At 54.7% G+C, this 115,343-nt stretch carries 83 protein-coding genes, 3 tRNA genes and 1 riboswitch (2 of these 87 cut by a window edge); of the genes, 63 read left to right on the forward strand and 23 right to left on the reverse strand.

What is annotated here, in order from left to right; all coding sequences use genetic code 11:
- Nucleotides 1–666: the beginning of an alpha amylase C-terminal domain-containing protein gene (locus KO088_RS04065; protein WP_215493685.1), read on the reverse strand. The gene continues 1,362 nt to the left of window position 1, outside the view; the window shows 666 of its 2,028 coding nt (coding positions 1–666); its start codon is at nt 664–666; its stop codon lies beyond the left edge, outside the window.
- 51 nt (nt 667–717) lie between these two features.
- Complete coding sequence (locus tag KO088_RS04070) at nt 718–2,976, reverse strand: cation:proton antiporter (RefSeq protein ID WP_215493686.1); 2,259 nt, start codon at nt 2,974–2,976, stop codon at nt 718–720.
- Nucleotides 2,977–3,284: 308 nt separating this feature from the next.
- On the opposite strand from KO088_RS04070, the gene mscL reads away from it, so the two are divergent.
- The 14 genes from mscL (at nt 3,285) to purB (ending at nt 19,025) form a co-directional block, all read left to right on the forward strand.
- Nucleotides 3,285–3,707: a large-conductance mechanosensitive channel protein MscL gene (gene mscL / locus KO088_RS04075; protein ID WP_215493687.1), complete on the forward strand. Its 423-nt coding sequence runs from the start codon at nt 3,285–3,287 to the stop codon at nt 3,705–3,707.
- A 1,043-nt stretch (nt 3,708–4,750) separates the two neighbouring features.
- Nucleotides 4,751–5,629, forward strand: a complete 879-nt coding sequence (locus KO088_RS04080) for a nucleoside phosphorylase (protein WP_188807610.1) — start codon at nt 4,751–4,753, stop codon at nt 5,627–5,629.
- A 22-nt stretch (nt 5,630–5,651) separates the two neighbouring features.
- Nucleotides 5,652–6,041, forward strand: coding sequence for a fluoride efflux transporter CrcB (gene crcB / locus KO088_RS04085; protein WP_215493688.1), 390 nt, complete (start codon nt 5,652–5,654; stop codon nt 6,039–6,041).
- 20 nt (nt 6,042–6,061) lie between these two features.
- A complete protein-coding gene (locus KO088_RS04090) occupies nt 6,062–8,896 on the forward strand; it encodes a C10 family peptidase (RefSeq protein ID WP_215493689.1) in 2,835 nt (944 codons plus the stop codon).
- 92 nt (nt 8,897–8,988) lie between these two features.
- Nucleotides 8,989–9,070: transfer RNA gene (locus KO088_RS04095), tRNA-Leu, on the forward strand.
- A gap of 116 nt (nt 9,071–9,186) precedes the next feature.
- Nucleotides 9,187–9,289, forward strand: a riboswitch (TPP riboswitch).
- Between the two features lie 52 nt (nt 9,290–9,341).
- On the forward strand, nt 9,342–11,633 hold the full coding sequence (locus tag KO088_RS04100) for a TonB-dependent receptor (protein WP_251419794.1): 2,292 nt from the start codon (nt 9,342–9,344) through the stop codon (nt 11,631–11,633).
- Nucleotides 11,634–11,651: 18 nt separating this feature from the next.
- A complete protein-coding gene (gene pnuC, locus KO088_RS04105; RefSeq protein ID WP_215493691.1) occupies nt 11,652–12,263 on the forward strand; it encodes a nicotinamide riboside transporter PnuC in 612 nt (203 codons plus the stop codon).
- A gap of 16 nt (nt 12,264–12,279) precedes the next feature.
- The gene (locus KO088_RS04110) at nt 12,280–12,951 is read left to right on the forward strand and encodes a thiamine diphosphokinase (RefSeq protein ID WP_215493692.1); all 672 of its coding nucleotides are present in this window, start codon (nt 12,280–12,282) and stop codon (nt 12,949–12,951) included.
- The gene (locus tag KO088_RS04115) at nt 12,944–13,708 is read left to right on the forward strand and encodes a methylated-DNA--[protein]-cysteine S-methyltransferase (RefSeq protein ID WP_215493693.1); all 765 of its coding nucleotides are present in this window, start codon (nt 12,944–12,946) and stop codon (nt 13,706–13,708) included. The genes KO088_RS04110 and KO088_RS04115 overlap by 8 nt, the downstream gene beginning before the upstream one ends.
- Before the next feature lie 176 nt (nt 13,709–13,884).
- Nucleotides 13,885–15,219, forward strand: coding sequence for an NAD(P)/FAD-dependent oxidoreductase (locus tag KO088_RS04120; RefSeq protein WP_215493694.1), 1,335 nt, complete (start codon nt 13,885–13,887; stop codon nt 15,217–15,219).
- Between the two features lie 718 nt (nt 15,220–15,937).
- Nucleotides 15,938–16,744: an outer membrane protein assembly factor BamD gene (locus KO088_RS04125; protein WP_044123896.1), complete on the forward strand. Its 807-nt coding sequence runs from the start codon at nt 15,938–15,940 to the stop codon at nt 16,742–16,744.
- 33 nt (nt 16,745–16,777) lie between these two features.
- Nucleotides 16,778–17,104 carry a DNA-directed RNA polymerase subunit omega gene (locus KO088_RS04130; RefSeq protein ID WP_009432420.1) on the forward strand — a complete coding sequence of 109 codons (327 nt, stop codon included), beginning with the start codon at nt 16,778–16,780 and terminating at the stop codon, nt 17,102–17,104.
- Between the two features lie 22 nt (nt 17,105–17,126).
- A complete protein-coding gene (locus tag KO088_RS04135) occupies nt 17,127–17,585 on the forward strand; it encodes a DUF4293 domain-containing protein (RefSeq protein ID WP_188807618.1) in 459 nt (152 codons plus the stop codon).
- Nucleotides 17,586–17,684: 99 nt separating this feature from the next.
- Complete coding sequence (gene purB / locus KO088_RS04140) at nt 17,685–19,025, forward strand: adenylosuccinate lyase (protein ID WP_215493695.1); 1,341 nt, start codon at nt 17,685–17,687, stop codon at nt 19,023–19,025.
- 604 nt (nt 19,026–19,629) lie between these two features.
- Here the strand turns inward: purB and KO088_RS04145 are convergent.
- A tRNA-Leu gene (locus tag KO088_RS04145) sits at nt 19,630–19,713 on the reverse strand.
- 451 nt (nt 19,714–20,164) lie between these two features.
- Between KO088_RS04145 and KO088_RS04150 the strand changes: the two genes are divergently transcribed.
- Complete coding sequence (locus tag KO088_RS04150; protein WP_215493696.1) at nt 20,165–20,932, forward strand: tetratricopeptide repeat protein; 768 nt, start codon at nt 20,165–20,167, stop codon at nt 20,930–20,932.
- 140 nt (nt 20,933–21,072) lie between these two features.
- Here the strand turns inward: KO088_RS04150 and thiL are convergent, their stop codons facing one another.
- The 7 genes from thiL to KO088_RS04185 form a co-directional block, all read right to left on the reverse strand.
- Nucleotides 21,073–22,110: a thiamine-phosphate kinase gene (gene thiL / locus KO088_RS04155; RefSeq protein WP_215493697.1), complete on the reverse strand. Its 1,038-nt coding sequence runs from the start codon at nt 22,108–22,110 to the stop codon at nt 21,073–21,075.
- 66 nt (nt 22,111–22,176) lie between these two features.
- On the reverse strand, nt 22,177–23,280 hold the full coding sequence (lpxK, locus tag KO088_RS04160; protein WP_215493698.1) for a tetraacyldisaccharide 4'-kinase: 1,104 nt from the start codon (nt 23,278–23,280) through the stop codon (nt 22,177–22,179).
- 54 nt (nt 23,281–23,334) lie between these two features.
- On the reverse strand, nt 23,335–25,167 hold the full coding sequence (sppA, locus tag KO088_RS04165; RefSeq protein WP_215493699.1) for a signal peptide peptidase SppA: 1,833 nt from the start codon (nt 25,165–25,167) through the stop codon (nt 23,335–23,337).
- A 230-nt stretch (nt 25,168–25,397) separates the two neighbouring features.
- The gene (locus KO088_RS04170) at nt 25,398–27,311 is read right to left on the reverse strand and encodes a lamin tail domain-containing protein (RefSeq protein WP_215493700.1); all 1,914 of its coding nucleotides are present in this window, start codon (nt 27,309–27,311) and stop codon (nt 25,398–25,400) included.
- A gap of 864 nt (nt 27,312–28,175) precedes the next feature.
- A complete protein-coding gene (locus KO088_RS04175; protein WP_215493701.1) occupies nt 28,176–30,098 on the reverse strand; it encodes a lamin tail domain-containing protein in 1,923 nt (640 codons plus the stop codon).
- A 600-nt stretch (nt 30,099–30,698) separates the two neighbouring features.
- Entirely contained in the window at nt 30,699–32,618 is a 1,920-nt protein-coding gene (locus KO088_RS04180; protein WP_215493702.1) for a lamin tail domain-containing protein, read from the reverse strand.
- Nucleotides 32,619–32,646: 28 nt separating this feature from the next.
- Nucleotides 32,647–32,808: a hypothetical protein gene (locus tag KO088_RS04185; RefSeq protein WP_215493703.1), complete on the reverse strand. Its 162-nt coding sequence runs from the start codon at nt 32,806–32,808 to the stop codon at nt 32,647–32,649.
- A gap of 958 nt (nt 32,809–33,766) precedes the next feature.
- Between KO088_RS04185 and KO088_RS04190 the strand changes: the two genes are divergently transcribed.
- From KO088_RS04190 to KO088_RS04230, 9 genes are all read left to right on the forward strand, one after another.
- The gene (locus tag KO088_RS04190) at nt 33,767–35,452 is read left to right on the forward strand and encodes a putative transporter (protein ID WP_215493704.1); all 1,686 of its coding nucleotides are present in this window, start codon (nt 33,767–33,769) and stop codon (nt 35,450–35,452) included.
- Between the two features lie 10 nt (nt 35,453–35,462).
- Nucleotides 35,463–36,122, forward strand: coding sequence for a 7-cyano-7-deazaguanine synthase QueC (queC, locus tag KO088_RS04195; protein ID WP_215493705.1), 660 nt, complete (start codon nt 35,463–35,465; stop codon nt 36,120–36,122).
- Nucleotides 36,123–36,143: 21 nt separating this feature from the next.
- Nucleotides 36,144–36,896 (forward strand): exodeoxyribonuclease III, encoded by a 753-nt coding sequence (locus KO088_RS04200; RefSeq protein ID WP_215493706.1) that lies wholly within the window; start codon nt 36,144–36,146, stop codon nt 36,894–36,896.
- 29 nt (nt 36,897–36,925) lie between these two features.
- The gene (gene tsaB / locus KO088_RS04205) at nt 36,926–37,624 is read left to right on the forward strand and encodes a tRNA (adenosine(37)-N6)-threonylcarbamoyltransferase complex dimerization subunit type 1 TsaB (RefSeq protein WP_215493707.1); all 699 of its coding nucleotides are present in this window, start codon (nt 36,926–36,928) and stop codon (nt 37,622–37,624) included.
- A 6-nt stretch (nt 37,625–37,630) separates the two neighbouring features.
- On the forward strand, nt 37,631–38,065 hold the full coding sequence (locus tag KO088_RS04210) for a single-stranded DNA-binding protein (protein WP_188807631.1): 435 nt from the start codon (nt 37,631–37,633) through the stop codon (nt 38,063–38,065).
- A gap of 616 nt (nt 38,066–38,681) precedes the next feature.
- On the forward strand, nt 38,682–41,756 hold the full coding sequence (locus tag KO088_RS04215) for a carboxypeptidase-like regulatory domain-containing protein (protein WP_251419798.1): 3,075 nt from the start codon (nt 38,682–38,684) through the stop codon (nt 41,754–41,756).
- A 21-nt stretch (nt 41,757–41,777) separates the two neighbouring features.
- Nucleotides 41,778–43,364, forward strand: a complete 1,587-nt coding sequence (locus KO088_RS04220; RefSeq protein ID WP_215493709.1) for a RagB/SusD family nutrient uptake outer membrane protein — start codon at nt 41,778–41,780, stop codon at nt 43,362–43,364.
- Nucleotides 43,365–43,377: 13 nt separating this feature from the next.
- Nucleotides 43,378–44,295 carry a substrate import-associated zinc metallohydrolase lipoprotein gene (locus tag KO088_RS04225; protein WP_044114582.1) on the forward strand — a complete coding sequence of 306 codons (918 nt, stop codon included), beginning with the start codon at nt 43,378–43,380 and terminating at the stop codon, nt 44,293–44,295.
- Between the two features lie 2 nt (nt 44,296–44,297).
- Nucleotides 44,298–45,560 (forward strand): DUF4302 domain-containing protein, encoded by a 1,263-nt coding sequence (locus tag KO088_RS04230; RefSeq protein WP_215493710.1) that lies wholly within the window; start codon nt 44,298–44,300, stop codon nt 45,558–45,560.
- A gap of 88 nt (nt 45,561–45,648) precedes the next feature.
- Here KO088_RS04230 and KO088_RS04235 read toward each other — a convergent pair whose 3' ends face one another.
- From KO088_RS04235 to KO088_RS04245, 3 genes are all read right to left on the reverse strand, one after another.
- Nucleotides 45,649–46,263 carry a DUF1266 domain-containing protein gene (locus tag KO088_RS04235; RefSeq protein ID WP_251419800.1) on the reverse strand — a complete coding sequence of 205 codons (615 nt, stop codon included), beginning with the start codon at nt 46,261–46,263 and terminating at the stop codon, nt 45,649–45,651.
- A gap of 289 nt (nt 46,264–46,552) precedes the next feature.
- Nucleotides 46,553–47,167: a DUF1266 domain-containing protein gene (locus KO088_RS04240; protein WP_251419802.1), complete on the reverse strand. Its 615-nt coding sequence runs from the start codon at nt 47,165–47,167 to the stop codon at nt 46,553–46,555.
- A gap of 234 nt (nt 47,168–47,401) precedes the next feature.
- Nucleotides 47,402–49,021, reverse strand: coding sequence for an ABC-F family ATP-binding cassette domain-containing protein (locus KO088_RS04245; RefSeq protein ID WP_009432471.1), 1,620 nt, complete (start codon nt 49,019–49,021; stop codon nt 47,402–47,404).
- Nucleotides 49,022–49,290: 269 nt separating this feature from the next.
- Between KO088_RS04245 and KO088_RS08900 the strand changes: the two genes are divergently transcribed.
- Complete coding sequence (locus KO088_RS08900; protein WP_215493713.1) at nt 49,291–49,476, forward strand: transposase family protein; 186 nt, start codon at nt 49,291–49,293, stop codon at nt 49,474–49,476.
- Between the two features lie 28 nt (nt 49,477–49,504).
- Nucleotides 49,505–49,984: a hypothetical protein gene (locus KO088_RS04250; RefSeq protein ID WP_215493714.1), complete on the forward strand. Its 480-nt coding sequence runs from the start codon at nt 49,505–49,507 to the stop codon at nt 49,982–49,984.
- A 182-nt stretch (nt 49,985–50,166) separates the two neighbouring features.
- Here KO088_RS04250 and KO088_RS04255 read toward each other — a convergent pair whose 3' ends face one another.
- On the reverse strand, nt 50,167–53,985 hold the full coding sequence (locus KO088_RS04255) for a hypothetical protein (protein WP_215493715.1): 3,819 nt from the start codon (nt 53,983–53,985) through the stop codon (nt 50,167–50,169).
- Nucleotides 53,986–54,683: 698 nt separating this feature from the next.
- On the opposite strand from KO088_RS04255, the gene KO088_RS04260 reads away from it, so the two are divergent.
- From KO088_RS04260 to KO088_RS04270, 3 genes are all read left to right on the forward strand, one after another.
- Entirely contained in the window at nt 54,684–59,174 is a 4,491-nt protein-coding gene (locus KO088_RS04260) for a translocation/assembly module TamB domain-containing protein (RefSeq protein ID WP_215493716.1), read from the forward strand.
- Between the two features lie 141 nt (nt 59,175–59,315).
- The gene (locus KO088_RS04265) at nt 59,316–60,317 is read left to right on the forward strand and encodes a malate dehydrogenase (RefSeq protein WP_188807639.1); all 1,002 of its coding nucleotides are present in this window, start codon (nt 59,316–59,318) and stop codon (nt 60,315–60,317) included.
- Nucleotides 60,318–60,528: 211 nt separating this feature from the next.
- Nucleotides 60,529–61,494, forward strand: coding sequence for an endonuclease/exonuclease/phosphatase family protein (locus KO088_RS04270; RefSeq protein ID WP_251419804.1), 966 nt, complete (start codon nt 60,529–60,531; stop codon nt 61,492–61,494).
- A 72-nt stretch (nt 61,495–61,566) separates the two neighbouring features.
- On the opposite strand, the gene KO088_RS04275 is transcribed toward KO088_RS04270, so the two are convergent.
- Nucleotides 61,567–61,639, reverse strand: a tRNA-Thr gene (locus KO088_RS04275).
- 47 nt (nt 61,640–61,686) lie between these two features.
- Nucleotides 61,687–62,142 carry a hypothetical protein gene (locus KO088_RS04280; RefSeq protein WP_009432506.1) on the reverse strand — a complete coding sequence of 152 codons (456 nt, stop codon included), beginning with the start codon at nt 62,140–62,142 and terminating at the stop codon, nt 61,687–61,689.
- A gap of 600 nt (nt 62,143–62,742) precedes the next feature.
- Here KO088_RS04280 and KO088_RS04285 point away from each other — a divergent pair.
- The 21 genes from KO088_RS04285 to KO088_RS04385 all read left to right on the forward strand — a co-directional run bounded on the left by KO088_RS04285 (nt 62,743) and on the right by KO088_RS04385 (nt 84,567).
- Nucleotides 62,743–63,507, forward strand: coding sequence for a hypothetical protein (locus KO088_RS04285; protein WP_215493718.1), 765 nt, complete (start codon nt 62,743–62,745; stop codon nt 63,505–63,507).
- 125 nt (nt 63,508–63,632) lie between these two features.
- Nucleotides 63,633–64,364 (forward strand): hypothetical protein, encoded by a 732-nt coding sequence (locus KO088_RS04290; protein WP_215493719.1) that lies wholly within the window; start codon nt 63,633–63,635, stop codon nt 64,362–64,364.
- A 123-nt stretch (nt 64,365–64,487) separates the two neighbouring features.
- Nucleotides 64,488–65,237 carry a hypothetical protein gene (locus tag KO088_RS04295; protein WP_188807643.1) on the forward strand — a complete coding sequence of 250 codons (750 nt, stop codon included), beginning with the start codon at nt 64,488–64,490 and terminating at the stop codon, nt 65,235–65,237.
- 125 nt (nt 65,238–65,362) lie between these two features.
- On the forward strand, nt 65,363–66,091 hold the full coding sequence (locus tag KO088_RS04300; protein WP_215493720.1) for a hypothetical protein: 729 nt from the start codon (nt 65,363–65,365) through the stop codon (nt 66,089–66,091).
- A gap of 153 nt (nt 66,092–66,244) precedes the next feature.
- Nucleotides 66,245–66,988: a hypothetical protein gene (locus tag KO088_RS04305; protein ID WP_215493721.1), complete on the forward strand. Its 744-nt coding sequence runs from the start codon at nt 66,245–66,247 to the stop codon at nt 66,986–66,988.
- Nucleotides 66,989–67,051: 63 nt separating this feature from the next.
- Nucleotides 67,052–67,303 carry a YtxH domain-containing protein gene (locus KO088_RS04310; protein ID WP_188807646.1) on the forward strand — a complete coding sequence of 84 codons (252 nt, stop codon included), beginning with the start codon at nt 67,052–67,054 and terminating at the stop codon, nt 67,301–67,303.
- Between the two features lie 135 nt (nt 67,304–67,438).
- The gene (locus KO088_RS04315; protein ID WP_215493722.1) at nt 67,439–68,299 is read left to right on the forward strand and encodes a hypothetical protein; all 861 of its coding nucleotides are present in this window, start codon (nt 67,439–67,441) and stop codon (nt 68,297–68,299) included.
- A gap of 48 nt (nt 68,300–68,347) precedes the next feature.
- Nucleotides 68,348–69,229 carry a carbohydrate kinase family protein gene (locus KO088_RS04320; RefSeq protein WP_215493723.1) on the forward strand — a complete coding sequence of 294 codons (882 nt, stop codon included), beginning with the start codon at nt 68,348–68,350 and terminating at the stop codon, nt 69,227–69,229.
- A gap of 290 nt (nt 69,230–69,519) precedes the next feature.
- Entirely contained in the window at nt 69,520–70,239 is a 720-nt protein-coding gene (locus KO088_RS04325) for a hemerythrin domain-containing protein (RefSeq protein WP_215493724.1), read from the forward strand.
- A gap of 90 nt (nt 70,240–70,329) precedes the next feature.
- Nucleotides 70,330–70,941: a helix-turn-helix transcriptional regulator gene (locus KO088_RS04330; protein ID WP_009432459.1), complete on the forward strand. Its 612-nt coding sequence runs from the start codon at nt 70,330–70,332 to the stop codon at nt 70,939–70,941.
- A gap of 192 nt (nt 70,942–71,133) precedes the next feature.
- Nucleotides 71,134–71,763 carry a DUF6939 family protein gene (locus KO088_RS04335; RefSeq protein WP_215493725.1) on the forward strand — a complete coding sequence of 210 codons (630 nt, stop codon included), beginning with the start codon at nt 71,134–71,136 and terminating at the stop codon, nt 71,761–71,763.
- A 15-nt stretch (nt 71,764–71,778) separates the two neighbouring features.
- Nucleotides 71,779–73,224 (forward strand): DUF4433 domain-containing protein, encoded by a 1,446-nt coding sequence (locus tag KO088_RS04340; RefSeq protein WP_215493726.1) that lies wholly within the window; start codon nt 71,779–71,781, stop codon nt 73,222–73,224.
- Complete coding sequence (locus KO088_RS04345) at nt 73,221–74,045, forward strand: hypothetical protein (protein WP_215493727.1); 825 nt, start codon at nt 73,221–73,223, stop codon at nt 74,043–74,045. The genes KO088_RS04340 and KO088_RS04345 overlap by 4 nt, the downstream gene beginning before the upstream one ends.
- 117 nt (nt 74,046–74,162) lie before the next feature.
- Nucleotides 74,163–75,476, forward strand: coding sequence for a Sel1-like repeat-containing protein kinase family protein (locus tag KO088_RS04350; RefSeq protein ID WP_215493728.1), 1,314 nt, complete (start codon nt 74,163–74,165; stop codon nt 75,474–75,476).
- Nucleotides 75,477–76,079: 603 nt separating this feature from the next.
- Nucleotides 76,080–77,219, forward strand: a complete 1,140-nt coding sequence (dnaN, locus tag KO088_RS04355; protein WP_009432475.1) for a DNA polymerase III subunit beta — start codon at nt 76,080–76,082, stop codon at nt 77,217–77,219.
- Nucleotides 77,220–77,249: 30 nt separating this feature from the next.
- On the forward strand, nt 77,250–78,020 hold the full coding sequence (locus KO088_RS04360; protein WP_215493729.1) for a 3'-5' exonuclease: 771 nt from the start codon (nt 77,250–77,252) through the stop codon (nt 78,018–78,020).
- Complete coding sequence (gene coaBC, locus KO088_RS04365; RefSeq protein ID WP_215493730.1) at nt 78,020–79,228, forward strand: bifunctional phosphopantothenoylcysteine decarboxylase/phosphopantothenate--cysteine ligase CoaBC; 1,209 nt, start codon at nt 78,020–78,022, stop codon at nt 79,226–79,228. Before KO088_RS04360 ends, coaBC begins: the two co-directional genes overlap by 1 nt.
- A 37-nt stretch (nt 79,229–79,265) precedes the next feature.
- The gene (gene porD / locus KO088_RS04370) at nt 79,266–80,162 is read left to right on the forward strand and encodes a type IX secretion system protein PorD (RefSeq protein WP_215493731.1); all 897 of its coding nucleotides are present in this window, start codon (nt 79,266–79,268) and stop codon (nt 80,160–80,162) included.
- 18 nt (nt 80,163–80,180) lie between these two features.
- Nucleotides 80,181–81,848, forward strand: a complete 1,668-nt coding sequence (gene recN / locus KO088_RS04375) for a DNA repair protein RecN (protein ID WP_215493732.1) — start codon at nt 80,181–80,183, stop codon at nt 81,846–81,848.
- Nucleotides 81,849–82,657: 809 nt separating this feature from the next.
- Nucleotides 82,658–83,254, forward strand: a complete 597-nt coding sequence (locus KO088_RS04380) for a LemA family protein (RefSeq protein ID WP_215493733.1) — start codon at nt 82,658–82,660, stop codon at nt 83,252–83,254.
- Between the two features lie 17 nt (nt 83,255–83,271).
- Nucleotides 83,272–84,567 carry a TPM domain-containing protein gene (locus KO088_RS04385; protein ID WP_215493734.1) on the forward strand — a complete coding sequence of 432 codons (1,296 nt, stop codon included), beginning with the start codon at nt 83,272–83,274 and terminating at the stop codon, nt 84,565–84,567.
- 89 nt (nt 84,568–84,656) lie between these two features.
- Here KO088_RS04385 and KO088_RS04390 read toward each other — a convergent pair whose 3' ends face one another.
- From KO088_RS04390 to uvrA, 5 genes are all read right to left on the reverse strand, one after another.
- Nucleotides 84,657–86,273 carry a RagB/SusD family nutrient uptake outer membrane protein gene (locus tag KO088_RS04390; RefSeq protein WP_215493735.1) on the reverse strand — a complete coding sequence of 539 codons (1,617 nt, stop codon included), beginning with the start codon at nt 86,271–86,273 and terminating at the stop codon, nt 84,657–84,659.
- Nucleotides 86,274–86,288: 15 nt separating this feature from the next.
- Nucleotides 86,289–89,513 carry a SusC/RagA family TonB-linked outer membrane protein gene (locus KO088_RS04395; RefSeq protein WP_215493736.1) on the reverse strand — a complete coding sequence of 1,075 codons (3,225 nt, stop codon included), beginning with the start codon at nt 89,511–89,513 and terminating at the stop codon, nt 86,289–86,291.
- A gap of 470 nt (nt 89,514–89,983) precedes the next feature.
- Nucleotides 89,984–91,354 (reverse strand): trigger factor, encoded by a 1,371-nt coding sequence (gene tig, locus KO088_RS04400; protein ID WP_215493737.1) that lies wholly within the window; start codon nt 91,352–91,354, stop codon nt 89,984–89,986.
- Nucleotides 91,355–91,487: 133 nt separating this feature from the next.
- Complete coding sequence (locus tag KO088_RS04405) at nt 91,488–92,888, reverse strand: SWIM zinc finger family protein (RefSeq protein ID WP_229770782.1); 1,401 nt, start codon at nt 92,886–92,888, stop codon at nt 91,488–91,490.
- Between the two features lie 50 nt (nt 92,889–92,938).
- Nucleotides 92,939–95,788, reverse strand: a complete 2,850-nt coding sequence (uvrA, locus tag KO088_RS04410) for an excinuclease ABC subunit UvrA (RefSeq protein WP_215493738.1) — start codon at nt 95,786–95,788, stop codon at nt 92,939–92,941.
- A 762-nt stretch (nt 95,789–96,550) separates the two neighbouring features.
- On the opposite strand from uvrA, the gene KO088_RS04415 reads away from it, so the two are divergent.
- From KO088_RS04415 to galK, 10 genes are all read left to right on the forward strand, one after another.
- Nucleotides 96,551–96,763, forward strand: a complete 213-nt coding sequence (locus KO088_RS04415; protein ID WP_215493739.1) for a hypothetical protein — start codon at nt 96,551–96,553, stop codon at nt 96,761–96,763.
- Between the two features lie 187 nt (nt 96,764–96,950).
- Nucleotides 96,951–99,269, forward strand: a complete 2,319-nt coding sequence (locus tag KO088_RS04420; RefSeq protein WP_215493740.1) for an ATP-dependent helicase — start codon at nt 96,951–96,953, stop codon at nt 99,267–99,269.
- A 480-nt stretch (nt 99,270–99,749) separates the two neighbouring features.
- Nucleotides 99,750–101,069: an McrB family protein gene (locus tag KO088_RS04425; protein WP_251419807.1), complete on the forward strand. Its 1,320-nt coding sequence runs from the start codon at nt 99,750–99,752 to the stop codon at nt 101,067–101,069.
- Complete coding sequence (locus tag KO088_RS04430) at nt 101,069–102,346, forward strand: McrC family protein (RefSeq protein ID WP_215493741.1); 1,278 nt, start codon at nt 101,069–101,071, stop codon at nt 102,344–102,346. Before KO088_RS04425 ends, KO088_RS04430 begins: the two co-directional genes overlap by 1 nt.
- 224 nt (nt 102,347–102,570) lie before the next feature.
- Nucleotides 102,571–104,844 (forward strand): TonB-dependent receptor, encoded by a 2,274-nt coding sequence (locus KO088_RS04435; protein ID WP_215493742.1) that lies wholly within the window; start codon nt 102,571–102,573, stop codon nt 104,842–104,844.
- A gap of 445 nt (nt 104,845–105,289) precedes the next feature.
- Nucleotides 105,290–106,162, forward strand: coding sequence for a YitT family protein (locus KO088_RS04440; protein WP_060935251.1), 873 nt, complete (start codon nt 105,290–105,292; stop codon nt 106,160–106,162).
- Nucleotides 106,163–106,182: 20 nt separating this feature from the next.
- Complete coding sequence (locus KO088_RS04445; protein WP_215493743.1) at nt 106,183–106,866, forward strand: peptidylprolyl isomerase; 684 nt, start codon at nt 106,183–106,185, stop codon at nt 106,864–106,866.
- A gap of 190 nt (nt 106,867–107,056) precedes the next feature.
- Entirely contained in the window at nt 107,057–108,124 is a 1,068-nt protein-coding gene (locus KO088_RS04450) for an aldose epimerase family protein (RefSeq protein ID WP_215493744.1), read from the forward strand.
- Between the two features lie 40 nt (nt 108,125–108,164).
- On the forward strand, nt 108,165–109,442 hold the full coding sequence (locus KO088_RS04455; protein ID WP_215493745.1) for an MFS transporter: 1,278 nt from the start codon (nt 108,165–108,167) through the stop codon (nt 109,440–109,442).
- Between the two features lie 105 nt (nt 109,443–109,547).
- On the forward strand, nt 109,548–110,693 hold the full coding sequence (gene galK, locus KO088_RS04460; RefSeq protein ID WP_215493746.1) for a galactokinase: 1,146 nt from the start codon (nt 109,548–109,550) through the stop codon (nt 110,691–110,693).
- A 106-nt stretch (nt 110,694–110,799) separates the two neighbouring features.
- On the opposite strand, the gene KO088_RS04465 is transcribed toward galK, so the two are convergent.
- A complete protein-coding gene (locus tag KO088_RS04465) occupies nt 110,800–111,633 on the reverse strand; it encodes a DUF4595 domain-containing protein (protein ID WP_215493747.1) in 834 nt (277 codons plus the stop codon).
- A gap of 18 nt (nt 111,634–111,651) precedes the next feature.
- Entirely contained in the window at nt 111,652–112,863 is a 1,212-nt protein-coding gene (locus tag KO088_RS04470) for a copper resistance protein NlpE N-terminal domain-containing protein (RefSeq protein ID WP_215493748.1), read from the reverse strand.
- A gap of 558 nt (nt 112,864–113,421) precedes the next feature.
- Here KO088_RS04470 and KO088_RS04475 point away from each other — a divergent pair.
- The 3 genes from KO088_RS04475 to KO088_RS04485 form a co-directional block, all read left to right on the forward strand.
- Nucleotides 113,422–113,841: an HU family DNA-binding protein gene (locus KO088_RS04475; protein ID WP_215493749.1), complete on the forward strand. Its 420-nt coding sequence runs from the start codon at nt 113,422–113,424 to the stop codon at nt 113,839–113,841.
- A 110-nt stretch (nt 113,842–113,951) separates the two neighbouring features.
- Nucleotides 113,952–115,316 carry a dipeptidase gene (locus tag KO088_RS04480; protein ID WP_215493750.1) on the forward strand — a complete coding sequence of 455 codons (1,365 nt, stop codon included), beginning with the start codon at nt 113,952–113,954 and terminating at the stop codon, nt 115,314–115,316.
- Between the two features lie 24 nt (nt 115,317–115,340).
- On the forward strand, nt 115,341–115,343 hold the start of the coding sequence (locus tag KO088_RS04485; protein ID WP_215493751.1) for an amidohydrolase family protein. It continues 1,269 nt past the right edge of the window; 3 of the gene's 1,272 nt are visible here — the first part of the coding sequence; it begins with the start codon at nt 115,341–115,343; its stop codon lies beyond the right edge, outside the window.

Here is a 115,343-nt window from a genome sequence, read left to right on the forward strand (position 1 = left end):
GCCAAAGGAGCCATAGTAAGGATGCTCCTGGATAGCCATGATCTGAATGGCATTATACCCGAGGTCAATGATACGGGGAAGGACCTTCTCTTGGAACTCACGGTAGCTACTTACCTTGCCTTCCTCTGACGACATACCGATGTGGCACTCGTAAATCATAAGGGGCTCTTCGGTGCGAGCTGGACGTGCGTGACGGAAGGTATAGCTATCCTCGGGTGCCCAGACCTGAGCGCTGAAGATACCCGTCGAGGGGTCTTGCACTACACGAGTAGCCCAGGCGGGGATGCGCTCACCACTCCCATAGCCCCAGTGGACAAAGAGGCGATAGAAGTCACCGTGACGCATTGCCTTGTCTGAGATACAGATCTCCCAGTTGCCATAGTCATCGACACGCTTGAGCTTCCACACCGACATCGTCTGCCAGTTGTTGAATGAGCCAATGAGATGCACACTCTGAGCTCCAGGGAGGAACTCGCGGAGGATCCAGCACCCCTTCTCCTTATCATGGTGTAGGCCATAGTGAAGGTAGCCGTCGGCAAACTGCTCCAAGGGAATATCTCCACCTTGAGTGATCGAGCGCTCACGGGCATGAGTGAACTCCATGCGGCGGCGGATACGCTCTTCGTAGGGCTTAAGCCATGGGTCATTTGCTGCTAACTTCGTCATAGTCTTTGTGCGTTGAGGCCAGTTGCTGGCGTGAAGTGATGAGGAGTGGACCTATTTGAGATTGAGTATTAAAGTGGAAGGAAGCTGTGCAAGGAGCTCTTCACAAGTATCGAAGGACTCCTGCCAATAGGTGTAGCTGACGACCACGAGGTCACACTCGGCGGGGACAGAGCAGAGCTTATCTGTCGTGATAATCTCTTCTCCTGGATGAGAATTGAGGCTCTCACGTGCGACTCCAGTAGAGAGGACAATGCGCAGTGTAGCCTGATTATTTTCGGCCATCGTGCGGGCATAGGGCAAGAGACGTAGGTCGCTGGCACTACGCACATACACGAGGATATGCTTCGGAGAATCAAAGGAACGGCTCAGCAGGATACCTACCGAGCAGGGAGCACGGTGCACGAAGAAGGCCATCTTGTCGCGCAGCATGCTATGGATGGAGAGGAGGCTCTCCGTGGTACGCATCGGCAACGAGCCCATGAAGCGACTCATCTGCTGACGCATCGAGCTGGCTTCACGGTCATCTTCATCCGAGGAAAGACGTACGCCAGCCCCTACGATCAGGAGGTTGTAGCGCTCCGAAGTGAGCTTATTCAGCACGGCACTCTCTACCTCATCAGCTACGACATAGTCGGTCTCGAGAGGCTGCTCCAGCTCTTCGGCAGCACGGAGGATGGGGCGGAAGCTGTCTTGGTAGAACTTATCCGCCTCGATGGGATTGATATCCTTGTCAGTAGTGATGTGCAGAGCCGTCACATTGGGGTGAGCGCCACCACGACGCAGGAGCTGATTCGTCAGATGCAGCAGCGTAGCCCCCGAGGAAGGACGACCAAAGGAGAGGAGCACCTTAGCTCCTGCCTGCTTATCAATGGTCTCGATGCGGTCACGCTTACGCCCCTTTATGCGGATGAAGACATTGATCAGATGCACCATCGGCATCGTCATCACCGTCGTGATCACCGTCATCAGCACCAGCACCGCATAGATCGTCGGAGGCAGGATCTTCATCTCATAGCCGATACCCAAGACGACGAGCTCCATCAGCCCACGCGTATTCATGAAGGCACCGAGATAGATGCTGCTCTTAGGGCTTTCGCCAGAGAAGCGTGCAGAGACATAGGTACCACCGACCTTCCCGACGACAGCGACAAGAGTGAAGAGCCCGAGGAGCACCCAGGTAGCAGGGCTATCGATCAGCCCCAGCTCTGTCTGCAAGCCGCTCGACACGAAGAAGAGCGGAAGGAAGAGCATCAGCGAGACATCCTCGATCTTGTCGGTGAGAATCTTGCGGAAGGAGAGATCCTCTGGCATGACAAGCCCGAGCATGAAGGCCCCGAAGAGGGCATGCATACTCAGCAGCTCGGTGATGTAGGAGGAGAGCAGGAGGAGGATGAAGATCACCCCGACCATACCATGGCTGATGACCTCCGTATTGTTGTACACCTTCCCCGCTACACGGAAGAGCGGGCGGATGATGCCAAACATCACCAGCAGGTAGACAATGAGGAAGAGTAGATTGTAGCCTGTGCTCAAGATACTCCCACTCTGCGAGATCGCGATGATCGCAGCGAGCATGAGCCAAGCGGTGATATCACCAGCAGCAGCCGTAGAGAGGGAGAGCTTCCCGAGGTGCGTGCGCTGTAGATGGTTCTCCTGGATGATACGTGCCAGTACAGGGAAGGCCGTGATACTCATGGAGATCCCGATAAAGAGAGCAAAGGGCGTGAAGTTCGTTAGGCTCGAGGCATACTCCGCATATATAGCGTAGCTGAGTGGTAGGGAGAGTGCAAATGGGATGAAGATCCCAGCATGGCTGATGATAAGGCTACTCTTGAGCTGACGACGGATATCCCCTAAGCGGAGCTCCATACCGATGGCAAACATAAAGAGAATCAGCCCAAAGTTGCTTAGCAACTGGATATTAGGAAGGCTCTCCGTAGGGAAGAGTGCACCAAAGAGCTCTGGAGACACATGGCCAAAGAGCGATGGCCCTAAGAGAATCCCTGCGACGATCTCCCCGATGACGGCAGGCTGACGCATCTTGCGGAAGACCCATCCCATAAGACGGGCGGCAAGGAGGATAATAAGGATCTGGAGGAGGAGCACCCCGATGGTGGAGTGTACATGGTGTCTGACGCTGGTACTGAAGTCTCCGAAGGCAGAGGAGAGCGTCGCGACTTCTTCGGTGGGACGTAATGCCGTAGGGGTAAGTGCCTCACCTAACTGGAGCGTCCCCCAAAGGGCGGCCACAGAGGCAAGCAGTATCACGATGTAGAAGACATAGGGAAGGGCTCCCCGCTCTTTAGGCATGCTGTTCCGTTGTGTTGTAAGCGCGGGCTGCGGCAGATGGAGGGTACTCGTCCTCATCAGCCAAGCCCATATGCACCGCCAAAGATACAAATTCTTTAGGAGGTAGGCAGTAGGTCACACACACCTCCAGAGGGGATCTTACCTACGGTACATCCTCCTACTCAGCCGCTCATAGCACATATATCTCAGCACGCCTCCATATACATTATATATGCACCCATAGAAAGTGCTAATATTTGAGGTTGCATTTTATGATTATCTTTGCAAGAGATTACAATTAATACTTAAAACGTAAAGCAAAACAAGCAATGGGAAAGTTCATCCAAGAGTTTAAGGAGTTCGCCCTCAAGGGTAATGTCATGGATATGGCTGTGGGTATCATCATCGGTGGTGCCTTCGGTAAGATCATCACTTCGCTGGTCAATGACATCATCATGCCTCCTATCGGACTCATCACGGGCAGCAGCTTCAGCGATGCTAAGTACGTCCTGCGTCCTGCCGAACTCGATGCTGCTGGCGAGACTGTCAAGGAAGCAATTGAGCTGAACTGGGGTAACTTCGTCCAGACGACTGTGGACTTCTTCATCATCGCCTTCTGTATCTTCCTCATGATCAAGGCCATGAACTCTTTCCGCAAGAAGGAAGAAGCAGCCCCCGAAGCACCTGCAGCTACGCCTGAAGATATCGAGCTCCTGCGCGAAATCCGCGATGAGCTGAAGCGCCGCGGCTAAGCTACTCTCCCGCCCTCTGTGGCTGGTACAGCATCAAGCCCTTCTCTGAGCACCTCGCTCGGAGAAGGGCTTTTCACTTTCCTCCCCTAAGTTGGCAAGTTAGCGACTAAGAGTAGAGCATATACGAGGCAATATAAGTGGAGGATCTAAACCACTATTCGTTTGCAGGGCGAACCAATAGTGGTCAATGAGTGAACCAATAGTGGTCACGACGTCGACCAGTATTGGTCCGAAAGCGAACTTATATTGGTCGGAGCGGAGACCAATATGAGACTATTCCGAGAGTCCTGTCCTCTATTTAGAGCGCTAAGGCTTCGCACACCCAGCTCCCCGATATGCCTCTCTGAAGTGACCGAACAAGCCCTTCGCCTTATCGCGAGTATTCCTCTTATCCTGCGGAGGGGAAAGTGCCATTCTCGTGAAGAAAAAGTGCCTTCCCATAGTGGTTTTTCCGTATCTATGTACGTAGTCTTAAAGACCAGGCACGCAAATCCAAATATCCACGTACGTAGATATTAGAGCCACGTACGTAGCCCAAACTTATCTACCACTCGTCCACAACTTTTATCCCTATGCGGAGCAACAACCCAATATAGGTCACTTCACAAAGCTATATAGGAATCAATCCAAAGCTATATAGCTTTCTTCGCCATCCTATATAGCTCGACCCACATACTCATATACATATACCTATTATGAGACCATTGTGTAAGCTCATCTCTTCATTACTCGTACCTTCTTTCCTCGAAAATCGGGGTCTTTAGGCAGAGAAGTTCGAAGGAGGAAAGTGCAAGCTGTGAAGAGATGGCCTTGCGCAATGGTCTCAATATAGGTTAACCTCCCTCCCCTCGGGAGACTGCTCCATGATCCTCCCCAAATGGAAGTCTCCTTGATCACAACTCGAGGAGCGAACAATCTGAGGATAATTTCCCAATCAACAGTGTCCAAAAAAGTTGGCGTATCTTTGGTAATCCACTCCTCTCCTCATGGGGAGAGGCACTCATCTGGAGGCGTCTCGCCTCCCTACCCTATCAAGAATACTTATGAGTAATAAGCGTACCATCCCCACCTCTGAGCTCATCATCAATGGTGACGGCTCTGTCTTCCACCTTCATCTGCGTCCCGAGCAGCTCGCTGACCGCGTCTTCCTCGTCGGGGACCCCGCACGAGTTGACATGGTCGCTTCACGCTTCGACTCCATCGAGTGCAATGTATCGAGCCGCGAGTTCCACACCATCACGGGCTCTTACAAGGGCAAGCGCATCTCCATCGTCAGCCACGGCATCGGCACGGACAATATCGACATCGTCCTCAATGAGCTGGATGCCCTGGCAAACATCGACTTCGAGACCCGCCAAGAGAAGGACACCTTCCGTCAGCTGACCCTCGTACGCGTCGGCACCTCGGGCGGCCTGCAGGACGAGACTCCTATCGGCACCTACGTTGCAGCCGAGCACTCCATCGGCTTCGACGGTGTGATCTACTTCTACTCTGATACGGCACGCATCCGCAATCGCGCCTTCGAAGAAGCTCTCATCAGTCAGCTCGAGTGGAAGATCGAAGGCCTGCGCCCCTACGTCGTCGCTGCAGACAAGAGCCTCATCCAGCAGATCTGCCAGGATGACATCCTGCGTGGGAACACCATCGCTGCTAATGGCTTCTACGGTCCCCAAGGCCGTCAGCTGCGCCTCCCTCTGCAAGACCCCAAGCTCAATGAGAAGATTCAGGGCTTCAACTTCGAGGGCTACCGTCTGACGAACTACGAGATGGAGAGCTCCTCTCTCGCTGGGCTTGCCGCTCTCATGGGGCACCGCGCCATGACCGTCTGCTGTATCATCGCTGGGCGTAAGGCACAGAACATGAACACCGACTACAAGGGTAGCATCGAGGGGCTTATTGACCTCGTCCTCGAGCGTATCTAAGCCCCCTCCACAGCTAAAAAAAATGGAGGCACTTTCGCTCAAGGCCCTATTATACATCTTCATCGGAGGAGGCTCAGGGAGCCTCCTCCGTTACCTTATTGGCTGGGGGACAGCACAACTCCTCGGACGGCCTACCCCATGGGCGACCTGGGGTATCAACCTCCTGGGCTCCCTTCTCATCGGGCTGCTCTTGGGGCTGATGATGCGCCCTACGGGACTCAGCGCTGACTACCGCCCGCTGCTCATCATCGGATTTTGCGGTGGCTTCACGACCTTCTCCACCCTCTCGGCTGACCTCGTGAACTACCTACGTAGCGGGGAGCTTCTTATGGCTCTGGCCTACCTCAGCCTTAGCCTCATCGGGGGCGTCCTACTGGCTTACCTCGGCCTTCGCTGGGGGCGTACCCTCTGATAGTATCCTAATCCTACGCTATGCATAGACCTCTACGCTTTCTCACCCTACTCCTTTCCCTCGCAGCTCTCACAGAGAGTGCCCTTGCTAAGCCCATCGACCAAGCGACAGCCTCGCAGCTGGCACGCCAAGTCCTCCGCGTCGGCAAGACCTCCGCACGTAGCCTCCAGCACCTTCAGCTCACCGAGCGTCCTACCTACTATATATATAATGTAGGGGGAGGTGGGGGCTTTGCACTCATCGCCAAGGACGATACAGGAGGAGCTATCATCGGCTACAGCGACCGTGGGAGCTTTGACCTGGAGCGCATGCCCCAGGACCTCAGAGCACTTTTCTCGACTCTTGGGCAGCCTCAGCCCGCTGCACAAGGCAAGAGCGAAGCACGCGCCTTTGCCTATCCACCAAAGCACGGGAAGGTAATAGCCCCCTTAGTTAGCTCGCGCTGGGGACAAGGTCACCCCTATAGCCTCGGCACCCCGACCTATAACGACAGCGATGGCGACCAGCAGCACATGTATGCTGGGTGCGTAGCCGTGGCTATGGCTCAGGTGATGTACTATCATCAGTGGCCTGCTCAAGGCACTGGATCCAAGACGCACAATCAGCTCGGCTATCGCGACTTCTCCACAAGCCACTACCGCTGGAGCGATATGCGCCCCATCTATGGGAACAATGAGCGCTACATCGGTTCGGGGAGCAACCGTCGTGTACGCCCCGATGATGATCCGATCTTCACCTCGGTAGCCCAACTCATGTCTGACCTCGGAGTCGCCGTATCCATGGGCTACACCCAGTACGCCAGTAGCACCTCCTCCGAGCAGGCTGCCGCAGCCCTCTCGGCCTACTTCAGCTATGATGCTACGCCTGCTCTATCGGCCTCGGTCCTTGGGATAAGCACCATCGAGCGCCTTCTGAAAGAAGAGCTTGAAGCGGGCTTCCCCATCTACGTCAGTGGGATGAATCGGAGTGGAGGCAAGCTCTATGGACACGCTTGGGTCGTGGACGGAGTAGATGCCGACGGGCTCTTTCATATGAACTTTGGCTGGGACGGGCAAAGCGATGGCTACTATTCCCTCCGACGCATTGCCCCTGGGCAAGCAGGGAATGAGTTTGGTGGTCGCAAGGTCGACTTCTCCCAAGGGATACAAATCATCTTAGCCCGTCCCAAACGCACGGGTACAGCCCCGCTCTCTGATGAGGTGAAGGGCATGGGGTCAGGGTTATCAAGTCACTACTCAGCCTTCCTCCGCCTGCATGGAGCTGGAGGCATGAAGCGTGCTCGCAAGAAAAGCATCGATGTAGACCTCGCTGGCTTCATCAACAAGGGTCTCCCCTTCAAGGGTGACTACGGCTATGGACTCTACGATAGCGAAGGGCATCTCCTGCGTATCTATCCCTCCAAGTACCACAGTGCAGGGGGCTTCACCAAGGTCAAGCTCTATGGACAGATGGTCGATGGGCAGTACATCAGTGAGGAGATGGCCGAGACGGACCGCTTAGCTATCGAGGGCCTCGCAGCGGGTATCTATGCCCTGCGTCCGATGAGTTCGCGCCTCCAAGAGGATGGGAGCTGGACTCCCTGGCAGCTCATCCTGGATGCCCCCACCCTGGGTCTTCGTCTCACAGAGAGTGAGGTGGAGGTCATCGAGGAGGATGGCTTCGACCGAGGCTTCCAGATCATGGAGCCCCTGCAGCAGCCCGCACTCTATCCTGGTGATGAAGTCCGTCTTCCCCTCGTCATCAAGCATCTCGCCGCCACCAGCCGCGATATCCAGCTCGTCCTTCGCCTCTATGACGAAGCAGGCAAGCTCGTCGAGGGCTTCCAAGAAGCAGCACCGCTTGAACTGGAGTTCACGCCTATGGAGATACGTCTTGTCCACCTACCTCTCACCCTCCCTACAGGGATACAAGCAGGGCGCTATCGCCTCTCGCTTGAGGTAAAGCATGGTGATGGGAGCAGCACCTATCCGACACAGCGCTACCAGCTTCGTGAGGAGACCTATCTCACGATATCAGCTCCCATCACAGGACGCGTACAGGCCGTAGGCGCTCAGATCACAGACGCCGCAGGGCAAGAACTCAAGAGCTACCCTGTAGACCTCACTACGGGTAGTAGCCCATACCTTGCTGTCAGCGTGAAGACTCCTTCATCCAACACGTCTCTCGGCACGATACGCCTCTACCTCGAGGATCCCACGACGGGGAGCCGTACACTCTGTGCAACACGTACCCTCACCCACTCGAGCTTCTACACGATGACCAACATCGTCAAGAGCGATGCCCTCACCCAGCAGCTTCTCGGCAACCTCATCACAGGTAGAGCTTACCGTGTCGTGGCAGAGGTCACACAGGGTGAGACGGTGTACAGCGCTTGGGCACCTAACGAGCCTGCCGTCTACGTGACCTTCATCACAGGACGAAGCCCAGAGACGCCGCCGACAGCTGTGGTTCGTCCAGCCGAGCCTGCAACTGAGGAGCTGCCTGAGCCTGAGCCAGTACCTACCCCTACACCTCAGCCACAGCCTACGCCCAAGCCGACTCCGACACCTCAGCCCACACCAGTGCCCGTGCCTGATCCCAAGCCAGAGCCTAAGCCGACACCTACTCCGACTCCGAAGGAAGAAGCGCAGCAGGAAGGGCAACTTCGCTACTTTCCCAGCGAAAGCCGTGTCGAAGTCTTCGGCAAGCAGCTCCTTCGTCTGGAGGTCTTTGACCTGACGGGCAAGCGTCTTATACTCCATACCCTCACAGGTACGACACAGGCAAACCTTTCGCTCAGCACCCTACCACGCGGGCTCTACCTCGTGCGCGTGCTGGATGGGACGAGCTACTCGACGCACCGTATAGCCCGATGATCAGACGAGCGGTATTGGCTACAACGGATATTATCACTACCTTTGCCACGCAATTACAGAAGTCTTACCCACGGGCAACAGGCTTCACACAGGCGGCTGTGGTGTAATTGGTAGCCACGTCAGACTTAGGATCTGATGCCGCGAGGCGTGGGGGTTCGAGTCCCTTCAGCCGCACTGAAAGCAGGCGATCTACTCTATCGATGAGTAAGACCGCCTGCTTCTCTTTTATACGTGGGACGCTATTTGTTTGGTAAATGCCCTACCTTGGCTTACCTTTGCGCCCGAAAGAACTAAGGACAAAGGGGTGCTCACCGCACATGATGGTGAGCTGAGATGATACCCTCAAGACCTGACCCAGATCATGCTGGCGTAGGGATTGTTCATCGACCATTATCTACCCTTTCCCCTTCAGCTCTGCATTACTATGCCAATGAATAAGTATTGTATGATGAAGAGAAAAACAACGCTCCTCTCCACCGTGGTCCTCTCGGCCACAGCTACCTTCCTAGCCTCTCCCTCCATAGCTACAGCTACACAGCTCGCAGATAGTCTCAGCACGCACCGCCTCGAGGAAGTGCAGGTAACCGCTACACGCGCTTCAGCGAAGACACCTATGTCTTTCTCCAACGTCTCGAAGGGGCAGCTGCTGAAGTCAAACCTTGGGCAAGACGTCCCCTACCTCCTTCTGCAGACTCCTTCCGTCGTAGCGACGAGCGAGCCTGGTATCGGTATCGGCTACACCTACCTCCGAGTGCGCGGGGTCGATGCCGCTGGTATCAACATCATGACCAATGGCGTGCCGCTCAATGACTCCGAGAGCCAAGGGGTATTCTGGGCGAATATGCCGAACTTCTCCTCCAGCATCCAGGATGCTCAGCTCCAGCGTGGCGTCGGGACATCATCGAATGGCTCTGCTGCCTTCGGTGCCAGCCTCAACCTCCGCACCGACCACTTCTCCATGACGCCAACCGCCTCCCTCACCCTCCTCGGTGGATCTTACAATACCTTCCGCCGTGATGTCCATGCCTCTACAGGGCGCATCGCAGGGCATTGGGCCTTAGAAGCTCGCCTGGGGAAGACGACCACGGATGGCTACATCGACCGCAGTGGTACGGAGGGCACCTCCTACTTCATCCAGGGAGGCTACTTCGGGGAGAACACCATCCTCAAGCTCCTCTCCTTCGGTGGGAAGCAGCGCACAGGTATCGCTTGGAACGGACTTAGCCCCGAGGAAGAAGCCGTCTACGGCCGACGCTACAACTCCGCTGGGCACATGAATCCCGGCAGCACACCTCAAGATGCTCGCTACCGATATAATACGGACAACTATGAGCAGTACCACTATCAGGCGCAGCTCACCCAGCGCCTGAGTGAGGGCTTGATACTCAATCTCACGGCACACTATACCAAGGGTTACGGCTTCACCGACGAGTACCGCACGGGGCGTAAGCTCAAGGAATACGGCCTGAAGGAATTCGTCCTCCGTGATGAGAATGGCGCTGCTATCCTCGGCAAGGATGGCAAGGAGCAGAAGGTCAAAAAGATCACGCTGCTTCGTACCAAGTACCTTGACAATGATTTCGCAGGAGGTATCGCGACGCTCGACTATAAGTTCGATCGCCTGGAGCTCACTGCTGGGCTGTCTGCTAACCACTATACAGGCGATCACTACGGTGAGCGCCTTCCCGTCACTCCCTACCCTTACCTCGTAGAGCCCAATGAGCGCTACTACGAAGACAAGGCAAATAAGACCGATCTCTCAGGCTTCGTCAAGGCGAACTATGAGGTAGTGACTGGTCTCAACCTCTTTGCCGACCTCCAGTACCGCTTCATCGACTACCGCATCGCAGGTACTATCGACCACTTCGTGAAGAATAGCCAGGGAGCGATGGTAGCGCAAGAGATCGACCTCAAGAAGACCTTCAACTTCCTCAATCCGAAGGCAGGGCTCTTCTATCAGTTCGCTCCCCAGCATCACGTCTATGGCTCGGTCGCAGTAGCTCACCGAGAGCCCAATCGTAAGAACTACACCGAGGTCAGCCCCAAGGACTACCCCCGTGCTGAGCGCCTCACGGACTATGAAGTAGGCTACGGCTTCCGCAGTCGCACCTTCACCGCTGGTCTCAACCTATATTATATGGACTACCACGATCAGCTCGTGCTCAATGGTAAGCAGAGCGATGTCGGCGGTAAGCTCAGCGAGAACGTAGCCAGCAGCCACCGCATGGGTGCCGAGCTCAATGCCTCATGGAAGATCTGCCCCATGCTTCGCTGGGATCTGGCTGGTGCTGTCAGTCAGAATCAAATCAAGCAGTACCACCTCTACGCTTGGAGTGATCAGGCAGGGGCCGAAGTGCTCACGACCTACGACCGCACTCCTATCGCTTACTCACCCCAGCTGGTCCTAAGCAATACGCTGACCTTTGCGCATCGAGCCTTCGAAGCGGCCCTAACCTCGCAGTACGTCGGTATGCAGTACCTCGACAATACGGGGAGCCGTGAGCGTAGTCTCCCCGCCTACCATGTGGCCAGCCTACGCCTTGGCTATGAGCTCCCCGTACACTTCGTGCGTAGCTGGAGCATCAGTCTGCAGATCAACAATCTCTTCGATGCACGCTACTCAAGCAATGGCGGAGCTGACTACACCTTCGACAAGAAGGGTGCGATCAGCAGCTACACCTGGACCTATCCTCAGGCTGGTATCCACGCCTTCCTCGGCACGACCATCACGATATAATCTCTACCTTTACGGTCTATGGATCTGACCACTCTCCTCTCCTTCCTCTCCTCGCACGTCCTGGAGCTCGTCACGCTCGTCGTGTCACTCATCTGGCTGTACCTCGAGTACCGCGCCAGTATCTGGCTCTGGCCCGTAGGTATCATCCTACCCTTGCTATGGATACCGATCTGCTATCAGAGTCATCTCTACGGCATGCTCGCTATCAATATCTACTACCTCGTGACCAGCGTCATCGGCTGGATAGCATGGCTACGTAAGGGCAATGCCGAGGGAGAAGAAGTCCCCATCTCTAATATTCCGGCGAAGGCTGGGGCGATCTACCTCGCCCTGGCCTTCGTAGGTTACATCGCGCTGCTCTTCCTCCATCCCTTCATCCCCGAGTGGAAGCTCCCTTGGGCGGATGGACTCATGACGATAGCCTCGGTCATCGGCATGCTCTGGATGGCACGGAAGTGGCGTCAGCACTGGCTCTGCTGGATCATCGCGAATGCTGCTGGCTTCATCGCACTCTACGGAGCGGAGGACTACATCTCCTCCTTCGTCTACGTCGTGAACTTCGTCACCGCCTTCTTTGGCTACCGCAAGTGGGGGCAGCTGATGAAGCAGCCCGACAAGCACACCGTCTAAGTAGTTCCCCGACACCATGCGCACCTACCCTCGCTTCACTCAGGAGACCCTCCCGCAGACACTCGTCCTCGCGAACGGGGCCTTCCCCACCGCCCCCACGCCCCTTGCGCTCATCGACCACTGGATACTAGGCAAGGAGGGCTACAGCCTCACCTGCTGTGACGGAGCCGTCAATAAGCTCCGTCGCTATACCGACCGTCTGCCCGATGCGGTCATCGGGGACCTCGACTCGGTATCTCCTGCACTCAAGGATCTCTTAGCGGGGCGCATCCAGCACTTCTCAGATCAGGAAACCAACGACCTGACGAAGACCTTCACCTATCTCCATTCTCGCTACGGGAAGCAAGCCATCACCCTCCTTGGTGCCAGTGGCGGACGCGAAGACCACCTCCTTGGCAACCTCGCACTCCTCCCTACCTATGCGCCCCTTGTCAAGGATCTCGTGATGCTCACCGACGAAGGCCACTTCCTCCTCATCACCGAGCCCTCCACGATCGACGTCTTAATCGGGCAGCAGATATCGATCTTCAACTTCCAGCGGACGCCCATCAGCCTCGGAGGAGTGCGCTGGCCCCTTGTGGAGACTACACTTCCTGCGCTATGGTGTGGCTCACTGAACTGCGCCATCGAGAATCAGATCACCGTCCACACCACCTCCCCCATCCTCATCTATCTGGCCAATGTCTGAGCAGGAAGCCCTCGCCATCGTCCTCGGTGCGCTGGATCAGCTCACGCCTCGGCGCACCGATCCGCCCACACTGATGGAGCTGACTCTATGCCTTGGTTATAGTGAGGCTGAGCTGGACGAAGCCTTCACAACCCTCTTCGCTTGCCCCGCAGACGAAGCTCTCGCGCTCTTCTCTCAAGAAGCACTTCGCCTGTGCCCTGCGGAGTTCCTCTCCGACTACCCCACACGACTGACTCTCGATAGTAGCTACACAGGGGTCGTCTCCTACTGCTTCTTCCCCTATCGCTTCGGTGAATTGCTTTTAGCCACTACGCCACTCGGGCTATGCTACAGCAGTTTCACCCTCGGCGACTGGCAGGGGGCTTACGCTGAGCTACGCCAGCTCTATCCCCAAGCCTCACACGACCTCAAAGTCGAGCACGAATACCTCCAGCAGGCTATTCGCTACCTCAAAGCCCCGACGACGGAGGCTCTTCCCCCACTCCACCTCATCGGCACGCTCTTCCAGCGGAGCGTCTGGATGAGTATGCTCCTCATCCCAGAGGGGAGCCACACCAGCTACCAAGGCCTCGGCGAGACCTTCGGCATGCCTCAGGCTGCCCACGCCGTCGGGTCAGCCGTAGGAGCCAATCCCTTAGCTCCCTTCATTCCCTGCCACCGCGTCCTGCCGAAGGAGCACACCATCGGCCACTATCACTGGGGTGTAGCGCGCAAGGCAATCCTCCTCTTACCTGAGCTTCTCGCACCGCAGGCATAGTCCTCTGCACCCTTATCACACCAAGCCCCCGCATCGGTTGCCCAAGATGAGCACGATGCGGGGGCTAACTATTTATATCCAGTCCACGAACAAGGAAATCGCACATGGTAAACTATCTGAGGCTTAGGTGTGTTCTCCTATTACCCATTTATTTAAGTATTTAATAATATACCCCGATGAGTATCAATCTACCTCCTTCTTCTCTCCCACGCGTCGTCATCGCTGGCGGGGGCTTTGCTGGTCTCAAGCTGGCACAAGCCCTTGACTCTTCGCTCTTCCAGATCATTCTCATAGATCACCACAACTACCACCAGTTCCCCCCACTCATCTATCAGGTAGCCTCATCGGGTCTGGAGCCCAGCTCCATCGCCTTCCCCTTCCGTGCTGCCTTCAAGCGCAAGAAGAACTTCATCTTCCGCCTGGCGAACGTTATCGGCGTTGAGCCCGAGCAGAAGCAGCTCATCACCTCGGTGGGCGAAGTGCCCTACGACTACCTCGTCTTGGCATGCGGTGGTACGACGAACTACTTCGGCAATGAGCAGGTCGCCAAGCATAGCCTGCCGATGAAGACCCTCTATGAATCGATGAACCTGCGCAACGTCCTCCTGCAGAACATCGAAAAGGCGCTCGTCTCAGACAAGCCCGAGACCCGCGAAGCCCTCCTCACGGTAGCGATCGTCGGTGGCGGTCCTTCGGGAGTTGAGATCGCAGGGGCACTGGCAGAGATGAAGCGCTATGTCCTGCCGAAGGACTACCCCGACATGGAGACGGACCAGTTCAAGATCCACCTCATCGACGCTTCGCCCCGCCTCCTGCAGGCGATGAGTGAGAAGAGCTCTCGCACCGCCGCCGAAGGCCTTACCTCTCTTGGCGTCGAGATCCACCACAACATGATGGTCACCGACTACGATGGCCGCGTGCTCACCCTCGGTGATGGGACGAAGATGAATACCCGCACAGTCATCTGGGTCAGCGGTATCATCGCCAACACCATCGAGGGTATCCAGGCCGACTCTCTCGGTCGTGGCAAGCGTATCCTTGTCGATGGCTACAACGAAGTACAGGGCGTACCCGACGTCTTTGCCCTCGGGGACCAGTGCCTCATGACGGCTGACCCAGCCTACCCTCAGGGGCATCCTCAGATGGCTCAGGTCGCTATCCAGCAGGCAGCCCTGCTGGCCAAGAACCTCAAGGCACGCCTCACGGGAGGAAAGCAGCAGACCTTCCGCTACAAAGACCTTGGCTCGATGGCTACCATTGGCCGAAACCGTGCCGTCGCAGAGATTGGCAAGGCCAAGTGGGGTGGCTTCACCGCCTGGCTCCTCTGGCTCGTCGTCCACCTGCGCTCCATCCTCTCGGTGCGCAACAAGGTCATCGTCCTCCTCAACTGGATCTGGAACTATGTGACCTACGACCGCTCACTCCGCCTCATCCTCAAGCGCAACGTACCCGTCGATCCCTACCAGGCTCGTCAAGAGCGTCTCGCCAACCGAGACACGCGTGTAGAGTAGGTAGCTGACATTTCCTCTTACTGATAAGGCCCACCCTGTATCGTGCAGGGTGGGCCTTATCAGTAAGATATCGCCTTGACGAATATAGATCAGCGGGCGAAGCTATATAGGACGCGAAGGCAAGCTATAGGAGACTGTTGCCGCGAGTCCTATCCTCTATTTAGAGTGCTAAGGCATCGTGCGCCCAGCTCCCCGACATGCCTCTCCGAAGTGATACACAAGCCCTTCACTTTATCGCGAGTATTCCTCTTATCCAGCGGAGGGAAAGGTGCTGCTCTCGTGAAGAAAAAAGCGCCTTCACGTAGTAGTTTTTCCGTATCTATGTACGTAGTCTTAAAGACTAGGCACGTAAATCCAAATATCCACGTACATAGATTTATCGTCCACGTACGTAGTCCAAACTTATCTGCCACTCGTCCACAACTTTTATCCCTACACGGAGCAACAACCTAATATAGGTTCACTCTACATACCACTATTGGTTCATACTCTTCGCCTCCATCAGAGGGTAGTACCCATAGCTACACCTTATATTTACCCCTCATAGCGTCACGATCTCAAGTCCACTCTCTTCAGCAGCTTGTCCCAAGCGTAGCACGGACACTTACCCCATCAGCCTTGGAGCGAAAAATATGGGGCGCATTCCCTTGGAAAGTCGTATCTTTGCCCGCGAGGCTCAATATATAAGAAGGAATTGGGCTATGATGAGATATTATATATGATCAAAAGACTTTGTTTGGCTTGTGCAGGGCTCCTGCTCCTCTCTTCATGTGGTGAGTACTACCGCGTGCAGAAGTCCACGGACCTCGGGGAGCGCTACTCCTTCGCCAAGAAAAGCTATAATGAGAAGAAATATGGGCGTGTCGTGAGCCTCCTCGAAGACATCGTCCCCCAGCTCGTCGGTACGAACGAAGGCCCTCAGAGTACCTATCTCTTGGCCGACGCCTACCTCCAGCGGGGCGATGAGAGCGAAGCTTCACGCTACTTCCAGAACTACTATACGAGCTACCCCAAGGGACCCATGGTCGAGGAAGCCCGCTTCAAGGCTGGCTACTGCCTCTTCCAAGCATCGCCTGACCCACGACTGGATCAGAGCGCTACCATCGGGGCTATCAAGGAGCTCCAGTCCTACCTCGACTTCTACCCCAAGGGCAAGCATAGCTCAGAGGTCGAACTGATGCTCTTTGAGCTGCAGGACAAGCTCGCCTATAAGGAGTTCCTCGCTGCCAAGCTCTACTACAACCTTGGCCTCTACCTCGGCAACAACTACGAGTCGTGCATCATCACGGCGCAGAATGCTCTGAAGGATTACCCCTTCACTAAGCACAAGGAAGACCTGACCTTCCTCATCCTGCGAGCCAAGGCCGAGATGGCTGACCTCAGCGTCCCCGAGAAGCTGCAGGAGCGTCTCCGCGACGTCATCGACACCTACTATGCCTACCTCAATGACTTCCCCAACGGGACGTACACGAAGCAGGCACAGAAGATCTTTGACCGCATGAACAGCAAGAAGGTCAGCGAATAATCCACCCACGAAGTATCATAGAGAATAAAGAATATGCCTAAGTACAAAAAGAATGTACCGACCAACACGATTAGCCGTGACATGGTCAGCCTCAGCAAGGACACGGAGAACATCTACGAGACCGTGATGATCATCGCCAAGCGTGCGAACCAGATCGCCCAGGAGACGAAGCAAGAGCTCGAAGCTAAGCTGCAGGAGTTCGCAGTCTACACCGACGATCAGCAGGAGATGGTCGAGAACGAAGAGCAGATCGAGATCTCCCGCCAGTATGAGCGCATGCCCAAGCCTACGCTCATCGCTGCTAAGGAGTACGAAGACGGCGAGCTCTACCACAACATCGCTGGGCGCACCAAGAAGTAGTCCCGACAAGCTCTCTATCGCTATGTGGCAACGCATACAGACAGTATGGCTCCTCCTTGTGGGGCTCATCATGATCACCTTTGCCCTGCAGGACGTCGCGGTCTTCACCCTCCCCGAGGGGCAGGCTTGCGTCCTCGACAACTGGCGCATCTATAGCGCTGTCGACAGCACGACGCTGCACAGCACCTGGGCCATCGGTGTACTCAGCATCCTGACGGGCTGCGCATCACTCGGGCTGATCTTCCTCTACAAGCGAAGAATCCTGCAGATGCGCCTGACGATCCTGACGATGCTGGTCATCATCGGCGAACTCATCTACATCGCTTGGGCCAGCTCTCAGTTCTGCTCAGCGAACGGGGCGACCTTCGCCATCCGCTTCCCACTGGCTCTGCCGATCATCTGCCTGCCTCTGCTCTACTTCGCCTCCCGCCGTATGATCTACGACGAGACGCTTATCCGAGCCTCACAGCGCCTACGATAATCCCCATCAGCGAAGCACCTCCCTCTACATATGTGAGACGGGAGGTGCTTCGCTGCTTTCTCCCCCTTCCCCTCCTATCACATCTATTACTCTGCAATCATGCAATTCGATTCGCTACAAGCTATCTCCCCCATCGATGGGCGCTACCGCGGCCAAGTAGAGGCACTCGCCTCTTACTTCTCTGAGGAAGCCCTCATCCGCTACCGCGTACGTGTAGAGATCCTCTACTTCATCGCCCTCTGCGAAGAGCTCCCCCACCTCCGTGGTATCCTCAGCAAGGACCGAACGGATCGCCTCCACGATATCTATCTGAGCTTCACCACCGAGGATGCCCTCCGAATCAAGGAGATCGAGCGCGTGACGAATCACGACGTCAAGGCCGTCGAGTACTTCATCAAGGAGAAGTTCGATGCCCTCGGCCTGAGCGATGAGAAGGAGTTCGTCCACTTCGGGCTCACCTCCCAGGACATCAACAATACGTCCTTCCCTCTGATGATCCGCGAAGCTGTCGAGCACGTCTTCTTGCCTGAGTTCGGTGGGCTGGTCGATCAGCTCCAGTTCTACGCTACGGAGTGGGAGCACGTATCTATGCTGGCACGTACCCACGGGCAGCCAGCCTCCCCCACGCGCCTCGGTAAGGAAATCGAGGTCTACGTCTACCGCCTGCAGGAGCAGCTCAAGACGCTCGAAGCGCTGCCTCACACAGCGAAGTTCGGCGGAGCTACGGGGAACTTCAATGCCCATGCCGTAGCTTACCCTCAGCATGACTGGAAGCGCTTCGCTGCAGACTTTGTCCGTAGCCTCGGCCTCGAGCGTGAAGCCTTCACCACGCAGATCTCTAACTACGACCAGATGGCTGCCCTCTTCGATGTGCTGACGCGTATCAACGTCATCCTCATCGACCTGGCGCGCGACTTCTGGATGTATATCTCGATGGACTACTTCAAGCAGCAGATCCGTGCTGGAGAAGTCGGCTCATCGGCTATGCCTCATAAGGTCAATCCCATTGACTTCGAGAATGCAGAGGGTAACCTCGGCATCGCGAACTCCATCTATGGCTTCCTCGCTCGCAAGCTCCCCATCTCACGCCTGCAGCGTGACCTCACCGACTCGACCGTACTGCGCAATGTCGGTGTGCCCTTGGCACACAGCCTCATCGCACTGAAGAGCCTGCGTAAGGGTCTCGGAAAGGTACTCCTCAACAAGGATGCCCTCTACCAAGATCTTGAGCACAACTGGGCCGTCGTAGCCGAAGCACTCCAGACGATCCTCCGTCGCGAAGGCTACCCCAAGCCCTACGAAGCCCTCAAGGAACTCACGCGTACCAACGCAGCCATCACGGAGAAGTCCATCTATGACTTCATCGAAGGCCTCGCTGTCAGCGACGCGATCAAGGAAGAGATGCACCGCATCTCCCCCCACAACTACACGGGGCTCTAAGCCCCCCACCCAGCTTCAGCGGACGCCCCCCGCCCACTGAGCCCATAAAACAAGTGTACCCCCGAGTAGCTCTATCGCTACTCGGGGGCACACTTTTATATAATGTGGTGGGCCGTCTTCGCCCCCCAACCTACCAAAAACGAATAGGGACTGTCTCCCGACAGCCCCTACTCTCTGTTAACCTTAAATCTAATACCATGAAAAACACACTACAAAGGTACGACATTTTTTTATACTACCAAATAAATCTATAAAATTGATTAAACTTCTTCTGTGAAGGGCTACTATTCCCGCATAGATATAGCGTATTCCTTATGCACACATACAGAGTATAAACTCTATGTATCAACGAATTGCATCAAGAGAATAAGGTGAATCCACCTCCATACGAGGAGATAATACCTTCACAAATGAGCACAGAAAAATTTTCTTGAGCAGCGAGAAAGAGTACCGAATCCGTCCCTTTTTCATCCGCTGCTCCCCCTATCAGCGGATGATTTTCTTCACTTTTGAGGTAATAGAACGTATAAAAGCACCACGGGCCTACGGCTAAAAGAGCGATCCCCACTATGGTCTGGTGACCATAGTGGGGATCGCTTCATTGTACCCAGAGCCGGGATCGAACCGGCACGAACTTTCGTCCATTGGTGTTTGAGACCAACGCGTCTACCGATTCCGCCATCTGGGCTTATCGGATCGGCTGCAAAGATACGACAATTATTAGAAGTAGCCGATACGGATTCATTGCACTACTACTATGCGGTGCATTCCACTACTGCTCCATGCGCGAAGCACTATTGCTTTCCACTCGTAGCACTACTGGAATGCACCACATACCAATAGTGGTTTGCACCGAGACCAATAGTGGTTCATACCGCATACTACTATTGGTATGAGTCTGTCTGCATGACTCTCCGGATAAGCCCTTGTAGCTTATCAAGATAAGCGCCTTCCACTTCACAAGATCCCTACGAGTAATGTGAGAGCCCTACAGATATTCCACCTCTGAGGCAGCTTTCATATCAAAATAGAGATACATTAGATAGACTATTTCCTTATATTTGCAGTTGTATACGAGCATTCATTTAACAAAGTAGGCAATAATACACGCCACCAAGTTTCAGAAAAGAACCTAATCAATGAGCAATATTTTCTCAAAAATCGCACAGCTCTTCTCCAGCAACAAGGAAGGACGGCACCCCCAAAGCACCGAGGCACAGGCATCATCTTCTCAAGCAACTACCTCCCAAAGCGTAGCCTCTTGCTCTCACCCTGCAATTAACTTGACACACATTGACCTACCCACCGCCCCCTCTTTCGGCACGCGCAGCCTCGAAGAAGTACGGGCGGCAGCTGAGGGTGGCGACGCCGAAGCACAGTACCTCCTCTTTGACTACTACGCTTCGGGGCATGGGGAAGAAAGCGATCGTCCTGCCTTCGAATGGCTGACCAAGGCTGCAGAGCAAGGCTATCCCTTAGCACTCTATACCAGTGCTCTTATCCAGATCGAAGAAAAGGAAGGTACAGCTGTACCTCCACAGGCGCTCTTCTACCTCCAAGCCTCTGGAGAGCGAGGCTTCTCCGATGCCTATCTCCAGCTCTATCATCTCTATCACGATGGGAAGGGCGTAGAGGCCAACGAAGACACAGCTATCAACTACCTCCGCAAGGCTATGGAGGCTGGTTCGGGGACGGCCTATCTGATCGTCGCCAAGGGCTTCCTCCCTGGCAATGGCGGGGGGCCCATTGACTACGACGCTGCCTACTACTATGCTGAGCAAGCAGCGCACCTTGGCTCTTCGCAGGCTGTGGAGCTCATCATCCATCTGCTCGAAGAGAACCTTGCCTCTGGCGACCACACGGAGCTCCTGCGCTACTGGCGCTGTCAGCTTCGCCCCACACATTAGCAATAACTCAAGCTCGATGAGCTTACACACTACAAGAACTCCTATACGTACAAAGGGTACTCTCCACTTAAGGAGAGTACCCTTCTATTTTATTAGTCCCCTGTAGATAGAGGACAAGTAGGCTATATAGTAGACGGACTTTATTCCTCTGCCTCATCAGGCCAGCCTTGAGCACGCAGACGAAGCTCTGCACCATCGGAGGTAACGAGGTAGCAGCCCTGCCCAGGACTGGTCACATGACCGATGATATGGATACCATCCAGTTCCTTCAGGCGATCCAGCTCAGCAAGCGGAATAGTGAAGATGAGCTCAAAGTCTTCGCCACCATTCATCGCTACGGTCGTCGTCGACATATTCAGCTCCTCAGCCATGCGAAGCGTCTCGATATCGATCGGCAGACGCTCCTCATAGATACGCACCCCTACACCACTCTCCGTCGCGAGGTGGAGGAGTTCGGAGGCTAAGCCATCCGAGCTATCGATCATCGACGTGGGACGCAGTCCCTTCTCTCGAAGAGCAAGGATGATATCTTGGCGGGCTTCGGGGCGAAGCTGACGCTCGAGGATGTATTCATGCTCGGCAAAGTCAGGCTCGAAGTCTCCCTTCTCCCCTGCGAAGACGCGCTTCTCACGCTCCAGAAGCTGGAGTCCCATATAGGCGGCACCAAGGTTACCACTGACGCAGATGAGGTCGGTAGGCTGAGCACCACTACGATAGACGATCTCCTCTTCGCGAGCAGCTCCCAGACAGGTGATGCTGATGCAGAGCCCCGTGAGGCTTGCCGAGGTATCTCCCCCAACTAAGTCTACCCCATAGCGACTGCATGCAAGGCGAATACCAGAATAGAGCTCCTCGAGATCCTCCACAGCAAAGCGAGCCGAAACACCAATAGAGCAGGTGAGTTGCTGTGGATGTCCATTCATCGCGTAGATATCAGAGAAGCTCCCGACAGCAGCCTTATAGCCTAAGTGTCTGAGCGGAGTATAAGTCAAGTCAAAGTGAATACCCTCAAGAAGGAGGTCAGTCGTCACGAGTGTCTGCAGTCCTTCGGGGTACGCGATGACGGCAGCATCATCACCCACACCACGGCGGGTGCTCTCATGCTGTATGGGGAAGTCTCGGGTCAGGCGCTTGATGAGCGCAAATTCGCCGAGCGAAGAGATCTCTGTTCGTTGCATATAGATATAGAATACTTGGGATAGGCACCGCAAGCGCAGCACCTTCGATGGGAGAGGAAAAGCCCCTTAGCGCAGCCCTTGCAGGGAGGGAGGCAGGGAATTAGCCGCCTTACATATCATCTCACGAAACTCCTGCGGCTTGTAGAGTATCTGCGTTTCGATCGGGAGGAAGTACAGTTGCTTGACCAGCTCTTCAGGGAGTTCCCCAAGGCTATCGGTGAAGCGCACCGCATCCTTCTCCGTGCAGACGATGTAGACAGGATGCCCCGAGTGCTGCTCACACAGCTCCTGCCAGCGCTCACCGATCGCCGTAAAGTCCTTTCGGCGGAACTGATGATGGTCAGGATAGACGAGCTGGTCAATCAGCTCATATCGCTCGGCAAGGAAGGAGAAGAAGAGCCCAGGCGAGGCAATCCCCGAGAGAGCGATGACGAGTGCATCCTTAGGGAGCGGACTACCAGCCTCACCGAGGAGCGTACGCACTGCGCGTGGATGCTGATAGTGGATGCGTGAGAAGAAGATCTCCTGATGCGCATAGAGATCAAGGTTGCGCTGCATGATACGCAGCTTGATCGGCTGCATATCATGTGGGCACTTCGTCAGGATGATGCAGTCGGCACGATAGCGTGCCGTAGCAGGCTCGCGCAAGCCTCCGAGGGGGAGAAGCTCATCATCATGCAGCTCACGCTGGGCATCGATGAGCAGGATATTGAAGGAGGGCTGCACGTAGCGGTGCTGGAAGCCATCATCGAGGAGGACCACCTCGGGGCGCTCTTCCTCAGGGAGTGCGAGTAGGTAGCGCATAGCACGGCGACGATTGCCATCGACGACGAAGCGCACCTCGGGATACTTCTGCTTGATTTGCTTGGGCTCATCTCCGACTTCTTCAGCTGTCGAGGTCAGGGTCACCTCCCTCAAGCCACGGCTCTTTCGCTTGTAGCCACGACTGATGACAGCGATATGATATTGCTTACGAAGGATCGAGATGAGTAGCTCGACATGGGGCGTCTTCCCCGTCCCACCGACGGTGATATTCCCGACGCAGATCAAGGGAATGGGATAAGACTGCTGCTTGAGTATGCCTTGGTTGAAGAGAAAGTTGCGCAGGCCTACCCCCAGACCGTAGAGCCAGGAGAGCGGATAGAGGAGCGGATTATTACTTTTCTTCATTACACCGAGGTGAGGAGAGGGAGGGTGCGAGTGATGCTTGCGCCCTCCCTGTGATTAGTAGGATGTATATTCGTAGGGCAGACGTGCGAGGATCCCCGTATAGCGATAGCCTTCGCGGAAGAACTCACGTATCTTCTTCTCTTCGTCTGTCATGAAGAAGTCACGTAGACGTGCCGTGAAGCGCTCAGTAGTCTTTGAGGCGAAGAGCTCTTCGAGGAAGCTCGTAGACGTAGAGCCATAGTCTACGCTGTAGCCCTTATGAAGCCCAGCGAGGCGTGCAGCAAGGCGGATAGCCGTCTCCAGCCCCCCAAGCTCATCGACAAGCCCAAGCTCCTTCGCCTTAGCACCGAGCCATACGCGCCCCTGACCGACGGAGTCTACTGCTTCGACTGACATATCACGGCCCATAGCGACGCGCGAGAGGAAGGTCTTATAGCCGCGCTCTACCTCCATCTGGATCAGCTGCCCCTTCTCGGGAGTCAGCGGACGCAGAAGCATAGCCATCGGATCACTCATACTCATATCTGCATAGGGCGAAGTCTGTACGACATCAATGCTTACCCCGACCTTACGTCCAAGCTCAGACGCATCGGGCAGGATACCGAAGATCCCGATAGATCCTGTGAGCGTCACGGGACTGGCGACGATAGCATCAGCTGCCGAGGCTATGTAGTAGCCACCCGACGCCGCTACGTCCCCCATAGAGACGACTACCGTGCGCGACTGACTCAGCTCACGTACCTCATGCCAGATCTGCTCCGAGAGGAAGGCACTCCCTCCAGGCGAATTGATACGCAGGACGACAGCCTTAGCCGTAGGGTCATCACGCAGCGCACGGAGGTCACGTGCCAAGTCGCTCGTGATACCATCGCTACTGAGCGGGCTCTCTGTGATCTCCCCTTCAGCAAAGAGTACCTTCACAGCATTGTCCTTATCCGTGCGTCCCTTATCCAGCGGATCAGGCTCCATAAGGAAGTCCGACAGCGTCACCACAGGGATATCATCAGGCGAAGCGACATCGAGGCGCTGCGCCATAAGATCTTCTACATCGAGGCGATAAGCCAAAGTATCGACGAGGTGAGCACGCACAAAGGTCTCTGCCTCACCGAAAGCTCGACCGCTATCAGCGAAGGCACGCAAGCTGTCGACGGGTACCGAGCGCGAAGCCGAGATCTCACGAAGCATGAAGTCCCACAGCCCGTTGAGGTAGACCGAGATCTGCTCACGATTGGGTTCACTGAGCTTATCGAGCATAAAGGGCTCTACAGCCCCCTTATAAGTGCCGACCTTAAAGATATGTGCCTTGACCCCGAGCTTATCCAAAGCCTGACGGTAGAAGGTCGGTGCTGAAGCCAGGCCGACAAGCCCCACCATACCCTGAGGGTTGAGGATGACCTTGTTTGCTACCGACGAGAGGTAATAGGCCTTCTGGTCATAGGAGTCGGCGTAGGAGATGATGAACTTCCCCGAGGAGCGGAAGTCCTTGAGTGCCTCACGAAGATCTGCCGTCGAAGCCATACCCCCACTATAGCCCTCCACATTGAGGTAGATACCTCGTATGCGAGAGTCCTCCTTCGCCTTACGGATGCTGGCGAGGGCCTGCGAGAGCGAGATCGGCTTCTCGTCTGAGCCCATCCCAGGGATGAAGCTTGAGAGTTCGTCCGTAGTGACGATCTCGGAGATCGAACTAAGATCGATCTTCAGCACGCTTCCATCCCGGATCTCAGTCGGAGTAGATCCCGAGGCTAAAGCGCCTACGAAGATGACGATGAAAAAGAAAAAGGCGAAGATCGAGCAAAGGATATTTGCCGCGATGAAGCCAACGAAGGAGGCCAAGACGGTCTTCCAGAAGCCTAAGGGCTTTTTGGGTTGTAAGGGTTCTTCCATTGGGGAGTGAGGCCAGAGAGGGAGGTGATAGATAGTGCAGGGAGTGCGCTTAGACACTTAGCCCTTTAGGACAAATATAGTGAATCCTCACTATTTTGATATTACAGTAGCCCTCTTGTAGGCTCGTGGCATGGGGCTTTTGCAAAGGAAGATCTCCCCAGATACGACTATCCCCCGTGCGGTGACTGGCACCACACGGGGGATAGTATGTATGTAAGGACAGCTAACCGCTACTTATCTGCCGCGAGAGCACGCTCCTTCGTCCACCACATGGGGGGAACGTACTTATACAGCTGAGCTTGCTTCTTCAATTCTATGAAGTTCATATCATCCTTGCTGTAGTCAGGAGCAAATATGGGACGCTCATAGATATATCCGTTCTTCGTAGAGAGGGCAGGGATGGTGCTACCCGTGCTGGTATCTTCCATCCAGTGGATACCGAGAGCAGGAGTCTTCACACGATCGCGGTCGAAGTAGTAGCTGAAGCGATAGCCCCAGTCAAGAGCTTCGTAGCGATGACGCATGACCCAGTCTGAGTTATGATTGATCTGCATCTCCTTACGAGGAAGGTTACGCCCCGGCTTACGGAAGAAGGTAGCCGTAGGATACTGAGCACGGATGCCATTGGTGTACCAGAAGAACGCATCGACCGTCTCTACCGTGCAGTTACCACCCTTCGTCTTACTACCCTTATTCGAGTACTTACGCACGATGCGGTGGCGTGAACGATAGTGCTGCCCCTCCACATCAAAGCGAGGTGCATAGAACGCTTCTGCGTACAGACGCTTTCGATCATCCCCATCCTTAAATGTTTCTGAGGCGATATTAAAGAGGTAGACAAGCCCATCACGATTTCTGAAAGCATCCATCATACCCTTGTTCGTCACAGAGGCCGTGTAGAAGACAGCTGACTTATGAGCAGGCAGGATACCTCTTTGGGCTCCATAGATTGAATGCTTTTCCAGAGAAGTCGGGCCCGACTTCAGCAGGGTGGGATCAGGGAGCAGAGAAGCCTCGTAGGTAGGAGAAGAGGAATACCCGCCATGATAGTCGAAGCGCTGGATGTAGTAATCCTTCAGGTTGATCGGGAAGTCCGTGGGGTTGTAAAATTCCCATGCCGTAGCAGCACCATAGGTCCCACCACCGATGAAGACTTCGGTGATGATAAGATCCCCCATAGGAGCAGGGATCTCGATGGGAAGACGGTGTACCTTGCCTGCAGCCAGCTGCTTGACATTCCACTTCGTCGTGATCTCATCTGCAGTAGCCCCCAGAGTCGGATCGTAAGCATCGGTACGGAACTCCATCAGCATCTCACGACGACCACTGAACTGTGCAGGCACAGCCCAGAAGTAATACGTACGCTTCTTTCCTCTCTCGACATCGCCCTGCTCGAAGTACACACGCTGTGTCGTACCAGCATTCTGAGTCGTCTTCCACTTGGGGGCAGAGTTATTGTTGCTGTCCGTCTCATAGTCGAAGAGCTGGATAGCCCCCTCTGTCGTGAAGGCGCCCGTCTTGAGCGTAACCTCATGAGGAGAGTAGGTCATATTCCCCTGCATGTTATCGATCGTAGCGCCGATCATTGACCCGAAGAAGTGGAAGGTCAGGTCGTCAGCATAGTACTCTCTCTCACGCGTCCCAGGGTTTGTCCTGACATGAAGCTGCGTGGGGGCAAAATACATAGGAGGAGTGTAGGGATCACCCGAGTCGTAGAAGGAGCGAGGGCCAGGCACCAAGGCACCACCAGTAGCATCAATACCCGAGACACCGATAGCACCAGCGATGATGACCTTTTCCTTAGCGGGATTGAGCCACACAGGAGCGTTTACATCGACACTCGCTTTGTAGCGCTTCCCTTCTTTCTTGATGATGGTGAGCGAACTCTTAAGCACTGTAAGAGCACTACCTGGAGCATCAGCTCGCTTAAAGGCGAGATAGAGCGTCTCCTTATCGCCGGGATTCCAGACGAGCTTCAAGCCGGCGTGCTTACCATTCACAATGTTTTCCTGGATAATCGTACGAAGATCATCCGAGGGGAGTCCTTCAATATCAACGTCAAATGTGATTTTCTGGCCATTGCTCGTCTCCTCGCTTGTAGTAGAAGTCGTCGCAGGGGTCTCATCATTCTTACACGCGCTCATCCCCACAGTCAAAGCTATAAGCAGGGTCGCGCCGTAAATACGTAATAGGTTCATACCTTTTTGTACGGTAAATTTACTTGTTAGGAAAATGGTTCGAAGGTATCACTATCACCTTCTTCAATTGTATCTGGCAGCGTACCACTACCAGAGACAAGGATACTCTGCCCGAAGATCATTTCGAGGAGTTCGGCTCGAGGAGCCTCATATGGGCAGTGGACCCCATATGCTTCAGTCTGTCTCATCATCTAAGAAAATTACAGTTACACCCCATGGGAGACGACGTAACTCTCCCGGTAAAGGCTATTAAAATAATACTTGGAAGTCTTAATTTCGGAGCGTAAATACCCCAGGTTAATGCAAGAATATGAAGAGAAACGTCAAAATGTATAAGCAGAAGAAATCTCCAGCACGCACAATTGACTTTCACCTTACACACTAATAACGAAGAGTATATTTGCAAAGTATATCTCTCGGAGAAATAATAAGAAATTTTCTCCGTTAATGTACGCTGCGACTAAGATATTATACCAATAGGATTCGGAAAATCACCAGTGTACCCCAGACTTTATAATGCCCGTCAAACCCCTTCTACAAGAGGGTAAAAGAAGAAGCTGTATGGTGGAGGAGTATCAACCTATATTGGTCACGGAGTGAACCTATATAGGTCAACAGCGCGACCTATATAGGTTCACTTCACGAGCAATATAGGTTCACCCAGCGACCAATATAGATTCGCATCACTATGTCGTAGAGAGGCATACGATACCTTATGCAAGAGGGCTATACCTATATACAATTATCCCCCGTGTAGTGCTCAGCACCACACGGGGGATAATTATTGAATATATAGAGCTTTGCTACCGACTAACGGTCTGCGGCCTGAGCACGCTCCTTCGTCCACCACATCGGGGGAGTATACTGACGTGTCTTGGACTGCTTCTTCAGATCATCGAAGTCCAAATCGCCCGTACGGAAGTCTGGAGCGAATAGAGGTCTTTGCTTGAGGTAGCCATTCAGGTCATTATTCTCCGAAACGTGAGCTCCTGTTGACACATCATCAAGCCAGTGTGCCCCATGGGCAAATCCACCAAGGCGCTCACGGTCATAATAGTAACCGAAGCGAAAGCCCCAATCAAGCCCTTCCTTACGCTCACGCATGATCCAGTCAGAGTTGGACTTAAGCTGCATGTACCTACGTGGCAGGTCTCGGCCAGGCTTACGCATAAGTATAGCCGTAGGATAGTGGGCTGGATAGTCATCTTCGTACCAGAAGAAGGCATCGACAGGCACCGTATTGCCATTCTCATTCTTCACCAAGAGGTAGCGAGTAGACTTCTTAGAGTAAAAGGCTTGAGGCCAAGTCTTTTTGGGGTTATTGGGAAGCATGAAAGATGCCTTGAGGTCTGAGGCAAACCCGATAACATAAGCTAAACCTTCACGCGCCTCTAACCTTTGTTTCGAGGGGAAGAGCATGACTCCAGTGGACAAATAGACGACAGACTTATGGGGAAGGAGCTTATAGGACTCTGTACCCAACTTATTTGCTTTGTCTATATGGACTGCATCAAAGCCCGCCTTGAAAGCGAGAGGCGTAATAAAATCAGCATCAGTGGGATAACTCCCATCAGAGCGTAGATCGTAACGCTGAAGGGAATAGTCACGAAGGTCTACTATCGCATTCGTGGGATTATAGAACTCCCAAGCCGTAGCACCCTCTCCTCCGCCGATGAAGACTTCTGTAATAATCAACTCACCCTTTGGCGCAGGGAGCTCCAGCAAAAGGCGATGCACCTTACCTGCAGCAAGCTGCTTAACCTTCCACTTCGTCGTAATCTCAGCTTCAGTCTCCTCAAGCACGCTATCATAAGCGTCCGTTCGGAACTCCATAGTCATCTCACGACGGCCGTCAAACTTTGAGGGAACAGCCCAGAAGTAGTATGTACGCTTCTCCCCCACTGCGACATCCCCCTGCTCAAAGTAGACGCGCTTCAGGGAGTCTACAGTCTGCTTCGTCGTCCACTTAGGTACGGACAGACCATCGCTATTCGTCTCAAGGTCAAAGAGGCTCATCTCCCCTTCGGTCGTGAGAGCATCGGTCTGCATCGTGATCTCATGGGGAGAGTAGAGCATATTGCCCTGCGTATTGTCGATCGTAGCACCGACCATCGCACCATAGAAGCGGAAAGTCAGGTTGTCGGCATAGTAACCTCTCACCCCACCCTCTACCTTTGAGTGAAGTCGCGTAGGAGCGAAGTACATAGGAGGGACATAGCTCTTCCCCTTGTCATAGAAGTAGCTCGGACCTGGGACTACAGCGCGCCCCGTAAACCCGTCAATCTCCTTGACACCGATAGCTCCAGCCACGAAGACTTCATCCTGCTCGGGGTCAAGACCTGCGGGAGCATTCACATCGACACGAGCTTTGTAGCGAGTCCCCTCCCGTCCGAGAATAGTGAGGGTACTTTGACGAACGTAGAGCGCGCCACCGACAGTGCCCGGGGTGCGACTCTCCGTCTTAAAGGCAAGCCAGAGAACCTCTGTATCCCCTGGATGCCAGACGAACTTCAGGCCTGCATGCTTATTGCCATCCATTTCCTCCTGAAGGATCATACGAAGGTCTTCTGCTGGAAGCCCTTCGATATCTACATTAAATGAGATCTTATTGCCACCATTAGCCTCTTCACTTGGCGTGGGAAGAGGGGTTGACAGCTCATCTCTCCTACATGCACTCACCCCCATAGTCAAGATGACAAGCAGGGCTGTAGCGTAGGTACGCAGTAGATTCATACCATTTGCTTAATAAGAATGTGAGATTAGGGATTGGGAAGGAAGGTGTCTTCATCACCTTCATCGAGAGAATCTGGAAGTGAGCCACTACCAGAGATCAAGATACTCTGCCCGAGGGCAGTTGGGAGGAACTCGGCTTGGGGTGCTTCGTACGGGACTCTAAGCCGATTTGTTTCGACCTGTTTCATAGGCGAATGGGATAATTTCGCCCCATGGGAGATCGATGTAACTCTCCGCATGGAGACATTCAACGATACTTGCGAACCCATAGCTCGGGTATGCGTTTACCCGATACTTGGTGCATGAAGGTAATGAAAAGTAAAAATATCAAACCACTACATCATTCATACGCTACAACAATAAGGGTATACACACGTGGGGGGGCTACGCAATCCGCCCAGCCTCACTCTCCATACCTCCATGATATCACCCAGTGCCGTTAATGATACATGCGGGTAGTATATACCTATTTATCTCCCCTCCCCATGCCTACCATACGCCACACTCCAGAAGAGGGCTACGCCCAGATATGACTATCCCCCGTGCAGTGATAAGCACCACACGGGGGATAATGTTATATTGTAGGGAATTGACTACCTACTAACGGTCTGCAGCCTCAGCACGCTCCTTCGTCCACCACTTAGGAGGGGTATACGGACGTGTCTTAGACTGCCCCTTTAGTTGGGTAAAGTCCATTTCTCCAGTAGTGAAGTCTGGAGCAAAGAGAGGTCTTTCCTTGAGGTAGCCATTCTTGTTGTTATCTATGGGAGGATTGGCCCCTATCGTCTGATCATCAAGCCAGTGAGCCCCATGGGCAAACCCACTCAAGCGCTCACCGTCGTAATAGTAACCAAAGCGGAAGCCCCAGTCAAGCCCCTCCTTACGCTCACGCATGATCCAGTCAGAGTTGGACTTGAGCTGCATACGTGGACGAGGCAGGTCACGCCCTGGCTTACGCATAAAGGTAGCTGTAGGATAGCGAGCAGGAGAGCCATCCTCATACCAGAAGAATGCATCAACAGGTACCGTAGCACCCTTCTCATTCTTCACCAAGAGATAGCGAGTAGTTCTCTTTGAGTGGAAGGCCTTGGGCCAAGTTGACCTTGCATCATAAGGCGTCTGACCACCACCAAAGCCGATGATATAAGCCAGCCCCTTACGTGCCTGGAATCTTGCCTTCGAAAGGAAAAGCATAACCTTAGTAGACAAATAGACGACTGTCTTGTGAGGGCCGAGTTTAGACGACTTCAGCGTCTTACCACCAGCCGAGTTATTCACATTATCTACATGAATTGTATTAATACCCAGCTCAGGAATGAGAGGCGTAGTAAAGTCGGGGCTCGATGGATAACTCCCATTCGACCTTTGATCATAACGCTGGAGCGAATAATCACTCAGATCAACAGCCTGATTCGTTGGATTGTAAAACTCCCAAGCTGTTGCATATTCATCATCCCCGATAAAGACCTCGGAGATGATTAACTCTCCCTTCGGGGCAGGGATAGCCGTCTGGAATCGGTGTACCTTACCCATAGCAAGCTGCTTAACGCGCCACTTCGTAGAGATATCATCAGCGGTCTCTCCAAGCTTCTCGTCATGAGCATCGGTACGGAACTCCATAGTCATCTCACGACGGCCTTCAAACTTGGTTGGCACAGCCCAGAAGTAGTACGTACGCTTCTTTCCCACAGCGACATCCCCCTGCTCAAAGTAGACACGCTGAGTTGTATTAGCATCCTGCGTCGTCGTCCACTTGGGTACAGACTGATTGTTTGCATCAGTTTCGAAGTTAAAGAGATTTATCTCCCCTTCGGTCGTGAGAGCCCCTGTCTTCATAGTGATCTCGTGTGGGGAGTAGAGCATATTCCCCTGCGTGTTATCGATCGTAGCTCCGACCACCGCTCCATAGAAGCGGAAGGTCAGGTTGTCGGCATAGTAGCCTCTCTGCCCATTCTCTACCTTAGTACGAAGTCGCGTAGGAGCGAAGTACATCGGGAGGGTATAGGTTTCGCCAGCGTCGTAGAAATAGCGAGGCCCAGGGATCGAAGCGCGACCCGTGGTAGCGTCAATACCCTTGACACCGATAGCGCCCGCTACGACGACATTCGCTGCCGCAGGATCAAATCCGTTCGGCGCCGTGACATCAACACGCGCCTTATAGTGGTTGCCTTCCTTCGCGAGGATGGTGAGCGAGCTCTCACGAACCGCCATACGCCCCGAAGCCGACTGAGAAGACCCACTCTCCTGTTTGAAGGCGAGATAGAGCTTCTCCTTATCACCGACATTCCAAGCGAACTTCAGGCCGGTGTGCTTATTGTTAACGATATTCTCCTGGAGGAGCAGACGGACTTCGTCTGAGGGAAGACCCTCGATCTCAACATCGAAGGAAATCTTTTGGCCACTGCTGGCGACCTCGCTTGCTGCAGGAGTCGTCGCAGGTGATTCTTCATTCTTACAAGCACTCATCCCCATCGTCAGAGCGACGATCAGGGTAGCACCGTAGATACGTAGTAAATTCATCTCTATACAGAATAAATTTATAGGGTTATTATGATGCGGGAAGGAAGGTATCTTCATCCCCTTCTTCGAGACCATCTGGCAACGTACCACTACCAGAGATCAGGATGCTTTGCCCTAAGGCAACACCATAAACTTCGGCCCAAGGGGCCTCATACGGGGCACGAGCCCCACTGGTTTCAATCTGTTTCATAGATTAAAATTAGAATACCCATCTCCCTTGAAACTACAGTGCAACTCTTCATAAAGGAGACTATCTGAAATACGGAAGAACCTCCATTCCGAGGTAGTATACCCCGCAATTGGAGTAGCAAATGTAGGGGAAAAGATAAAACATGCAAACAGGCAGACCTTAGCAGATAGGTGCCAATCACCCCTCAAACCACTGATCAACAAGAGATTTACCCATAGTAAAATAATTTAGAAAGACGGCCGTTATTACGACGACTTGGGGGCTTTCGCATCAAAATCAGAAGAGCATATCAAGGCAGCGTCTACCGATTATTGGGTAAGCTTAGCCGCACCTTAGAGCACCTTAGCCACCCTTCTTGATACCATACGCGCAATGCGCAAGCTCCCAATTAATAGTGCCCCAGGCACGTCCAGCTCCCCGATATGCCCCTCCGAAGTGATACACAAGCCCTTCGCTTTATCACGCGTATTCCTCTTATCCAGCGGATGGAAAAGCATTGTTCTCGTGAAGAAAAAAGCACCTTCCCATAGTGGTTTTTCTCTGTCTATGTACGTAGCCTTAAAGACCAGATACGTAAATCCAAATATCCACATACGTAGATATTAGAGCCACGTACGTAGTCCAAACTTATCTGCCACTCGCCCACAAGTTTTATCCCTACGCGGAGCAACAACCTAATAGAGGTCACTTCACACCGAAAGCTATATAGGAATCGAGCCAAAGCTATATAGCTTTCTTCGCCATCCTAATAGCTCTACCCACGTACTCATATAACAATATGAGACCATTGATACGATTAGCCTACGGAGATCCCAGCGTATTTCATGCTACTAGGAGATAGAAAATCACCAGTCCACAACCAAACGGCAGAGAAGAAGGATCGCTATAAAAGTGGTACTTTTGCGCTGGCTAAGCCCTTGTGAATGGGCGAAGCTCCCCAAGACTTCAGTACTTTATAATGCAAGCTTTCAATTCGTGGCTACACGATGTCTTCATCGCCCCCTCGGTGCTGGAGACCCTTGTATGGCTCACCCTCGTCTCTGCCGTAGGCATCCTGCTCGGCAAGCTGCGCGTGGGTAAGATATCTCTCGGCATCACCTTTGTATTCTTCGTCGGGATCCTCTCCGCTCACTTCGGCGTGCGAGTCGACCCCGAGATGAATAGCTTTGCCCAGACCCTTGGCTTGGCACTCTTCGTCTACGCCCTCGGTGTTGAGGTGGGGCCGTCCTTCTTCCCTTCGCTCAAGAGTCAGGGTGTACTATATAATACGTTAGGCCTTATGGTCATCGGCCTCGGCCTCACCGTCGTGGTCGCCCTACATTATATATGCGGTATCTCGATGCCAAACATGCTCGGGATCATGGCTGGTGCTGTAACGAATACACCGATGCTCGCAGCCGTACAGAGCACGATGCAGGACGCCCTCGGCTCTGCCGGTGCCCGCCAAGTCGCTGACCTTGCGCTCGGCTGCGCCCTCACCTACCCTCTCGGTGTCGTCGGGATGATCCTCGCCATACTGACCCTCAATATCCTTGATCCGAAGCGCCACAAGCGCAATGAGCAGGACAACTCCCGCAATACTTATATCACCGAGCTGGAGCTCACGAACGAAGCTCTCTTCGGTAAGACCATCCTCGAAGCCGTACGCCTCGAGGAGAAGCACTTCATCATCTCGCGCATCTGGCGTGGTGATACGCTGATCATCCCCTCCTCACAGACGGTACTCCACGAGGGTGACCACCTCTTGGTCTTGGTACACCCTGAGGACGTCGAGGAGATGGAGCAGTTCTTCGGTCGCCGTGCTGAGAGCCGCGACTGGAACCGCCCCGACATCGACTGGGACGCTATCGACTCCCAGCTCGTCAGCAAGCGTATCATCATCACAAACTCCAAGGTCAATGGCGCTAAGCTCGGTGCCCTACGCCTGCGCAATCAGTACGGGATCAACATCACGCGTATCGACCGTGCTGGTATCGAGATCCTCGCTACGCCCGACCTACACCTGCAGCTTGGTGACCGCCTCTCGGTGGTAGGTGAAGCGCAGGAGATCGAGCGTGCCTCGAAGTTCCTCGGGGACTCAATCAATGTCCTCGACAAGCCGAAGCTCTTCAGCTTCTTCTTCGGCCTCGCCGTAGGCTGTATCCTCGGCTCGATCCCCTTAGCTATCCCTGGACTGAGCATGCCGATCAAGCTCGGGCTCGCTGGGGGGCCTATCATCGTGGGTATCCTGATGGGGGCCTTCGGTGCACGCCTACGCATCGCGACCTATATGAGTAATAGTGCCACGCAGCTCATCAAGCAGCTCGGCATCATCATCTATCTCGCTGGACTGGGTCTGGCCAGTGGTGAGCACTTCTTCGAGATGATCATCCACGGAGATGGCCTGCTCTGGATTGGCTTGGGCTTCCTCATCACCTACCTCCCGACGATGGCTGTCGGGCTTCTCTCGCTCTTCGGCTATAAGAAGACGCATGCCGAGACTGTCGGGATGCTCTGTGGCGTGATGGCGAACTCCATGGCGCTGGACTATGCGATGTCCATCAACGAGTCACGCTCCAGCTCCGTAGCCTATGCTATCGTCTATCCCGTGGGGATGTTCGTACGTATCATATCTGCTCAGATCCTCCTGAGCTTCTTCCTCTAACTTCGACTATATGCCTCAGCAAGACGGACTCATCGTCCTCTCGGGAGGGATGGACAGCGTCACCCTCCTCTACGAATATCAGGCGAATATCGCGCTGGCCATATCCTTCGACTACGGGTCTAAGCACAACGCACAGGAGATCCCCTACGCTCGCCTGCACTGTGAGCGCCTTGGTATCGAGCACCTAACGATCCCTCTCGGCTTCATGGGACAGTACTTCCGAAGCGCTCTTCTTCAGGGTGGCGGTGAGATCCCCAAGGGGAGCTACGACGAGGAGAATATGGCTGCGACAGTCGTACCCTTCCGCAATGGCATCATGCTCTCCATCGCTGCTGGTCTCGCTGAGAGCCGAGGCCTAAAGCGCGTATATATCGCCAATCACTTCGGTGACCACGCTATCTATCCCGACTGCCGTGCCTCCTTCATCCGCCCGATGCACGAGGCTATCGCCGCTGGCACAAGCAATGGCGTCGAGGTCATAGCCCCCTATACCGATATAAGTAAGGGTGAGATCGCTCGCCATGGCAAGGCACTCGGCATCAACTACGCCGAGACCTGGAGCTGCTACGAAGGCGGAGATGTGCAGTGTGGCCAGTGTGGCACCTGCATCGAGCGCCGTGAGGCTATGCTCGAGGCTGGCATCGAAGACCCCACCACCTACAAAGACTAATCACAAAGAACTCCTATCCGAATGAAGTTCATCTCCTGGAATGTCAACGGCCTGCGTGCCGTCTTCACCAAGGGTTTTCCCGATATCATCAAAGAATTAGATGCTGACTTCGTCTGCCTACAAGAGACGAAGATGCAGGCGGGTCAGCTTGATGCCGATCTGCCCGGCTACATTAGCTACTGGAACTATGCCGTGAAGAAAGGCTATTCTGGTACCGCTATCTATACCCGTCATGAGCCTCTCAGCGTCAGCTACGGCATCGGCATCGAGGAGCACGACCAAGAGGGTCGCGTCATCACCCTCGAGTATCCCGACTTCTACCTCGTCACGGTCTACACACCGAATTCGCAGGACGACCTCCGTCGCCTCGACTACCGCATGACCTGGGAAGACGCCTTCCGCTCGTACCTCAAGGGGCTGGATGCGAAGAAGCCCGTCATCATCTGCGGCGACCTCAATGTAGCGCACAAGGAGATTGACCTGAAGAACCCCAAGTCCAACCGCCGCAATGCAGGCTTCACTGACGAAGAGCGCGGCAAGCTGCAGGAGCTTTTGGATGCAGGCTTCATCGACACCTTCCGCTACTTCTATCCCGACCAAGCGGACATCTACTCGTGGTGGTCGTACCGCTTCAAGGCCCGTGAGCGCAACTCAGGTTGGCGTATCGACTACTTCGTCGCCTCCGAGCGCCTCGCTCCCCGCCTGCAGGGTGCCGCCATCCATACGGAGATCTACGGCTCTGACCACTGCCCCGTAGAGCTCATCCTCGACTAATCTACCCAGAGATCGATCCACTATCACCTATGATCCTTTGTATAGAGACCTCCACGACGAAGTGCAGCGCCGCCCTCGGTCGTGGTAAAGAAATACTCGCTTCACGCGAAGCTGAGTCCCCCGAAGGTGGGCACGCCGCAGCCCTTGCCCCCATGGTCGACGAGCTGCTCGAGGCACTCCGTAGTCACGAAGGGGCTACCCTCTCGGCTATCGCTGTGAGTGCAGGCCCTGGTAGCTACACGGGACTGCGTATCGGGGCTTCGCTTGCCAAGGGCCTCTGCCTCGGCTATAGCGTCCCCCTCATCGCTATTGACACGCTGGAGCTGCTGGCGCATCAAGCACAGTGCGCACTCCCCGAGGGTCGTACCGCTACGCTCTTCCCTCTGCTGGATGCCCGACGAATGGAGGTCTATGCCGCAGAGTTCACCCACACGGGAGAGCGCAAGCAAGATGACTTCGCTGCGATCCTCTCCCCCGAAGCACCTATCTTCGGCGCTGCTCCAGACCCTATACTCATCGGTAATGGCGCGACAAAGGCCCGTGATCTGTGGCCAGAGCACAGCTATGAAGTATGGGACGAAGGCTTTGCCCCCACAGCGAAGGCCATGGTCGCCCTTGCCACGGCAGCCTTCGAGCGTGAAGACTTTGTCGACACAGCCTACTGGACGCCCAACTACCTCAAGGACTACGTCGCCGTCATCGCGAAGAACAAGGTCCTCAACCGCTAAGCACTTATGCCCCAACTCCCCCCGACCAATCAAGTCATCCTCACGGGTGAGCTCACCGAAGAGCCGAGCGTGCACTATCTGGCACCCGACTTCCCTGAGGTGCGCCTGCGCCTCAAGACCGAGGAGGAAGTCACGGGGCGCGAAGGTGGTCGTCCCTACCTCCAGCGACTCTATCATCGCATCATCGCGCGCGGTCAAGCAGGGATAGCGCTGGAGCATCTGCACACTGGAGCACTCATCTCCATCGCTGGTCGTATCGAGTACGTACGTGAGACCGACCGCGAAGGGCGAGTAAGCACCAGCACAGAGATCGTGGCGCTCAGGGTACGCATCCATCAGACGGCTCCCGCCACCGACCACCAGGGAGGAGCAAAACCAACCGCCCCCTCTTTCGATGCCCAGCGCTACAAGCCCGCCGAAGATGAGGATCCGCTGAGCTAACCACCCCAAAGACACAGCAAGAGGCACACCAAGGTATAGGTCAAATGACCAGCCTTGGTGTGCCTCTATTATATAGGTAGATCAGAGCGCCTGAAGGGGAGTGATGCCCTCCTCAAACAAACGAGTTTGATACACAAATTATCGCCTTCATAAATCTCTACCATAGAGCTACTTCCCAGACACTACAAGAGCGAGCAAAATGAACCAGTACTGGTCGGCGATCTGACCAGTACTGGTTGCGACCGGGACTAGTACTGGTCACCTATACGAAGCAGTACTGGTCACTTCGTCGACCAGTACTGGTTGCCTTACCTACTCCTTTTGGGTCAGTTCTCCTCCTACCCCAAAGCACTCCGCACCCACACCTCGGAGGTAGGACGTCCCTTCCCTTTTCCGATGTCTATCCCTCCCTAATAGGTGGACCGAATTCCCTAAATCAAAACCAGACAACGCACTCATTTCCTTAAATTATATAGGATATAAGTAGCTATTGAAAAGGAATACAACGTATTATCTTTTTATTTACATTTGCTCTTGTACCTCACCCCAGCCCTATTCTTTATATAAAGGGAGTGAGATGCACTGAAGCACTAACCTACCAATGTCTCTACAGATTATGGGAACCCAGCTACGTAACCTCATCGTGAGTCTGATGCTACTCATCGGCTCCGTGACGGCCGTTTGTGCCCAGACGATCCTTGTCCAAGGGAAGGTACTTGACTCCAGAGGTACGCCTCTGCCGAAGGTATCTGTCACGGTCAAGCTCGATAACTCCACGCACACGACGACCGACAAGGAAGGGAAGTTCTCCCTCCAAGTCCCGGAGAAATCCGTCCTCGTCTTCACCCTCACGGGCAAGAAGACCACCGAAGCCCCTGCTACAACTACCCCCCTCGAGATTACCCTCGAGGATGGTGAAGAGCAGCAGAAGGGCTCTACGGTGACGACTATGCGTCAGACGACCTCTATCCAGACCAAGTACTATCCGCTCTGGGTCATCGATGGTGTCGTCTATAAGCAAGACAGCACGTTCAACACCGCCGACCTCGCCTCCACCGACGCCAAGCGCCTCATCGCCGCGGCTCTCCCTGGGCTCTCCGAGCGCGATATCGAGAGCTTCACTGTCATCACCGATGCCTCGGCAACGGCCCTCTATGGGAACCAAGCTACCGGTGGTGTGATCTCCGTGCGCACCCGCCATGCAGGCCAAGGCATCAACCGCTTCACCTATACCTCACAGCTTACCTACCGCTTCATCCCCTCCTACCGCGAGTTTAACATCCTCAACTCGCAGGACCAGATGTCGGTACTCAAGGAGCTTGAGGGTGGTGGTAGCCTCTCTCCCGAGACCGTGCTCTACCAGACGCGCTACGGGGTCTACGGGCTGATGTACGACAACGCGATCAAGTATAAGAATAAGGAGTACCTACAAGACAACACCCTCGAGGGCCGCACCCGCTACCTACAAGAAGCTGAGATGCGCAATACCGACTGGTTCAAGGAGCTCTTCCAGCACAGCATCCGTCATCAGCACACGGTCTCGCTGGCATCTGGCGGACAGGTATCGAACTTCTACGCCTCACTCGGTGCTACCATTGACCCAGGGTGGGCTAAGGTACAGTCGGAGAACACCTACTTCTTCAACCTCAACGCCACCTTCAAGCCACACAAGTACTGGACCTTCGGGACGATCGTCAATGCATCCTACACCCGCGACCATGATGGTGGAGACTTCACACCCCTCTCGGTAGCACAGACGCTCTCCCGTACGATGGATCCCACGCAGTACTACCTCTACGAGTTCGCTCCCTACAACATCAAGGAGGAGATGAACCAGAACTACCGCGATGTCGATGCTGTGAACGTCCGTCTGCAGGCCTCGATAGCCTACCGCCCCTCGACGAAGTTCAACGCTTCGCTCCTCGGCTCGATCCAGTACTACAATGACCTGACGGAATTCATCCGCACAGAGAAATCCAACGCCTCTGAGCGCTTCCGTGCGATGAACAAGCGTCTTATCCGCGACCGCAATAGCTACCTCTACAAGCCTGCCGATGACGTCTATGCCGTACCACGGGTTGTCATGCCTCATGGAGGCTACCGCACCATCCAGGAGTATGCTTCACGCCGCTTCGACCTACAGGCCCGTGCTACCTATACCGACACCTTCGCTGAGGGCAAGCATGCTCTGACGCTCGTCGGGGGTACAGACCTCTACGACTACCTCGAGCGTAATGGCTGGCACAATGAGTATGGGGTGAACTTCGAGATCGGTCAGCTGAGCACCTTCGACCCTATGCTCTTCCACTGGCTCCATGATCGTCGCAACAACTACTACTCGCGCTCGACGACGATCTATCGTAATGTCTCCTTCCTCGGGAACCTCTCGTATAGCTACCTCGGTCGCTATACCCTCGATGGCTCCTTCCGCTACGAAGGGACGAACCGCTTCGGGAAGTCTCGTCTGGTACGCTGGATCCCCACTTGGAACGTAGCCCTCGGCTGGGACGTCTCAAGCGAATCCTTCTTCCCCAGCCTCAGCCCCCTCTCCTCACTCTCCACGCGTCTCTCCTACGGGATGACTGGGACACTCCCCTCCGTCTACAACTCCTACCAGCGCATCAAGGGCTACCTACCTTTCCGCCCAGGCGACCACAGCTCCCCCTCGCTCTATATCAGTGAGCCCGCTAACCACGACCTCACCTATGAGAAGATGTATGAGCTGAACTGGAACCTCAACTTCGGACTCCTGAAGGATCGCATCGGCGTATCGCTCAGCCTCTTCTCGCGTCAGGGTCGTGACCTCGTAGACATCTCCTACAATCAGGGTACGGGGGGCTTCTTCAAGCCCTACGGCAATGTGGCCTCCATGGAAGCTAAGGGTGTCGAGCTCTCGCTGACGACGCAGAACGTCAAGACGCAGAACTTCTCTTGGACGACGTCCTTCTCCTACGCTCGCAATACGAATAAGGTGACGAAGCTCCTCTCGCAGTCAGACGTCTCCACGCTGGTAAGCTCCTCAAGTGGTGCTGCCCGCGAAGGCTATCCTCTGGCATCGGTCTTCTCTATCCCCTTCTACAAGCTGTCAAGCGAAGGCTTCCCCCTCTTCTACAACAGCAAGGGACAGATCGAGCGTGACCACATCAACTTCAGTGCTACGGAGGATCTTGACTACCTCAAGTACTCGGGTACGCTCACACCTACCGACCAAGGGGGGCTCAACAATAGCTTCCGCATCGGCAACTTCACGCTGAGCGCCTATATCCTCTACTCCTTCGGTAGTATCAAGCGCCTGCCAGCTGAGTTCAGCACCACCTACTACGACTACGAGGTCCTCGGGCATGAGTTCAACCGCCGCTGGAAGGCCCCTGGTGATGAAGAGCACACCAACGTCCCCTCCATCCCCACGGCAGACCAGCGTAACCGCTACCCCAATCTCTCGCAGGCCTACACGACCTACGACTACTCCGACGTACGTATCGCTCGCTGCGACTACATCCAGCTGCGTGACGTATCACTCGGCTACTCCATCCCCAAGAGCCTCCTCACGAAGAGCTTCCTCTCCTCTGTCGATCTGAAGCTGCAGGCCTCCAACCTCTTCCTCATCTACTCAGATAAGAAGCTCAACGGTGCGCTCCCCTACGCCTATACTCCACACTCGCTCATCTTCACCTGTACGGTGGGTATGTAGTCATCGAAATACTTAGAAGCTATGAAGCCAATCACGATTCTAAGCCTTGGTGTCACGCTCGTCCTGTCGATGACATCATGCAACAAGTTCCTCGATGAGAACCCCTACTCCTCGCTCGTCGAGCCCGACAATGCGAGCAAGATAGAGAAGCTCCTTGGTAGCGCTTACTCGACCTCTTCGATTGCGTACCTCACGGAGCTCTCCTCTGACAACATCCAGGATGACGGGGTGAATAACCCTTACACGAATCAGTTCTGTGAGAAAGCCGCCTACTGGGAAACCATCGTAAACTCTGACGGGCTCTATGATGCGCCCTACCTCATCTGGCAGAATACCTATAACTCCATAGCGCATGCCAACGAAGCGCTGGAGGATATAGAGGCTCTCGGGGGGGATAAAGAGGAGCTACAGGGTATCAAGGGGGAGGCTCTCTTGGCTCGTGCCTATGGACACTTCTGTCTGGCCAACCTCTTCTGCCTGCCCTACGACCCCTCGTCCAGCTCCACGGATCCTGGCATTCCCTACATCAAGAAGCGCGTAGTCAACCTCCAGCCCAACTACCCTCGCGGTACGATGGCGGAGACCTATGAGCAGATCGCTGCTGACCTTGAGGCTGGGATTCCACTTCTGGAGAAGTATTCGAACTATACGGACAAGGAGAAGAAGTTCCACTTCACCGCAGCCTCTGCCCATGCCTTCGCCGCACGCTTCTTCCTCTACTATCAGAAGTGGGCGGAGGCGATAGCACATGCAGACAAGGTGCTGGGCTCCGATCCCAAGCTCGTCCTACGCAACTGGAAGGCCTTCTACAGCATCCCTCGTACCGATGCCTCCTTCGCACTGGCCTACTACGACATCAGCAACCCTGCGAACCTGCTTACCGTCCCCACCTACAGCTACTACCCATGGCTCGTGACGGGTGGGACGGCCTACTACAATACGCGCTTCACGCAGTCGCAGGAGCTGACGCTCACCGAGACCCTCTTCGCAAAGAACATCTGGGGTACTAAGGATCCCTATTGGTTCCAGCCCTTCATCTATACCGAGGGAAATATCAACAAGACGGTCCAGCCTAAGCTCCCCACCTTCCCCAGTAATAGCATCCAGACAATAGAGACACCCTTCACCACCGACGAGACGCTGCTGGTACGTGCCGAAGCTAAGCTCCATCTGGGTAGCAGTCACTACGCCTCTGCTATCGAGGATATGAACCTCTGGACTACGAACTACCTCAACGACGGGGAGAACAACTCACGCCAGAAGACCTTCACCCAACAGGAGATCGTCGCCTTCTACTCTGCTCTCCCCATCGACTCCGAAGGGAAGGCCTCGATCCGCAAGGCGTTCAATGCGCACTTCACCATCGCTTCGGATGAGGAGAATGCCCTCCTGCAGCACCTCCTGCAGTGCCGCCGCATCCTCACCATGCACGAAGGTCTGCGCTGGCAGGATATCAAGCGCTTCGGTATCCCCATCTACCGCCGCCTCAATAATGGCTACCGCTACATCGTCCAGGACAAGCTCCCTGGTCGCGATCCTCGCCACGCCATCCAGCTTCCCAGCCAGGCGACGAAGGGCGCTATCACTCCCAATCCGACTACCAACTAATTGACTACGCGCTATGAAGAAGCTATTTCTCCCCCTTGCAGCCCTCGTACTCACAGGGCTCACGGGTTGCGACGCTGATATAGACTATGTACAACCCAGTCGGCAGGTCGTCGCGAGCACGACAGTCAGTAGCTTGCCTCGCCTCGACCGCTATATCCAGCAGGCCTTCGCGAAGAAGTACAATGTCGATATCGCCTACCGCTACGATGACAAGGTCACAGACCGCCGCTATCTCCTCGCTCCAGTCAAGGAAGAGAAGGCGCTGGAGTACCTCAACCTCATCGAGTATATGTTCTTCCAGGTCTACGAAGCCTCTACTCCCGAGGGCTATCTACAGACCCACACAATCAAGTATCTGAACCTCTTCGGTTCCTCAGGCTACGCCATCGACCGCCGTATGGCTGGTGCAGCTCCACAGGGGATGATCTGGATCTACAACATCAATGAGCTGAATACGCAGTACACGGGTACTGTGCGTGCGGACTACATCAGCGTACTCTTCCACGAATCGGCTCACACGCTTCACGAAGAGCGAGCCTACCCACCTGAGTTCGACAAGCTCTCCGCACTCGAGTATCAGAAGCAGGATGCCTTCAGCTACTGGTGGCGTACGGGGCAGAATGCGAGCTATGCCGGCTTCGTCAGTGACTACGCCAGCACCGATGCTGACGAAGACTTCGCCGAACTCTTCGCCTACTACATCCTCGACAGCGACAGCGAGTGGGCAGACCGTCTCAAGGGTGCCGAAGGCAAGAACCGCTCCGACGCCAAGTATACCGGTCGAGAGATCATCGAGAAGAAGGTGGCTATCATGAAGGAGTACCTCCGCTCCGAGTACTCTGCCGACCTCGACAAGATACGTGCCGAGGCCCAGAAGCGCCTCCCTCTGGTCGCATCAATGGACTTCACCAAATATCCTAACGGCTACTAACTATGCGCTACTACCATATCTTGGCCTTAGGCCTCTTCACGCTCTTCACATCCTGCCGGATGTACGAGGACATGCCCAGTGGTGATAACTACGTCTCGACAGCTATCGCCAAGGACACCCAGAGCCTACGTCAGCTCCTACGCTCCAGTGAGCATGGCTGGATGCTGACGCTCGTCCCGGGAAAGGGACAATACGGTGGGCTCAACCTCAGCCTCAAGTTCACCTCCGACAACGAGGTCACGATCTTCTCCGAAGAGTCGCAGACTCCTGCTACCTCCAGCTACCACTTCTCTCAGAATGGTGGGGTACGCTTGACCTTCGACACCTTCAATGATGCTCTGCACCAGTATTCCAATCCTCAGTGGGGGATCCCTGTAGCTTACGATGGCGACTTCGACTTCACGGTCCTACGTGTCAGCGAAGATGGGCGGACGATCACCCTACGCGGTGGACATACGCAGGGAGAGATGCAGCTGACGCGCGTCGATGAGAATCCTAATAGCTACTTCACCAAGATCACCGAGAGCCAGCAGGCTCTGAAGGGTAAGGCACTTGCTCCCCTTCAGCTCGGAGGCAAGGAGGTCGCTGTATCGATCTTCGGCTTTGCACGCCAGCTCTGGGTACGCTATGACAATGAGCAGAAGCTGCTACCCTTCGCCTTCACTGACAAGGGGCTACGCCTGCTGACGCCCTTCACCATCGGCTCAGATACCCTCCGTACACTGGAGCTCAATGCTGATAAGACGGCCGTCACGACACAGGACGGCAAGCAGACCTCCAGCCTCTACACAGGGACGTATGACCTCTCGGAGCAGTACACCATCCTCTCCTATGCGAGCTCGGCGACGGCAGGTACTGATGCACTGAACCTCTTCACGCAGGTGCAGGAGACGCAGCAGGGTGACGTATATCCTGGTAGCTTCGGCACGGACGTGTACTTCGGTCGCACGAGTGCCATGATGCCGAAGATCTCGCTCTTCTTCCAGATCACCTACTGGCTGGATAAGAGTTGGGGGAGCTACTACATGGACTTCACGTCGATCTACGGACAGCCCTCGCAGTTCCACACGACGCGCATCATCCAGAAGGATATCTCTTGGCTCTTCGGTCACCGCGCCTTCGACTGGTATCTACAGTCTGTCACAAGCCACTCGCCCTACTCCATCGAGCCGATCTCGGGTGATGCAGACCATGTACGCATCAGCTCGGTAGCCTCACCCTCGACCTACTGGATGCAAGCAAGTGTCCCCACGCCCCACTACTAATCAGTAGAGACGCATTCACATAAAAAGCCGAGGCGGTGCCCCACGCATGGGGCACCGCCTCAGTGCTTTTTAGAGAGTCAGGAAAGGACTACTTGAAGGGCACGACCTTGTAGATCGATGCTTTATTCTCAAGAAGCTCTTTGACTCCCTTCTCTATATCTTCTGCAGTACCATATGTATCTTCGGGATCAAAATCCTTACAGCCAGCGAGGAAGTCATCGAAGTAAGCATTCCAGTCTGCATACTTGGCCTGTGCCAGAGGTACGAGCGAAGAGATGTAAGCATCGACTTCTTCGCGAGTCGTGTAGCCAGCACGCAGACCTGCCCATGCGATATAGACGCCACGCCCCCAGTCCCAAGCCTTGTACTCCCTGTCTGAAGATTTGAGGGTATCCAGCAGTTCTTTAAGGCCTACGCTATCGGTGACACCCCAATCTTTACGCAGCATCGTGACAACAGAGTCGACACTTTGACCTTTATATGGGTTGATAAAGTATTCCTTATAGCCTTCAAGCTGGCTGAGAGCTTCACTCTTGAGCTGCGCATCAAAAGCATCTACACCATCGTGATCACTATAGAAGTATACACCGCCCAGCAGCGTGGGACGCAGTGCATCGTAATCAGCCGTGTTGTCAACGCATGAAGCGAGGGCACAGACTGCGGCTACAGCCAAGAGGGCTACCCTGAAGAAATTCTTGAGCATATGCAAAATAGTATAAGTGTTGTTTTGTCTATCTTGACTATTGAAATAGTTCTATACGAAGGAACAAAATTAATACTAACGACGGCACTTAGATATTTCTCTTCTCTGAAGGGCAGGCTTGAGGGCGAAACCTATGCATACCATAGAGTTCTATCCCTTGTAATCAAGGAGACGCTCAGCATCGGCCTGCTCCCTACTCGAATTAGTAGAGATGCATTCACATAAAAAGCTGAGGCGGTGCCCCATATGTGGGGCACCGCCTCGGTGCTTTTAGAGCGACAGGAAAGGACTACTTGAAGGGCACGACCTTGTAGATCGAAGCTTCATTGTCGAGAAGATCCTTAACAACCTCCTCCATTTCTGCTGCGCCACCGGATTCATCCTGGGGATCCCATGCCTTACGACCAGCAAGGAAGTCATTGAAGTAAGCATTCCAGTCTGCATACTTAGCCTGAGCCAGAGGGACCAAAGATGCATTGTAAGCATCGACTTCTTCGCGAGTAATGAAGCCTGCACGCAGACCTGCCCATGCGATATAGACGCCACGAGCCCAGTCCCAAGCCTTGTGCTCACCTTCGCCAGACTTCAGCTTTTCGAGCTGTTCCTTGAGGCCAGCACCATCAGTGATATCCCAAGCAGTGCTCAGTATCAAGGTAGTGACACTGATATCGTCGTCTTCAAAAGGATTGGTGAAGAACTCCTTATAGCCTCCAAGCTTGCTGAGAGCTTGACTCTTGATCTGCGCATCGACATTATCGACACCACCAAAAGCAGCATAGTAGTACACACCACCCAGCAGCGTGGGACGCAGTGCATCGTAATCAGCCGTTTTGTCACCGCATGAAGCGAGACCACAGACAGCGGCTACAGCCAGGAGGGCCGCCTTGAAGAAATTCTTGAGCATATGCAAAATGGTATAAGTGTTGTTCCGGCTATCTCCACCTTGGAAATAGCTCTATACAAAGGAACGAAATTAACACCAATAACGAGGCCTCATAGATAACATTTCCTAACGCCATCGTATGGAAGGAAAGTAGGAGAGGCACAATATGATGCCACCCACATACAGCGCAGCCGAGGAGCCCACTGATGGGCTTCTCGGCTGCATTGTTCAGTTAGTCCGGCTCTGTCTACGAGCTTACTCGCCGTAGTACTTAGCCTTGAGCTCTGCGACCGTAGGATCGACGATGTAGTCGTCGTAGTCCATGATCTTGTCGATGATGCCACCAGGAGTGAGCTCGATGATGCGGTTAGCTACCGTCTGGATGAACTCATGGTCATGGCTGGTGAAGAGGACGTTGCCCTTGAAGGTCTTGAGCGTATTATTGAACGCCTGGATCGACTCCAGGTCAAGGTGGTTCGTGGGGCTATCGAGGACGAGCACATTCGCATTCTTGAGCATCATGCGCGAGATCATACAGCGCATCTTCTCACCCCCAGAGAGGACTGAGGCGCTCTTGAGAATCTCCTCACCGGAGAAGAGCATACGCCCAAGGAAGCCCTTGAGGTAAACTTCGTTGGTGTCGGCAGCGAACTGTGAGAGCCACTCGACGAGGTTCATATCCGTATTGAAGTACTCCGAGTTATCCAGTGGTAGGTAGGCTTCTGTGATGGTTTGTCCCCATTCGTAGGTCCCTTCGCTGGCCTTCTCTACACCATTGATGATCTGGAAGAGAGCAGTCATAGCACGAGGGTCACGGCTGATGAAGACGATCTTGTCGTCCTTCTCTACGTTGAAGTTCAGATCGCGGAAGAGCAGCGTGCCATCATCGGCATAAGCTGTGAGGCCCTTGACTTCAAGGATCTTGTTCCCTGGGTCACGGTCTGGAGTGAAGATGATACCTGGGTAGCGACGGCTACTGGCCTTGATCTCTTCGATGTTGAGCTTCTCGAGCATCTTCTTACGGCTCGTAGTCTGCTTACTCTTAGCGACGTTGGCACTGAAGCGACGGATGAACTCTTCGAGTTCCTTCTTCTTTTCCTCAGCCTTCTTATTCTGCTGCTGTTGCTGACGCAGAGCGAGCTGGCTGGACTCGTACCAGAAGCTGTAGTTACCAGCGAACTGCTGGACGCGACCGAAGTCAATGTCCACCGTGTGCGTGCAGACCGAGTCAAGGAAGTGACGGTCGTGACTGACGACCAGCACCGTCTGCTCATACTCGGAGAGGTAGTTCTCCAGCCAAGTCACCGTCTCAAGGTCAAGGTCATTGGTGGGCTCGTCGAGGAGGAGGTTGTCAGGCTTACCATAGAGCGCACGTGCCAGGAGGACACGAACCTTCTCCTTACCGCTAAGCTCCTTCATGAGCTTGTAGTGCTGGTCTTCCTTGATACCGAGACCGCTCAGGAGCATGGCGGCATCGCTCTCAGCGTTCCAGCCTTCCATCTCTGCGAACTTATCTTCCAGCTCAGCGACGCGATTGCCATCCTCATCGTTGAAGTCGGGCTTAGCATACAGCGCATTCTTCTCCTCCATGATTGCCCAGAGGACGCTGTGCCCCATCAGGACGGTATCCATGACGGTGAAGGCATCGAAGGCGTGGTGATCCTGGCTAAGGACCGAGAGACGCTCACCAGGACCGAGGGTGATGCTACCGCGCGTAGGCTCAAGCGCCCCACTGATGGTACGTAGGAGGGTTGACTTACCAGCACCGTTGGCACCGATGATGCCATAGCAGTTACCTGGGGTGAACTTGAGGTTGACGTCTTGGAAAAGGACTCGCTTACCGAACTGTACGGCGAGGTCGCTGACTGTGATCATATTGCTTCTGGTTTATTTCTTCTTATCTGCTTAGGAGAGGGCGCGCGAAGTAAATCAGGGGATTGGCTACGTAAACCCTACTATAATATGTAGCTACCGTAGGTTATTTATGCCATGGATGCCCCTCGTACTCCACTAATATGGGTACGCAAAGGTAATACTTTGCTTTTGAATAGCACGTATTTACGCTACCAGGGCTGACGCATGATGTTTCTTCCAGCTGATTGAAGTTGGTTAGCTTTGTTCCATCAATTGTTATCCTTCAAGTTATGGGACTTCCAAGCCTCATCAGTAGCCTCAGTCTGATTGACGACCGCCGTAGCAATAAAAACAAACGCTACCCCTTGCCTCTTTTGCTCCTTATCGCCTTCTGTACAAGTATCTCTAAGCATGACTCTTGGTACACCATACAGGATTATGCCCAAGCACATGAGGCAAGTCTTAGGGAGCTTTAAAAGCTGCTCTTCGGAGAGGAGCTTGAGCATGTCACGCCCACCCCACGATACCCTCAATCGAGCTCTTCAGCTCATCCCGCACCAAGTCTTCAAACAAGCCTATCAAGACTGGATCTCAGCCCTACTTCGGTGGGATGATGAAACTCGTCAAATCTGCATTGATGGCAAGACCATGCGCGGAGTCAAGAAGCTTAGCCCTAACACCAAGTCACACATCGCATCGGCCTATAACACTCATCTTCAGCTGGTTCTCTCTGTGGATGCAGTGCCCATCAAGTGCAACGAGCTGGAGTCCATCCGTAGGCTCTTGGATGAGCTGGATGTATACCTCGGGGAGGACGGCTGGAGCAAGCGCGCAGGCGAAGCGCCCAAGAACATGGAGCTACTGGCCAAGATAGACCTCTTCATATTGCAGCGCCTCAAGGTAAAGCTGGGTAAATCAATACCGCGAGTGCAGATGCTGCTGGCCAAACTAACCCCAATGCAGTTATTCGATCTTGAGCTCTAGCAAATTTCAATTGTGTATTATGCGTTCAGCCCTGGGCCTAGAGGGATGGGATGCTTTCCTGCCCTTCCTTCTTGTCAAGATCAACATCCTATGGTGGCATTACGCATCAGCTGGAGCTAAACACCCTAGCCCATATAGCACCAGAATACCAAGCCCACAATTAACCTCTGCATCACCCCGAGTTAGGCATCTAGCCTATCCCGTTCTGCCACTTCATCATGGCTATTCGCTCGTAATCCATACTCATCTTGTAATCTCTGGAAGACTTCTGCGACATTGGGGTAGTCGCACATATGCTCTGATGCTAGAACCCCAAAGTATTCCGCTCGTTCCCGCTCAATACCACCACCATCGAAAGTCCCCCGAGTAGTCTCTCCTCGCTTATTCCACATACCTACCGAATACCCCTCCTTAAGTTCTTCAGTGTTGATATCTTCGATCGCTTGGAATATCGTCCTTTGTGGCCAGTTTGGAGAATCCTCAGGGTACTTCGCTAGCAGTTGCCCAATGTGTATATCTGCGACTTCTAGCCGATCACACTCCTCAGCTAAAGCCCTAGCAGCCTTGATCCAATCCCTCAGCTCGGTCTCATCAATCGTACCATCCTCTTGCATTCCTGGGATCTTCTTCCAAGCCTCTAGCATCAAGTAGGATCTTTCAGTTGCATTCTGTATTTGCTCCGCAGATAAGCCCTCCTGCTCCTCTCGCTGTCGATCTTTATTATTAGGTTGATACAGCCACCTTAGAAGCTGAACAAAGAACTCAGGATTGCTGGCTAACTCTTCCTCCAAATGAGGTACTCCAACTTGAGCTCCTACATCTGTAAGTAGAAGCAAGTACAACCACTCTAACCCGAGAAGTGTCTTCTTATCAATATCCGTCCTCTTATTAAGCTCTTCAAATACGCCCTCTATCTCATAACCAAGTGGACTTTGGGGTTCTTGAGATTCCTCTGTACCACATCCTCTCAAGATATCAATAAGCATATCGCTAGGGATAGGAGTCAGATGGCACCAAGCAACCTCCACTGCAGAACTGAATCGTCGATACTGGAGTAGTTTACTTATGCATACGATGATCTCTTCATCCGTGAGGCCATTAAAGTAGGGTCTCATTCGTAGCCAATACTCTCGCTGTACACCTTCGCCAAGGGAATCTATATAGTTCCACAGCTCCTGCCCCAAACGCACGGGAAAAAGGGCATTCGCCACAGCTTTATCGCTATATCCCTTCTCCAATAGTTCTTGCACTAGGGCCTGCATCCAGGAGAACTTCTCGCATCTTAGCTTCTGGGAGATGAATCCATGAGTAAAGTCAATGAGAGGAGTGTCATCCTCCAGACACAGCCACACGCTCTGCAGATCTTGCTCATCTTTTATCACCTTAGCTAAAGCCTCTCCTAAAGGATAAGGATGCTTAACTTCTAGCCTCAACCTTAAGACTCCCTCTAGGCCCAGCTCTCCCAAGAGTTCCTCCACAGCACGCTCTCGTACAGTAGCCTTTAACTCTGTTATTTCTTCAGTGGTAAGTTCTTTATGAGAACAGGTAATAGCACTTGGTACGAGAACCTTATAATAGGCATCTTCATTAAAAAGGTACATACACCTTGTTTGCACATCCTCGGGTTGTAGCTGATTGTAAAGCTGCTCGAAAGGGGACAGCTCTTCCCTCCTCAATGCCCAATTAGCATCAGGATACAGCTTGTGTTTATTCAAAACCCTTCGCAGTGTATGCCATGCTAGATTCTTCTCATGTCTAATCTCACCTACATTCTCTTGAGCCCACTTTAATATCCGCTCCCGATCCCTCGGCATACAGCCTGGTGTAGCTTCGATAAGATCAGAGAATCTAGTCTCATCACCACCACATAGACTGATAAGCATATCCACCACTTCCGAGTATACATCAAAGCGTTCTTGGTAAGTGTAGCTTAGGTCTGTCGCCTCCCAGAACATTCGCCAGCGCATCCTATGTGTGAGGGAAGCTGTCTCAGAAGAAAAGCTTGGCAACAAACTCTTCAAAAGCTTCCATGAGACATCTACATCTCTACGAAGCATCTCCCTCAAGATCTTTACCCTCTCTTCATAGGAAGCTAACGTTTGGTGATGCCTGGCCTTAAAGATTTCCTTTAGGCTATTTAGAGGTCTATTAGCTAAACTCCCTCCAGGATCTAGTGTTGCCAGCTTATGCAAGAGGAGGCACGCAGTCTTAAAATACGACGGCATCCAAGCAAGCCCTTCTAGGGCCCATAATAAACCTGTATGAGAAGCCTCAGGAACAACAAACCCTGGCTCTTCCTTAAACATATCCATGATCTCTGGAGATTCGTCTGAGAGGGAGAGACTCACAGACTCTAGGAAGACCTGAGGGGATGCTTCGGCAATAAGTGGAAGCTCCCTATTTATGGAGACCCACATTGCACCACTAGCATTTGACAATAGGCCTCCAATAATCCTGTCTACCCAGCTCTGTGGGTCTCTGAGACTAACTCCAACCTGTGGTATCGATATCAGGATCAAAGACTGAGCTAAGCCCTCTCTTACCCAGTCTGAATACGTCCTCTTTTTACTGATGTCGTCTAGTAGATCCATCTGGGATTCTAGGACTGAATTCCCCGAATGATAGGCCTGAATAAAGCACTCTTCGAGAAGCTGGAAATCCCGCTCAAGTAAGTGGACAGATATGCTCCTCCACAAGTCTAGAGGTGAGGTTAATCTCCAGGTCTCACCGATCTTCTTCAGAGGTGACTCCGGGAGATTAAGCCATTTGGCTAACACCTCCTTATATTTGGCATAGCTCGTTCCAGAAAGCTTCTCTAAAAGCTCTATATCCCCAGGGTAGCTCTCATCCCATCGACCAAGGAGAAGTGCAGGTACTATCTCTCGAATAGGCTGAGTTTTTATCCAAGTTGCGCCATAGCTAGGAAAGCCTAGGAGCTTCTTAAGGATCGTGATGTCGTGCCCCGATTCTTTCGTAAGCGTAGAGGCTTTAGATCTTGATAGCCCACTTGCTTCTAAAGCTTCAATGAGGGCATCTCTATCTACCGCTGGCAGTGTGATCGGATCCGGACTAAACACATCGTCTGCGCCTAATGGGACTAAGACATGATGCCCGCACCTCACTGCACGACTGAAGAGACCTGCATTATCGAACCTAACAATCAGATTCAAAGCATGCTGCATCGATAAGCTGATACTTCGGAAACGATCCTCATGGTCGATAATAAGTGTTGTAGAAAAGAATCGACCAGACACCTCGGAGTCACTAGCCTTCATAGTAGCAAGGATAAAGGCAATAGCCTCACCCTTCGTAGATGCTCTTACCCCTATGATGCTTGGATCCCCCTCTAGTAGCTTTATCAACGCTTCTCTTGCTACTTCCCTACCAGCAAGCACACAATCTGGAGTTAGTTCCAACTGCCTTGAGCAAGACCACTCTTCCCAGTATTCGTCTGCCGTTATAATCCCATCAGAAGAATATACACCAGCATACCCCTGAGATGCGAACCATCGGGATACAGCTGGAGCTTCATCAAGCCACTGCGCTAAGCTTATGCCATCATAGACGATCACATCCTTCCACTTCTTCTCCTCTTTCTTCTGACTAACCCACTCTTCCTTCTTCGTCCATGTCCTTGGAGTAACAAAGACGAATGTAGCATCGTGAGGAGTATATCCAAGAGGATCACCTGTGCGCTTCTCATAGTCAGCATCTGCTTTCTTCTTAGGATCCCGATCTGTACCCAGCTCCCACAAGGATATTCCTTTGGGGACGTATCTAGTCTTCTCCTTACTATCTACAATTCCATCCCATCCCCCTATATAGGTGGCACTACCCCAGGGAATATCAACCTTAGTATCCTTAGCGGTAGTTGCTCTTATCAGCCTTGAGATAAGATATGGGAAGTTCGCTTTTGACTCTGGCGTATCGGCCCAAGAAGCAAGTTGATCTCTGGTAATCATCATTATATAAATTTTCAATGTAACAGGGAGAGACCACATTTGGTATCACCCCCATGCTAATTTAGCAAATCCCCTTCACCTCTGTATATTCCTATAGATGGTATGAACGCATAGTGTACTTTCCTGCCCTCCTTGAGACTGTTGCGGCAGAGTTTTGACCTCTATTTAGAGTGCTAAGGCATCGCACGCCCAGCTCCCCGACATGCCTCTCCGAAGTGATACGCAAGCCCTTCGCCTTATCGCGAGTATTTCTCTTATCCAGCGGAGGGAAAAGTGTCCTACTCATGAAGAAAAAAGCGCCTTCCCGTAGTGGTATTCTTCTATCTATGTACGTAGTCTTAAAGACTAGGCACGTCAGTCCAAATATCCACGTACGTAGATATTAGAGCCACGTACGTAGCCCAAACTTGTCTGCTACTCGTCCGCAACTTTTATCCCTACGCACCGCAACAACCTAATATAGGATGAGGGTATGAACCTATACTGATCCGTGCGACAACCGTATAGATTGACTCAGCGAGCAATATAGGTTCGCCCCGCCCATCACAGACATCAGTATCCTCCCTGCTGTGAGGGGAGCCTATCAGCCGAAGGAGCACAGGCCACTCAGTGCTACATGATAATGTAGTACCTTTGCAGGCACGACCCGAAGCACGGGGAGCGTTATACGGAAGAGAGGGTGCCGAGCGCACTATCGACACAATAATTATATAAGAGCAAGTCAAGGATCGTAGGGCATGCGCCATTGGCAGGTCAATCGTCATTTCCTCAAGGTACTGAAGGTAGTAGCATGGATAGCTGCTACCCTCTTCGTCTTGCTCTATCTCCTCCCTCTCGGACTCTTCCGTATCCCTGCTGTACAGAAGGAGGCCGCCAGCCGTGTGGCAGGCCTGCTCACCGAGATATTTGACAGCCCCGTACAGCTGGAGCGTGTCGAGCTTATGTCCTGGACGAATATCGAGGCGCATCGCGTCGTCGTCCTCGACACCGCAGGGCGACGTATGCTCACCGCAGACCGCCTCATCGGCGGGATCTCCCTGAGCGACCTCATCACCCAGCAGGAGGTACGCATCACCTCTGCCCGACTCTTCGAGGCGGATCTCCGGCTCATCCGTGACCCGAAGACAGGCCGGCTGAATATCCAGCACACCATCGACCACCTCTCCAAGCCCAAGAGCTCGAGCAAGTCGATCCCCGTAGACATCAATAGCATCATCATACGTGACATGCGTCTCTCCCTCAGCGAAGCCGAGCGAGAGCGTCTCGTCATCAATAAGCTCTCTACCCGCGTCCGCCGCCTGCGCTTCTCGAAGGGCTATATCGGTGGCGCCATCGATGAGCTGAGCTTCACGACAGACAAGGGCTTCACCCTCTCCTCGCTCACAGGACAAGGAGAGCTACAGGGGAGCCTCCTCACCCTATCCAATCTCCAGATCCGCCTACCGAAGAGCTCGCTCTCCATCCCGCTGGCTCGTCTTGAGACGCAGCGCAAGGGGCTTGCACTCCTCGAGGAGCTGGAGCTGGGCGACACGCAGCTCACGCTCTCTGACCTCAGCATCCTCTCCCCCGCCCTCAAGGATCGCAACGAGCAGGCGACCCTGCAGGCGACCTATTGCCGCGAAGGGCTTGCAGCCGGACGTGCGAACTTCTCCCTACGCCTCCCCCGTCACATCATCCTCGAGGGTAGTGGTCGAGTCTCGTGGGATAACACAGGCGAGGTCACCAGCATCTCGACGGACATCACCGATGCCGAGGTAAGCTCTGCTGTCGTCGGCTTCATACGCCCTCACCTCCCCGCCTCTTCCCTCCCCCTCATTGAGCGTCTCAGCCGCCTGCAGAGCATCCGTCATGCGGGGAAGACGCAGTTCGTCCCTGGGAAGTCCTTCTCAGGAAAGGGCTACATCGCCTCAGCACAAGGACGCTGGGACTATGATCTCACGGGAAGCCTTGAAGGCAAGAGCCTGCGCAAGCTCACGGGGAAGGCCTCGACCCAAGGCTTCGACCTCACCCCTATCATCGGCGATCTGGCACCCGTAGGCTCGGTAGCTACGACTATTGACCTCGATGCTACGAGTAGCACCGGCACCCTTGAGGACTGGCAGGGCACGCTACAGATGGCACTCCCTTCGGTCACCTACCGCGGGCAGACCCTCCGTGGCACACAGCTCGCCGTCACCCCCGTCGGTGCACGCCGTCATAAGGTGCACCTCGAGGTCGATGACCCAGCAGCCTCCCTCGCTCTCGACGGGGTGGCAACTTTCTCGGGCCGTGCCCTGCATGCCGTAGAGGCTGATCTCCAGGTGCGCCACCTGCAGACCGACCTCTTCGGGCTCAATCCCAACAGCCCCCGTCAGACGCTCTCGCTCACGGGGCGCTTCAATATGGATGAGCTGAACATCGACCGCGGGCAGGGACGTCTCGCTATCGATCATATCTCGCTGACCTCACCACAGCGCACCCTCTCACTGGATGAGCTGAACATCCTCTTCTCGGGCAACCCCGAGGAGACGCGTATGATTTACCTCCGCTCGCCCTACCTCTCGGCGACCCTACGTGGGCACTATGTGCTGAGTGCGCTGATCCCTGACCTACGTCGCACGCTCTATCATCACTTCCCCTCGCTCGACCTCGCTCAAAGAGGAGGCGCGCGTAGCAGCGAGATCTCAGGTACAGACTTCGACCTCTCCCTCCAGCTGCACAAGATCCCCGAGGAGTGGCAGCAGGCTCTCAAGCTACCTATCGGCCTCGAGGAAGGGGCAGATGTACGGGCCTCTTATATCGGTGCCAGCCACTCGCTGGGCCTACAAGCCTCCGTCCCTACCCTCCGCCTGGGTGGTCATGAGCTACGTGGAGCGGCTCTGAGCCTTGAGGACGGAGAATTCAAGCTCACGGGTGAGGCACGTCTGGCAAGCGGCGCACAGATACAGGGCTTCGGCATGCTGACGAAGATCCTCACCGACAGCCTACACGTCCAGCTTGACCTGGGGCGTGAAGTCAAGAGTAAGCTCCACAATGGCTTCCTCAATATCGGTGCGTCCCTACACCAATACACACAGAGCGAGAACGGCCGTCCAGCACTCGGCTTCGACGTCACGCTCGATCCCTCGACCATCCGTGTACACAGCGACACGTGGAGCGTCGCACCCGCGCACCTCTCCCTCCGAGGCAAGGAGCTTCGTGTCGAAGGTCTTGATCTGGCCTCCTCAGAGCGCCGCATCAGCATCAGCGGCGCACTCAGCCCCAATCCCGAGGAGCACCTCAATATCGCCATCAAGAAGATCAACCTCCTCTACATCCTCGAGTCAGCAGGCGTGGGCTTCAACATGATCAACACCGACCTCACGGGCTCAGCTACGGCAAGTCTCCAAGGCGGGAAGATCATCGCTACGGCTGCTGTCACTTCGCCAGCACTCCATGTCAAGGGCGTCGATGTCGGCGCACTGAAGGCCGACCTCACCTTCGACAGCGGTGTCGGAAATATCATGATCGATGGGGACGTCAACCAGAGCGAAGGCGGACACAGCCATGTCACGGGCTACATACGCCCTGCAGGTGGCGCAGGTATTGACCTCACCTTCGAGGCAGAGCGTCTGCGCGCTGACTTCATAGGTAAGTTCATGGACACGCTCTTCGATCATGTACAAGGCCGTGCCACGGGTAAGATACGCCTCTTCGGGGTCTTCGAAGAGGGCGTCACCGTAGAGGGTGAAGCCGACGTCGAAGATGGGAATATCGGTGTGCGTCTCCTCGGCACGAGCTACAGCTTCTCGCACCGCCTGACCTTCACCCCCACCTCGATCATCTTCTCCAAGATCCCGATGCGTGATGATGAGGGGCATACGGGTATCGTCGATGGGGTGATACGTCACCGCTTCTTCGATAACTTCGACCTTGACCTCACCGCCTCGGAGATGCGTGGAGTGAAGGTCCTGCAGACCGCCACGAAGCAAGCATTACCTATCTACGGGACGGCCTACGGCACTGGTACGGCTCAGATGAAGGGTAAGCTCCCCAAGCTCCTCCTAGATGTGAACCTCCGCAGTGCTCCTGGTACGGACGTCGTGCTTGACTTCAACAAGACGGACGTACGCAAGGACGAGCGTCTCTTCACCTACCGTCCTCTACGTCCTCTCTCTACACAGGATAGCCTCGCCTTCGCAGACACCGTCGCACGCCCAGCCGTCGCTGCCGAGACGGAGGTCACGATGCGTATGGCCCTTCACGTCACACCCGATGCACGTCTCTCCCTGCGCCTCGGTAGTAGCCAGAGTATGCAAAACGATATCGTCACCCGCTGCGAAGGGAACCTGACGATCGAGGTGCCCCACTCGGGTTCGCCCACGACCTATGGTAGCCTAACGCTGCGCGAAGGGCAGTACACCTTCAACTTCGAGCAGTTCGCTCGTAAGCGCTTCACCCTCAAGGAAGGTGGACGCCTCGACTTCCGTGGTGACCCCATGGCAGCTATCATTGACCTCAAGGCCGCCTACGATCTGACAGCGAATATCGCCGACATCGATGCGGGGCTCTCTGCCCTCGCTCAGCGTACCAGCATCCCTGTGAGCTGTACCGTCCAGCTCGGTGGGGTCATCACGCGCCCAGACATCAAGCTCGGCGTCGAGCTCCCTGGATCGGAGCCCGAGATCGAGCGCCGTATCCAGTCGCTCCTCACCTCGGAAGACGAGCGTAACCGCCAGTTCCTCTACCTGATGACCCTCGGGAAGTTCCACACCACCGACACGAAGCAGGGCACGACGACGGTCTCCAACAACCTCACCTCCTTCGCGACGACGACACTCTCCGACCAGCTCTCTCGACTGCTCGGCAACTTCTCGAACGATATCCAGATCGGCGCAAACATCCGCACAGCCAATAGTGCACTCGACAACACCGATATTGAGCTACTCTTCTCAGGTAGCTGGCTCGATGATCGCCTCCTCATCAACGGGAACGTCGGCTACCACGACAACCCCTTCCTCTCAGGGAAGTACATCGGCGAATTTGACCTCGAGTACAAGCTCAATGCTGCTGGTACACTCCGCCTCAAGGGCTACAGCCACTACAACAGTATGTACCAGTACGTGCGTCAGTCGCTGACGACGCAGGGCCTTGGCTTCATGTTCCAGCGTCGCTTTGACTCGCTTCAGGAGCTCTTCTCACGCAGGAAGAAGAAGCCCCAGTCCGACAGCACGGCACGCCCTCAAGAGGCCGATAGTCTCCGCAAATAGGACCGCCTCCTCCCTACTCCCCAGCACACGCCGTGGGAGCGAGAGATGTATGTGCCCTTTCCCCCTTGGCAATCGCAGAGAAAAGGCGTACATTTGTGAGACAAGAGAAACCCTCAACCAAATCATAAATATCCAATAGTTATGAGCTTCCTCACACAAGACAAGCTGACGATCGTAGGTGCCGCTGGCATGATCGGCTCGAACATGGCCCAGACTGCAGCCATGATGTCTCTCACCCCCAACATCTGTCTCTATGACCCCTTCCCCACTGGCCTCGAAGGGGTAGCCGAAGAGATCCGCCACTGTGGCTTCGAAGGGCTCAACCTGACCTTCACCTCTGATATCAAGGAGGCACTCACTGGCGCTAAGTACATCGTATCCTCGGGTGGTGCTCCCCGTAAGGACGGCATGACTCGCGAAGACCTTCTCAAGGGCAACGCCGAGATCGCCGCTCAGCTCGGTAAGGACATCAAGGCTTACTGCCCCGATGTTCGTCACGTCGTCATCATCTTCAACCCCGCTGACATCACGGGTCTCGTGACGCTGATCCACTCTGGTCTCCGTCCCGAGCAGGTCACCACGCTCGCAGCTCTTGACTCTACGCGTCTGCAGAGCGAGCTGGCTAAGCACTTCGGTGTAGCTCAGAGCGAAGTCGTCGGTGCACGCACCTACGGTGGTCACGGCGAAGCTATGGCTGTCTTCTCCAGCGGTGCTACTGTCGCTGGCGAGCCTCTCTCCTCACTCATCGGTAGCGCTAAGCTCTCCACCGAAACGTGGGAAGACATCAAGCAGCGCGTCACCAAGGGTGGTGCTAACATCATCAAGCTCCGTGGTCGCTCTTCCTTCCAGAGCCCTGCATACGTCTCTATCGAGATGATCCGTGCAGCCATGGGTGGTGCTCCCTTCCGCTGGCCTGCTGGTTGCTACGTGAACATCCCTGGTCTCGACCACGTCGTCATGGGTATGGAGACCGTTATCGATAAGGATGGTGTACACTACAGCCACGAGATCAAGGGTAGCGAAGAGGAAAAGGCTGCTCTCAAGAAGAGCTACGAGCACCTCGTGAAGATGCGCGACGAAGTCATCTCTATGGGTGTCATCCCCGCAGTAGCTGACTGGAAGACCGTCAACCCTAACCTCTAAGGCGAAGCGCGCACACCGCACACTCCGACTAATAGAATCTAAAGCGCAAGGCGACTACTACAGCTTCTCTCACGAAGCATGTAGTAGTCGCCTTCTCTTTTGCCTCGCCATGAAGCATCGCTACACTGCCTTATATCCCCTTGCCTTTCTCCTCCTCACGCTACACATTTCCTCGCCCCAGCTATGGGCGCAGAGGAAGTTAGTTCGCGTAATGAGCTACAACGTGGAGAACTTCTTCGATACCGAAGATGATCCCACCCACGACGATGACAGCTTCCTTCCCACTGGAGAGCACCACTGGACACATGCACGCTACCAGACGAAGATCCAGCATATCGCTGAGGTCATCAGTACCGTCGGGGGAGAAGCCTTCCCTGACCTCATCGCTCTCATGGAGGTAGAGAATGCCACTGTGCTCAGCGACCTCCTCCACCGTACTACCCTCGGGGAGAAGGCAGGCTACCGCCATATCATCACGCACGGAGAGGATAAGCGTGGCATCAATGTAGCGCTCCTCTATTCCCCCGAGACCTTCCGCCTCATCGCTTCCGAGGAGCTCCCTATTCACTTCCCCTTTGATTCGCTGCGCCGGACGCGCTCACTACTTCGCGTCACGGGCGAGGTCCCCTCGGGCGACACACTCCACGTCTTCGTCTGTCACCTCCCTTCGCGCCGTGGCGGAGCACTGACTTCAGCTCGCTACCGCAGCTACTGCTGCACGCGCCTTCGTGAGCAGGTCGATAGCTTGATGGCGCAAGGCGGAGAAAGGACACACTGCCTACTCCTCGGTGACTTCAACGGCGATCCCGAAGAAGCCTCTACCCACGAAGCCCTACGCAGTCGCCCCTATACAGCAGATATGGCAGCGCAAGACCTCCCACCCGAGAGCCTTCTCGCCCTCCTTCATCGGAAGACAAAGCAAGAGCCACCAGGTAGCTACTGCTATCAGGGCGTATGGTCCCAGCTCGACCAAGCCCACCTCACCGCCTCACTCCTCCAGCAGCAGGGGCACCTTCACTATGTAGCGGGTAGCGCCGAGACCGTTTGCAGGCCATTCTTCACGACGCAGCTCAGCGGGGGCGGCGCACCTGTACCTTGGCGCACCTACGGAGGCAACTTCTATCGGGGCGGGTATAGCGATCACTTCCCCATCCGCCTACTCCTTGAGTACGAGTAACTGAGGGAAGGCGAGGGGGAATAAGCAAAACGGCATTGCTTCACTTGAAGCAATGCCGTTTTCTATTTACTGAGCCGAAAGCCGGACTCGAACCGGCGACCTATTCATTACGAATGAATTGCTCTACCAACTGAGCTATTTCGGCGCACTATCCTGAGGGGCGTCCCTCAAATGCGTTGCAAAGGTAGGGAATTATTTTAGATCTTCCAAAAGTTCGTCCAAGAAACGATCCAGCTCTTCACCTACACCATCCAGCAGGGGGGGCTCGATCTTGATGAGGTCTTCATCAAGGAAAAGGAGGTCTTCGATGACGGAGAAGTCGGGGCGGATAAGCTCGATGGAGAAAGGACGTGCGAAGCAGGGACGATCCCAGAAGCCCTTTTGCTCGAGGCGTGTCACCAGCTCGCGGAGCGTCTCGATAGCGACCTCTGAGGGCTCGCTCTCTGTGCCCGTCTCTGCCCAAGCGAAGACGGAGACGTGGCTGATCTCCTTATCCTCGTCATCATAGAGATGTAGCGTGCCCGTAGCACAATCGGCTAAGAGAAAGAGATCGGTGAGAGGGCGACTGATGATCGGCGACTCTTCGCTGACCAAGGAGAGGAAGTGCTTTCTCAGGAGCTGTAGCTCACGCTCGTTGCTTTGCGACATAATGCTTCGTGTTCGATTAGGAGAGGGTCCGCACCGCAGAAGCCCCCTTGTACTAATCACAAAGGTAAGCAGGAATCTCCATTCCCCCACATGCCACGCCCGTGTGCGCTGTGCTTTTCTCTCTCCAGCCTCTCACAAGGGCGCTATGAAGCTGCGCCCTGAGCGCACTAATACCGCCTTTATCAGAAGCTCCATAACAAGAGATAGCCCACACAAATAGAGGGATCTTCCCCACCCTCCTACAAGGATAGAACTACTGTCCTCTATAGTCCTATGGGCGAACCTATATTGGTCACTGAGTGAACCACTATTGGTCCACACACGAACCAATAGTGGTCGAAGCGCAGACCAATAGTGGTTTTTCCGCATCTACGCACGTAGTCATAAAGGCCAGGCACGTAAATCCAAATATCCACGTACGTAGATATTAGAGCCACGTACGTAGCCCAAACTTATCTGCCACTCGTCCACAACTTTTATCCCTACGCGGACCAACAACCTAATAGAGGTCACTTCACAAAGCTATAATAGGAAGCAGTCCAAAGCTATATTGCTTTCTTCGCCATCCTATATAGAGCGGAATTTCCTTAGCTTTGCGCTATGAATAAGATCACAACAGCCCTCCTTGGGCTACTCCTCATGATACTCGGCAGCTCCTGCCACTCCACCCAAGCGGTCAGCGAAAGCGACTACGACCTCATCGCTATCCTCAGCTTTGATCCGACAGTCGACTCAACAGCACAGCCAAAGTATCTTATCAAGAATCTCGATGGCACACCCTTCGACACGCTGGATATGAATGCCGAGTATAACTTCTTCAATGACGGCAGCCCAAAGCTCAGTGGAAAGATTGTATTCTTCTTCTCTGATCAGGGTTGCTACCACTTCTTCTGCAAGAAGCCCGAGGAGGGGAAGCCCTTACAGATCCTCATCGGTGATGAATGGAAGACGATCGAGCCTACCCCACAGATCAAGGTAGATAGTACCCGCCACTTCTTCACAAAAGAATTAGTCTTCTTCCCAATTGTAGACTACGGGCAGGAGCTACCTATAGCCTTCTATCCTACCCCCAAGGAAGACCCAGCCAAGCGCATCACCCTGAAGCAAGACAAGCTCAACGATGCAAAAATATTCTTCATACGCGATATCCAAGGCGAGTGGATGAAGCTCCAGCTATGCGTCGACCTCTCAACCAACGACCTCTTTCTGGAGCCAGATAGCGCATCTTACGATTGTCAATATGAAGACTGGGACCAGCTCAGCAAGGTGAGCAAGGATAATCCTACCTACTGGATCCGCTGGCGTGATGGGAGCAAGGTCCTGATCCCACAGGACTACCTGGAGTACAGAGACGTCGAATGCTAAGCATAAAGTATATCCCTTATGTCCGCAAGTCTTCCCCATCCCGTAGCAGTGAGATGGGGAAGACTTGCTTTATGGGGTATGGGAGGTATCAGTATGAGGCAAGCGTTTTTGCTTAGATTTGCGCTATGAACAAGATCACGACAGTCCTCCTTGGGCTCCTTATCCTTTTCTCTACCTCCTGCCGCCTCCTCAAGCCAAGCAAAGACATGGGATATGACTTCGTCGCTACGCTTTTCAATGGCGAAATAGGAGCCGACGGTATGCGCTACTTCATCAAGAATCTTGATGGGACGATGTACAATAGCAACGTAGCCCTTGTAGACGGCGGCCCCAGCGTAGACTCTGCCCTCGGTGAGAAAATATTTATCTACTACTGGGCAAATGAGGCCTACGGCTTCTTCTGCAAGAAGCCCCAAAAGGGGAAGCCTCTCCAGATCCTTGTCGGTGACGAGTGGAAACTCCTAAACCATACCCAGTCCGTCCGTGTCGATAGCACCGTCAAGTTCTTCCAGCGCTACATGTATAGCCCGAAGATAGAGAAGGGGCAGGAATCGCGTCTGGTCAACGTCTACCTCGTCCCACGAGAAGACCCATCACAGCAGTTTGAGATACGACAAGATAGCTCTGAGATCAAGCACTTCTTCATACGCGAGATCCGTGGTGAATGGATGAAGCTCCAGCTATGTATCGACTACAGCTCCTACTTCACCCACTATGTCGGCGAGATCGGGTTAGAGAGTTGGGAAGAAATATCCCAGCGCAGCTCAACCTATCCGACCTACTGGATCCGATGGAGGCAGGGGACGAAGCTACTCACGCCACTCTCGGACTTCTACGACAAGTACGCCTATTGGTAGGATAGCTCAACCGCTATGAAGCTCCCCCTTGCGGTACTAAGCAGGCTACCTCGTCGCGCTTTCGAAAGGCACTGATAGGGCGGAGCTACGAGTGAACCATGGGTTTTTCCTTAGTTTTGTAGCATGAATAAGATTACGACTGCCCTGCTTGGGCTCCTTACACTCCTGTGTGTATCCTGCCGCTCTACGAAACAAGAGCAAAGCAATGACAGTGGCTATGACTTCATCGCCTCACTCTTTCATCCCTCGGAAACCGATACCACCAGCATATTCTACGTCCTCAAAAATCCTGATGGCACGGTCTATTGCAATATCGGCTACTCCTACGAAGAGGGCTTCTACGAAAAGGGCTTCAGCGACTCGCTGCTCTCCGAAAAGATCTTCATCTACTTCCCCGATAACGGGATCTATGGCTTCTTCTGCAAGAAGCCCGAGGAGGGGAAGCCTATCGAGGTACGAGTAGGCAATGAATGGAAGATCCTTGAGCGCACCCCCAGCATTCACGTTGATAGCACGTCGAAGTACCTGCAGGACTATATGTTCTCTCCCTTGGGTCTACAAAACGAGCCCTTTGACATCGACTTCTATCCCAGCCCGAAGGCCGACCCAGCAAAGAAGATCACCCTCATGCAAGACAGCGTCGGCATGAAGGACTTCTTCGTGCGTGAGATCCAAGGCGAGTGGATGAAGATCCAAGAGTGCATCGACTACGGCCCACTCTATGCCGAAGATGCTATCGTCGATGAAGAGGGCTGGGAGAAGATCTCCAAGCTCAGCGAAAAGAATCCCATCTACTGGATTCGCTGGAGAAAGGGAGACAAGATCCTCACACCCCAGACGGAGTTCTACTTCAAGTACGGCTGCAGCATATAGCTAACACATCAACACAAAAGCAAGGCTTCCCTATCCCTCAACGACGAGGCGGGGAAGCCTTCCTTATTTAGTTCCTCCCTCTACGAGATGATAGTGTGGTAGAGCTTTTTCCTTAGATTTGCAGTATGAATAAGATTACGACTGCCCTGCTTGGGCTCCTTACACTCCTGTGTGTATCCTGCCGCTCTACGAAGCAAGAGCAAAGCAATGACAGTGGCTATGACTTCATCGCCTCTCTCTTTCATCCCTCAGAAACCGATACCACCAGCATATTCTATACCCTCAAAAATCCTGATGGCACGGTCTATTGCAATATCGGCTACTCCGACGAAGAGGGCTTCAGCGACTCTCTGCTCTCCGAAAAGATCTTCTTCTACTTCCCAGATAGCGAGATCTATGCCTTCTTCTGCAAGAAGCCCGAGGAAGGTAAGCCTATCGAGGTACGAGTAGGCAATGAGTGGAAGATCCTTGAGCGTGTCCCAAGTATCCGCATTGATAGCACGTCGAAGTACCTGCAGGATTATATGTTCTCTCCCTTAGGTCCACAAAACGAATCCTTTGACATCGACTTCTATCCCAGTCCGAAGGCGGATCCCGCAAAGAAGATCACCCTCATGCAAGACAGCTTCGGCATGAAGGACTTCTTCGTGCGTGAGATCCAAGGCGAGTGGATGAAGATCCAAGAGTGCATCGACTACGGCCCACTCTACGCAGAGGATGCTATCGTCGATGAAGAGGGCTGGGAGAAGATCTCCAAGCTCAGCGAAAAGAATCCCATCTACTGGATTCGCTGGAGAAAGGGAGACAAGATCCTCACACCCCAGACGGAGTTCTACTTCAAGTACGGCTGCTAAGCGTAGCGCCAAAAGCAGCTCACCTCACACGAGTCATAAAGCAAGGCTTCCCCACCCTCGACCACGAGGCGGGGAAGCCTTCCTTATTTAGTTCCTTCTTCTCAACATCATCCCTATGATAATGAGGTAGAGCTTTTTCCTTAGATTTGCCGTATGAATAAGATGACAACTGCCCTACTCGGGCTCTTCACACTCCTCGGTATCTCTGGCTGCGGAGCAAAGCAAAGCAACAGCCAACAGACTATGAATGAGGATGACGGCTACACATTCGTCGCTACGCTCTTCTGCTCCACGGATGGCCCCAACAGTAGCCCCGCACACTACTACCTCAAGAATCCTGACGGCACCCTCTACCTGGATATCCATAACGAGGAAAACGACCTTTCGCGCGATCCCCTACTCGATGGTAAGATCTTCGTCTACTATTGGAATGGGCTGAGCTACGCCTTCTTCTGCAAGAGACCAGAGGCGGGCAAGCCTATCGAAGTACGCGTCGGAGATGAATGGAAGACCCTCGAGAGTAGTGCCCATATCCAGATCGACAGCACGGGGAAATTTCTCCAGCAATATTATACGTACGTGCCGAGAGGAGAGGAAGGCGAACGTCTCCCTCTGGACTTCTACCCCAGCCCGAAGGCTGACCCAGCAAAGAAGATCACCCTCATACAAGACAGCCTCGGGAGAGGATTCTTCATCCGCGATGTCCAGGGCGAATGGATGAAGATACAGGGTATAGACTACAATGCACTCCCCGACAGCGAAGAGGTCATCGAAGAGGAAGAGTGGGCGAAGGTCTCTAAGGCCTCCGAAAGCAATCCCATCTACTGGGTTCGCTGGAGAGAGGGTCGTAAGATACTTATCTACATTAGTGAGTTCGTCTACAAATACAGTGTATAGTCAAGAAATAATCTTACCTTTACACTGTTCATACATATATTAATCTCTAATCGAACAAGGATTATGTCTAAGTGCTCAAATGGAAACTTCTTCCTCGGTGTGCTCATCGGCGCAGCCGCAGGGGCAGCCGCAGCTTACTTCTCTGACCGTCGTAAGCGCGAAGCTTTCTCGGATAACTTCTCCAGCAGCGTAGAGCGCGCTCGCGACAGCATCGTCGAAGGGTACTACGAAGCGAAGGACCGCTATAATCGCTACCGCAACAAGCTCACCGAAGAGACTAACGATCTGCTCGATGAGATTGAAGACAACGATTAGTCTTCGCACGCGAAGTCAGTCCTAAAAGGCCGAGGCGAATACACGAGAGCAGCGCTCCCCACAGGGAGGTCTGTAGCTCCGTGTATTCGCCTCGCTTTCTTCTCCCTCCATATATTCTAAGTATACATAGCGCATATGAAGTCTAAGCAAAGTGGATTCTCACTACCTAAGTTTGTCTATCATCTCGGTCACCTCAGCCGTGAGCGTATCGATATCACGGCCCTATCACTGGGAGGATCGATAGCCCGTGGCACCGCGAAGATCGTCTTCTGGGGGCTGATTGCTTTTCTTTTCTTCTTCCTCTTCCTCGCGCTGAATATCGCTCTGGGCTTTGCGCTCGGCACATGGAGTGGCGAATCCCCTGCGATAGGCTTCCTCTATCTGGCAGCTGGCTATGTCGGGCTCATCTTGCTGACAGTGCTCCTACGCCCCTTGATCACCAAGGTCATACGTGATATCGTCGCCCGCCGCGCACTCGCCCAGACGCAGCGTCTGAATGTGCGTCTCGACCTCATCCCCACCTTCCGCAAGCAGCGCTACAATAGCCCCTCCCGCGCTATGCACCAGCGTGGCTCGTACCTCGTCCTTGAGCAGGCTCGCTATCAGACGCTCCTACTGCAGGATGAGACTTTCCCCGAGGTCGCACGTGGCTTGACTTATATCCGCGACCACGGCTCTCAGCTGGTCACCTCCTATGTCAGAGGCGAGGCGATCAACTATGCTACGACCATCCCCGTCGTCGGCACCATCCTCAACAAACTCGGCTATAAGTCCACCCGCCATCAGCGCTTCATCGGCACAGGTGGAGCTGACTCTACCCATGGGAAGCTCGGCAAGTACAGCAAGTACATCCCCTATGTACTCTCCATCTGGGAGATCTTCGCCCCTGCCCTCATCGGTGTGGCAGCATCTCAAGCTCAAGGCTTCTTCGCACGACTCTTCGCCAAGAGAGCCACGAAAGTCACGAAGACCAAGAAGCCTTTCTGGCGCCGATAGCCCCTCCTTCATCCGATCCATCCACACACGATCTATTGACTCTACCCAATGAAGAAGTATACTATCGTCGGCATCGGTGAGCTGCTCTTCGATGTCTTCCCTGACCGCAAGGCCCTTGGTGGCGCACCGACCAACTTTGCCTTTCACTGCCAGCAGCTCGGGCACGAAGCCATCTCTGTCAGCGCTATCGGGCATGATGCCTTAGGCGAAGAGATCAAGGCCGAGCTCCAGGCACGCCAGCTACCTGCCATTCTACAAGAGACGGACTACCCCACCGGCACGGTACAAGTCACCCTCTCTGCTACGGGAAGCCCCACGTATGAGATCTCCGAGGGCGTCGCGTGGGATCATATCGCCTTCACCGACGAGCTCCGAGCTTTAGCACAGCGCACTGATGCCGCCTGCTTCGGTTCGCTCGCTCAGCGCCACGAGGCATCTCGCACGACGATCCTCAGCTTCCTCAAGGCGATGCCCGAGGGAAGCCTACGTATCTTCGACATCAACCTCCGCCTGCAGTACTATACCCGTGAGACGATCCATACGTCACTGGAGCATGCAGATATCCTGAAGCTCAACGACGAGGAGGTGCCCATCGTCGCACGCCTCTTGGGACTCGAGGGCGATATGGAGACCGTCTGCCGTCAGGTGCTCACCGATTACAGTCTGCGCGCAGTGATCCTAACCCGCGGAGCAGACGGATGCTCGATCTATCATGAGAAGGGAAGTGTCTTCCATCCATCGGCCTGCATCGAGGTAGCCGATACGGTAGGTGCTGGCGACTCCTTCACCGCAGGCTTTGTCTCAGCGCTATTGGCTGGGAGAAGCCATCTGGAGGCTGTCGCACTTGCCACACGTGTCGCCGCCTTCGTCTGTAGCCATCACGGCGCTATGCCCACGCTACCGAGCGAGTACCGCGTAGTCGAGGCATAGGTATAAAAGCTGACCTGGCCATCTCTCCCGAGATAGCCAGGTCATTCGATTTATCACTTAAACGGTTTACTATTTACAAGAGTCAATTGCTTCTAGAGCCGTATCACTCTCACGATGCAAAGGTAGACCAACCCCAGAGAGGCCACAATACCCATTTGTAATGATTATCTGCGCCTCATCTACCTAATTAAGTGGATTGTACTCGGTAGGATAATGCTCTACCTTTGCCCTACATTCATCGGGCGAGCCTCCAAGCACAGCCTCCACAGTATCCCTCAACGACTTGATCAATGAACTCATACAGACACCTCCAAGGTCACACCTACGTCACGCCCTTCACGGCTCATACCCGCATCAGTGACGTCATCTTAGGCAGCGCCAGCGCACTGCTCATCATCTCGCGCTTCGGTATCCCCTTGGGCTTTGGTGACCAAAGTATCGGCCAGGTATGCCAAGAGCATGGTGTCGATGTCAAGACCTTGCTTCTCCTTCTCAATAGCTCGATCATCGATGGATACGAGCCCACGCCTGAGCTCATCGCCTCGGTGCATCTGGATAGCCTGCTGAAGTACTTGATCAATTCGCACTCTTACTTCCTCGACTTCCGCCTACCGCTGATCCGCCAGCGCCTCCTCTCGGCGATGTCGAACTGCCCCCAAGACCTAATGTATGTCATACGCCGCTTCTTCGATGAGTACGCCGAAGAGGTGCGTAAGCACATGAACTATGAGGACCGAGTCGTCTTCCCCTATGCCCGCAAGCTCATGGCAGGCGAGCGCGACAGCAACTACAACATCGGTATCTTCATCAAGCGTCACGACCAGATCGAGCTCAAGATCACCGAGCTTAAGAACCTCCTGATCAAGTACTACACCGCTCCGACGGGCTACGAGATGACCGCCGTGCTCAACGATATCTTCGCCGTCGAAGTCGACCTCGCTGGGCACAACTATATCGAGGACACGATCTTCACTCCCTTCATCGAATATCTGGAGAGCCAGCAGGCCTAAGGTCACACCGCCTACTCGCACTCCCCACAGCGGGCATCACTATAGACCAAGGACCCGCTCTACTCTACCCCACCCAAGCTGATATATCCCATGGTCACGCCTATCAAGATAGCTGTCGCAGAGCCGTCCTCCATCGTCCGATCGGGGCTGGAGGCTCAGCTGCGCAAGCTCCTCCACTATAAAGCCCAGATCATCTACCTCCTCGATGACAACCGTCGCGAGTGGCAAGACATCGCCTCGGTCATCTCTGCGGATATCTTCATCATCAATCCCCTCCTGACGGGTCCCACCCCACGGGCTTGCCTCCCTCATCTCCCTGAGCACACGAAGCTCATCGCACTGTGCTACGGGCTCTATGATGCGGGCATCCTCAAGGAGTTCGACGCTGCGATTCACCTCGCCGACTCCCCTACGCAGATCTCCGACACCATTGATCAGCTTCTGCAGAGCGAGCCTTCAGCAGCGCCCCTCGCCTCGGACTCACAGACCCTCACACCGCGCGAACGCGAGATCATCATCTGCGTCGTCAAGGGCATGACGAACAAGGAGATCGCGGGGCAACTCTATCTCTCGACCCACACCGTCATCACCCACCGACGCAACATCTCGAAGAAGCTCCAGATCCACAGCCCCAGTGGTCTGACGATCTATGCGATCATGAACAAGCTCGTCGAGCTGGAAGACATCAAGCAAGACCTCTGAGCGCCACACCCCTCTCGTCACCAGGTCAATCCTCATAGAAGAGAGGGAGCACAACCCTACCTCATATAAGAGGGAAGGCGAAGGTTTTAGATATTTGTAATAGATTTAGGGAGCTAATCCGTAGTTCATTCACTACGATATTAGCTCCCTTCATTAGTATAGATACGGTAATATCAACCCCAAAGAGCATACATGATAGTCATAGAGAGTAAGCGTAAGAAGCTACAGACTCTACAGAAGAAATACCCCACAGCCATCTTTGCCGATGTGACGAGCAAGTCGACCGGTCGTCTACTCCATCTCAGTCCCTTCTATCCGCATGGAGGTATCCCCGTCCCGATGAGTCCAGGTTACACAGCGACCTGTGTAGAATCCATATGGCAGGGGCTCAAGGTCTTTGAGCATGCAGATATTGATACTGACCTCTTCCAAAACGCCACTATGCGTGGTATCAAGCGGACAGCTCGGAAATACGGCAAACCCATCGGACATCGAGCAGGCGTACATTCCCCTGAACTATTAGGATATATCGAGGCACGCAAGCAGATCTACATCCCTACCTACCGCTGGATGCTGGAGCACTATTGCATGGATATCATCCACCGCCTAAGGCAGGCACATGCAGCAGGTAAGACGATCGTCCTTCTTGACTACGACACCAATGCCGATGTCGAGAATGCGACCAAGCCATTATCTCATGCAGCTCTCGTCAAAGCCTACGCTGAGGGGCTGTACCCATATGAGGATATGCAAGCTGTAGCACAGCCTCCTCTTCCCAAACTCGAAGAACCATTATTCGATGACCTTTTCCCTGATTATTAGACATTAGTAACTACTATGCCGAGCTACAAGAAAGACAGCGAGGAGTACAAACAGATTATTCAACGCGAGCGTATAGAAAAACTCTACCACTTTACCGATCGAGCGAATCTCGATAGCATCATCGAAGCAGGAGGACTCTACTCCTGGGCAGACTGCGAAGCACGCCACATCACAATCCCCAAGCCTGGTAGCAGCGACTCCTCGCGCTCCTTGGATATGCGAGATGGTTTGCAGCACTTTGTTCGCCTCAGCCTATGTCGTGAGCATCCGATGAAATATGTCGCGATGAAGGAGGGGCGCATCGACAATCCCGTCCTATTAGAGATCTCACCAGAGGTCATCTACTGGTCCGAGACTTGCTATGCAGATCGCAATGCCACGAAGAATGGGGCGCAGGTAGGAAGTGATATCACCGACTTCAAGCAGATACACTTCGATAGCGTACGAGCACCTAACCACTTTAACCTACCTGAGGAGGAGCAAAAGTTCTACCAAGCAGAGGTGCTGGTCAAGGGCTTCATCCCACTGGAGTATATCCTCAATATCCGCAACTTCGGGATACAGCTCCCCAAGCAGACTAAGCTCACCCACCGCAGTCCCTACACGGCACAGGTCACGAGAGATACCCCTACCGCCTTCATCTTCCTCGTGGACCAATCCATATCAATGAATCGAAGCACCCTGCTCTATGGGGAGAGTCTCACCCTAAGTGAGGCTGTCGCCCGCATAGTCAATCGCTCTATCGAAGAGCTGGTGAATAGATGTATCAAGGGCAGCGAAGTGAGACGCTACTTCGACATTGCCGTCATTGGCTATGGCGACGAAGCTCAGTCAGCCTGGCAGGGTAAGCTCGCGGGACGCGACTTCGTCACTCCCGAGGAGCTACGACAGAGCCCCTACAAGACCATTACTGCGCGAGAAGAGAAGCGCACACGACGTGGGGTCGAGATCAAGGAAGTACAGCGTACTCAGTGGCTGGAGGCAAAGCATCAAGGCAAGCAGACTCGCTTAGATAAGGCCGTGCGCTATGCGCAGGGGCTACTGGAGCAGTGGTGCGCTGATCACAGCAGGAAGGTATGCTATCCCCCGACAGTCATCAATATCACAGATGGTGAGTACAATGCGGTCTCTCACGAAGAGATGCTCCAGATAGCAGGTGAGCTAAAGAGCATCGAGACGCTGGATGGCAATACCCTATTCTTCAACATACACATCAGCCCCACGACCCTCCAGACGACGAGCTTCCCCGAGGAGCAGACAGGCATAGAGCCACTTGCGCAGAGACTCTATGCCCTGAGTAGCCTACTCCCAGAGCGCTACAACCAAAGTATCAGTCTCCTGATGGGTACAGATGCCTCCAGTACCAAGCGTAAGCGAGGACTCGTAGTCAATGCCGATATGGCCACACTCATCAAGACTATCGAGATCGGCACACCGACGAATATCTCCAACAACCTGTGAAGACAATGAAAGGACGAGCGATCACACTCCCCAAGAGGGAGCCCAATCCACTATGCGAAGACACCTCACGTCTGATCCCTGGCCGACTACTCGCCGTCGCTGATGGCGCTGGAGGAGGAGGCCTATATGCTGACCTATGGGCTCAGTATCTCATCGAGCATCTGCCCACTGAGGCGGGATTTGCTAACGCAGAAGCCTTGGATGGCTGGCTTAGTGGCATCTGGGAGGAGTTCTATAACGCCTGTGAGCGACAAGCACAGCAGAGTGGGAGCTTCTATCTAAATAAGTTCTACGACGAAGGCTCCTTCTCCACCTTGGCTGCCCTGTGGCGGGTCTCTCCACGGAGCTACTACTGGGTTGCCTACGGAGATAGTGTAGCCTTCCATTACAGTCGTCGCCGGGGCACGCTCAGCCATAGCTTCGGAGCACTAAGGGATTTTTCACTCCCTCCCTACCTCATCAACTGCAAGGATGAGCTTCGCCCCGAGGGCTTCCGCTCGGGCTACTTTGCAGTCGAGCCTGGTGATTGCGTATTCGTCACAAGTGATGCGCTGGCTCAATACATCGTGATGATGCACCTATTGACGGATCGCCAGACACACCAGGAGGAGATCACCCAATTATTGGCTACGGGTCTTCGACAGTCCAATTATCTGCGTCGAGCCTTAGAGCTCCCCACTATACATCTGTGGCGCGATGTCCTGCGCCCCCTACTCTCCTGTGCCACGACTCCACGACACTTCGCTCGGCACATCGATAGCTTACTGCGACAGGGGCTACTCGCCCCCGATGACTACTCTATCGTCTGGTCTAAATGCTAACCCACTATGAACTATCCCTCTATAAGTGATTACATCGAGGCGCTGCGCGATGCCGAAGACAGCCTCAGCGAGCTAAAAGATCTGCGCTTGGTCTATGACGACCAAGGGCATCCCATCATGAGCAGTGGCAACTTCGCCGTAGTCTTCAAGATGCAGGCCCCTACGGGTGAGTACCACGCCCTCAAGTGCTTCCTCCGTGACCAGGAGGAGCGAAGTGAGCGCTATCAGATGATTGCAGAGGAGCTCCAGTACGTCCAGTCGACCTACCTCGTGAAGTTCAGATACCTCGAGAGCGAGCTCTTCGTAGATGTACCAAATACTGAAGGCGAGGAGTACCCCGTGCTCCTCATGGACTGGGTCGATGGCATTCCTTTGGATCAATACCTCAAGACGATTATCAATAAGATCTACGAGAAGGATCTTTTAGCCTACCGCTTCTCACTACTGGCTCGCTGGCTGGTCACACAGCCCTTCGCACACGGAGACCTGAAGCCCGACAACATCTGTGTACGCAGGGACGGATCACTCGTCCTGCTTGACTACGATGGGATGTACGTCCCAGCTCTATCCGGACGAAAGCCCTTGGAGCAAGGTAGCCCTCACTACCGACATCCCCTACGAAGCACCCTGCCCTTCGACGAACATATAGATGACTATAGCCTATCGCTCATCCTGCTCTCGCTACGTGCTATTGCACTTGACGAGACACTCTATGTACGCTATTCATCCAGTGAGTACCTACTTCTCTCAGAGCAAGATCAGCTAAATCCCTACACAAGCCCTGTATTCAAAGAGCTCAACCACTTGGTACTGAGCTTAGACTTCATCGACTCCTATCACACCTATCTAAAATCTCTTCATAACACAACCTATTATCTTGAAGCGCGCAACTTTCAGCTCCTCGCTCCTATCTTGATGTATCGTAGGGCAGCAGAGATGGGAGACCCGAAAGGGATGTATAAACTCGGAGTCTGCTATAACTTCGGGTGGATAACGAGGGATGAAGCTAAAGCCGTGGAATGGTATCAAAAAGCTGCGGAGGCGGGAGATGCAGACGCGATGTGCGCCCTCGGCCGCTGCTATCGCGACGGCGAAGGAGGACTAACGAAGGATGAAAGCAAAGCCGTGGAATGGTATCAAAAAGCTGCTGAGGCGGGAAATGCAACAGCGATGCGCAGCCTCGGATACCTCTATGACTACGGCCTAGCGGGGCTAACCTGGGATAAAGTGAAAGCCGTGGAATGGTATCAAAAAGCTGCAGAGGCGGGAGATGCAGAAGCGATGTACAACCTCGGTGCCAGCTATGAATACGGCATGGGAGGGCTAACGAAGGATACGTCCAAAGCCGTGGAATGGTACCGAAAAGCGGCTGAAGGAGGAAGGAACGCGGCTGCAATAAGGCTTCAAAAACTGGGAGAAAATCACCCTTAATTTGCTCCATCCAAGGGTGTACTACGAAGCAAGATACTATCTCCATCTCCGAGTATAGCTCCATGCATATACGACTCCCCAATAGCGGATCCTTCGATAAGGACGCTATTGGGGAGCGTTCGTTTACAGGTACTTCGCCATACCACTTGGCGCATCATTTCTCTTGAAGAAAAGCTCCAACTCACCTCGAAGAAACCCGCATTTCAGCTCAGGGAAAGCAGTGAAGCCGTAGTGAAAAACCTTCGTCTACGTACGTAGTCATAAAGACCACGCAGGAGGATCATAAGATCTACGCACGTAGATTTAAAGACCAGGCACGTAGACCAAAGAATAGCCGTAGAGCTTCGGGGAAACATTCCCTTGAGAATGAAAGAATAGGAGCTACTCGGACGACTTTTCTTTGGCGCATTGCTGAGTACAAATAGGGCGAAAACTTGATGCATCGCTATGGTGCGGCAGTGGTATCATAAGGCAGTAGAAGGAAGCTCCTTCGCACGGAGGCTCAAGGAGGGGGCATAGCAGACGGCGCTCCTCCCGTAGCATAGCGCTGATCCAGCGGGAATTCCGTATATTTGTATACTACAAAAATTACATTCGCACAGCATGAAATTTACTGTCACCAGCAACGACCTACTCCTGCAGCTCCAGGCTGTAGCCAAGGTCATCAATCAGAAAAGTGTAGCAGCAGTCCCCGTACTCGAAAACATCCTCTTCGAGCTTCAGGGCAACATACTTACCCTCACCGCCGCAGACCAGAGCAACCGCCTGACCTGCGCTCTCGAAGTCAACAACCTCGGGGAAGATGGCTCCTTCGCCGTACGAAGCAACATCATCCTCGACGCTATCAAGGAGCTCTCCGACCAGCCTATCGAGATCGACGTCGATAGCGAAGGCGGGAAGGCTACCATCACCTATAGCAACGGGCACTACAGCTTCCTCTCTACCTCTGCGGACATCTATCCTCAGGGTATCGAGCTTGACGAAGCTCGCACCATCGTCATGCCCGCTCAGAGCCTACTGAAGGGCCTCGAGCGCACCCTCTACGCTGCCAGCGATGACGACACGCGCCCCATCATGACGGGGGTCTATCTCGACTTCTTCCCTGAGAAGCTCATCACGGTAGCCTCCGACGGCCGTATCCTCGTGCGCTACACCGACTCCAACATCAAGTGCGGTGAGACGGCATCCTTCTGCCTCCCCGCTCGTATCGCACAGCTCCTGACCCGCGGGATCCTCGCGAAGGAAGCAGGCGAGGTGACCATCAGCTTCGACGGGCGCAATGCCAGCTTCTCTATGCCCAGCGGCTCGCTCACGGCACGTCTCCTCGAAGGGAAGTTCCCCAACTACAACTCCGTCATCCCCACCAGCTCGGTACACAATATCATCGTCGACAAGGATCAGCTCTTCTTCGCTTCGAAGCGCGTCTCGCTCTTCTCGAACCGTGCCAGCAGCCTCGTGATCCTCGACTTCGCCGATGACTCGATCCGCATCACTGGTCAGGACCTTGACCTCTCGATCGCAGCTGAGGAGACGATCTCCTGCTCTGGTCAGCAGGCTGGTACGCGCCTGCGCATCGGCTTTGACTTCAGCTACCTGCAGCGCCTCCTGCAGAACGTAGCGAGCGAGCAGATCCAGTTCAGCCTCAACGACCAGACGCGTGCCGGTGTCATCACCCCGCTCACCAGCGACGAAGGTATCGACATCACCGCCCTAATCATCCCCATGAAGCTCTTAGGCGAATAGTAGCCGAGGAGCACTACACCTATTGCATACATGAAGCTTAATCTACAGCGCCCGATCGTCTTCTTTGACCTGGAGACGACGGGCGTACAGATCACTCGTGACCGCATCGTCGAGATCTCGATCCTGAAGATCAGCCCCGACGGCGAGCGCGAGACCAAGACCCGACGCATCAATCCCGAGATGCCCATCCCCGCAGAGGCATCTGCCGTGCATGGCATCACGGATGCCGATGTCGCTGACTGCCCCACCTTCGCACAGGTAGCACGCAGCCTCTACGCTTGGCTGGAGGGCTGTGATATCGCGGGCTTCAACTCCAACCGCTTTGACGTACCGATGCTCGTCGAGGAATTCCTCCGTGCGGGCGTCGCTGTGGACTTCGATGACCGCCACTTCGTCGACGTGCAGACGATCTTCCACAAGATGGAGCGTCGCACGCTCGAGGCTGCCTACAAGTTCTACTGCGACAAGACGCTGGAGAATGCCCACTCGGCTGAGGCGGACACGCTGGCCACCTTCGAAGTCCTCGAAGCCCAGCTCGACCGCTATCCCGATGACCTCAAAAACGATATCCCCGCGCTGGCAGAATTCTCTACCCACGGGCGTCGTGTGGACTTCGCTGGGAGCCTGGCGTACAACGACAAGGACGAGATCGTCATCAACTTCGGTAAGTACAAGGGTGTCCCCGTCACGGAGGTCTTCCGCAAGGACTCTGGGTACTACAACTGGGTTATGGGCGCACAGTTCCCGCTCGAGACGAAGCGCTGGTTCTCCCGCCTCTACCAAGAGACACGTAAGCTATAATGGGCATCCTCAGCGGTAAGCACATCGTCCTCGGTATCTCGGGGAGTATCGCGGCATACAAGGCCGCCGTCTTGACGCGTCTTCTCGTGCGCAAGGGGGCGGAGGTACAGATCGTCATCACCCCTGCGGGGAAGGAGTTCATCACGCCCATCACGCTCTCGGCACTGAGCTCACGCCCCGTCATCAGCGAGTTCTTCAGCGGACGTGACGGCACGTGGAATAGCCACGTCGACATCGGTCTGTGGGCAGATGCTATGGTCATCGCACCCGCTACCGCCGCCACCATCGGGAAGATGGCGCACGGCGTAGCGGACAACATGCTCCTGACGACCTACCTCTCGATGAAGGCACCCGTCTTCGTTGCCCCAGCAATGGACCTGGATATGTTCGCCCACCCCTCGACGACGGACAACCTTGACCTACTGAGCCAGCGTGGCAACTTCATCATCGAGCCTCAGTCAGGCGAGCTTGCCAGCCACTTGATCGGTAAGGGGCGCATGGAAGAGCCCGAAGGTATCGTCGCTGCGCTTGAAGACTTCTTCTCCTCTACTCTCGACTATGAGGGGCGTCGCGTAGTCATCACGGCTGGGCCGACGCACGAGCCTATCGATCCCGTGCGCTTCATCGGCAATCACTCTACGGGCCGTATGGGCATCGCCCTGGCGGAGGAGTTCGCACGCCGTGGAGCAGAGGTGGACCTCATCCTCGGCCCTTCGTCACTCAAGCCCTCCGAAGCTGTCCGCACTACCCATGTGACGACAGCCGAAGAGATGCTACAGGCTACGGAGGAGGTCATCGAGGAGGCTGACATCGCCATCTTCTCGGCTGCCGTCGCCGACTACCGCCCACGCTATCACTATACCGAGAAGATCAAGCGTGAGGGACAGGCGGAGATGGAGCTTGAGCTCGTCCGCAATCCCGACATCGCCGCTACACTCGGCGCCCGCAAGCGCCCCGAGCAGTTCTTCGTCGGCTTCGCCCTCGAGAGCAATGCCGGTGTCGAGGAGGCCAAGCGTAAGATGCACGCCAAGCACTTCGATGCTATCGTGCTGAACAGCCTGCAAGATGCTGGTGCTGGCTTCGCCCATGAGACGAATAAGGTCACGATCTTCGACCGTGAGGGCTCCATCGAAGCCTATGAGCTGAAGAGCAAGGATGCTGTAGCGCACGACATCGCGAGCTTCATCATCAAGCGCCTCGGCGAATAGTTCTCCCTTCCTTCATCTGCCCATCAAGTCAAGCCTGATGCGTCTACTCCACCTCGTCCTACTCGTCCTCACGCTGGGGCTTCTGCCACTACGAGCGCAGGAGCTGCGGGCGACGGTAGAGCTACGGACAGAGGCGCTGGGGAGTGAGGGGCAGATACACTACGAGGGTCTGCGTCGCCAGCTCACCGACCTCCTCGGTCGCACACGCTGGACGGACCTTGCCTACAAGGAGGGCGAGCGTATCGAAGTCTCCTTCATCTTCACCCTGCACGAGCGCAGCGAAGCTGGTGAATACAAGGGCGAGCTGGTCATCTCCGCCCGTCGCCCCATCTACGGCACGGACTATATGAGCCCGACACTCCTCCTGCGCGATCCAAGCATCACCTTCACCTACCTACCAGGCGACCCACTCACCTATCAGGAGATGGAGCCCGAGCACCCGCTGGTGGCGCTCTGCTCCTTCTATGCGCTGTACGTCATCGCGAGCGACCTCGATAGCTTCTCTCCCCTCGGAGGCAGTCGCCTCCAGCCTCGTCTGAGCGCCCTCGTGGCCTCAGCTATGAGTCACCCCGACTGGAAGGGCTGGAGCAGTACCGAGCGTGGTCTGTCACGTGCACGACGCTTGGAGTACCTGACCTCGCAGGAAGATGAGCGCTACCGCCAGTGCTGGTACCGCTACCACCGCGAGGGCTTAGACCGCCTCTCCTCCAGCCCTGAGGAGGCCCGTGAGGTCCTTCTCGAGGTCACCAAGGAGCTTGTGGAGCTCCGCAAGATCCGCTCCCGCTCGGTCGCACTCTCCGACCTCGAGCAGACCAAGCTCCCCGAGCTTATCCAGCTCTTCCGCTCCGCCCCCCAGAGCGAGCGCCTTCTTCTCTCTGAGCGCCTTCGCCAGCTCTTCCCCACTGCGGGAGACCAGCTACAGGCCCTCCGCTAATCCCCGCTTCTCTCAGTTATGCTTCAGAGTCTCAGCATTCGGAACTTCGTGCTCATCGATGAGCTCACCATCCAGTTCACCCCGCACTTCTCCGTCATCACGGGGGAGACGGGTGCTGGTAAGAGTATCCTCCTCGGTGCGATCGCCCTCCTGATGGGGCAGCGTGCCGATAGCTCCACGATCCGTCCTGGGGCTGAGCGCTGCGTCATCGAAGCCCGCTTCACCCACCTTGACGCAGCCGTAGGGGCCATGCTCGAAGAGGAAGACATCGATAGTGACGAGGAAGAGTGCATCGTGCGCCGTGAGATCACGGCCAAGGGCAAGAGCCGCGCCTTCGTCAACGACACCCCCGCCTCGCTCCAGCTTCTGAAGCGTCTGAGCGAATACCTCATAGACATCCATTCGCAGCACAAGAACCTCCTCCTCGGCGACGCAGGCTTCCAGCTCTCCGTCCTCGATCTGTACAGCGGAGAGCTACCCTTACTCAGCGAATATCAGGCAGCCTTCCGCTCCTTCCGCAGTGAGCAGCGTGCCTACGAAGAGGCATGTCAGGAGGCCGAAGAGCTGAGACGCGAGCAGGACTACCTACAGTTCCAATACGACCAGCTGGAGGAAGCAGAAGTGGAGTCGGGCGAACTCGAATCGCTCGAAGAGGAAGAGCGTCAACTCTCCCATGCCCAAGAGATCCGTGAGGAGCTCAGTAGCGCCGCCTCTGCCCTCGAGGATGACGAGCACGGCGCCCTACCCGCCCTCTATCATGCCCTACGCTCCGTCGAGAGCATCCGCCGCTACCACACGCCCGCCGCGGAGTGGTGCGAGCGTCTGGAGAGCGCACGTATCGAGCTCCAGGACCTGGCGAGCTCGATGAGCGACGAGGCGGAGGAAGTGACCTTCAGTCCGAAGCGTCTGGCTAAGGTCGAGGCTCGCCTGGACCTCATCCGTGGGCTCCTGCACAAGCACAGCCTCGCGAGCTGCGACGAACTGATCGCCCTGCGTGATGACCTCTCCAGCCGTCTTGAGCAAATCAACTCCTCCGACGAGCACCTCACCGCCTTCTCCGAAGCCCTCAAGAAGCGCGAAGCCGAGGTTCTCCGCCTTGGGAAAGCCCTCAGCAAGACCCGCACCAAGGCCGCTCGCACTATCGAAGGCGCCCTCATCACCACGCTCCACGAGCTGGGCATGCCTCATGTACGCTTCGTCATCCGTCAGGATATCTTAGATGCTCCCACCCTTCACGGGCTGGATCACGTCACCTTCCTCTTCTCCGCAAATAAGGAGATCGAGCCCGAGCCCGTAGCAGAGATCGCTTCGGGTGGGGAAATCTCCCGCCTCATGCTCGCTATCAAGGCACTCATCGCTGACCGCCGTAGCCTCCCCACGATCATCTTCGATGAGATCGATACGGGCGTCTCGGGCGAGACTGCCGAACGCATCGCCACGATCCTTCGCCGCATGGGCGAGAGCATGCAGGTCCTCGCGGTGACGCACCTTCCTCAGATAGCCGCAGCGGGCGAAGACCACTTCTACATCTACAAGGAGCACGGCGAGGCAAGCACCCGCAGCTACATCCGTCACCTCACTGCAGAGGAGCGCATCGACGAGATCGCCCGTATGCAGAGCGGCAGCAAGCTCACCGATGTCACCCGTGCCGCAGCTAAGGCACTCTTAGAGACTGCGCAGAGCTAAGCTCCCTCCCCGATACCCTCCCCTTCACTTCATACGCCTCCCGCTGCAAGACTCTCGCAGGTCTGCAGCGAGAGGCGTATCTCTATACCGCATACAGAAGTGAAGTAAGGTAGGGATATCGACCTATATTGAGGCTGTGACCGAGAGTCCTGTCCCCTACTTAGTGTGCTAAGGTATCTCACGCCCAGCTACCCGATATGCCTTCTCCGAAGTGACCGAGCAAGCCCTTCTCCTTATCGCGAGTATTCCTCTTATCCTGTGGAGGAAAAAGTGTCCTTCTCGTGAAGAAAAAAGCGCCTTCATGTAGTGGTTTTCTTCTATCTATGTACGTAGTCTTAAAGACCAGGCACGTCAATCCAAATATCCACGTACGTAGATATTAGAGCCACGTACATAGCCCAAACTTATCTGCCACTCGTCCGCAACTTTTATCCCTACACCGAGCAACAAACTAATAGAGGTCAGCGGGCGAACCTATATAGGTTGGCATGACGACCTATATTGGTCACGACGATGACCTACATAAGTTCGCCCGCTGACCAATATAGGTTCATACGCCCCCACCTATGACATGCGAAGGAGCAGACTATAGCTGGGAGCCATTACCCTCCATAGAAGGCTATACCTACCATGCCCATAGCCCTCTATCTGACTCCAGTAGAGAAAGGGCTGCAACGCAAGTAAGTCCGACAATTTGTGTACCTTGGCACAGTCTTTGTACATCGTACATCAAGAAGTAAGTATTCACTAACCTCCGTCGTCTTGTCGGGATACACTCCCTTGAGACGGCCTAAAACAGTAAGCAAACAATGAAATTCCCTAAGTGGGCTATCGCAGTAGCTGTCATCGTCCTCCTTGCCATCTGGGGGATCTCTAAGTACAACGGCCTCGTCACTATTGACCAGAATGTCAAGAACAAGTGGAGCCAGGTAGAGAACCAGTACCAGCGTCGTAGCGACCTCATCCCCAATCTGGTGAATGTCGTCAAGGGCTATACTTCTCACGAACGTGAGACCCTCGAAGGCGTCATCAATGCCCGCAGCAAGGCTACCTCGACGACGATCAATGCCAACGATATGGACGAAGCTGCACTGAAGCGCTTCCAGCAGAATCAGGATGCTCTCTCCTCTGCCCTCTCTCGTCTGATGGTCGTCGTAGAGAAGTACCCCGATCTGAAGGCTAACGAGCAGTTCCGTGACCTCTCCTCACAGCTCGAAGGGACGGAAAACCGTATCGCTACGGCTCGCCGCGACTTCAATGACGCTGCTCAGGAGTACAACACGCACCGCAACAAGTTCCCCACGGTCATCGTCGCTGGGCTCGCAGGCTTCCCTGAGCGCCCCTACTTCACGGCTCAGGCTGGTAGCGAAGTAGCACCCACCGTCGACTTCTCTACGGAGAAGTAATTCCCCACTAAACGACTATGCGCTACAGGATGGATAGAGCGCTCCGACATCTCCTCCTGCTCGCTCTCATTAGCCTCTTCCCACTCGGTCTTTGGGCCGAGGGGAAGGTCTATACGCCCGAGCTCGTACCGAATGTCTTCACGACCGACAGCACCCGTCTGCTCTCCGACCCCGAGGGCTACATCACTGCTGAGGGGCGAGAGCGCATCGATGCAGCACTCTACGAGATCCGTCGCACGACGGGTGTAGAGTTCGCCACGGTCATACTTCCGAGTATCGGGGAGCGAGATATCGAGAGCTTCTCCACGGACCTCTTTAGGCTATGGGGCTTGGGCTCGAAGACCCGCAATGACGGGCTCCTACTGCTGGTCGTCATGGACCAGCGTAAGGTCCGCTTCGAGACGGGCTATGGGATGGAGGGGATATTGACCGACGTCCGTGCCAGCCGTATCCAGCGACAGTACATCATCCCGCTGATGCGCGAAGGGGACTACGACGGAGCTATATATAATGGTGTAGTAGCCGTAGGTAAGGTACTCCAAGGAGAGGAGTACACCTCCGACCGCAGGACGGCACGTGGCGAAGGGGAGTCCTTCACCTTCATGCTGTGGCTCCTCTATGGCGTCTTGGTATTCTCTGCTGGATATAGTGCCTTCTCCAGCCTCTATGAGGAGAAGCTCCGTAGCTGCACACCGCGCTTAGCTAGAGAGCGCCTTCCTCTGATCGAAGCCCGAGCTAAGACCCACCCCATCCTACTCTACATCATCTGTCTGCCCGTAGGGCTACTCTATCACTTCTATGCACGTCGGGTACTGAACGAAATACGACACCTCGCCAGCTCCTGCCCGCAGTGTAGACAGGATAAGATGGCACCCCTTGCTTCGGCTGAGGGCTGGCGCTATCTGACGCCTGCCGAGCAGAAGGAGATGGAGATCGGCTCACGCCTCTACTCGGTCTATCAGTGTAGCCACTGTCACTATGCGGAGACCGCTGGGCGTGACATCAGTGACGCATGGACACGCTGCGAGCACTGTGGAGCCCGTACGGTAGCCCTCGAGCGAACAGAGCTTATCGATGGAGGGCGCTATGAGCGCCGACACTACCGCTGTCGCAACTGTGGGCACGATTCGCATAGCGACCACCGCCGTCAGTCGGATAATGACGAGCTCCTGAGAGGCATGCTCCTCGGCGCTCTACTCAACTCAGGTCGCAATCGAGGCGGCTGGGGTGGCGGAGGCTTCGGCGGCGGATTTGGCGGAGGCAGCTTCGGTGGAGGCTCCTCAGGTGGTGGTGGTGCCACCGGTGGCTGGTAGCCTCAGCTCCATACCCCTTAGATACGAATTAGCCCCTACGACTCGCAGTGAGTCGTAGGGGCTAATTCGTTTAGTCAGTGCGGAGAGCCCTAAGGATTCTGCTGACAGAGAGGATTGACCTTAATCTCTGAGTAAGGGATCTTGAACTGCCAGTTCTTATCGTCGGGCGTCTTAGGCATTGTCTCGAAGGATGCATTTTGGTTCTTCGCGATAGCCTCCTGGTACTTCGTCTCACCACCACCAGGACCAGCGAAGTCCTTAATGATCTGGAAGTTCTTCGCTGCAAGGCGATTGGGCACGATACCCAGGCGCTTCATATCGAAGAAGCGTACCCCCTCGAAGAGGAGATCCAGGCGCTTGTGCAGGAAGATCTTCTCGATCAGGGCATCCCCCGTCTCCGTGGGCTGTACGAAGTCAGCATCGCGCGTCTTCACTACCGTGTAGAGCGTCGTCTGAGCAGCGGCATCCTTCCCCTGGCGAGCTTCAGCCTCAGCCTGGATGTAGTACATCTCGCCAAGGCGCATGATGAGGACATCCCCCTTACTGGAAGCGTGGTTCTGCACGCGGTACTTCATACACTGTCCCGTGATCTCGAAGCCTGGTGTCCCACTGATCAGAGGGAGGTAGCCGGCATCGACATCCTCGGGGATATTCTGATCCAGGTCATAGCAGTACCACCACTTGCGGCGCACGTCATTCGTCCCCAGCTGGTCGAAGATATTTCGATTCACAGCGAAGCGGAAATGGTCCTGCCAGCCGTTATCGAAGTTCGTCGAGTACGTGGCGAGGAAAGTACCGTAGCCTTGGTTCTGTGTCTCAGCATAGCGGTAGCCCCACATCCACTCGTTGGCGGTGTAGTCGTTGAAGCCATCGAGGAGCTCTTCACCCACCTGGAGCTTAGAGTTAGCGTTTGCGATAGCCTCCTTAGCATAGGTCTCTGCTGCAGCCCAGTCGGACTTACAGAGAGCCACGCGAGCGGCTATACCACAGACCGTCGAGTAGCGCAGGTGGTTGCGCGAATTATTTTGATCCAGATCCTTGAGCGTCTCCATAGCCATCTTCAGGTCCGACTCGATGAGCTCATAGGCTTCGGCGACCGTACCACGGCGAGCCTTTTCGTAGAGCTGAGCGTTAGTCGCTTCATCAGTACGCATGACGACCCCTGGATCACTGGCTGCCGTCGAGGCATTGTAGCGCTTAGCATAGAGCTGGACGAGCTGATGATAAGCATAGGCGCGGAAGGCGTAGGCTTCCCCAGCGGAGTAGCGGATCTTCTTATCCTTACGCTCCTCTTCGGTCAGGGTTTTCTTGAAGCCTCGGATAGCGATATTCGTGTGCTGGATGAGGGTATAGTAGAAGTCCCAAGCCAGATAGTTGATGACTCCATCCCCACGCTCATTGTGCGCCCCCAGATAGGTGTACTCATTGAGGAAAGCTGGCTGCGTATTGATGACATCATCGCTCATCAGGTCAAGGCGCAGGTTGAGCGAAGATGCTCCAGCACCGAAGGACTGACCAAAGCCATAGGTGTACATCATACTATGCAGCCCATTGACGATCCCCAAGAGCCCTTCTTGGGTCCCTTCAGCTTGCTTGTCCCCCAGTGAGGAGGTAGGGGAAGTTTCGAGGAAGTCCTTCTTACAAGCTGGGAGCGTGAGCAAGGTCACGCCTGCAGCTATGGCAAGGTATTTATGCAATCTCTTCATGATCGTAGGCAAAGATTAGAAGGTGACATTGAGAGTCGTAGTGAAGGTGCGGGCGGCAGCATAGCCGACAGTACCATGGACACCAGTGTAGCCGCTGAAGGGGTTGAGCCCTCTGCGCTTGGAGAGGATAAAGAGGTTCTCAGCTGCGAAGGTGAGGCCAACACCATCGACCCCGAGCTTCTTAGCAAAGTGCTTGGGGAGGTCGTAGGTCATCGAGATGCTCTTCAGTGCAAGGGCAGTCGAAGAGATGAGCCAGCGGTCAGAGGTCATCGTCGAGAAGTTCTGTGGGTCAGCATCGAGGCGAGGGACGTCAGTGACCTGCCCAGGCTTGCGCCAAGCACGATAGAGATCAGGGTGCATAGCTGTCCCCGAAGTGAGGTCACGTGACATCATGCTCTGATAGAGGCCATCGTAAGACTTACCACCGATCTGATAGGCAAAGACGAAGTTGAGGCCGATATCCTTGTAGCGGAAGTTCGTGGAGAAGCCACCATAGACATCAGGGATAGATGAGCCCGCATAGTGCTTGCGAGCCTTTTCCCCATTCTTCGTGTAGGTAGCGCGCTCGCCCGTAGCTTCGAGGCCGGGTTCATCGGGGTTCTTCTCCCGGTCGAGGCGATACATAGCCTTACCATCAGCAGGGTCTACCCCGAGGTATTCGTAGACGAAGTAATCGTAGAGGCTGTGACCCTCCATATACTTCTTCGTCCCGACGATGATCCCTTCTTCACGATTGAGATCAGGGAGCTTGACGATCTTATTCCGCAGCCACGTAGCGTTAGCACGCAGGCTCCAAGAGAAGTCGCCGATACGCAGGATCTTAGCACCGAGCTCGAGCTCGAGACCATAGTTGCGGATCTTACCGATATTACGGTCGATGCTGCCGACCCCCGTCGAGGTAGCGAGCTCATACTCGAAGAGCAGGTCCTTCGACTCCTTGTTGAAGACTTCGATCGTACCATCAATTCGGTCAAAGAGGCCGAATTCAAGAGCTACGTCAGAGGTAATCTGGGTTTCCCACGTCAGGTCGGTATTCCCGACATGTGCTACACGCAGACCAGGTTCATCGAGGTTATTGCTGGAGCTGTAGGTCGTCTGATAGGGATAGTAGCCAGATAGACCGTCATTCCCCGTCTGCCCATAGGAGCCACGGAGCTTGAGTCGGTTGACCCAAGAGACGTTCTTCATGAACTTCTCGGAGTTGATATTCCACCCAGCACCGACAGCCCAGAAGTTCCCCCAACGGCTGTTCTTGTGAAAGCGGCTAGAGGCATCTCGGCGGTAGGCCAGCGAGAGGTTGTAGCGGTCGCTGTAGTTGTAGTTGAAGCGACCGAAGTAACTTTCCTTGCGATAGACATCGGTGCTGGAGTTGACCGAGCGTACTTTGGTATAGTTGGAGAGCTCATCGATGACGATGAACTTCAAGAACTCCTTCGATCCCGACATACCGAAGTTCTCGAGATCATAGCTCTCATGGGCGATGAGCCCTTCGAACTCATGATCCTTACCCAGCTTCTTCGTGTAGTTAGCGAGCTGTGTGAAGGTCAGTGTCGTACCACGACCTACACTCATTTCCAGCAAGCCCTGAGGATTATCCCCCGTCTTGTTGTTGTAGCGGAGCTTAGAGCGGCTATTCGTTTGGTCGTAGGCTACCTGAAGCGAGAGCTTAAGCCCATCAATAGGCTTAATATCGAGATGTGCACGACCCATCAAGGCATCGCGCAGCGACTCATTGTGGTCGAGGTAAGCCAGCTCGATCGTATTGTAGTTCTTACGATAGGGGCGGGTGACGCTGTGGTCATAGATCCTATTCCCGCGGTCATCGAGGACGTATGCTCCCGTCAGCGGGTCATGGACATGGATAGGATAGATAGGAGCGACCGTCTGAGAAAAGTGTGCACCATTAGCAGAAGTACCACCGAGCGAGCGAGGACCTTCGGAGCGTGTGTGCGTCAGCCCAATGTTCGTACCGAGCGTCAGCCAGGGGCGGATATCATACGAGAGGTTAGCACGGAGGTTGTAGCGCTTGTAGCCTGACTCGATCATGAATCCACGCTCGTTGAGGTAGTTCAGCGAGAGGTACGACTGGAGCTTATCGGTACGGAGACCTCCGCTGAGCGTGTACTCACCACGATGGCCCGTGCGGTAGAAGGCATTGTACCAGTCGAGGTCATCGCCATAGAGGAGGCCATTGATCTCGGGGTTCAGCTCACCGGTAGGAAGGAGGATACCAGGATAAGCCCCCTTAGCAGGGCCACCCTTAGAGAGCTGATAGACCCCATTGGCGTCCTTACGATAGTAGGAGTCGATACCACTATAGGGATTGTACTTGAGCGCTTGATAAGTCTGGAGGGCTGCGATCGTACCGAGCTCTTCATCAGTCTTATTCTTATTGCGCTCGTCATAGCGGAGCGTATTGTACCACTGCTGCCAGCGCACCTTGTAGTGATCCATGGTACCGATCTTATCGTACTCAGGGAGCCCACGGACGGAGAAGCCTTGGCTCGTAGAGAAGGTAAAGTGAGGCTGACCAGCCTGCCCAGCATTCCGCTTCGTGGTGATGAGGATGACCCCATTACCTGCGCTGGAGCCGTAGAGGGCGGTGGCGGCAGCGTCCTTCAGCACAGAGATATCAGCGATATCCTGCTGAGCGATATCAGAGATACGCCCCGTATAGACAGCGCCATCGACGACGTACAGAGGAGCCGAGGAGGCATTGACCGATCCGAAGCCACGGATACGGATATCTGCTTCGGAGCCAGGCTGACCCGATGAGGTCGTGACCTGTACCCCTGCAGCAGCACCGGCAAGTGCGTTCGAGGCATTAGAGATAGGTCGGGCTGCAAGCTGCTTGCCACTGATCGAGGCTTGTGCCCCGACGAGGCTCTGCTTCTTCTGCGTACCATAGGCTACGATGACGACCTTGTCGATGGACTGCTCATCGTTGTCCAGGAGGATGCGAAGTTCTTTGCCCGTGATGGCGACGACCTTACTGGCGTAGCCGACGCTCGACACACGTAGCGTGCGAGCTCCCTCGGGGAGGTGAAGGGTGAAGCGTCCCTTCGGGTCGGTCAGCGTACCGATGTTGGGATAGTCTACAGACTGGACTGAGGCCGGGACGATGGGCTCTTTGTCCTCCACAGAGAGGACGATCCCCTTGACGGTGATCTGCTTCTTTTGAGCCCATGCTACTCCTATCGAAAGAGTTAGGAATAGGAGTAAGAGTAAACTCTTCTTCATTTGCGTCTTTGGGTAACTAAGGTGAAACGGATAGGATCTGACGACGGGTAGAGTGGACCTCATCCGACCCCTGCTGGAGGGTGATGAGATACACATCAAGGTGTGTGCTAAAGGCTCTCCCCTACTCGTGTAGGTTGGTGTTCGCAGCGGGAAGGGAGGGTCTGAGGGAGGATGGTACGGCTGTGCAGGTCTACTCGGAGTGCCTACTCTCTTGAATGAAGAGGTACTCAGGGCATGTGTCTAAGACTATCGCTCAGCCATAGGGAGGAGGTACGTCGGTGAGGGTAATGCGTTGGTTGGAGAGGATCGCTGAGGTGTGTCGGTGTGTCTCTCCTTGTCTTTCTTTGCAGTAAAGGTAGGAAACTTCTTATTAAATACCAATCTCTCCATATCATACGATACAAAAAGCCCCGCCGCAGGGATCTGCGACGGGGCTTCTATCTATATATCTGCTGGGAGGACTGTGAGGCTTAAGCCTTCGTGTCTTCGCTCATCAGCTTGTTGAAGTCTTCGGGAGATACTTCCTTCTCCGTGACGGTGATCGCTTCCTTAGCGATAGCAGCGAGCTTGGAGTCAGCGACGCGGTCGATGAGGTTCTCCTTCGTGCGCCCGTCCTTGAGCATGCTCTGAGCGTAGTTCTCGAGCAGTTCGTCGGGCACAGAAGTCATGCCGTACATAGCGAACTGGTTCTTAGCTACGATGAGGGCGAACTTATTGAGGTCCTCATCAGAGATCTGCACACCAGCAGCTTCGAGGAGCTGACCCTTGATGCGGTCGAAGGTGATGTCATCGAGGATCTGTGGCATATCACGATCGAGATCTTCGACCTTAGCCTCAGCGTTGCGAGCGAGGAAGATGCGCTTGAGCAGAGCTTCGTCGTAAGCTACCTTGCCAGCCTTCTTCAGAAGGAGAGCACGCAGGTCACGCGTGAACTTGAAGTCGCTCTCGGTGGCGAACTGCTCAGCGAAGCTCTCCTGGATGTTCTTACGCAGAGCTTCTTCGCTGCGGATGTCGCTACCTTCGCCGAAGGCTTCGGTGAAGAAGGCATCATTGAGCTCAGCAGCTTCGCGGCGTGAGATCTTCGTGATCTGGTAGGAGAAGGCTACACCATCGAGGGCGGGGACAGCTTCCTTCTCGATCTGGAGGAGTGAAGCGATCTCAGGAGCCTGACCGTCATAGAGAGCGAAGGGCTCGAAGGTGATCGTATCACCGAGCTTAGCACCGATGAGCTTAGCCTTCTCAGCTTCACTCTTAGCGAAGCGGGGGAGGATCAGTGCCTGGGCAGTTTCGATACCGCCTTCCTTGGGCTGACCATCAGCGAGCTCGAGGGCACGGCCGTAGACGACGTCGTTGTCCTCTACAGTGTCAGCTTCAATCTGCTTACCAGCGTTCTCAAGCATACGCTTGATCTGCTCGTCTTCCATTTCCTTGGTAGCGACGATGCGGTAGTAGGTGAGCTTGTCCTTCTTCTCGAGCTTAGCTTCGATCTTAGGAGCGAGGGCTACGTCGTAGGAGAATTCGAAGTTCTCTTCCGTAGCGAAGTCGTACTCCTCAGCGTCCTCTACAGGCAGGGGATTGCCGAGGATCTGGAGCTTCTCTTCGTCGATATAGCCGAAGAGAGCGCTGACGACAGCACGGTTGATCTCCTCGACCTTGACCGAGGTGCCTACCTGCTTCTTGATGAGGCCGAGGGGTGCGTGGCCCTTACGGAAGCCAGGGATAGAAGCATTCTTCTGATAGTTCTTCAGTGCCTTATCTACTTGGGGTTGGTAGTCTGCTGCACTCACCTGGACGGTGATGACAGCTGCTACATCGGAGGTCTGCTTAATCGATACAGCCATTCGTCTTTTATTATTTAATGTATACTATGCTTATTCGTAATATCTGTCGGGTCGGGCAAGGAGGTGAGATCTCTGCCCACAGCACCCTAACAAATTGAGTGCAAAGGTAATCTAAATAGACTACTTAGACAAGCTACCGCAAGCCTGCACCACGGGCGATCCGCTCACGAAGGATCTCGGTAGACTTCGGGTCGTCGAGGATCTCACCGAGCAGGGAGAGGAACTTCGTCACACGCGTCTCAGGGGTCAGCATCTCCTCTACCGGCAGAGGAGCCGACGAAGGAGCATCTCCCGAGGGTAGGACGAGCGCCGTCAAGAGCACCTGTGTCACGAAGAACGTGAAGGGCTGCATCTCGGGGGGGAGGAAGTCAGCACGCTCACGGAGGGGGAACATCGGGCGGTACGTGTGGATGAACTTGTAGAAGGGCCCGATGATGAAGGGATTGATGTGCTGCAGGATCGAGGAGAGCTGCACGGGAGTGAAGTGCTGGAGCGTCTCGACATGCATATAGAGATGCTTGATCTCGAGGCGCTTGATGGCGAGCGAGACGGGGTTCTTCCACTCCTTCAAGCAGTCGGCATCATTGACGTAGACGAAGGTTGCCTTCGCCCCCTGCTGTATGGGCTGCTTGAGGAAAGTCTGCTGCGAGACCACCTGCACAGGCAGATGGATATACTCGCTGTACTGCAGGAGGATGGACTGCCAGAGCAGGACATCGGTCTCATTCCCTACGATGATATAGCCCTTGTTACGCTCGACCTCTCCCTGATAGACCTCCTCGACGAGGCGAGCCAAGAGGTGCATGTAGAAGGGATGCTTGAGGCCGACGATGAAGCCAAAGCCATTCAAGCAGAGGTCATAGAGCAGGTGCTCAACCTCGGAGTAAGCGGGATTGATCTGCTTCTTATCCCAGGGGATAGCCTTCTCGGGATAGGCGGAGCTGAGCTCGGTCTTCCACTGACTGAGTTGGGCACACTCCTCGGCGAACTCCTGCACATCCTCATAGCAACGGAAGGAGGATGAGATCGCCAGTGCCTCCTCACAAATCTGCTCAAGGAGGTGATAGTTGCTCTCGGGGAGGATTCCTTCGGGAGAGAAGTACTTCTCCTTCAGACGCTCGTACTCGGCACGGTACGCATCGCCTACACGGAGGCGGATGCTACGCCCGCCCTTGTAGCTGACATAGATAGAGGAGTATTCGGCAGCATAGCTCAGGCCAGCCCAGGGGTAGCCTGGGACGTGCTCCTCGAGGAAGAGCGATACCGCCTCGAGGTGCTTACACGTACCGAGGCCATTGGTACGGAAGTCCAGACAGGAGCAGAAGTTGCGATCGCTCTGTACGCCACGGAAGGCGACACGGTAGCGGCCGGTGGTGCTACAGACGAGGTAGTCACCCCAGATGCGGTTCTTGTCGAGGTGCTCCACGGTGAAGTCACTCTCGCGTGCGTTCTCACGGCGGAGGGCTACCTGCCACTCCTCGATCGTCATGTTGTCGGGACAGATCTTGTTGGATAAACGGTTTCCAAGTTTCATGGGTGTGGTGGTTATAGTGTTAGGGGTAAGGATTTATTCAATACAACATACTATTTGTGTGAAGCCTTCTTACGGCCAGCAAGCTTGAGTTCGTCGGCGAGGAAAGGTGCCGTAGGGCTGTCCTTGACCTTTGCCAAAGCCTCGGGAGTACCAGCGAAGAGCAGCTGTCCTCCGTCCTTCCCGCCCTCGGGACCAATCTCGATGATATAGTCGGCACTCTTGAGGACATCAAGGTTATGCTCGATGATGATGACGGTATTCCCACGATCGACGAGGCGATTGAGGATGCCGAGGAGGACGCGGATATCCTCGAAGTGCAGGCCCGTAGTCGGCTCATCGAGGATATAGACGGTCTTACCCGTGTCGCGCTTAGCGAGCTCGGAGGCCAGCTTGATACGCTGACTCTCTCCGCCAGAGAGGGTCGTCGAGGACTGCCCGAGCTTGATATAGCCGAGGCCTACATCCTGCAGGACCTGAAGCTTCTTGAGGATATGGGGGACGTGAGCGAAGAACTCCACCGCCGCATTGATCGTCATATCGAGGACGTCGGCGATGGACTTGCCCTTGAAGCGCACCTCGAGGGTCTCTCTATTGTAGCGACGCCCGTGACAAGCCTCGCATGGAGCGAAGACGTCAGGGAGGAAGTTCATCTCGATGGTCTTGTAGCCATTCCCCGAGCAGGTCTCACAGCGTCCGCCCGAGACGTTGAAGGAGAAGCGCCCAGGCTTGTAGCCGCGCATCTTGCTCTCGGGAAGCCCCACGAAGAGGTTACGGATATCGGTGAAGACACCCGTATAAGTCGCGGGGTTACTACGGGGCGTACGGCCGATAGGCGACTGGTCTACGGCGACGACCTTGTCGACGTACTCCAGCCCCTCAATGCTATCATAGGGCAGCGGATCCTTCAGCGAAGAATAGAGGTGCTGACTGAGGATAGGCAGCAGGGTCTCATTGATGAGCGTGCTCTTACCACTCCCCGATACCCCAGCGACACATATCATGGTACCCAGTGGGAGGCTGACATCGATACCACGAAGGTTATTGCCACGCGCACCTGTCAGGCGGAGCTGACGCTCGGTCATCGGGCGACGCTCGGGGGCAACCTCGATGGTCTCGACACCGCTGATATAGCGTGCCGTCAGCGTGCCAGCGCGCATCATCGCCTCGGGCGAGCCCGAGAAGACGACCTCGCCACCGAGGCGGCCTGCCTTCGGCCCCATATCGATGATATGGTCTGCCTCGAGCATCATATCCTTGTCATGCTCGACGACGATGACGGTATTCCCCAGATCACGGAGCTTCTGCAGCGAATGGATGAGGCGCACATTGTCTCGCTGGTGGAGACCAATACTCGGCTCATCGAGGATATAGAGTACCTCGACCAGCTGGGTACCTATTTGTGTCGCCAGACGGATACGCTGGCTCTCGCCCCCTGAGAGGGAGGCGGTCATGCGGTTCATAGAGAGGTAGCCGAGACCCACATCCAGGAGGAAGGACAGACGGGTACGGATCTCCTTGAGTACCTCGGTAGCGATGGTACGCTGCTGATCCGTCAACTTATCCTCCAGCCCCTCAAGCCAAGAGGCCAGGTGCGTCAGCTCCATCGAAGCGACCTCACCGATATTCTTCCCGCCGATGAAGTAGTGCAGGGCTTCCTTGTTCAGGCGTCCACCATGGCACTCGGGGCAGACCTCTGCGCGGGTGAACTGTGCCATCCACTTCTCTGCGCCTCGGGGACTCTCCTCCTCTTCGCTCTGCGCCATAAGGTAGGCACCGAGGCCATCATAAGAGAGGGGTACGCCACGCAGCTCTGTGAAGCGGTCGTCCAGCAGGACTAAGTCCTCTTCACTGCCCTCGACGATCTCTGTGAGTAGGTCATCGGGCAGCTGGGAGATAGGATCCTTGATCGAGACCTCATACTTAGCGCAGAGGGCTTCGATCTGGGCGAAGACCAGCGTACGGCGGTACTTCCCTAAGGGGAGAATGCCCCCAGCATAGATGCTCTTCGTGCGGTCGGGCACGATGCTATCGAGATCAATGACACGTACTTCGCCGAGGCCCTTACAGCGCGGACAGCTACCGTTGGGCGAGTTGAAGGAGAAGTTGTGCGGTGCGGGCTCGTTGTATGACAGGCCCGTCTCGGGGTCCATCAGATGGCGGCTGAAGTAAGCGACCTCGCCCGTGCCGATCTCTTGGAGCATCATCACCCCGTCGCCCTCCTTGAGGGTCAGGCGGAGGCTGGCAAGTAGGCGGTCGCGGTTCTTCTCCGCTATAGTGAGTTTGTCGGTCTGTACCTCGACGCTGTGGAGCTTGTAGCGGTCGAGCTTCATGCCGTAGGTGATCTCTCGTAGCTCCCCGTCGACGCGGACGGTGAGGAAGCTCTTCTTACGAAGCTGCTCGAAGAGCTCTTTGTAATGCCCCTTACGCTGCTTGACGACGGGGGCCAAGAGGAGGACCTTCTTCCCCTCATAGCGCTCCAGGAGGAGCTCCAGGATCTGCTCCTCGGTATAGCGCACCATGGGCTTGCCCGAGAGGTACGATACGGCCGTACCTGCACGTGCATAGAGGAGACGGAAGAAGTCGTAGATCTCCGTGACGGTCCCGACGGTAGAGCGGGGATTGCGGTTCGTAGTCTTCTGCTCGATAGATATGACGGGGCCGAGACCTGTGATCTCATCGACGTCAGGGCGCTCGAGACCTCCACCAAGGAAGCCTCGGGCATAGGAGCTGAACGTCTCGATATAGCGGCGCTGGCCCTCAGCGTAGATGGTGTCGAATGCCAAGGAGGACTTCCCGCTACCACTCAGGCCGGTGAAGACTGTCAGCGAGTAGCGAGGGATGTGAGCATCCACGTCCTTAAGGTTGTGCACGCGGGCACCACGAATATCTAAGTCTTGCATCTAATAAATGAAAGGAAGACCCGAGCAGAGCCTACCGTGAAAGAATGTATAGTACACAAAGTTACGAATAAATCGGCTCTCTGTCTCGCCCTTGACAGCCCCCTTATCCCCCCTAAGCCAAGAGATTTCTCTATGAGTCTATCGTACCCCTCGCATAAGGGGGTGCTACCGACCTATATTGGTCGGCGGGCGAACCTATATAGGTCATCACACGGACCAGTATTGGTCACGACGTCGATCTATATAGGTCGGAGCAGTGACTCATATTAGGTTGTTGCTACGCATAGGGATAAAAGTTGTGGACGAGTGGCTGATAAGCTTGATCTACGTACGTGGCTCTAATATCTACGTACGTGGATATTTGGACTGACGTGCCTGGTCTTTAAGACTACGTACGTAGATAGAGAAAAACCACTACAGGCAAACGCTTTATCCTTCACGAGAAGGGCACTTTTTCCTCCGCTGAATAAGAGGAATACGCGCGATAAAGCGAAGGGCTTGTGTATCTCTTCGGAGAGGTATATCGGGGAGCTGGGCGTGCGATGCCTTAGCACTCTAAATAGAGGACAGGACTCGCTGCAACAGGCTCATATAGGTCAGCAGACCTTGCCGAAGAGGCTCTAACGACAAGGCGCTCGATAGGATAAGCATCTATATAATAATAATGTACTATCTTCGCAGGGTGAGCCTTGGCACCAACATACGCACTTGCCCTCAGGCTTCCCTCATACAGCTCAACTGAATCCACAATTTATAATGCCTATGGAGCGAATCCTACTCACTATCCTTTACGCCTTCCTCGCTTGGCTGCTCTATTACGCAGAGTCCGCTGGTGACACCTGGAAGGATCGTCTTCCCAGTCTCTTCCTCTTCATACTCCTCGTCGGAGCTATCCCCGAAGGGGTGCGCCTCACGCGTCGCTTCCTCCATCGCTTGCGCAGAGACTGGCACAGCCATCGTAGCATGCAGCACTAAGCTGTAGCTCGGAGACAGCGACACCCTAAGAGCAGTGAGCCCCACAATGCAACCGCATTGTGGGGCTCATACCTATATATTATGGAGAGATTCGCTGTACCTTTGCGGGGCAAAAGAAGCCCTTAGCTCCCGAAGCAAGAGCTCGGCATATCGGCCTTCCCCTACATTTATATATACCCCTCTCGTTATGAGTGCAAGTGATACCCTCGACCTACCCTACCTCAGTGAGCTCAACGAAGCCCAGCGTGCTGCCGTCGTCTACAACGATGGCCCCGCACTGGTCATCGCTGGCGCAGGCAGCGGCAAGACCCGCGTCCTCGTCTACAAGCTCCTCTACCTCTTAGACTCGGGCTATCACCCCGCAGGTCTCATGGCACTGACCTTCACCAACAAGGCTGCCCGTGAGATGCAGGCGCGTATCTCCCGCCACGTCGGCTCGGTAGCTCGGCAGATCCACATGGGCACCTTCCACTCGATCTTCGGGAAGATCCTCCGCCAGCATGCCCCCCTACTCGGCTACACCTCGGACTACTCGATCTACAACACCTCCGACAGCCGTAGCCGTATCAAGGCCATCATCAAGCAGCTCGGTCTCGACGACAAGGTCTACAAGCCCAATGTCGTGCACAACCGCATCTCCTCGGCGAAGAACCGCCTCATCACCGCCAGTGCCTACGCCTCCTACACTGACTTCCTCAAGTACGATGCGAAGAGTGGCCTGCCGAAGCTCTACGAGATCTACCAGCACTACGAGGCTGAGCTCAAGCGCTCCAATGCGATGGACTTCGATGACCTCCTGCTACAGATCAATATCCTCTTCCGCCAGCACCCCGATGTACTGAAGCTCTGGCAGGACCGTATCGATTACCTCCTCATCGACGAGTATCAGGATACCAACTTCGCCCAGTATATGATCGCACGCCAGCTGATGCAGGACAAGGGTGCTATCTTCGTCGTCGGCGATGATGCCCAGAGTATCTACTCCTTCCGCGGGGCGAACTTGGACAATATCCTTAGCTTCGAGAAGACCTTCCCCAACGCCCGCACCTTCAAGCTCGAGCGCAACTACCGCTCCACGCAGACCATCGTCAAGGCTGCAGGGCAGATCATCGCGAACAACGAGTACCAGATCCCCAAGGATGTCTTCTCAGAGGAGTCTATCGGTGAGCCTATCACCGTGCATGAGGCGCTCTCGGGTGACCTCGAAGCTCTCTGGGTCTCCGACGAAGTGCAGCGTCTTCATCGTGATGGCAATCCCTACAGCTCGATAGCCATCCTCTACCGCACCAATGCGCAGAGCCGTACCCTTGAGCAGGTCTTCCGCCGTGTTGGACTCCCCTTCCGTATCTATGGCGGACGCTCATTCTTTGACCACAAGGAGATCATGGACGTCGTCGCCTACTTCCGCGTCTTGGTCAACGAGCTGGATGAAGAGGCGCTCCTGCGTATCATCAACTACCCCAAGCGAAGCATCGGCGACACGACAGTACAGCGTGTACGTCAGGCCGCCTCACAACAGGGTCTGCCGATGATGCAGATCCTCCGTGACCCTCTCGCCTATGGCGTGGAGGTCAATAAGCCCACCGCTGCCCGACTACAAGCCTTCGCCGCTCTCCTCGATGACCTGCGCGCCTACAACCAGCAGGAGGATGACCTCTATGCGATCGCTGAGCGCGTGATCAATGAGACGGGCATCCTCGCCGATCTCAAGAGCGACACCACCAGCGAAGGCAAGGGGCGCGTGGAGAACATCCAGGAGCTACTCGGTGGTATCGACGAATACATCCATGCCGCTCTCGAGGCCGACCAGACGCCCTCACTCGGCGTCTACCTCAGCGAGATCGCACTGATGACCGACCAAGACAAGACGGGCGACGAGGAAGACTGCATCACGCTGATGACCGTCCACTCGGCAAAGGGACTGGAGTTCCCTCACGTATTTATCGTAGGGCTGGAGGAAGATCTCTTCCCCTCGATGATGAGCAATACGGGGAAGGAACTGGAGGAAGAGCGCCGACTCTTCTACGTCGCACTGACGCGTGCTGAGAAGACTTGTCATATCGGCTATGCGAGAGAGCGCTTCCGCAACGGGCGCACGGAGTTCAGCCGTCCCAGTCGCTTCGTCCGTGAGCTCCCCAAGGAATTAGTGACCTTCGACTCGGGATTAAGCAGTCACGCCTCGCCCTGGGACCGCCCCAAGGCAGTACACCCCGCAGGCGGTGACCTCCCGACGGACTTCTCCGACCGCCCTGTCTTCCGTTCGGCTCCTCCCGCACCTTCGCGCCGTGTCCTCATCGAGCGCAGAGAGGCTGGAGATACGCCCGAGGAGAAGCACAAGCGTATCGGTGCGCTCGCTGTCGGCGGACGCGTCGTGCACAAGCGCTTCGGTGCGGGTGTCATCGACGAGCTCGAAGGTCGTGGCGACAATGCTAAGGCTACCGTCACCTTCGACACGGGCGAGACGAAAAAGCTCCTCCTGCGCTTCGCCCAGCTCGAGGTGCTTTAGGGAGAAAACCACTATAGCTCCGCCGCATTTAATAACATTATTCTTACCTTTACCGTTACAAGATATCAGCTTTACTACACTTAATAAAAGACTATGGAGAAAGAAAAACCGATCTATTGGCACATAGACTTAGGGGAAGCCAATAGCGAAGGGAAACAATCCAGCTTGATGACTCAACTTGAGAGCAACCACACCATCACACTAACTGAAAAGCATCAGTTTCTTGGCAAGTACCTAAGTGCTCAACCACAAGGGACACTTGTACTCGTGTGTCAAGGTAAAAAGCCTAAAAAGCTTTGCCAAATAACAGATGAGCCACACCTCACGAATGAAGAAGCTGGGGAGCAGAGTCCTTATCCAGTTCTTCGATCAGTTGCAATTCTTACGAATGTCCCTGAGGAGAATACCTTCAACACCGAAGACTTCCAGCAAGGTATCTGTGGCTATTTCACGAAACAGTCTAAAAAGCAATACCCATATATGAAGAAGCTACTCACCCAGCTAAAAAATGGAACTCCCCTCTCTGACACTTCTAAATCAGATACACTACTGCTGAATGAGTGCGTCTCTCTATTAAAGGAGAAGAAGAACATCATCTTGCAAGGTGCCCCTGGCACAGGTAAGACATATACGACGGCATCTCTCGCAGTAGCCCTCTGTAACCCCTCGTTCACAGGACTGGAAGACCATATAAAAGTGATGGATGAGTACGAGCGCCTTCGGCAGGAAGGACAAATAGCCTTCTGTACCTTCCACCAGTCTATGGACTATGAGGACTTCGTCGAAGGAGTGAAGCCTGAGCTACAAGGAGAGCATATCACCTACAACGTCGAGGCGGGTATCTTCAAACAAATCTGTGAACAAGCACGGACTACGGAGGGAAAGGACATCGCAGCTTATATTGATGACTACCTGAAAAGGATACAAGGCGAAGATAATCAACGAGAAATTCCATCCGTCTCTGGTAGGGCTAAGCTCTCTATCTGGTGGGAAGGTGGCAAAACCCTCAATATGCGCAGTACGGAGTCTAGCCCCCAATCTTTCCCAAACATTGAACAGATTAAGGATCAGGCTATAGGCAAAGGAAAGACCAAGACTCACGAGGCCTATGCACGGGCTTTTATCGAAGCAGTAAAGAAGGAATACCAAATAGAAGACAAGGCCTCCACGAAGCCTCACGTCCTGATCATCGACGAGATCAACCGAGGAAATATCTCACGCATCTTCGGAGAATTGATTACGCTCCTCGAAGCTGATAAGCGTACGGGGGACGGGAAGCACCCCATTAAGGTCACCCTACCCTACTCTAAGGATAGCTTCTCTGTCCCTTCCAACCTCTATATCATTGGCACGATGAATACGACCGACCGCTCTACAGGGTCTATTGACTATGCCGTGCGGCGCCGCTTTGCCTTCATCACACTCAAGACGGATCCCGAGGTCATCAAGACTTGTATCAAGGATGACGCGGTGCGCGCCAAGGCCTTAGCTCTCTTCAAGCAGATCAATGGCGATAGCACAGACGACACGACTTCCTTCATCGCGACACATAAGGCAGGCGACTTCGATCTGGAGGACTTGAAGGTCGGCCACAGCTACTTCTTGGCTGAGACGCTTGAAGCTCTCCAGATGAAGATGCGCTACGAGGTCATCCCGCTCCTCCGCGAATATATCAAGGACGGCATCCTACAAGGCAAGGAAGAGGATGAGAAGTACTTCGCGGCTTGGGAGAAGGGCGAATGCTTTAATCCTTCTGTCGCTGAGGCGGCGACCGAAGCATCTTCGGATAGCGAAGCCTAATGCTATATCAAGAGCATCAGCGATTGGATGGCATCTCCTCCCCCCACGAGAAGTGGAAGGAGTGGATGCGTCTGCCGTCTAAGCAGGGAAAAGACCGCTGGTTCTTTCGCTGGCAGTGGAATGGCGTCTTCCCTGGAGAGGAAGATGAGCAAGCTGAGACTGATAAAGGGCCTGGCTACTACACCTCCTACGTCATCGGAGCGCAGTGGTTCGATGATGAGGAGCCTTTAGTCATCACACCGAAGGCTGGCTGTAGCAACATTGACTTCCTCCAGCTCTTCAGCCGCTGTCTGCAGGCGGGGGTTGAGTTAGAAGCCTTCTCTGAGATCTATGGGATCGATATGGAGCAGCCGCGCATCAAGGCTCCCGAGCTGCAGAGTGTACTCAGTCCCCTCATCGTCGTGCACTTCCTCTCCGTGGTGAGAGTGATCGTGCAGGGTGGACTAAAGAAAGACTACATCCAGCGAGAAGAGAACCTCAAGAAGGTCAAGGGACATATCAGCGTGCTTCGCCACGAGCGCACGAACGTCCTACGCAAGCGTCCCGACAAAGTCTTCTGTCGCTACCAAGAGTATTCCATAGATATCCCAGAGAATCGCCTGCTGAAGAAGGCACTGCACTTCGTCCGACAGCTCCTGCAAACCTTCCCTCACTCGGAGAGCCGCTCGTCGCTGGAGCACACACTCAATCAATGTCTCTCGGCTTTCGCCCACGTCAGCGACGAGATCGAGGTATGGGAACTCAAGCATCTCAAGCATCAGAAGCTCTTCCGCACCTATTCCGAAGCAATACGTCTGGCGCAGCTCATCCTGCGTCGCTACGATTATAGCCTGACGAACATACAGAGCAGCGAAGAAGACTGCCCCGTCTTCTGGCTGGATATGCCCTTACTCTACGAGCACTACGTCCTCGGGCTACTTCGCGAAGCCTATGGAAATCAGATCAGGTATCAGGAACCGGGGCATACAGGCTACCCAGACTTCATCTGCTACGACCCGCTACTGGTCATGGACACGAAGTATATCCCCCGCTTCAAGGACAAGACCAAGATCAGCTCCGACATCATCCGACAGCTCTCTGGCTATGCACGCGATCGAATGCTCTTCAAGGATCCCATCACGGAGCCAATTCCTTGTCTTGTGATCTATCCCGAAGAAGGAACTGAGAGAAATCCTTTCCGAGACAAGCCTCTTCGTGAGCTACTCCTTGAGATAGAGGAAGAGAAATCGGCTTGGGGATTCTATCGCTTAGCTGTTCCTCTGCCTACGCTGAGATAAGAAGGAGGCGCTTCGCCCAGCTCGAGGTACTTTAGCTGAGGCTATACATTATTATAATAGGCGTAGGGCTGTCTGCAGGTAGCCCTACGCCTTTCTTTAGCCTCTCACGAGAAAGCGATACCTTTGCTACTGCCTCACGGGAGGGAGCTACCAGCACGTGAAAGCATGCACTCCTACCCTCAGCAGGCGCAAAACCTATTTATACAAACCAAAACCTGTACATCATGAAGCGATTTATCTGCCTCATGGCGCTGGCGTTACCTATGACGCTGGCAGGCCAAACTACAGACACTGCCGACTCAGCTCAGGTCATCGGCGAAGTCGTAGTACGTGGTGCCCGTGTCATGGCACCGAGTACAGTCGTCAAGATCCCCGCTCCACGCCGTGAGATCCCCCTGACGACAAATATCCTTCCTCTTGAGAAGATCCGCCTCTTAGGCTACACCGATCCCGCACAAGCTATGCAGACCGTCCCTGGTGTAGGAGCATTCAAGGACTATGGTGGCTTCCATATGTTCTTCCTCCGAGGCTTCTACGAGTCCGTCGTCCTCAACGATGGGATGCGCGATGAGCGTCATGCGCTCTGGCAATCAGCACCTCTTACGGGGATGGCAGCGGTAGACCACATCGAAGTACTCAAGGGTGCAGCCTCGATGAGCGTAGGTCACTCCGCCCTCGGTGGTGTCATCAACATCATCAATAAGCAACCTAAGGCCCGTCCAGCCTTCGACGCAAGCTATACCATCGGCTCGTACGGCACGCATCGTATCACAGCTGGTGGGACAAGTGCGATCTCAAGCAAGGCGAATGCACGTGCCGACGTGGAGTATTCGACCAGTGATGGCTGGCGAGGTAACTACACGAAGATCGCCAATGCACATGCCGCTGTCGACATTAAGCTTTCGCCCAAGCACAAGCTTGGCTTCGCTGCGATCATCAGCCACGACCAGTTCCGTGGTGATTATGGTCAGCCACACCTCAAGTGGGATGTCTATGATAGCTCGACCGATGAGCTGGCTTACAAGCGAGGTACCTTCCCCAGCAGCGAACCTGCCTCGAGAGCTTACACCGACCCCAATGAGTTCCTGACGAATAAGACGGTCAAGTTCCACGCCAAGTACAACTACGCGATCGACGAGCGCTGGAGACTCTCTGAGCACGCTTTCTTCGCTTACGATAGCCTCAACTACTACTCCACCGACGGGCTGAACTATCTCACAGGGGCAAAAGCCACCGGTGCCAAGCACTATTACCTCGACGGCACGACGAAGGTACCTGTACTCATCGACCGCGTAGAGCGTGATGGCTTCGGCTTTGCCTATGGGACGCTGACGGCACAGAATCAGATCGAGCTGACGGGACGTCTACGTTGGGGCAATACCAGCCACGCGATCCTCGCCGCTCACAACTTCTCCTACATGGATCTTCGTCGCTCTGACCGCGCACTCTATACCGGTGCTGGCGTCGGATCTATCGTGACGCTGAAGGATCCTATCCTCGATCAGGGCCCGATCTATATGAAGTACCGCCGCATGCAGGTCTTCAAGGACCTGGTCAATGGGGTATCTCTGCAGGACTTCATGACGTGGCAGAATCTGCGACTCCTTGCTGGGGTACGTATGGACTTCTTCCGTCGTGACTTCGGCATCTACAATACGGATGATCGCAAGCTCCTCGACCGCACCACCGACCAGATACTTACGAATGCCGCACTGACTTATCGCCTCGGCGCTGTGTATAATATCACGCCGAGCTTCAACGTCTACGGCTCCGTGTCCTCCTTCTTCAAGCCCCAGCGCATCACCCTCTCGCCCGAGGTAGTCTATATGGCTGCTGACGGACATGAGATGAGTGCCGAAGAGCTCAAGAGCTTCAAGCCACTGACGGGTCGCCAGTGGGAAGCCGGTCTGCATCTGGATCTCGGCGACCAACTCTCACTTCACGCCGCCGCCTACCATATCACGCTAAGCAATATGGTCCGCACCAACCTCGGTGTAGCTGCCGACGGCCGCAAGATCGGTGGCCCTATCGGGAAGTCCATCAGTAAGGGTGTCGAGCTGGAGATGAATTACGCGCCCTCTTCTGCCTTTGACTTCAACCTCGGCTATTCGCTCACCGACGCGCGTATCGCCGAATACACGTCGAGCAACTTCACGCAAAACGTCTCCGCGGGCAATCGCCTCAAGCGCGTTCCTCGTGATAAGGTCTCCGCTTGGGCCTTCTACAACGCTCCTTTCAGTAGCGAGACCGTCCTGAGACTGGGCTTCGGTGCGATCCACACGGGCAGCTTCTACTCCGACGAGACCAATATCTATAAGATCGATCCCAGTACGATCTTCAACACCGTCGTAAGCTTCTCGCCTATGAAGGCGCTGAGCCTGCAGCTGAATGTCAACAATCTCTTCGACACCGTCTACTACAGCACGACGATCAACAGCACGCAGTTCATCCCCGCCGAAGGGCGCAACGTCCAGTTCACCGCTTCACTCTCCATCTAATTCGGCTCTATCGTGCAGCTGAAACAGCGCTTTTCCTTCCCCTCCCTTCGCCTAAAAGCGGAGGGAGGGGAAGGCGTTTTTTGTCGGGTCAGAAGGCAATTCGGGAGGCCTCTACAAAGCCTGTCTACACAAGGCTTTCGGAGGGGCTGGAAAAAGTAGAGGTATTTTCAATCAAAAGTAGAGGTATTTTCGACTGAAAGTAGAGGTGTTTTTATTCGGAAGTAGAGGTACTTTTCCAGAGAAGTAGAGGTACTTTTCCAGAGAAGTAGAGGTACTTCGTCCAGGAAGTAGAATTACATTGCCCGAGAAGTAGAGGTATTTCTACCGCAAAGTCATATCACTTCCAGTAGCTTCGTCAGGTAGCTTCGGCGGGATCTCCCTACGGGAGGCTGCAGAATCAACCAGAGGAATTATCTTTGTGAGAGAAACATCTACCTCATACACTATGCCTACCGCTCCGACAACGAAGAAGCAGCTCCTGCTCGATGCCTTTCTCATCGTCTTCGGCTCTTTCATTTTGGCCATTGGCTACAGTCTTTTCCTCGCCCCAGCACATATTAGCCCGGGCGGTGTCTATGGTTTGGCGCTCGTCATCCGCGAGGTCGCTCGCAGCCTCTTTGGGCTAGAGCTGGGCCTTGGTACCATTGCTCTTGTCTTCAACATCCCGCTCTTCCTCCTGGCGATGAAGGGACTTGGGAAGATCACCGCAGTCAAGACCGTCGTGACCTTCGTCCTCGTCGCCCTCTTTTCTGACCTCATCGAGACGTGGTCAGGCGGCCGTCCGCTCGTCGAAGAGTCTATTCTCTGTAGCTTCTACGGCGGGGCCCTGCTCGGAGTAAGTGTATGGATGATCTTCACGGCACAAAGTACCTGCGCGGGTACCGATACCTTGGCGCGCGTACTATCTCGTGCGTTCAACACGAAGGTCAGCACCCTGATCATGCTCATCGACTCGCTGATCGTCCTCTTAGGGCTGTGGGTCTTCCAAGACTGGCGTGTCCCCCTCTATTCGTGGATCGCTATCTTCGTCTACAGCAAGGTCGTCGACGCACTCCAGCCTCAGAATCCCCACAAGTCGGTCTTCATCATCTCCGACAAGACGCAGGAGCTTCGTGAGGTACTCATCGGACAAGTCGGCGTGCGTGGCACCTTCCTCCACGGCCAAGGGATGTACTCGGGTACGCCCCGTGAGGTGCTCTTCATCATCATCGAGCGCAAGCACTTCGCTATGCTCAAGAAGCTAGTCAAGGATCTTGACCCCAAGGCCTTCATCACCACAGCTGATGCGTCCAATGACAGCATGCCTCTCCTCCCCTAATCTCACACATCACACACTCCATGCGACAGCTTTTCCGCCCCTTACTTGCGCTCTTCTGTGCCCTTAGCCTAAGCTCTATCGTCAGCGCACAGAGCGAGCAGCGCCCCCAGATCCTCGTAGAGACGACAAAGGGGAACTTCATCATCGAGCTCTTCAACGAGACGCCCGTCCACCGTGACAACTATCTCAAGCTCGTCAGACAACATGCCTTTGACGGCGTACAGTTCCACCGCGTCATCAAGGACTTCATGATCCAGGCTGGGAACTTAAAGACCCGCGGTCTCTCCCGCGAGAAGTCCCTCCCCGGCGACTCCGACGAAGCGACGATAAAGGCAGAGATCATGCCCGAGAAGTTCGTCCACGTCCGCGGCTATATCGGTGCTGCCCGCGAGGGAGATGATACCAATCCCGAGAAGAAATCATCCTTCAGCCAGTTCTATATCGTCACGGGGAAGTACTATACCGACATGGATCTGGACGAGATGGAAGCTGGTCGCTCGTGGAAGTACACGCCCGAGCAGCGCGAAGCCTACAAGCTCCAGGGCGGTGCAGCACATCTGGATGGCGGATATACAGTCTTTGGCCGTCTACTCGACGGCTGGGGCACCGTGGATAAGATCCAGCGCGTCGAGACGGATGACAACAACCGCCCACTGAAAAACGTCATCATCAAGAGCATGCGCCTCTACACCCCGAAGAAATAGCCTGCACTCCACACCAAATACAAGCCGACGCCCCGCACCAAGTACTTGATGCGGGGCGTCGGCTTATCTATTCATTCCGCTCCAAGACAAAGTACCGAGAGCCGTGGCTGTATGCGTACTTATTCGTATATTTGACCACGTTAAAGCTTCAATTGAGTGGCTTTCACAGCCAACTAACTACAAACTAACGATGCAGCAGAATAAAGCAGGGCTCTCCCATGAGGCCTTCCGTGGGGTCGTAGACGGTAAAGCCGTCCAGCTCTACACTCTGATCAATAAGGCAGGAGCCGAAGCGCACTTCATCAACCAAGGTGCTAAGCTCGTCTCTCTCGTAGTCCCCAGCCACACAGGTTATACAGACGTCGTCCTCGGTCACGACAGTCTCGACGAATATATCCACAGCGAAGAAGCCTACTTCGGTGCTATCTGCGGGCGCTATGCGAATCGTATCGCTCGAGGTCACTTCACCATCGATGGCACGAGCTATGAGCTCCCCATCAATAATGGGCCGAACAGCCTGCACGGTGGACTCAAGGGCTTCAATGCCGTCATCTGGGATGGCGAAGAGCTGGCTCCTAACAAGGTCGCCTTCACCTACACTTCCCCCGACGGCGAAGAAGGTTACCCAGGCGAACTCACTGTTCGTGTCGTCTACACGCTCACCGATGAAGGCGAACTCTGCATCGAATACGAGGCTACGACTACGCGTCCTACGGTAGTGAACCTCACCAATCACGCCTACTTCAACCTCTCCGGCGAAGGCGATCCTTCGGTACATGACCACACTTTAGAGATCTTCGCCAAGGAATACCTCCCCACCGATGAGACGGCTATCCCCTATGGCGCTCCCGCTGCAGTAGCAGGTACGCCTATGGACTTCTCTACGCCCCACCTCATCGGCGAGCGTATCGACACGGATACCGACCAACTTCGCTGGGCACGTGGCTATGACCACACCTATATATTGGACAAGGAGCTGGGCAAGCTCGCTATTGCCTCGCGCTGCTCTTCACCCAAGACGGGTATCGTCATGGAGGTCTACACCGACCAGCCTGGGGTACAGCTCTACACGGGTAACTGGATGAGCGGCAACCTCCGCGGGAAGCACGGTCACCGCTATCCTGCACGTGCCGCACTCTGCTTAGAGACGCAGCACTATCCAGACAGCCCCAACAAGCCCGAATATCCTTCGACGCGTCTGAATCCCGGAGAGACCTTCTGCTCGACAACGATCTTCCGCTTCACGCTCGAAGCTTAGCCAGCTAACAAACAAAATCCATTCACATAAACAGTAAGCAATGACACAACAGAAACAGACTCAGAGCTATCTGGTGCCGTTCATCATCATGGTCGTGCTCATGGCCCTCGTCGGTCTGATCACGAACCTGAACGGGCAGTTCCAAGCACCTATGCAGGCCGCTTTCCTGCAGAAATCGGGCTCGCTCACCAATGCGCTCACCACGCTGATCACCTTCGCTTTCTTCCTCGGCTACCTCGCTATGGGGATCCCCAGCGCCAAGTGCATCGAGAAGAAGGGCTATAAGAATACCCTCATCACGGGTCTCTTTGGGCTGATCGCTGCCTTCGGACTGTATGAGCTCTCAGCCTATGTCTTCGAGTCAGTAGACCTCGTAAAGTTCCAGGCTGCTACGGACGATCCTAACGTCGTCATCATCCCCGTGGCCTACTACATCTTCCTTCTGGCTGGCTTTGTAGCAGGCTCTGCTATGACCTTCCTGCAGGCAGTGCTGAACCCCTACATCGTCGCTTGTGACGTGAAGGGCACGACGGGTGTCACGCGTCAGTCTATCGCTGGTACGGCCAACTCTACGATGGCTACCATCGCTCCTATCCTCGTGGCTTCGGTCATCTTCGCAGGTAAGAGCGGTCTGGACATCGCACTGAGCTCGCTCTACGTCCCCTTCCTCATACTCATCGTCCTCGTCGGTGGTCTCATCGCAGCGCTCTCTAAGCTCCACCTCCCCGCGATCGCAAGCACGGAGAAGAAGGAAGGCGAAGTCCTCGAAAAGAGCGTATGGAGCTTCTCTCACCTCGCTCTCGGTGTCGTCGCTATCTTCATGTATGTCGGTGTCGAAGTCTGTATCGGGAACAACATCAACCTCCATGGTCAGAGCCTCGGTTTCGAGCCTTCGGAGGCTGCACTGATGGCTACCATCTACTGGGGTCTGATGCTCGTCGGCCGTCTCTGTGGTAGCTTCCTCAGCGGCATCAGCGCCAGCAAGCAGCTCCTCATCACCTCTCTGGGCGCAGGTATCCTCGTCCTCGGTGGTATGATCCTGAACAATCCTTACCTCCTCGTCGGTGCTGGTCTCTTCCACTCCGTCATGTGGGGTGCTATCTTCTCACTGGCTATCGACAAGCTCGGTAAGTACACGTCCGCTGGCTCAGGTGCCCTGATGATGGGTATCGTCGGTGGTGCTATCCTGCCTTTCGCTCAGGGTATCCTCGCTGACCGCCTCGGCGGTTGGCAGTTCACCTGGATCATCGTCCTCATCGGTGAAGCTTACCTCCTCTACTACGCTCTCGTAGGTCACAAGGTTCGCCAGCTCCCTTAGTCCTCTAAGGACAATCCCATCAGTCCCCCTCCCGCACCCCATCGGTGCGTCAGGGGGACTGCTATCATACCACGTTTACTCACTCCTATCAAGCCCATCACTCAGATGAATACACAAGCTATCCGCGACAAGTTCGCATCTCTCTACGGCGAAGCCGGTACCCTCTACACGTCTCCTGGCCGTATCAACCTCATCGGTGAGCACACCGACTACAACGGCGCCTTCGTCTTCCCCGGCGCTATCGACAAGGCTATGGTCGCTGAGATCCGCCCCAATGGTACGGACCGCGTCCGTGCTTTCGCACTCGACCTCGGCGAATCCGCTGAGTTCGGCCTCAAGGAAGAGGATGCACCCAGCCAGTCCTGGGCACGCTACATCTTCGGCGTATGCCGTGAGATCCAGAAGCGTGGCGGCAAGATCGCTGGCTTCGACACGGTCTTCGCAGGCGATGTGCCTCTGGGCGCAGGGATGTCTTCCTCAGCAGCGCTGGAGAGCACCTTCGCTTTCGGTCTCGACGACCTCTTCTCTCTCGGTCTCTCTAAGTGGGACATGGCGAAGATCGGTCAGGCTACCGAGCACAACTACTGCGGTGTGAAGTGCGGTATCATGGACCAGTTCGCTTCGGTCTTCGGTAAGGCTGGCAAGCTTCTTCGCCTTGACTGTAAGAGCTCCGAGTACGAAGAGCACCCCTTCGATCCTAAGGGCTATCGTCTCCTGCTCGTCGACAGCTGCGTCAAGCATGAGCTGGCCAGCTCAGCCTACAACAAGCGTCGTGAGAGCTGCGAGAATGTCGTAGCCACGCTCGCTAAGCGCTATCCCGAGATCAAGTTCCTCCGCGATGCTTCCTTTGCTCAGCTCGAAGAGGTGAAAAATGAAGTCAGCGAAGAGGACTACAAGCGTGCAGCCTACGTCATCGGCGAAGTCGAGCGCGTCCTGGCTGTCTGCGAAGCCCTCGACAAGGGTGACTACCAGACCGTCGGTGAGAAGATGTACGAGACGCACCACGGCATGAGCAAGCTCTACGAAGTGAGCTGCGAAGAGCTTGACTTCCTGAATGACCTCGCTCGTGAATTCGGTGTCACCGGCTCACGCGTTATGGGCGGTGGCTTCGGTGGCTGTACGATCAACCTCCTCAAGGAAGAGCTTCACGACAGCTTCATCGCCGAAGTCAAGAAGCGCTACGAAGCTAAGTACGGCATCCAGCCTAAGTTCTACGACGTCGTCATCTCTGACGGTGCTCGCCGCCTCTAAGGCTTAGCCGAACTCCATCCAATACGACACCCCGCAAGGGACTTGCCTTCTCTGGAGGCAGTCACCTTGCGGGGTGTCGTCGTATAGATACGTGTGGGAGCGGTGCTTACTTCTCAAGGTAAGTGATGACGATACGAAGGACCTTGCCCGTATCATCCGCTCGATCCACCTCCTGGGGGCGGCCCTTGCTATCGTAGCGATACGTGAAGCCACTATAGATCGGGGGTATCGAGTCCCCCAGAGAAGCCGAGAAGCTCCGAGGTAAGTTCGCCGAACGCATCCCCATACGATCTCCCCAGAGGAATTGCACATCCGTCCGACCTCGGAGGTCTGCTAAGTACAGGCAGAGGTCGGGGTAGGTGTTGTTTGCTTTGGAGGAGAATGTCCGCTGCTCGATCGGCTGACCTCCTTCGGCTACGGCAGAGCGCATCACATTACCATCCTGCCATGTGAGGAGGATCTCCCCGTAGCGAGAGGACTTATATCCCGTGAGACGCCCGTCACCGTCATAGACGTAGTCCTCTTCACTCCAGCGCACTGGCCCATTGGCAGTGTAGTAAGTCTCTTCCATCTCAGAAGCTCGACCCGCGGTATCCAGTGACAGGCGATACTCCGAAGGCTTCACGATACCAGCCTCGAGCTTATGATCATCGCACGTGACGCTGATGCCCTTGTCCGTGTAGGCGAGGTGCCAAGTCGTGACGGCCTCGGGCGTGCTACAATCATAGATCCTCCGCACCGAAGTCAGACGCATCTCATCGTCGTAGTCGAAGCTGATCTCAAACTCCTTGTTGGGACTCCCGTTGTAGTAGTATTCGATCTTGGAGATATAGTCGTAGGGCTTCTCTGCGGGCGAAGAAGCGACGGCAGTGGTACGACTTCCCTTCGTGCAAGCCGAGACGGCGCTGAGGGCAAATAAGAGTAGAGCTATTTTCTTCATAGGCTTATGGGCGGGGGACTATTCCCACAGCAGGATAAAGGTACGGATAGGAGCTGAGCTGGGGATCTGCAAGCTATTGACGGTCTTCGTCTTCTCGTCCCAGCAAGTAGCGGGGAGCTTCGACTTCGGGATAGAGAAGCTGGCACGCAGGTCATCTACCACGACGACGATATCCTTCTTGTCGGGCTCGATGCGCGTGATCGAATAGGCTTGCTTGATATCTCCAAAGGTAGAGACTGTAGTGATGTCCTGCGCCGTATGGAAGAGCGGATTGAGGACGATCACACGATGGACTCGCTGCTTCACATCCGCACGCTTCTTCGGGCTGATGCTGAAGAGGGGCTCGAAGTAGCGTGTATAGATCGTATAGACGTCGTACTTGTCATCGGCGAACTCTCCCTGCTCCTCCTTCAGCTCAATCTGGGCAGCAGGCACACGCTTGAAGATATCCTCGAGTGTCTTCTCGCTCGTGATATCCCCGATACTATTTTTCGTGACCGTGGACTTGTAGTAGGTCTCAGGCATAGGGACTCGGCCATCGCTGTACGCCACCCGAGAGGGGATCTCACCGTCCTTCTTCGTGAAGACCGTGACGCCCAGCTGATCATGGCTGGGTGCGATACACATCGTGACACCCTCGGAGGGCTCACCCAGTGGAACGAAGATCGTGTCACGGCGAAGCGTCCCCAGCTCGACCAGGTCGCTATGCTCCTTACCCAGGAGCTGAGAGCCAGAGATGGAGATCCGGTACTTATCTCCTTCGGGGGATATCGAGAGCGTGCGATGGGAGCTGTCAGCTTCGTTGGGAGAGGCAAAAGTATATGTCCCAGGGAAGTTGTAGGGCTGGCGCTTACGCAAGATATAGCGAGAGGACTGATCTCCCTCGATCTTATTTCCATTGGCATCGAGGATGGTCAGGGTCCCATCGCCGAGGACAAAGAGCTCCGGAATGTCGGGGGTGTTAAACGTCAAGATGCTATCCTTCACGGTATAGGTCACCTTCCTGATGTCGCGCACATACCCAGCATATTCGCCCATATAGGTAGCGTGTATGGAGTCATCGAGGGTGATGGAGAGCTCGATGCCCTCGCAGTCGTCACAGGGCACCGTCCCGAGATAGACGGGGGGAGCGGCGTGCGATGAAGTATCTTCAGCCTGCTGCTTCCCTCCGCCTCGGCAGGAGATGAGTCCGAGGGCGCAGAGGGCGATGACTAGACGTTCTTTTAGCATACCTTATTTGCTTGTGAAGTGATTATTCGTAGTGAAGACAGGGCAAAGCAAACGCCTTAGCCCTGCGCAGTAAAGGTAGCGTATTTACCGCTCACAGCTCTCGGGAGGAAAGTACGTTATCGAGGAGAAGGCAAGCTACTTAGCGTAGGAAGTAGCAGAGCTTCGAGAGCAAAGGAGAGGAGGTCGGCGAAGGAAGTAGAGGAGCTTGGCGGACAAAATAGTAGAGCTTGACGACGAATGCAAAGGAGTTTCGTGAGCGAACTACCTTGAGTTCGCCACCATTCAAGCGGTAGTTGCTGGAAGATTAACCGAATGAAGGCAAAGATTTATACGTATAAACTCGGGAATTAATACGTATTAAGTCGGGATTTTATACGTATTAATTTGCGGATTAATACGTATTAATCCGTAACCCCAAGCGATAAAAACACCGAACTTAATCGAAAAAGATTTCGCATTCTAACGATAGTAACTACCTTTGCTCAAGGAACAAACCTCGCGAAGTCAAGTACCTTATCTCAGGCACTTCAGCTCCTTCGCCCAACTACACAATGTACTATGACAAGCAAAACCCTTCAGTACGTCCTCTATCAGAGGAAAGTCACCTTCGGCAAGCACCGTGGTAAGAGCATGCAAGTCGCACGACTCACGGGCCGGTACCAGGTGGACTTCGAGCGCTTCTGCTCGCTCGTCGCCCGCAACACCACCCTCAACTACATGGAGGTGCAGAGCGTCCTCAACCTCGCCGCAGACACCGCGCGCGACCTCGTCTCGGAGGGCGCCATCGTCGACTATGGTCGCCTGGGACACCTCATGCCCAGCTTCAAGTGTCGCGCCGTAGAAGAGGGCGAGAAGTTCAACCCCACCGTCCACATCGAGGAGGTCAAGGTACACCTGCGTCCCTCGAAGCGCTACTTCACGCTTGAGGATATCCACTTCCGCAAAGCCCCACGCAAGGCGAAGAAAAGCAAGGCGTAGCGGAGACAAGACAGAGTTTTTTCCTACCTTTATTAGGGCAAAGCGGGAGCCCTCCCACACCTTTGCCCTACGCCATTCAAATACATTCACCCCTTGGACCCATACCTATTATGAGCCAGATCAAGAACTATATCCGCGAGCACGAAGCTCGCTTCCTCGAGGACCTCTTCGAGCTCATCCGCATCCCATCGGTCAGCGCCAAGAGCGAGCACAAGCCCGACATGCAGCGCTGTGCAGAGTACTGGCGTGATCACCTCAAGAAGCTCGGCGTACAGACCGTAGAGATCTACCAGACGGCAGGTAACCCCATCGTCTTCGGGCACTATGAGAAGGACCCTTCCAAGCCCACGATCCTCGTCTACGGACACTATGACGTCATGCCCCCCGAGCCACTCGAGCTGTGGAAGAGCGAACCCTTCGAGCCCGAAGTACGCGACGGCCACATCTGGGCACGCGGTGCTGACGACGACAAGGGTCAGTCGATGATCCAGATCAAGGGCTTCGAGACGGCTCTGGCACTCGGTCTCGTCGAGTGCAATGTGAAGTTCCTCCTCGAGGGTGAAGAAGAGATCGGCTCGACGCACCTCGAGCAGTTCTGCCGTGAGCACCTCGAGATGCTCCGCGCTGAGAACATCATCGTCTCCGACACGAGCATGGTCAGCGCCGAGACACCTTCGCTCACCACGGGCCTGCGCGGTCTGGCCTACTGGCAGATCGAGGTCACGGGTGCCAACCATGACCTGCACTCCGGGCACTTCGGCGGTGCTGTCGCTAACCCCATCAACGAGCTCTGTAAGCTCATCGCTCAGGTCCAGGACAAGGACGGGCGTATCACCATCCCCCACTTCTACGATGACGTCGTGCCCCTCTCGGATGAAGAGCGCGCGATGATCGCGAAGATCCCCTTCAGCGAAGAGGAGTACAAGAAGTTCCTCGACATCGATGACCTCTTTGGCGAAGTCGGCTACCACACGCTCGAGCGTAATAGCTGCCGTCCTTCCTTCGACGTCTGCGGCATCTGGGGTGGCTATCAGGGCGAAGGCTCAAAGACCGTCCTTCCCTCCAAGGCCTATGCTAAGGTCTCTTGCCGCCTCGTAGCTAACCAAGACCACCACAAGGTCAGCCAGGCCTTCATCGACTACATCGAGAGCACCGCTCCGAAGTACGTCCGCGTCAAGGTCACGCCTATGCACGGCGGCGAAGCCTACCTCTGCCCCATCGACCTGCCCGCCTATCAGGCAGCCGAAGAGGCTGTCGCAGTAGCCTTCGGCAAACGTCCTCTGGCGGTACGTCGTGGCGGTAGCATCCCCATCATCGCAGCCTTCGAGCGCGTCTTCGGCGTGAAGACCATCCTTATGGGCTTCGGTCTGGAGAGCAACGCCATCCACTCGCCCAACGAGAATATGCCCCTGGATATCTTCTACAAGGGTATCGAAGCCGTCGCCGAGTTCTACAAGATTTACCCCAAGCGATAGGCTCCTCACCCCGAATAGATATCTATG

It is taken from the genome of Porphyromonas bobii (genome assembly GCF_943169685.1).
GTDB lineage: Bacteria > Bacteroidota > Bacteroidia > Bacteroidales > Porphyromonadaceae > Porphyromonas > Porphyromonas pasteri.

What these genes read in the sequence shown, in the direction of transcription:
- KO088_RS04070 (WP_215493686.1), bottom strand. Translation starts at nt 2,976, where the DNA reads ATGCCTAAAGAGCGGGGAGCCCTTCCCTATGTCTTCTACATCGTGATA.
- mscL (WP_215493687.1), top strand. Translation starts at nt 3,285, where the DNA reads ATGGGAAAGTTCATCCAAGAGTTTAAGGAGTTCGCCCTCAAGGGTAAT.
- KO088_RS04080 (WP_188807610.1), top strand. Translation starts at nt 4,751, where the DNA reads ATGAGTAATAAGCGTACCATCCCCACCTCTGAGCTCATCATCAATGGT.
- crcB (WP_215493688.1), top strand. Translation starts at nt 5,652, where the DNA reads ATGGAGGCACTTTCGCTCAAGGCCCTATTATACATCTTCATCGGAGGA.
- KO088_RS04090 (WP_215493689.1), top strand. Translation starts at nt 6,062, where the DNA reads ATGCATAGACCTCTACGCTTTCTCACCCTACTCCTTTCCCTCGCAGCT.
- KO088_RS04100 (WP_251419794.1), top strand. Translation starts at nt 9,342, where the DNA reads ATGATGAAGAGAAAAACAACGCTCCTCTCCACCGTGGTCCTCTCGGCC.
- pnuC (WP_215493691.1), top strand. Translation starts at nt 11,652, where the DNA reads ATGGATCTGACCACTCTCCTCTCCTTCCTCTCCTCGCACGTCCTGGAG.
- KO088_RS04110 (WP_215493692.1), top strand. Translation starts at nt 12,280, where the DNA reads ATGCGCACCTACCCTCGCTTCACTCAGGAGACCCTCCCGCAGACACTC.
- KO088_RS04115 (WP_215493693.1), top strand. Translation starts at nt 12,944, where the DNA reads ATGTCTGAGCAGGAAGCCCTCGCCATCGTCCTCGGTGCGCTGGATCAG.
- KO088_RS04120 (WP_215493694.1), top strand. Translation starts at nt 13,885, where the DNA reads ATGAGTATCAATCTACCTCCTTCTTCTCTCCCACGCGTCGTCATCGCT.
- KO088_RS04125 (WP_044123896.1), top strand. Translation starts at nt 15,938, where the DNA reads ATGATCAAAAGACTTTGTTTGGCTTGTGCAGGGCTCCTGCTCCTCTCT.
- KO088_RS04130 (WP_009432420.1), top strand. Translation starts at nt 16,778, where the DNA reads ATGCCTAAGTACAAAAAGAATGTACCGACCAACACGATTAGCCGTGAC.
- KO088_RS04135 (WP_188807618.1), top strand. Translation starts at nt 17,127, where the DNA reads ATGTGGCAACGCATACAGACAGTATGGCTCCTCCTTGTGGGGCTCATC.
- purB (WP_215493695.1), top strand. Translation starts at nt 17,685, where the DNA reads ATGCAATTCGATTCGCTACAAGCTATCTCCCCCATCGATGGGCGCTAC.
- KO088_RS04150 (WP_215493696.1), top strand. Translation starts at nt 20,165, where the DNA reads ATGAGCAATATTTTCTCAAAAATCGCACAGCTCTTCTCCAGCAACAAG.
- thiL (WP_215493697.1), bottom strand. Translation starts at nt 22,110, where the DNA reads ATGCAACGAACAGAGATCTCTTCGCTCGGCGAATTTGCGCTCATCAAG.
- lpxK (WP_215493698.1), bottom strand. Translation starts at nt 23,280, where the DNA reads ATGAAGAAAAGTAATAATCCGCTCCTCTATCCGCTCTCCTGGCTCTAC.
- sppA (WP_215493699.1), bottom strand. Translation starts at nt 25,167, where the DNA reads ATGGAAGAACCCTTACAACCCAAAAAGCCCTTAGGCTTCTGGAAGACC.
- KO088_RS04170 (WP_215493700.1), bottom strand. Translation starts at nt 27,311, where the DNA reads ATGAGCGCGTGTAAGAATGATGAGACCCCTGCGACGACTTCTACTACA.
- KO088_RS04175 (WP_215493701.1), bottom strand. Translation starts at nt 30,098, where the DNA reads ATGAATCTACTGCGTACCTACGCTACAGCCCTGCTTGTCATCTTGACT.
- KO088_RS04180 (WP_215493702.1), bottom strand. Translation starts at nt 32,618, where the DNA reads ATGAATTTACTACGTATCTACGGTGCTACCCTGATCGTCGCTCTGACG.
- KO088_RS04185 (WP_215493703.1), bottom strand. Translation starts at nt 32,808, where the DNA reads ATGAAACAGATTGAAACCAGTGGGGCTCGTGCCCCGTATGAGGCCCCT.
- KO088_RS04190 (WP_215493704.1), top strand. Translation starts at nt 33,767, where the DNA reads ATGCAAGCTTTCAATTCGTGGCTACACGATGTCTTCATCGCCCCCTCG.
- queC (WP_215493705.1), top strand. Translation starts at nt 35,463, where the DNA reads ATGCCTCAGCAAGACGGACTCATCGTCCTCTCGGGAGGGATGGACAGC.
- KO088_RS04200 (WP_215493706.1), top strand. Translation starts at nt 36,144, where the DNA reads ATGAAGTTCATCTCCTGGAATGTCAACGGCCTGCGTGCCGTCTTCACC.
- tsaB (WP_215493707.1), top strand. Translation starts at nt 36,926, where the DNA reads ATGATCCTTTGTATAGAGACCTCCACGACGAAGTGCAGCGCCGCCCTC.
- KO088_RS04210 (WP_188807631.1), top strand. Translation starts at nt 37,631, where the DNA reads ATGCCCCAACTCCCCCCGACCAATCAAGTCATCCTCACGGGTGAGCTC.
- KO088_RS04215 (WP_251419798.1), top strand. Translation starts at nt 38,682, where the DNA reads ATGGGAACCCAGCTACGTAACCTCATCGTGAGTCTGATGCTACTCATC.
- KO088_RS04220 (WP_215493709.1), top strand. Translation starts at nt 41,778, where the DNA reads ATGAAGCCAATCACGATTCTAAGCCTTGGTGTCACGCTCGTCCTGTCG.
- KO088_RS04225 (WP_044114582.1), top strand. Translation starts at nt 43,378, where the DNA reads ATGAAGAAGCTATTTCTCCCCCTTGCAGCCCTCGTACTCACAGGGCTC.
- KO088_RS04230 (WP_215493710.1), top strand. Translation starts at nt 44,298, where the DNA reads ATGCGCTACTACCATATCTTGGCCTTAGGCCTCTTCACGCTCTTCACA.
- KO088_RS04235 (WP_251419800.1), bottom strand. Translation starts at nt 46,263, where the DNA reads ATGCTCAAGAATTTCTTCAGGGTAGCCCTCTTGGCTGTAGCCGCAGTC.
- KO088_RS04240 (WP_251419802.1), bottom strand. Translation starts at nt 47,167, where the DNA reads ATGCTCAAGAATTTCTTCAAGGCGGCCCTCCTGGCTGTAGCCGCTGTC.
- KO088_RS04245 (WP_009432471.1), bottom strand. Translation starts at nt 49,021, where the DNA reads ATGATCACAGTCAGCGACCTCGCCGTACAGTTCGGTAAGCGAGTCCTT.
- KO088_RS08900 (WP_215493713.1), top strand. Translation starts at nt 49,291, where the DNA reads ATGGGACTTCCAAGCCTCATCAGTAGCCTCAGTCTGATTGACGACCGC.
- KO088_RS04250 (WP_215493714.1), top strand. Translation starts at nt 49,505, where the DNA reads ATGTCACGCCCACCCCACGATACCCTCAATCGAGCTCTTCAGCTCATC.
- KO088_RS04255 (WP_215493715.1), bottom strand. Translation starts at nt 53,985, where the DNA reads ATGTGGTCTCTCCCTGTTACATTGAAAATTTATATAATGATGATTACC.
- KO088_RS04260 (WP_215493716.1), top strand. Translation starts at nt 54,684, where the DNA reads ATGCGCCATTGGCAGGTCAATCGTCATTTCCTCAAGGTACTGAAGGTA.
- KO088_RS04265 (WP_188807639.1), top strand. Translation starts at nt 59,316, where the DNA reads ATGAGCTTCCTCACACAAGACAAGCTGACGATCGTAGGTGCCGCTGGC.
- KO088_RS04270 (WP_251419804.1), top strand. Translation starts at nt 60,529, where the DNA reads ATGAGCTACAACGTGGAGAACTTCTTCGATACCGAAGATGATCCCACC.
- KO088_RS04280 (WP_009432506.1), bottom strand. Translation starts at nt 62,142, where the DNA reads ATGTCGCAAAGCAACGAGCGTGAGCTACAGCTCCTGAGAAAGCACTTC.
- KO088_RS04285 (WP_215493718.1), top strand. Translation starts at nt 62,743, where the DNA reads ATGAATAAGATCACAACAGCCCTCCTTGGGCTACTCCTCATGATACTC.
- KO088_RS04290 (WP_215493719.1), top strand. Translation starts at nt 63,633, where the DNA reads ATGAACAAGATCACGACAGTCCTCCTTGGGCTCCTTATCCTTTTCTCT.
- KO088_RS04295 (WP_188807643.1), top strand. Translation starts at nt 64,488, where the DNA reads ATGAATAAGATTACGACTGCCCTGCTTGGGCTCCTTACACTCCTGTGT.
- KO088_RS04300 (WP_215493720.1), top strand. Translation starts at nt 65,363, where the DNA reads ATGAATAAGATTACGACTGCCCTGCTTGGGCTCCTTACACTCCTGTGT.
- KO088_RS04305 (WP_215493721.1), top strand. Translation starts at nt 66,245, where the DNA reads ATGAATAAGATGACAACTGCCCTACTCGGGCTCTTCACACTCCTCGGT.
- KO088_RS04310 (WP_188807646.1), top strand. Translation starts at nt 67,052, where the DNA reads ATGTCTAAGTGCTCAAATGGAAACTTCTTCCTCGGTGTGCTCATCGGC.
- KO088_RS04315 (WP_215493722.1), top strand. Translation starts at nt 67,439, where the DNA reads ATGAAGTCTAAGCAAAGTGGATTCTCACTACCTAAGTTTGTCTATCAT.
- KO088_RS04320 (WP_215493723.1), top strand. Translation starts at nt 68,348, where the DNA reads ATGAAGAAGTATACTATCGTCGGCATCGGTGAGCTGCTCTTCGATGTC.
- KO088_RS04325 (WP_215493724.1), top strand. Translation starts at nt 69,520, where the DNA reads ATGAACTCATACAGACACCTCCAAGGTCACACCTACGTCACGCCCTTC.
- KO088_RS04330 (WP_009432459.1), top strand. Translation starts at nt 70,330, where the DNA reads ATGGTCACGCCTATCAAGATAGCTGTCGCAGAGCCGTCCTCCATCGTC.
- KO088_RS04335 (WP_215493725.1), top strand. Translation starts at nt 71,134, where the DNA reads ATGATAGTCATAGAGAGTAAGCGTAAGAAGCTACAGACTCTACAGAAG.
- KO088_RS04340 (WP_215493726.1), top strand. Translation starts at nt 71,779, where the DNA reads ATGCCGAGCTACAAGAAAGACAGCGAGGAGTACAAACAGATTATTCAA.
- KO088_RS04350 (WP_215493728.1), top strand. Translation starts at nt 74,163, where the DNA reads ATGAGCAGTGGCAACTTCGCCGTAGTCTTCAAGATGCAGGCCCCTACG.
- dnaN (WP_009432475.1), top strand. Translation starts at nt 76,080, where the DNA reads ATGAAATTTACTGTCACCAGCAACGACCTACTCCTGCAGCTCCAGGCT.
- KO088_RS04360 (WP_215493729.1), top strand. Translation starts at nt 77,250, where the DNA reads ATGAAGCTTAATCTACAGCGCCCGATCGTCTTCTTTGACCTGGAGACG.
- coaBC (WP_215493730.1), top strand. Translation starts at nt 78,020, where the DNA reads ATGGGCATCCTCAGCGGTAAGCACATCGTCCTCGGTATCTCGGGGAGT.
- porD (WP_215493731.1), top strand. Translation starts at nt 79,266, where the DNA reads ATGCGTCTACTCCACCTCGTCCTACTCGTCCTCACGCTGGGGCTTCTG.
- recN (WP_215493732.1), top strand. Translation starts at nt 80,181, where the DNA reads ATGCTTCAGAGTCTCAGCATTCGGAACTTCGTGCTCATCGATGAGCTC.
- KO088_RS04380 (WP_215493733.1), top strand. Translation starts at nt 82,658, where the DNA reads ATGAAATTCCCTAAGTGGGCTATCGCAGTAGCTGTCATCGTCCTCCTT.
- KO088_RS04385 (WP_215493734.1), top strand. Translation starts at nt 83,272, where the DNA reads ATGCGCTACAGGATGGATAGAGCGCTCCGACATCTCCTCCTGCTCGCT.
- KO088_RS04390 (WP_215493735.1), bottom strand. Translation starts at nt 86,273, where the DNA reads ATGAAGAGATTGCATAAATACCTTGCCATAGCTGCAGGCGTGACCTTG.
- KO088_RS04395 (WP_215493736.1), bottom strand. Translation starts at nt 89,513, where the DNA reads ATGAAGAAGAGTTTACTCTTACTCCTATTCCTAACTCTTTCGATAGGA.
- tig (WP_215493737.1), bottom strand. Translation starts at nt 91,354, where the DNA reads ATGGCTGTATCGATTAAGCAGACCTCCGATGTAGCAGCTGTCATCACC.
- KO088_RS04405 (WP_229770782.1), bottom strand. Translation starts at nt 92,888, where the DNA reads ATGAAACTTGGAAACCGTTTATCCAACAAGATCTGTCCCGACAACATG.
- uvrA (WP_215493738.1), bottom strand. Translation starts at nt 95,788, where the DNA reads ATGCAAGACTTAGATATTCGTGGTGCCCGCGTGCACAACCTTAAGGAC.
- KO088_RS04415 (WP_215493739.1), top strand. Translation starts at nt 96,551, where the DNA reads ATGGAGCGAATCCTACTCACTATCCTTTACGCCTTCCTCGCTTGGCTG.
- KO088_RS04420 (WP_215493740.1), top strand. Translation starts at nt 96,951, where the DNA reads ATGAGTGCAAGTGATACCCTCGACCTACCCTACCTCAGTGAGCTCAAC.
- KO088_RS04425 (WP_251419807.1), top strand. Translation starts at nt 99,750, where the DNA reads ATGAAGAAGCTACTCACCCAGCTAAAAAATGGAACTCCCCTCTCTGAC.
- KO088_RS04430 (WP_215493741.1), top strand. Translation starts at nt 101,069, where the DNA reads ATGCTATATCAAGAGCATCAGCGATTGGATGGCATCTCCTCCCCCCAC.
- KO088_RS04435 (WP_215493742.1), top strand. Translation starts at nt 102,571, where the DNA reads ATGAAGCGATTTATCTGCCTCATGGCGCTGGCGTTACCTATGACGCTG.
- KO088_RS04440 (WP_060935251.1), top strand. Translation starts at nt 105,290, where the DNA reads ATGCCTACCGCTCCGACAACGAAGAAGCAGCTCCTGCTCGATGCCTTT.
- KO088_RS04445 (WP_215493743.1), top strand. Translation starts at nt 106,183, where the DNA reads ATGCGACAGCTTTTCCGCCCCTTACTTGCGCTCTTCTGTGCCCTTAGC.
- KO088_RS04450 (WP_215493744.1), top strand. Translation starts at nt 107,057, where the DNA reads ATGCAGCAGAATAAAGCAGGGCTCTCCCATGAGGCCTTCCGTGGGGTC.
- KO088_RS04455 (WP_215493745.1), top strand. Translation starts at nt 108,165, where the DNA reads ATGACACAACAGAAACAGACTCAGAGCTATCTGGTGCCGTTCATCATC.
- galK (WP_215493746.1), top strand. Translation starts at nt 109,548, where the DNA reads ATGAATACACAAGCTATCCGCGACAAGTTCGCATCTCTCTACGGCGAA.
- KO088_RS04465 (WP_215493747.1), bottom strand. Translation starts at nt 111,633, where the DNA reads ATGAAGAAAATAGCTCTACTCTTATTTGCCCTCAGCGCCGTCTCGGCT.
- KO088_RS04470 (WP_215493748.1), bottom strand. Translation starts at nt 112,863, where the DNA reads ATGCTAAAAGAACGTCTAGTCATCGCCCTCTGCGCCCTCGGACTCATC.
- KO088_RS04475 (WP_215493749.1), top strand. Translation starts at nt 113,422, where the DNA reads ATGACAAGCAAAACCCTTCAGTACGTCCTCTATCAGAGGAAAGTCACC.
- KO088_RS04480 (WP_215493750.1), top strand. Translation starts at nt 113,952, where the DNA reads ATGAGCCAGATCAAGAACTATATCCGCGAGCACGAAGCTCGCTTCCTC.